General features: G+C 45.0%; 65 protein-coding genes (1 of these 65 only partly in view). 39 read left to right on the top strand and 26 right to left on the bottom strand.

Features of this window, described 5'->3' with window-relative positions; all coding sequences use genetic code 11:
* Positions 1 to 636 precede the first annotated feature (636 nt).
* Positions 637 to 2,802, bottom strand: coding sequence for an S-layer homology domain-containing protein (locus HQN88_RS03620; protein ID WP_173108838.1), 2,166 nt, complete (start codon positions 2,800 to 2,802; stop codon positions 637 to 639).
* Between the two features lie 425 nt (positions 2,803 to 3,227).
* On the opposite strand from HQN88_RS03620, the gene HQN88_RS03615 reads away from it, so the two are divergent.
* From HQN88_RS03615 to HQN88_RS38585, 7 genes are all read left to right on the top strand, one after another.
* Positions 3,228 to 3,518, top strand: coding sequence for a hypothetical protein (locus HQN88_RS03615; protein WP_173108837.1), 291 nt, complete (start codon positions 3,228 to 3,230; stop codon positions 3,516 to 3,518).
* 91 nt (positions 3,519 to 3,609) lie between these two features.
* Positions 3,610 to 5,337, top strand: a complete 1,728-nt coding sequence (locus tag HQN88_RS03610; protein WP_173108836.1) for an AAA family ATPase — start codon at positions 3,610 to 3,612, stop codon at positions 5,335 to 5,337.
* A 127-nt stretch (positions 5,338 to 5,464) separates the two neighbouring features.
* Entirely contained in the window at positions 5,465 to 7,138 is a 1,674-nt protein-coding gene (locus HQN88_RS03605; RefSeq protein WP_173108886.1) for an FAD-binding dehydrogenase, read from the top strand.
* Positions 7,139 to 7,178: 40 nt separating this feature from the next.
* Positions 7,179 to 7,871 carry a Dph6-related ATP pyrophosphatase gene (locus tag HQN88_RS03600; RefSeq protein ID WP_173108835.1) on the top strand — a complete coding sequence of 231 codons (693 nt, stop codon included), beginning with the start codon at positions 7,179 to 7,181 and terminating at the stop codon, positions 7,869 to 7,871.
* Between the two features lie 725 nt (positions 7,872 to 8,596).
* Positions 8,597 to 9,067 (top strand): CDI toxin immunity protein, encoded by a 471-nt coding sequence (locus HQN88_RS03595; protein ID WP_173108834.1) that lies wholly within the window; start codon positions 8,597 to 8,599, stop codon positions 9,065 to 9,067.
* Positions 9,068 to 9,103: 36 nt separating this feature from the next.
* The gene (locus HQN88_RS03590) at positions 9,104 to 9,409 is read left to right on the top strand and encodes a hypothetical protein (RefSeq protein ID WP_173108833.1); all 306 of its coding nucleotides are present in this window, start codon (positions 9,104 to 9,106) and stop codon (positions 9,407 to 9,409) included.
* Between the two features lie 57 nt (positions 9,410 to 9,466).
* Entirely contained in the window at positions 9,467 to 9,958 is a 492-nt protein-coding gene (locus HQN88_RS38585; RefSeq protein WP_420794194.1) for an STM3941 family protein, read from the top strand.
* Between the two features lie 195 nt (positions 9,959 to 10,153).
* On the opposite strand, the gene HQN88_RS03585 is transcribed toward HQN88_RS38585, so the two are convergent.
* From HQN88_RS03585 to HQN88_RS03560, 6 genes are all read right to left on the bottom strand, one after another.
* Positions 10,154 to 12,664, bottom strand: a complete 2,511-nt coding sequence (locus HQN88_RS03585; protein ID WP_173108832.1) for a beta-mannosidase — start codon at positions 12,662 to 12,664, stop codon at positions 10,154 to 10,156.
* 31 nt (positions 12,665 to 12,695) lie between these two features.
* Positions 12,696 to 14,279, bottom strand: coding sequence for a helix-turn-helix domain-containing protein (locus HQN88_RS03580; RefSeq protein WP_173108831.1), 1,584 nt, complete (start codon positions 14,277 to 14,279; stop codon positions 12,696 to 12,698).
* On the bottom strand, positions 14,260 to 16,032 hold the full coding sequence (locus HQN88_RS03575; protein ID WP_337995215.1) for a sensor histidine kinase: 1,773 nt from the start codon (positions 16,030 to 16,032) through the stop codon (positions 14,260 to 14,262). Before HQN88_RS03575 ends, HQN88_RS03580 begins: the two co-directional genes overlap by 20 nt.
* 40 nt (positions 16,033 to 16,072) lie before the next feature.
* Positions 16,073 to 16,948, bottom strand: coding sequence for a carbohydrate ABC transporter permease (locus HQN88_RS03570; protein WP_173108830.1), 876 nt, complete (start codon positions 16,946 to 16,948; stop codon positions 16,073 to 16,075).
* 19 nt (positions 16,949 to 16,967) lie between these two features.
* Entirely contained in the window at positions 16,968 to 17,843 is an 876-nt protein-coding gene (locus HQN88_RS03565; protein WP_173108829.1) for a carbohydrate ABC transporter permease, read from the bottom strand.
* Between the two features lie 74 nt (positions 17,844 to 17,917).
* Positions 17,918 to 19,237 carry an extracellular solute-binding protein gene (locus HQN88_RS03560; RefSeq protein WP_173108828.1) on the bottom strand — a complete coding sequence of 440 codons (1,320 nt, stop codon included), beginning with the start codon at positions 19,235 to 19,237 and terminating at the stop codon, positions 17,918 to 17,920.
* 370 nt (positions 19,238 to 19,607) lie between these two features.
* Here HQN88_RS03560 and HQN88_RS03555 point away from each other — a divergent pair, with 370 nt between their 5' ends.
* From HQN88_RS03555 to HQN88_RS03545, 3 genes are all read left to right on the top strand, one after another.
* Entirely contained in the window at positions 19,608 to 22,925 is a 3,318-nt protein-coding gene (locus HQN88_RS03555; protein ID WP_173108827.1) for a discoidin domain-containing protein, read from the top strand.
* A 181-nt stretch (positions 22,926 to 23,106) separates the two neighbouring features.
* Entirely contained in the window at positions 23,107 to 24,147 is a 1,041-nt protein-coding gene (locus HQN88_RS03550; RefSeq protein ID WP_173108826.1) for an S-layer homology domain-containing protein, read from the top strand.
* Positions 24,148 to 24,342: 195 nt separating this feature from the next.
* Complete coding sequence (locus tag HQN88_RS03545; RefSeq protein ID WP_173108825.1) at positions 24,343 to 26,217, top strand: LTA synthase family protein; 1,875 nt, start codon at positions 24,343 to 24,345, stop codon at positions 26,215 to 26,217.
* Positions 26,218 to 26,322: 105 nt separating this feature from the next.
* On the opposite strand, the gene HQN88_RS03540 is transcribed toward HQN88_RS03545, so the two are convergent.
* From HQN88_RS03540 to HQN88_RS03525, 4 genes are all read right to left on the bottom strand, one after another.
* Positions 26,323 to 26,865: a hypothetical protein gene (locus HQN88_RS03540; RefSeq protein WP_173108824.1), complete on the bottom strand. Its 543-nt coding sequence runs from the start codon at positions 26,863 to 26,865 to the stop codon at positions 26,323 to 26,325.
* A 501-nt stretch (positions 26,866 to 27,366) separates the two neighbouring features.
* On the bottom strand, positions 27,367 to 28,320 hold the full coding sequence (locus HQN88_RS03535; protein ID WP_173108823.1) for an NAD-dependent epimerase/dehydratase family protein: 954 nt from the start codon (positions 28,318 to 28,320) through the stop codon (positions 27,367 to 27,369).
* Positions 28,321 to 28,347: 27 nt separating this feature from the next.
* Positions 28,348 to 29,640 (bottom strand): UDP-glucose dehydrogenase family protein, encoded by a 1,293-nt coding sequence (locus tag HQN88_RS03530; protein WP_173108822.1) that lies wholly within the window; start codon positions 29,638 to 29,640, stop codon positions 28,348 to 28,350.
* On the bottom strand, positions 29,637 to 30,620 hold the full coding sequence (locus HQN88_RS03525; protein WP_173108821.1) for a sugar phosphate nucleotidyltransferase: 984 nt from the start codon (positions 30,618 to 30,620) through the stop codon (positions 29,637 to 29,639). The genes HQN88_RS03530 and HQN88_RS03525 overlap by 4 nt, the downstream gene beginning before the upstream one ends.
* A gap of 238 nt (positions 30,621 to 30,858) precedes the next feature.
* Between HQN88_RS03525 and HQN88_RS03520 the strand changes: the two genes are divergently transcribed.
* Positions 30,859 to 31,311 (top strand): hypothetical protein, encoded by a 453-nt coding sequence (locus tag HQN88_RS03520; protein WP_173108820.1) that lies wholly within the window; start codon positions 30,859 to 30,861, stop codon positions 31,309 to 31,311.
* Between the two features lie 286 nt (positions 31,312 to 31,597).
* Here the strand turns inward: HQN88_RS03520 and HQN88_RS03515 are convergent, their stop codons facing one another.
* On the bottom strand, positions 31,598 to 32,740 hold the full coding sequence (locus tag HQN88_RS03515) for a glycosyltransferase family 4 protein (protein ID WP_173108819.1): 1,143 nt from the start codon (positions 32,738 to 32,740) through the stop codon (positions 31,598 to 31,600).
* 19 nt (positions 32,741 to 32,759) lie between these two features.
* Positions 32,760 to 34,883, bottom strand: coding sequence for a CotS family spore coat protein (locus HQN88_RS37280; RefSeq protein WP_338118522.1), 2,124 nt, complete (start codon positions 34,881 to 34,883; stop codon positions 32,760 to 32,762).
* Positions 34,884 to 35,440: 557 nt separating this feature from the next.
* On the opposite strand from HQN88_RS37280, the gene HQN88_RS03505 reads away from it, so the two are divergent.
* From HQN88_RS03505 to HQN88_RS03450, 12 genes are all read left to right on the top strand, one after another.
* Positions 35,441 to 36,175: a phytanoyl-CoA dioxygenase family protein gene (locus HQN88_RS03505; RefSeq protein WP_173108818.1), complete on the top strand. Its 735-nt coding sequence runs from the start codon at positions 35,441 to 35,443 to the stop codon at positions 36,173 to 36,175.
* 65 nt (positions 36,176 to 36,240) lie between these two features.
* Positions 36,241 to 37,077: an AraC family transcriptional regulator gene (locus HQN88_RS03500; protein WP_173108817.1), complete on the top strand. Its 837-nt coding sequence runs from the start codon at positions 36,241 to 36,243 to the stop codon at positions 37,075 to 37,077.
* Positions 37,078 to 37,144: 67 nt separating this feature from the next.
* The gene (locus HQN88_RS03495) at positions 37,145 to 37,315 is read left to right on the top strand and encodes a hypothetical protein (protein WP_173108816.1); all 171 of its coding nucleotides are present in this window, start codon (positions 37,145 to 37,147) and stop codon (positions 37,313 to 37,315) included.
* A gap of 586 nt (positions 37,316 to 37,901) precedes the next feature.
* Positions 37,902 to 40,691 (top strand): carbohydrate binding domain-containing protein, encoded by a 2,790-nt coding sequence (locus tag HQN88_RS03490; protein ID WP_173108815.1) that lies wholly within the window; start codon positions 37,902 to 37,904, stop codon positions 40,689 to 40,691.
* Between the two features lie 125 nt (positions 40,692 to 40,816).
* Positions 40,817 to 42,328, top strand: a complete 1,512-nt coding sequence (locus HQN88_RS03485; RefSeq protein ID WP_173108814.1) for a response regulator — start codon at positions 40,817 to 40,819, stop codon at positions 42,326 to 42,328.
* Between the two features lie 120 nt (positions 42,329 to 42,448).
* Positions 42,449 to 48,340 (top strand): S-layer homology domain-containing protein, encoded by a 5,892-nt coding sequence (locus HQN88_RS03480; protein WP_173108813.1) that lies wholly within the window; start codon positions 42,449 to 42,451, stop codon positions 48,338 to 48,340.
* 160 nt (positions 48,341 to 48,500) lie between these two features.
* On the top strand, positions 48,501 to 49,829 hold the full coding sequence (locus HQN88_RS03475; RefSeq protein WP_173108812.1) for an ABC transporter substrate-binding protein: 1,329 nt from the start codon (positions 48,501 to 48,503) through the stop codon (positions 49,827 to 49,829).
* An 81-nt stretch (positions 49,830 to 49,910) separates the two neighbouring features.
* Positions 49,911 to 50,780 carry a carbohydrate ABC transporter permease gene (locus HQN88_RS03470; protein WP_246320012.1) on the top strand — a complete coding sequence of 290 codons (870 nt, stop codon included), beginning with the start codon at positions 49,911 to 49,913 and terminating at the stop codon, positions 50,778 to 50,780.
* A 4-nt stretch (positions 50,781 to 50,784) separates the two neighbouring features.
* Positions 50,785 to 51,612: a carbohydrate ABC transporter permease gene (locus tag HQN88_RS03465; protein ID WP_173108810.1), complete on the top strand. Its 828-nt coding sequence runs from the start codon at positions 50,785 to 50,787 to the stop codon at positions 51,610 to 51,612.
* A 131-nt stretch (positions 51,613 to 51,743) separates the two neighbouring features.
* The gene (locus tag HQN88_RS03460) at positions 51,744 to 53,525 is read left to right on the top strand and encodes a sensor histidine kinase (RefSeq protein ID WP_173108809.1); all 1,782 of its coding nucleotides are present in this window, start codon (positions 51,744 to 51,746) and stop codon (positions 53,523 to 53,525) included.
* Positions 53,526 to 54,323, top strand: a complete 798-nt coding sequence (locus tag HQN88_RS03455; protein WP_173108808.1) for a response regulator transcription factor — start codon at positions 53,526 to 53,528, stop codon at positions 54,321 to 54,323.
* Between the two features lie 62 nt (positions 54,324 to 54,385).
* A complete protein-coding gene (locus HQN88_RS03450) occupies positions 54,386 to 55,294 on the top strand; it encodes a phytanoyl-CoA dioxygenase family protein (protein ID WP_173108807.1) in 909 nt (302 codons plus the stop codon).
* Positions 55,295 to 55,733: 439 nt separating this feature from the next.
* On the opposite strand, the gene HQN88_RS03445 is transcribed toward HQN88_RS03450, so the two are convergent.
* The 4 genes from HQN88_RS03445 to HQN88_RS03430 all read right to left on the bottom strand — a co-directional run bounded on the left by HQN88_RS03445 (position 55,734) and on the right by HQN88_RS03430 (position 58,485).
* On the bottom strand, positions 55,734 to 55,904 hold the full coding sequence (locus tag HQN88_RS03445; protein WP_173108806.1) for a hypothetical protein: 171 nt from the start codon (positions 55,902 to 55,904) through the stop codon (positions 55,734 to 55,736).
* Between the two features lie 28 nt (positions 55,905 to 55,932).
* Positions 55,933 to 56,787, bottom strand: coding sequence for a helix-turn-helix transcriptional regulator (locus HQN88_RS03440; protein ID WP_246320011.1), 855 nt, complete (start codon positions 56,785 to 56,787; stop codon positions 55,933 to 55,935).
* 650 nt (positions 56,788 to 57,437) lie between these two features.
* The gene (locus HQN88_RS03435; protein ID WP_173108805.1) at positions 57,438 to 58,190 is read right to left on the bottom strand and encodes a hypothetical protein; all 753 of its coding nucleotides are present in this window, start codon (positions 58,188 to 58,190) and stop codon (positions 57,438 to 57,440) included.
* 37 nt (positions 58,191 to 58,227) lie between these two features.
* A complete protein-coding gene (locus HQN88_RS03430; RefSeq protein WP_173108804.1) occupies positions 58,228 to 58,485 on the bottom strand; it encodes a hypothetical protein in 258 nt (85 codons plus the stop codon).
* 173 nt (positions 58,486 to 58,658) lie between these two features.
* Here HQN88_RS03430 and HQN88_RS03425 point away from each other — a divergent pair, with 173 nt between their 5' ends.
* The 3 genes from HQN88_RS03425 to trhA all read left to right on the top strand — a co-directional run bounded on the left by HQN88_RS03425 (position 58,659) and on the right by trhA (position 61,259).
* The gene (locus HQN88_RS03425) at positions 58,659 to 59,753 is read left to right on the top strand and encodes a glycosyltransferase family 2 protein (protein WP_173108803.1); all 1,095 of its coding nucleotides are present in this window, start codon (positions 58,659 to 58,661) and stop codon (positions 59,751 to 59,753) included.
* Positions 59,750 to 60,376 (top strand): glycerol-3-phosphate acyltransferase, encoded by a 627-nt coding sequence (locus tag HQN88_RS03420; RefSeq protein ID WP_173108802.1) that lies wholly within the window; start codon positions 59,750 to 59,752, stop codon positions 60,374 to 60,376. The genes HQN88_RS03425 and HQN88_RS03420 overlap by 4 nt, the downstream gene beginning before the upstream one ends.
* A 238-nt stretch (positions 60,377 to 60,614) precedes the next feature.
* A complete protein-coding gene (gene trhA / locus HQN88_RS03415) occupies positions 60,615 to 61,259 on the top strand; it encodes a PAQR family membrane homeostasis protein TrhA (RefSeq protein WP_173108801.1) in 645 nt (214 codons plus the stop codon).
* A 1-nt stretch (position 61,260) separates the two neighbouring features.
* Here the strand turns inward: trhA and HQN88_RS03410 are convergent, their stop codons facing one another.
* Positions 61,261 to 62,154: a helix-turn-helix transcriptional regulator gene (locus tag HQN88_RS03410; protein ID WP_173108800.1), complete on the bottom strand. Its 894-nt coding sequence runs from the start codon at positions 62,152 to 62,154 to the stop codon at positions 61,261 to 61,263.
* 285 nt (positions 62,155 to 62,439) lie between these two features.
* Between HQN88_RS03410 and HQN88_RS03405 the strand changes: the two genes are divergently transcribed.
* A complete protein-coding gene (locus tag HQN88_RS03405; RefSeq protein ID WP_173108799.1) occupies positions 62,440 to 63,873 on the top strand; it encodes a HEAT repeat domain-containing protein in 1,434 nt (477 codons plus the stop codon).
* Positions 63,874 to 64,004: 131 nt separating this feature from the next.
* Here the strand turns inward: HQN88_RS03405 and HQN88_RS37490 are convergent, their stop codons facing one another.
* From HQN88_RS37490 to HQN88_RS03390, 3 genes are all read right to left on the bottom strand, one after another.
* On the bottom strand, positions 64,005 to 66,863 hold the full coding sequence (locus HQN88_RS37490) for a collagen-like domain-containing protein (protein ID WP_274320376.1): 2,859 nt from the start codon (positions 66,861 to 66,863) through the stop codon (positions 64,005 to 64,007).
* Between the two features lie 132 nt (positions 66,864 to 66,995).
* Positions 66,996 to 67,835 carry an AraC family transcriptional regulator gene (locus HQN88_RS03395; protein ID WP_173108797.1) on the bottom strand — a complete coding sequence of 280 codons (840 nt, stop codon included), beginning with the start codon at positions 67,833 to 67,835 and terminating at the stop codon, positions 66,996 to 66,998.
* A gap of 4 nt (positions 67,836 to 67,839) precedes the next feature.
* Positions 67,840 to 68,490 carry a TetR/AcrR family transcriptional regulator gene (locus tag HQN88_RS03390; protein ID WP_173108796.1) on the bottom strand — a complete coding sequence of 217 codons (651 nt, stop codon included), beginning with the start codon at positions 68,488 to 68,490 and terminating at the stop codon, positions 67,840 to 67,842.
* A gap of 145 nt (positions 68,491 to 68,635) precedes the next feature.
* Here HQN88_RS03390 and HQN88_RS03385 point away from each other — a divergent pair, with 145 nt between their 5' ends.
* From HQN88_RS03385 to HQN88_RS03365, 5 genes are all read left to right on the top strand, one after another.
* Positions 68,636 to 70,135 (top strand): DHA2 family efflux MFS transporter permease subunit, encoded by a 1,500-nt coding sequence (locus HQN88_RS03385; protein ID WP_173108795.1) that lies wholly within the window; start codon positions 68,636 to 68,638, stop codon positions 70,133 to 70,135.
* Between the two features lie 249 nt (positions 70,136 to 70,384).
* Positions 70,385 to 71,095, top strand: coding sequence for a hypothetical protein (locus HQN88_RS03380; RefSeq protein WP_173108794.1), 711 nt, complete (start codon positions 70,385 to 70,387; stop codon positions 71,093 to 71,095).
* A 56-nt stretch (positions 71,096 to 71,151) separates the two neighbouring features.
* Positions 71,152 to 71,727: a glycosyltransferase family A protein gene (locus HQN88_RS03375; RefSeq protein WP_173108793.1), complete on the top strand. Its 576-nt coding sequence runs from the start codon at positions 71,152 to 71,154 to the stop codon at positions 71,725 to 71,727.
* A 222-nt stretch (positions 71,728 to 71,949) separates the two neighbouring features.
* Complete coding sequence (locus tag HQN88_RS03370; RefSeq protein WP_173108792.1) at positions 71,950 to 72,534, top strand: hypothetical protein; 585 nt, start codon at positions 71,950 to 71,952, stop codon at positions 72,532 to 72,534.
* 25 nt (positions 72,535 to 72,559) lie between these two features.
* Positions 72,560 to 73,453, top strand: a complete 894-nt coding sequence (locus HQN88_RS03365) for a glycosyltransferase family 2 protein (RefSeq protein ID WP_173108791.1) — start codon at positions 72,560 to 72,562, stop codon at positions 73,451 to 73,453.
* 117 nt (positions 73,454 to 73,570) lie between these two features.
* On the opposite strand, the gene HQN88_RS03360 is transcribed toward HQN88_RS03365, so the two are convergent.
* The 3 genes from HQN88_RS03360 to HQN88_RS03350 form a co-directional block, all read right to left on the bottom strand.
* On the bottom strand, positions 73,571 to 75,028 hold the full coding sequence (locus tag HQN88_RS03360; protein ID WP_173108790.1) for a stalk domain-containing protein: 1,458 nt from the start codon (positions 75,026 to 75,028) through the stop codon (positions 73,571 to 73,573).
* 209 nt (positions 75,029 to 75,237) lie between these two features.
* Positions 75,238 to 78,201 (bottom strand): DEAD/DEAH box helicase, encoded by a 2,964-nt coding sequence (locus HQN88_RS03355; protein WP_173108789.1) that lies wholly within the window; start codon positions 78,199 to 78,201, stop codon positions 75,238 to 75,240.
* On the bottom strand, positions 78,198 to 79,751 hold the full coding sequence (locus tag HQN88_RS03350) for a hypothetical protein (protein WP_173108788.1): 1,554 nt from the start codon (positions 79,749 to 79,751) through the stop codon (positions 78,198 to 78,200). Before HQN88_RS03350 ends, HQN88_RS03355 begins: the two co-directional genes overlap by 4 nt.
* Positions 79,752 to 79,980: 229 nt before the next feature.
* Between HQN88_RS03350 and HQN88_RS03345 the strand changes: the two genes are divergently transcribed.
* From HQN88_RS03345 to HQN88_RS03315, 7 genes are all read left to right on the top strand, one after another.
* Entirely contained in the window at positions 79,981 to 81,237 is a 1,257-nt protein-coding gene (locus tag HQN88_RS03345; RefSeq protein ID WP_173108787.1) for a carbon-nitrogen hydrolase family protein, read from the top strand.
* A 120-nt stretch (positions 81,238 to 81,357) separates the two neighbouring features.
* Entirely contained in the window at positions 81,358 to 82,284 is a 927-nt protein-coding gene (locus tag HQN88_RS03340; RefSeq protein ID WP_173108786.1) for an ABC transporter permease, read from the top strand.
* A 10-nt stretch (positions 82,285 to 82,294) separates the two neighbouring features.
* A complete protein-coding gene (locus HQN88_RS03335) occupies positions 82,295 to 83,185 on the top strand; it encodes a carbohydrate ABC transporter permease (protein ID WP_173108785.1) in 891 nt (296 codons plus the stop codon).
* A 44-nt stretch (positions 83,186 to 83,229) separates the two neighbouring features.
* Entirely contained in the window at positions 83,230 to 84,786 is a 1,557-nt protein-coding gene (locus HQN88_RS03330) for a DUF3502 domain-containing protein (protein ID WP_173108784.1), read from the top strand.
* A 106-nt stretch (positions 84,787 to 84,892) separates the two neighbouring features.
* Positions 84,893 to 86,473 carry a response regulator gene (locus HQN88_RS03325; protein WP_173108783.1) on the top strand — a complete coding sequence of 527 codons (1,581 nt, stop codon included), beginning with the start codon at positions 84,893 to 84,895 and terminating at the stop codon, positions 86,471 to 86,473.
* On the top strand, positions 86,470 to 88,284 hold the full coding sequence (locus HQN88_RS03320; protein WP_173108782.1) for a cache domain-containing sensor histidine kinase: 1,815 nt from the start codon (positions 86,470 to 86,472) through the stop codon (positions 88,282 to 88,284). The genes HQN88_RS03325 and HQN88_RS03320 overlap by 4 nt, the downstream gene beginning before the upstream one ends.
* A 300-nt stretch (positions 88,285 to 88,584) precedes the next feature.
* Positions 88,585 to 92,388, top strand: coding sequence for an OmpL47-type beta-barrel domain-containing protein (locus HQN88_RS03315; protein WP_173108781.1), 3,804 nt, complete (start codon positions 88,585 to 88,587; stop codon positions 92,386 to 92,388).
* Between the two features lie 58 nt (positions 92,389 to 92,446).
* Here HQN88_RS03315 and HQN88_RS03310 read toward each other — a convergent pair whose 3' ends face one another.
* Both HQN88_RS03310 and HQN88_RS03305 read right to left on the bottom strand, forming a co-directional pair.
* Complete coding sequence (locus tag HQN88_RS03310) at positions 92,447 to 93,268, bottom strand: AraC family transcriptional regulator (protein ID WP_173108780.1); 822 nt, start codon at positions 93,266 to 93,268, stop codon at positions 92,447 to 92,449.
* A gap of 156 nt (positions 93,269 to 93,424) precedes the next feature.
* Positions 93,425 to 93,541 carry the final stretch of a Gfo/Idh/MocA family protein gene (locus HQN88_RS03305; protein WP_173108779.1) on the bottom strand. Its footprint extends 966 nt past the window's final position, so only the last 117 of its 1,083 coding nucleotides appear in the window; the start codon falls outside the window, past its right edge; its stop codon occupies positions 93,425 to 93,427.

Here is a 93,541-nt window from a genome sequence, read left to right as displayed (position 1 = left end):
CACCGTCTGTTGTTTAAATTCATCATTATACCTTTGCCGCTGTTCACCCAAAATGAACACCTCCTGATAAGATTATTATCCTCATCTCCTAACGAGGTGTCTACTTTTTATTCTAGTTTCAAAACCGCGCTTACAGATGCGAGAGGTACTCGAATCGCCATCATCCCGTGCTGTAACGGTGAAAACCGCGCTTACAGATGCGAGAAGCGCTCGAATGCCATCATCCCGCGCTGTAACGGTGAAAACCACCGTTACAATAGCCTCCATACACTACTCACCCTCATCTCCTTGCGGTCACACTGAAATAAATGGTCAAAGATGCGAAAATACACTTAATTTAGTAGGAAACGCCTATAAATCGAAGAATTAGTGCAAAAAAGCAACCTTTTGGACCCAAAAGCCCCAAAATGATCTAAACTTCCAGAAATAGTTGCCTATTCGCAAGTATTTCAGCTAGTTAAGTTACTTCGACTCAAAAGGATGCTCTTTTGCATTTTTGAGGTTCCACAGTTGGACTCCAGACACGAACAAGCAGAGTTGGAGGACTTCTTTAGGGAACAATTTCTTGTGACTTTTCAAAAAAAGAGGCACCCGCCCGCCACTTCCATGACTTTTGGGAGCCCCTTTTTTCTTTGACTACTGAATGTTGATCTTCGTAATCAAGGCACCTGTGCCTTGCAGCGTTATGGCGTGATTTTGCACCAAGTTTGACATGTTGCCAGTAATGCTAACGGATGTGGAAACGTTGTAAGTTGTTGTCACGTTACTTCCATTTGTTCCGGTTTGGTTGATGGTGATTGTGGCGATCTTGCCTTGATTCGTAAAGGTTACGCTGTTAAATGTGCCAGACACATTGAAGTTCTGATTGTTACCGTTGGTGAGCTGTGTGACTTCCGCATAGATAGCTGAATTGTTATAGGAGCGGATTTTGACAATATCACCTGGCTGCAACGCTGAACCGCTGACCTGAGTGCCGCTGCGATAGATGAAAGCTTTGTCGTTCAAATTAATCGCTTGCGCCTGATTGCCGCTTACAAGCACGATGAGATTGTTCGTAGCTGATATGATCGTACCTGTGAGCTGGGCAATTGTTGGCTGCGTGACTGAAGTGCCATCTGCACGCTGAAGGATTTCGGCATGAAGCACGACGCCGTTATAGTAATGCACTTTAATCACTTGACCTGGCAGCAATACGCCGCTCGTCGTTTGAACGCCATCGGAGTAGATGGAGGTGTTTGCGTGAAGCTGCAAACTGTATGACTGTCCGCCACTCGTGAGCGTGAGCAAGTTATTGTTGACCTGACCAGAAATGGTTCCAGTCATTTCACCTGTCGTTGTTACTGGAGAGACACTTTTGGTCACTTCAATAACAGCAGCCATATGATTATAGGCGTAGGTAGTCAGGATGTCACCAACCTGAAGCGCTGAAATAGTTGTAAATGCACCATTTTTGTACACGATCGTATTACTGTTCAGTGAGACGCCTTGAAGTTCAGTAGACGTGGTTAGAAGCAACGTATTATCGCTGATCGGATAGGTCATCGTCCCAGTTAAAGTCGAAGCGAAATTCGTTGGTGTCCCGACTGTGCCCACAGATTGTGTGACTTCAACATAACTAATCCCATAGTTGTAGGAGCGTGTACTTACGGTGTCACCTACTTGCAAGCCTGCGGCTGTCGTCTGAGCACCATTACGGAAGTAAAGTACATTGCTATTCAAAGGAAGGGAAATCGTTTGCCCATTACTTAACAGGGTGAGCGTATTTCCATTTATCGCGGTAGTTACCATGCCCGTCTTCACACCAACGGCTTGCGTAGGTGTTGTCGGGTTGCCTCCGCCTAGCTGAGAGACTTCGATATAAATGATGGAATTGTCATTGGAGCGAATCTTAAGGACGTCCCCAGTTTGCAAGGCGGAGGGACTAACTTTGGCTCCATTTCGATAAATAAACACATCGGGGTTTAATGTCAAATTGATGTTTTGACCGTTAGTTCGGACGGTTAAGATATTACCGCTGACTGGCGCCACGACTGTTCCTGTCACGAGTCCGTCAATGCTGCCTGGCAATTGATTGCCTGCGCGATCCAACAAGGCTGCAATTTGTGCACGCGTTACGAGCTGTTTGGGGCGGAATGTATTATCCTCAAACCCATTTACGAGACCTTTGTCTACGGCGACCTTAACGTAGCCCACCGAACCAGCAGGTACACTAGATGAGTCGGAGAAAGGGAGTCTTGCGTTCATGTTGGCTTCAGCTTCGTCTTGAAGTTTCAAAGCTTTCACGAGGAGAGTTGTTGCCCAGAGGCGATCGGCCGGTTGATTCGGGTTGACGTTCGTGTCCGATTCAGCGAAAAGATCGTTCTCCAATGCGACAGCTACGTATCCGACGGCCCATGAAGGCACACTCGCTGCATCATTGAAATTCAGTTTGGTCGCTTTCTCTGCGTCGGATTCGGCTTGATCTCGAAGTCCCATTAATCGTACAGCTGCTGTAATGGCCTCGATACGTGTGACCGTTTCTTGTGGTTTAAAGGTACCATCGGGATACCCATCAAAAATACGTCTAGAGACGAGACTCATAATGTAGTTTAACGCCCATTCGAATTCTTTGCCTTTGATGTCTTTGAAGTCAAATTTGATGGCGGCTTGTGGGCGCTTGTCAAAATTTTGGCGTGAGTTGCTGTTCCGATCATCGTCTTTGTGATCGCGACCGTTCTGCGCGAAGGCCGTTGTGCCCGTAGTCATAACAAGAGTGAGGGCTAGCGTAGGGATAAGCAGTTTTTTCATTCGCAAATGCTTCATCTTTTTCTTCTCTCCTTAATAAAATAAATGAGTATAAAATTGCGACCCTGCGGTGCGTGCTTGAGTTAGTCAATCTTACTCACAGCATTCGGGAGTTGATGGGTTTTTCTGGGTGTTGATTTGTAAAAAAAGGAAAATATCTTCAACTCAACTGGTCTCTATCGCTGAATATCATAAGCTTGGTTGCGCTTTCGCGATTTAGAAGCTATTTCTTGGTGGATTTTCAAAGATTCCGCTGCATTCTTCGGTCTTATTTCCAAAAAAAAGTAATATATTTTTCTTAAAACAGTCATGAACGAGAAGGAAAATTAAGCTGAATGAAGTAAGTATTAGAAGGTAAATATTACAGGCTCATTGCTTGTTGCCCACTGATCTCTCACCCGTCAGTAATCCTAGCATAGTATGTAGGAAGGTGGTGATGAAAAGTGACAAATACAATTGAGGGCTGGATAATTTACACGATTTGGGGCATTTTTGGCTTCATGTTAGTTGATTTTCTGATTGCGTTCTTCAAATCCTTCTGGGTTGGCTCCTTTGGACCTACAGTCGTGCTAGGTTATTTGAAAGATGTCCTATACTATGTGCTGCCACTGACGGTCCTATTATCTATGATTTCGTTCGATCCAACAGGGTGGATTGTGGTGATTTTTTATTTCATTTGCGGTCTCGCTGTGATGGCTAAGTACGTGCTCGATATCATTAAAAAATTCCAATAATCGTAGCTGTGGCCCTGCTTTCTTGCGGGGCCAAGATTGTTGTTTTTTTCATAGGGATATTCAAACTTAATCATATGAAGGAAGTGTAGCCATGAGGAGATATCAATGGATTAGATGGCGAAAGTTAATCCTCTGGCTAGCAGCCATCGTGTTGTTTGGCGGGCTGCTATGGGCAGGTGGGCCGACCGCTTGGGGGATAGCGATAAGTGTTGCGACATTATTGATGCAACTGGTATTCGCTATGGCCTTTATGATCATTCAATTTGTTGCGCTGTTCTGGTTCCTTGCTCGAGGACGAACGTATTGGATTCTGCCTGGAGAGACCGGATCGACATGGGATGATTATCGTGGAAATCCTGAAATTGTGGAAAATGCGAAACGGATTGTCACCCTGCTGAAAGGTGTCAAAGAGTTCAAGGAAATGGGCGGCGAAGCCATTCGCGGATTGCTGCTTTGTGGACCGCCAGGTACCGGGAAGTCCTACCTTGCACAGGTTATTGCGAATGAAGCACAGGTTCCTTTTGCCTATGCGTCTGCGCCAAGTTTTCAGAATATGTTCTTCGGCGTAGGTAACCTCAAGGTGATGGGGATTTACAAAAAAGCCCGCAAGCTTGCGCGCGTCTATGGCGCTTGTATCATTTTTATTGACGAGATCGATGCGATTGGGATGAGTCGTCAAGGTGGCGGTGGCGGTATGGGCATGGGGATGATGGGCATGGGCGGAGGTTCAGGCCTACTGAACGAACTACTCTTGCAAATGGACCCACCTAATATTGATACCTCCAAGATCGTAAAGATGCTGCGCTCTCTAGGACTGCGCCGTAAAAAGGCAGAACGCCCGCCAGTGTTAACGGTAGCTGCTACCAACTTGCCTGATGTGCTCGATTCTGCTTTGCTTCGGCCGGGTCGGTTCGATCGCCAACTCTGGGTGGATGTCCCGGATTATGATGGTCGGGTTGATATTTTCCAATACTATTTGAAAAAGGTCAAGCTGGACGAAACGTTAACCGCGGAAAAAGCAGGTCTAGATTCCATTGGTTACAGCCCAGCTCAAATAAAACATATTGTCAACGAGGCTGTCGTTATTGCTCATCAACGTGGAGCACAGGCGGCGAGCTATGAAGACTTCCGAGCCGCTATGGAAACTTATGAGTGGGGGCTTAAACAACCGCTCCGTTCTATGCGCGATGACGAGAAACGCAATGTTGCTTATCACGAAGCAGGTCATGCAGTGGCGCAGTTCTTGCTTAAGCCTCATGAACGGGTGTGGAAAGTCACGATTGTCAGGCGGGGTGGGGCTCTCGGACTTTCAGCTACAAAGGAGACACATGAGCGGTATAACCGCAGCGACTCTGAGATGTTGGCAGAGATTCAGGTATGTCTGGCTGCCCGTGCGGTCGAAGATGAATTCCTGAACAAGAAATTAAACGGTGTAACGTCAGATTTACAGCATGCGACCCAAATCGCAGGTGCGTATCTCGGGATGCTCGGGATGGGCGATGAACTGTTCAGCTTCTTAGCGGTTGGTTCGCGCACGGATGGGCTTAAGGCGCTTCGACCACAAATTAATGAGCTGCTTAAAGAGCAAATGCTCGAGGTCAAGAAGCTCGTAAACGAATATACGGAATTCGTCCACAAGATTGCGGAAGAGTTGCTGAAACGTGAAGATTTGACTGGTGATGAAATTGAAGAGATCTTTACTGAGCTTTATGGCGACTCGCGTCCTAGGGCAATTGAGGTGAAGCCTCTGAAAAAGCTTACGCTTGAAAAATCACTTGTCGTCATTGACGACATGGAAGAAGATCTCAAGGATTCGTAATCGGATGGACATTCCATTCGTTGCATTGCCTCCTTTTTGGCTATCGTGGTCAGAAGGAGGCCTTTTTTTGGGCGGAAAATCGGAAAAGCTATCTTGGGAAGAGAAAGAATCAAAGGAGAACTCGATCATGGACTATGATGCTATTGTGATTGGAGCAGGACTCGCAGGTTTAGTGGCAACGGTAGAGATTGCGGATACTGGCAAAAGGGTGCTGCTCTTGGATCAAGAACCAGAAGCATCGTTTGGCGGACAAGCCTGGTGGTCATTCGGCGGCTTATTTCTTGTTAATTCCCCCGAGCAGCGCCGGCTGGGTATCAAAGATTCACAAGAACTGGCCTGGCAGGATTGGCAGGGCTCAGCTGGCTTTGATCGCGAAGACGACGAGGATTACTGGGGCCGCAAGTGGGCAGAGGCTTATGTCGAGTTCGCTTCAGGTGAAAAACGGGAATGGCTGCATGCCTTGGGGGTCCGCTTCTTCCCAGTTGCCGGTTGGGCCGAACGCGGAGGTTATTTGGCTGAGGGGCATGGCAACTCTGTACCTCGTTTTCACATCGTTTGGGGAACAGGCCCAGGCATCGTAGAGCCATTTGAGAAGAGAGTCAGGGCGCACATGGCTAATGGACTTGTTGCGTACCGATCGCGTCATCGCGTGAACGAGCTTATTCAGAGCGGCGGTGCCATCACGGGGGTCAGGGGTTCAGTACTTGTGCCTAGCACGGCGGCTCGCGGAGAAGCAAGCTCGCGTGACGTGATTGGCGAATTCGAATACCATGCCCAAGCGGTGATCGTGAGCAGTGGCGGAATTGGTGCTAATCACGAATTAGTCCGCCAATATTGGCCGAGCCGGCTTGGCGAAGCACCCAAGCGCATGCTCTCAGGCGTGCCTGCACATGTCGACGGTCGCATGCTTGCCATTGCGGAGCAATCCGGAGGGCGGATTGTGAATCGCGACCGGATGTGGCACTATACGGAAGGGATTAAGAATTGGAATCCGGTATGGCATAATCATGGTATTCGTATTCTTCCGGGGCCATCCTCACTCTGGTTAGATGCGCGTGGTCAACGTTTTCCAGCCCCTAACTTCCCGGGGTTTGATACGTTAGGCACGTTAGAGACGATCCTAAAGTCTGGCTACGACTATTCATGGTTTATTTTGACTCAGAAAATAATCGAAAAAGAATTCGCATTGTCAGGCTCCGAACAGAATCCTGATTTAACGGGGAAAAGCGTCCGTAAAGTGTTGTCTAGAGCACTGCCTGGAGCGATGGCTCCGGTGCAAGCTTTTATGGATAAGGGAGAGGATTTCGTCGTTGCCCCGACATTGACTGAGCTGGTCGCTGGGATGAATGCGTTGACGGAGGAGAAGTTGCTTGATTTTGACCATATCGAACGGCAAATTAAAGCGAGAGATCGGGAGATCGCGCATCCCTTTACCAAAGATTTGCAAATCACAGCGATTCGAGGCGCGCGTCATTATATCGGGGATAAATTAATTCGTGTTGCGAAGCCGCATCGTCTACTGGACCCTGCAAATGGACCGCTTATCGCTGTGCGATTGAATATCGTTAGTCGCAAAACGTTGGGCGGATTGCAAACGGACTTATCCGGTCGCGTATTGAATCAAGCTGGAGAAGCTATTCCAGGACTATATGCTGCTGGTGAGGCTAGCGGTTTTGGAGGAGGAGGTCTTCACGGCTATCGTGCGCTGGAAGGGACTTTTCTTGGAGGGTGCTTATTTACTGGCCGAGTAGCGGGACGATCTGTTGCGAAAGAGCTTAGTAAATCTCGAATCAACTCGTGATATAATGTTCAGAGCTTAAATATGAAGGAGAATAGCAGGAATGAACCACATCGTAAACTGGAAAAATGGTGCTCACGGGCATAAATTTATAGCTTCATTTAGTGGGGGAAAGGACAGCGTTCTGGCGCTGTATAAGTCCATGAAAGTTGGCGATCCAATCGGACTCATCGTCATGCTGGAGGAAGAAGGGAAACGTTCCAGATCCCACGGTATGCCTCCGGAGCTTATTCGTGCCCAAGCTGATTCCATCGGCTTGCCCGTTTATACAGCTGCTGCAAGTTGGGATGACTACGAAGCGGTGTTTATGGGCCTTTTGGAACAAGCCAAACATCAAGGCGCAGAAGTGTTAGTCACAGGAGACTTGGATATGCCTGTTGAGGGCTGTTGGCACGACAAGGTTACCCAAAATGCTGGCTTACAACTTGGCATGCCACTATGGAGAATGGACCATGTCCAAGCCGTCAAAGAGTTCATAGATCTGGGGTTTGAATCCGTTCTTGTCACAGTAAATGTATCGTTAGGGATGCGGGAAGAAGATCTGGGACGAACGCTAACTCACGACTATGTAAAAGAACTGCAAGCCCGAGGTATTGACCCGTGTGGCGAAGGCGGCGAGTTCCATACTACAGTCATCGATGGCCCGATCTTTAAGCACCGTATTCCTATTCGTAAGGGCAGCATTCTTAGGAACGGGGATTATGCGTTTATGCCGCTGGAGCTGCTGGGGACTTAATAAGGTGTAGCAATTTAAGAGATTGATTGGGACATCGGACATCCTCCAGAGGCGTCGCTCTTCACGAGTAACGCGCGCTGGAGGGTGACGTTCCTGTTACTTTGACATGTTGATTGTGAGTAGAGTTGGGAAGTAGAAGTAGAAGTAGAAGTAGGAGTAGAAATAGTGCTCAGTTGAGTAGCTGATTTTTCAAATAAATGTAAAATGTACAGCTAATTTTGCCGTAATGCCTGGGATTTTGAGGATAGATGGATAATGTACAGTTAATTTTAACCAAATTAGCCAATTTGCACAAAAGAGGCAGTTTTACCTACATGTTTTCCAGTTAAATCAAATTTTCGAGGAAAATACTCGTAAATAGCTGTATATTTTCCAGTTAAGACAAGGGTGTAACAGACTAGCCGCTCCAAATTCAGAAATTTCCCCAGCTACATCAGCGAGACGAGATTCCGTGTTCGCGTCCCGCGCCATAAGAACGTCCCCATTAATAGAATGGAGGTTAGGGCTTTGCAATAAATCCAGTTTTAATGCCCCTTTGAAAACCTGCGTTTTCGTAAAACATCAAACCTTTTGTTCGATTCATAGAATATTCTTTCATTACCAATTTAATAAGAATAAGTATGTAATATGTAACTCATATCGAATACATTTTATTATCTTCAATGGAAATTAACAAAGGTCAACTATTTATAATCAAATTTACCTAGATGCTAGAAGGTGATGTCATGGAATATACGAGTAATAGAAAATGGAGATTAGAACAGCTGTTACATAAGCAAAAGTCAAAGCTGAAAGTCTCTTATGGCGCTATATTTGAAGAGTGTTTAGAGGCACTAGGTGAAGGTACTATTATTTTGTCCGAAGAATCAAGTGAAATCAAGAGGGACGAATTAGTGGATGCCTTCTCTTTTACTCCCTGGGGAAGAATTGATTGGAGAGAAGCCCCGCGGAAATCTGAAATAAAAAGTGCTACAGATGTATTGTCTACTATGCTTTCCTTAAATATTGACATAAAAGCTCCGATATTTATTATATGGGCAGGAAGCTATCCAGTATTACAGACTGAAATAGAAACATTCATAGAAGCAATAGATGATGTTCTAGCGGTTGACTTTGATACTTTCGTCTATTGTCCTTCGGTTTACGTGATTGAATTTTACCATGAGGGAGAAATAACTGTAGGTTATCTTTTTTGAAAAAGCAATTTGATTTAGTAAGGAAGAGATGATTCGATGAAAAAACTACAAGGGAAACATATTAAAACTTCCAAAGGCTACAATTCCTATGAAATATACGATGCTGATTTGTCACATGTCCACAAAATTGCTGCTATTGTTACTGAGAGATTTCGGTTTATTCATGGCACACCAGTTATCGGGCTTGAACAAGTTTTCTTGGAATTTGTAAAAGACGGCGTTAATATAACCATTGGATGGGATATTTGGAGTGGTTGTTTTGTTATGGCTCATGACAGTGTAGGAGATAAATATATTGAAGTGATAGGAAACTATTTAGACGCACACCTTACATTGTTTTAGAGCAAATTTGTTTTTATTTCGTTTTTAAGCAATCCTATAAAAGAAAGGGCCAAATGAATGAACGAATTGAGGGTTCAATATAAAATTAGTAGTGTACTGTTTCAATTGGTATATTCGATCGGCTTTTGCACACTGGGGTGCTATCTACTAGTTAATTTTATTGGGGAAAATACTTACTTGTTAGTAATTGGCGTGTTTTTAATCTCAGTATCTCTAGGGGGTCTATTAATGTTCCTGTTCCTACTTAGAAAGATCCCTGTGCTCATCCTTCAAGACGAGGGGATTGTCCATGGTTCAGGTAAACTTATTGTTAAATGGGGTGAAATTCAATCCTACGCTTTTGATTTTCACAGAATGGGTGAGTATCTTAACGTTAAAGTTTATGATTTAACTCCTATAATTAAGCGAAGTAAGGGAATAAATAAATGCATTTTAATTATATCAAAGCTTTATGGGTCTAGAACGTTATATATTAATTCTTTAAAACTATTGAGAATATCAAAACCAGAACTGATTGATGAGTTAAACAAACGGTTAGAGATACGATAATATTCGTTGGCGGTGCTTTAAACGTAGAAAAAGAAAAAAACTGCAAAAAAGCAGTTTTTTTCGAAATTAGATCATGAAAACGGAAAATCAAGAGAAATGGATGCCTTTTCGCAATAATTTCTCTAAAAGTAAGGCTCAACCCGCGAAATTGATGCTCTAATGCAGTTTTCAGCAGTTCTCATCCACTCATTACACTCAAACGTTCAGTGCACTCACTGTTAAACGACTCAAATCCACTTTAGCACCAGTTGGATGACTAATCCCCACAGTCACTTGCTCTCCAGCAAGCAAATCAAAGAAGTTGTCGCTGAAGCGAATGTTACCTTGTGGCAAATCCAACTTAACCATACGTGCATGTGCGCCATTGGCCGTAATCTGCACAGTTTGCGTCTGTGCATCGATGTTCACGCTAAGCGAAGTCGCTGGGAACTGAAGATCTTTCTGATCACGCAGATAATGAAGATTATCTGGCGCAGCCCAGTCTGTCGTGTGAACACGGACAACAACTTGCTCGGCGGATGCCCCGTTTAAGACGGCTGCCTCAGGTAGACTTCCCAGCTGAATCGCAGTGTTCGCCTCTACAGCAGCATCGAATGCCTGCGTAAACACGATCTCCCCAGCGAAGCTATAAACGGTTACGTGAACTTGTCCTTGTAACTCAGCTAACGTATCGTTGACAGCCCACACGTTCAAGTCCTGCCCAGGTTCATGGTCGATGGAGAGCAGAAGTGGGTGATAGAACTTCGTCGCATAGTAGAAGGAAGCCTTCGGTAACAGTTCATAATCAATAAGCGACCAGCTCGTGCCTGGCCAGCTATCGTTCAATTGCCAGATAAGGGAACCACTTGTCCGATGTTTGTTCCGACGATAATGCTCGATACCATACTTCAAGCCCTCGGCTTGGGTCAGCATAGAGAAATTCATATATTCCTCAATGTTAGTCGGAATACCGGTATATCCTTCCATGAGCAGAATACCCTTTTGGTGATTGGTATCTTTGTTGCGATAAGCCATTTCCACACTGTTCCAGTAGAATTGGCCATTGGGAATGTTTTTCTCCAACGTGTAACGATTGGCAGAGGCATGCATGCCGAATTCGCTGCTGAAAAGGGTGAAGTCTTTTTTGTAATTTTTGAACGTGACACCTTGAATACTGTAATCAAGCAAAGGCACATCACCAAATTGACGCGGATAAACGGAACCGTGCCACACCTGCCAGTTATGGCGGTCGCCAACATCAGGATCGTTGGCATCGTTGCCACCGAATGGGGAAGATGGCCAGTAAGCACGACTGTCATCGAGCTCTTCGAGCGCATCAGGAATCAGCTCATGATAAATGATTTCCCCATAGAACGGACAATTGATGTCACCGCCAGCGGATTTCATATCATATAGCCAGTCAATTTCATTATTCCCGCACCAGAGTGCAAGGGAGGTATAATTGCGCAAGCGCTTGATGTTGTAGATCACTTCGCTCTTCACATTCTCCATAAAGTCACGGTTGAAATCCGGGAACAACGCATTCGCGAAGGCAAAATCCTGCCAAATTAGAACGCCCCGCTTGTCGCACTCTTCATAAAAGACATCTTTCTCGTAGATGCCGCCTGCCCATACGCGCAACATGTTCTGATTCGATGTAACGGAAAGATCAATGAGGTCTCTGTAGCGTTGGTCTGGAATGCTTCCGATGAAGTGATCCGCAGGAATCCAATTCGTACCTTTGGCGAATAGTTTGACACCATTGAGGAAGAAGGCAAAGGCATTTTGTCCCTCTGCATCCTTTACTTGCAGCTCAATCGTACGGATACCAAACGGCTTGCGATACGCATCCACTTGCTCACCGTCAGCATATAGAACAACTTCCAACTCGTACAAGTAAGGTTTGCCGAGGTCATGTGTCCACCAAAGTTGTGGATCAGCGACTTGTAATGCAAACGATTCCGACGAGCTAACATTCCCGCTCGCAGAAGCAACCACTTGACCAGCTGTGTCCACTAAACGAATGTCACACGATTTCTGTACGCCTTTGCGGAGCGTTGTCACGTCAACATCGACTAGAACTTCCGCCACAGTATCACGGATCGAACGTGTTCTTGCAAAAACACTATCCAGCTTCGCGCGGCGGTAACGCTCGATAAAGACTTTGCCCCAGATTCCCACGGTGACCATGCGAGGACCCCAGTCCCAGCCGAAGTTCATCGCAGCTTTACGCAGCCAAGGGCGCTCTTTGGTATACGAAGACCATTGGAATAGTTCTTTATCCTTATTATGCAAATGCAAAGGATCGAACTTTACGGCAATGGCATTTTTGCCATCTTGAATGACGCGTGAAACATCGAAAGTATGAGCCATCAACATGTTGCTCGTCGTTCCGATTTCTTTGCCATTCACGTAGATCGTAGCAAATGTATCCAGTCCTTCAAAGGTTAGCTCATGTTTCTCTTTCTCGTCTCCTGAATCCCCTAACGAATAATTGAAGGAGTGGCGGTACCACCATTCTTTCTGTTCGATCCAGCGGCTTTTCGCGTCATTATGGCCGAAATACGGATTCTCAATCAATTCTCGTTCAATGAGGGCAGAATGCACATCCCCGGGAACCTTCGCTGTAATCCAGAAACGATCGTCTAACCATGCTGCCGCGACTTCAAGTGGTCGAACTTGTCCTACTTCGAACTGCTGCAATCGCCATAATCCTGATAATTCCATCTGTGATTTCTCCTCTTACACCATGATATTGTTAAAATTTTGGAGGTGGAGCAGCAGGATGAAGGACTGCTTCCTCCCGGAACTCACTCGGCGTCTTGCCGGTGAATTTCTTAAACACTTGGCTGAAATATTTGATATCTTCAAATCCGACGGAGCTTGCGACATCGGCTATTTTGGCAGGGGATACGGTTAGAATTTCCATGGCACGATTAATTTTTTGGCGTGTCACATAGTCACCAAACGTAATACCGGCTTCCTTTTTAAACACTTCGCTCAAATGATTCGGATGCAGATGAACATATTTGGCAACCTGCTGCAAGCCAACGTCCCTCCCCAAATTCTCATGAATGTAGGCCATTGCTTTCTGTGTATGTGTGGCTTGTCCATTACCCAATCGGTGATGATAAAGCTCCATCAGGGTTAATAAATATTGAAATAACGCATCCTTCAGAACAATATCCCGTTTGACAACGAAGGCGATATTCTGATCATCCAGTGCGCCTTGACGTCCTGTTGCAGTTAATACGCGTTCCAGCCAACGATGAGCGGAGAGCGCAGCCGAACGGACCAATGATTCAAGAGATTCGATCGTCATTTGCGGGTCACTCAGTTCCGATTGCAAATAGCGCTGAACCCAGTTCTTCAACGCGACCGAGTCGTCATCCAGCAGGATTGAAGAGAGTTCAAGCTCTTCCTCGTGCGTACAGACCGTTTTGCCGCCTTTGCGCTCAACAATGTCCGAATAAATAAGAATAGATTCATCGAGGTGATGTTTATAGCTAAATGCATAGTCCGCCGTGACATAGGATTTATACAAATCGGATTGTTTGTGAACAACCTCGCCGATGGATATACTGACTTTGCATTTGAGCAGTCGCTCGATTTTTTGCTTGGCAGATTGGGGATGATCGAAGAAATCGGATGCACTTGTTTTGGGAAGAGCCACGACAATACGCTGCCTGTAAATCAACGTTTCACAATGCAAGATATCGTGCAGCATATTGTCTACTGCAAAAAGCAACAAAGAAATTTCCGCGGCTGTTTCTCCCCATCCTTCAGCGGTAACAACGTAGGTTTGAAACTTGGGTTGTTCATGCTCACGTGAGAGAAATAAGAGAGCTAGGTAGTCCGGCAGCATCTCTGCATCGACTGCAGCGGTTTCTCCTTCAATAATCCAGCGTTCAAACAAACGATTACGCACTTCTTTGTTCTTATAGAGATCCTGATTGAGATGCTTCCATTTATCTTCAATGCGCTTTTTGACTTGGAGGACTGTTTTCATAATCTCTTCAGGCCGACTGGATTTCAAGAGATAGTCGCTGACACCTTGCCGAATCGCTTGCTGTGTATACATGAAATCGTCGTAGCCAGATAAGATAATCGTCTCGATATCCGGTATGATTTCTTTCGCTTTAAGGGCTAGTTCTAACCCATTCATATGCTTCATTCGGATATCCGTTAATAAAATATTCGGACGTTCCTCCGGCATGCGGCGCAGCGCCTCTTCGGCCGAAACGGCAGGTTTAAGCAGCTCGAGTCCGATCTCTTTCCAATTAATGACTTTGGCCAAGCCTGTTCGGATGATGACCTCGTCATCAACGATCAAGATTTTCATGATTATCCTCCAAAACTGGAATCGCAAATGACACACAAGTGCCTTCATTCAATCGGCTCTCAATCTTGAGCCCCGAATCAAGCCCATAATGCAACTGTAAGCGCTCATGCACATTACGCAGCCCGTAACTAGTATCGTTGGCTTCCATGCCCTCAGAAGGATATAAGCTTGCGGTGACCTCGCGCAACCGTTCTTCTGTCATTCCAAGGCCATCATCCATTACTTTGACATACATGGAATTACCCTTCAGCTCGACATAAATGGAAATGATACCCCTTTCCTCTTTCATTTGAATGCCATGAATCATTGCATTTTCAACCAATGGTTGAAGCAACAGTTTCAGCATGAACGAATCACTTAGTCGGGCATCAACCACGTAGTCCACGGTAAATTCATCTGGAAAACGGATGGATTGAACCTGCACATAATTGCGAATATGGGCTAGTTCCTGCGAGACCTTGCAATATTCTTTGCCCTTATTCAAGCTGAAACGCAAGAAGTCACTTAAGGCACCGACCATCTCTGCAATGCGATTCTCTTCATTGAGTAAAGCGATCCAATGAATGGAAGACAGCGTGTTATAAAGGAAATGCGGATTGATTTGGGCTTGCAATGCGCGCATATCGGCTTCTTTTTTGCGTGTTTCATTGTGTATGAGCTGTTTTTTCAAAGCTTCGATATGTGTGCTTAACAAATTGTAGCTGCCAGCAAGTCGGCCAATTTCATCTGATGTGTAAACGGGATAGTGGGGTAAGGGTTCATCAGGATTGATTTTGGTTAACAAGCGGGTTAACGACCCGAGAGGCGTGGTGACCTTGCGAATAACGAATATAGTGAGAAACACATTGGTAAGGACGGAAAGCGCCACAGCAACAGCCGTTAATTGCAAAATGTATCGATTCTGAGCACTGTATAGCTTCGAAGGAATTATGCCAACAATCGTCCAGTTGATCATCGGTTCTCGGTAAAACAAAATGTTCTGCTGTGTGTTCCCGGTCCCTGACGTCCATACACCGGAAGAATGACCACGAACGCGATCCGTAATGCCAGGGAATACGCTATCGGCTTTTTGTGACAGCCACCCTTTGGAGGTTGAAGACATGATTTCATTTCGATCATTCAACAAAGCTACTTGACCATAGCCATCGGCTAACTGTGGAACGGACCAAATGCGAGACAGCACTTGTTCATCCACACTGATCGATAACCAACCCAGTGTTTGATAGGTATTCATAGCTCGTATGGGTCGTATAAAGGAAAATACATCACGTTTTCCCAAATAATTCTCAATGTGATATAAGCCCGTCCACATCTTGTCCGTAATCTGTTTAATATTGATCTCCTGATCCAAACTCGAGTTGTAGATGGTAGAAGTAGACAGAGGCGTCGTATTATTGCTGGGATAAATAGTGATATTCGAAATGTAATCCTTGGTGTATACCAGATTCGTCATTAACCCAAGGATTTGCGATTGAGCATCCAGGTTTTCATCGGTTCTCTTCAAATACGATTGAATGTCCCGTTGTCCAATGAGGAAAATGGAGATATTCTCAACATCTTTCAGGATGAATTGAAATTTGGCATCCATTTGAGCGAGTGAATTCAAGCCTGCTTGCTGCGCCTTATCTTTGGTAATATCCGAAGATGTTGTAAAAGCGAAAGTACCCAGAAACAAGAGGGGGATTAATGTTGTGACAAGCATAATGAAGGATAGCTTACGCTGTAGAGAATAGCCGAACCACTCGCGCAACACGTGTCATCTCCTAACTCATTGTCTGGATCGTTGAAGTCAATTAGCCTTTTACAGCTCCCGCGGTCATACCTTTCATAACTTGCTCTTGGAAGGCCAAGTACACAGCGATAGTCGGAATAACAGCGATCGTCATAGCGGCTAACGTTAAACCGTAGTCTGTTTGGTAGCCATCGGCGAAATTAGCGATGCTTAACGGTAATGTTTTTAAACTGCTTTTGCTAATAAAAACAAGGGCGAACGAAAAGTCATTCCAGAAATGCAAGAAGCTTAGAATGACGACTGTGGATAGAGCCGGCAATGAGATAGGCAGCATAATACGCCAGAATACCCCCCAGAGCCTCGTTCCGTCAATATAGGCAGCCTCTTCGATTTCTTTGGGTACGGAAGCCAAATAAGCGGTAAGAACGAAGATGGCCGTTGGTAATGCGAAAGCGGTGTAAGGCAAGATGAGGGCCCAGTAGGTATTCAATAGTCCGATTTGTTTCATTAGAATAAACAAAGGTACCAACGTACTGTGAATAGGGATCAACATCCCGATGACGAAAAAGGCAAGAATAATGCCCTTGAAGCGGAATTTGATTCTAGCTAATACATAAGCTGCTAAGGAACTCAGAAATAGCGTAAATGCGAGTGAGATAAGCGATACGATAACCGAATTGAGAAAAGCCGTACCCATTTTGGATGCTTTCCATGCTGTTGCGTAATTCGAGAATTTCCATACTTGGGGCAGTCCGAAAGGATGGTTAAAGAATTCGCTATTCGTTTTAAATGAGGAAATAACGAGCCAAAACAACGGATAAAGCGTGAGAATCGCATATAAGGTTAAGAATGTCCATAATGCGCCTTGTTTCCATACTTGAAGCGAGAACTTACGAGTTGTCACAGTTGATTTTACTTGAATGGGAATAGAAGACATTGTCAGCTTCCTCCTTTCGTTATACTTTGGATTTACGGCTTGTTGCCCATTGGCTAATCCCAATGAAAATGAGGGAGATCAAGACGATAGTTGTCGAAATGGCGCTGCCAAATCCATATCGGTATGAGGAAAACGTCGAATTATACATATACGTAGCGAGCAGCTCTGTCGCGTGGGCAGGTCCGCCCTTCGTCATCACATACACGAGATCGAAGGATTTCAAGCTTCCAGAAATACATAGAATAATGGCAATTTGTACCGTACTCCACATCATAGGCAGGGTAACGGAGAATAATTTGCGTGCTCCTTCAGCGCCATCGATTTGCGTGGCATCGTGAATTTCACCAGGAATATTTTGAAAAGCAGAGATGAAAATAATGAGATATAACCCGACAAAGCTCCAAATCAGAGGAGGAGCTAAGGCGAAGATGGCAATCTTAGGATCCGATAACCATTGCAGCTTCCAGGACTCTAACCCTAGCTTCTCTAGGAGAAGGTTCAGAATACCGATTTGCGGATGATAAATATATTGCCAGATCATTCCGATAACGACTGAGGACATAACCATCGGAACGAAAACGGCTGAACGGATGAATCGTTGCAGCGCATTGCTTTTATGCAACAGAATCGCAAGAATGAGGGCAACCGGCAGCTGGCCGAGCACAGCAACAACAAGAAAAATAAGGTTATTCTTTAAGGATGTCCAAAAAATAGGATCATGAATAATTTCTACATAGTTTTTCAAACCGATAAATTTCGCCGTACCAATTCCTTTCCAGTCGAAGAAGCTATAATAGCCTGACCAGATAACAGGGACAAACACAAATAAGGCATAAACAAGTATCGCAGGGGCAAGGCTCATAATAACAAACCTGCGGACGTAAGCAGCATTCATCAATCTCACTTCCTTCATGTATGAAATTAGCCAGCCCTGCCACGGATGTGGAGGGCTGGTTGTACGATAACGTATTATTTACCTAGCGAAGCCGCTTGTGAGTCTTGAATTTTCTTAGCAATCGCCTCGGCGTTTCCACCCATAAGAAGCTCTTGTAGTCCGTTATTGATAACTTCTACTGCAGCGGAGCTTAGTTTAGCATCATAAACCGGTGTGATTTTCGTTGTTTTCATCAGATCGTTGAGTTCAACGAATAGTGGATTTGCTTTTGAAGGATCAAGTTCGATTTTGTAGCTAACCAATGTGGAGCTGTTCAATGTTGCTTGTTGTCCATCGGGACCAGATAGTGCGTAGAATAATTTTTGAGCGGCTTCTTTCTTAGCTCCTGTAAGTTTCTTACTAACGCCAAGTCCTGTTCCAACAACACCAGAAGTGGATTGAGGGTCACCTTTTCCACCCGCGATGGATGGAAGTAAAGCGATATGCGTGTTAGCAAGCAAATCTTTCGGTGCATTCTGAACGACGTCAGCCATTGCCCATCCACCATCTATGAACATTGCTGCTTTACCTTGATAAAAAAGTTGTCTCATTTGGTTTTGATCAATACTGTTAAAGCCATCCTGGAACGCTTTGGCATTGCTTAGCTCTTGCAGCTTTTTCAAAGATTGAATAAATTCAGGGTCTGTAAACTTCACGCCATCTTGCTTAGCGGCTTTAAGGAACCATTCAGATCCTGTCATCCGATCAGCAAGTCCGCTGAAAATCGTGGATTGTGCAGCCCAGTTCGCTTTGTTTCCAAGTGCGATTGGAATGATTTTGTTGTCATTGAACGTTTTGACAGCTGCCATAAGCTCATCCCAAGTCTTAGGAACAGCGACTTTATATTGATCAAGAAGCGCTTTATTGTAGTAAATAAAAGAAGTTGGAGATAGGTTCATAGGTACGGAATAGATTTTGTTATCTACCGTATATCCGTCCAAAGCGCCTGGAATGAAATTGTTTTTCCATTCTGGTTTGCTATCCAAGAACTCATTGATCGGTTGAAGCAAGTTACCGCTTACGAATTCCTTCGTCATCGCATCTGGCCACATGACGAATAGGTCGGGCATTTCATTGGCTGCTGCAACTGTTTTTAAGCGAGTTTTCAAACCGTCGGTTGGAAGGCCTTCAATCTCCAAAGCGATATCTTTATTCTGAGCTTGGAAATCATCTAGAATTTTACGCATAGCAACAGCTTTCGCATCTTGACCAGACCAGTTGTGCCAAATGGTAAGCTTTACTTTCTCACCGGAAGTGCCTTTATCTGCCGGAGCAGCTTCTTCGCCGTTTCCACATGCGGATACAAGAACGGTTGTTGCAAGTAAAGCTGTAGAGATTAGTGTTAGTTTTTTCATGTTCGACCTCCTGATTGATTGACTCTACTTCATTCTAAAGATTTTCGGATGTTTCGTAAGGTGAACAGGATAAGGACCAGGGTAGAAAATGATCGGAAATCGACCTGCTATTCTTCAGCATATCCATAAGTAAGGTAGAATAAGGCAAGGTCATCGTTATAGTTAAAATATCCCAAAACCTTAAGTAACTCTCCTAATCTTCTTAAGTTTACCGCTTTCATTAAAAGCCGTATTTTTCTATGATGGAGATACCAACTACGAGTCAGCATCCTACTTTGTAAGACGAGAGGGTGATCGGAGCAATTATGTAATCGCTTACCAAAAGAATGTGGAGCAGGATAGATCGTTTCTAATCTAAGGGAGGTATACAATGCGTAGTTTGAAAAAAATGGTTTCATCTGTATCGATGATGGCAATCGTTCTTAGTTTGTGGAGTCCTGGTGTTTCGAGTGCAGCAACACCCATCGGTGATGCCAATTCATCCATTTTTGGTCCTAATGTATATGTTTTCGATCCTGATATGCCTGCAGCTGATATTCAAAGTGCAGTGAATGCGGTATTCACAAGACAGGAGTCCAATGAATTTGGTACGGAAAGAGACGCCTTTCTTTTTAAACCGGGAACGTATAATGGTAATTACTTTATTGGGTTTAATACACAAGCTTCAGGACTTGGACGAAATCCAGATGATGTGTTGATCAATGGCGGGCTGAATGTGAATGCAGATTGGGATAATGGGAATGCGACACGTAACTTCTGGCGGGGGATTGAGAATCTGAGCATTAATCCGACTTTCAATTATACACCGCCTGCGCCGGCTCATTTCTCCGCAGGTACAACGCAAATCGCGGTTTCACAAGCGGCACCGCTCAGGCGTTTACATATTAAAGGGAAATTGAATTTGTTCGATTTCGATGCTGGATGGGGCGCTGGATGGGCAAGTGGCGGCTTCCTGGCGGACTCTATCGTAGATGGTCAAGTAACACCAGCTTCTCAGCAACAATGGTTCTCGCGGAATAGTCAGTGGTCGAGTTGGTCCAATGGGGTTTGGAACATGGTGTTCGTGGGTGACAAGAATACCCCAACAGGGAACTTCCCGGATCCGCCTTATACAGTGGTGGAGAACACGCCAGTCATAAGAGAGAAGCCGTATCTCTATATCAACAACGCGAATGAATACCAAGTATTCGTGCCATCACTGTCTCAGAATACGCAAGGGGCTAGCTGGGCGAATGGTGCAACTCCAGGAGAATCCATTAGTATCGATCAATTCTACATTGTTCGCGCGGATGTACCGGCAACAACGAGTGCTGCGAATATGAATGCTGCATTGGCGAATGGCAAGAATTTGCTGTTTACGCCAGGAATTTATCACATTGATGATACAATTCGTATCAATAACGCAAATACAGTTGTACTCGGCATCGGGATGCCAACGCTGATACCAACGACAGATAAACCAGCAATGACGATTGCTGATGTGGATGGTGTAAAGTTGGCAGGATTGCTGTATGAGGCTGGGCCTAATGCAACTTCATCGCTCCTAGAAGTCGGACCAACAGGCAGTGCCCTGGATCACGCTGCGAATCCTACTTCGTTGCACGATCTATTCTTCCGTACTGGCGGAGCAGTTGTAGGTCAAAATAAAGCACAAATGACTATTAACAGCGATGACATTATCGGGGATCACTTCTGGATGTGGCGGGCAGATCATGGTGCTGGTGCCGGATGGACAGAAAATGTTTCGACCAATGGCCTCATCGTGAATGGTGATGATGTCACCTTGTATGGTTTATTTAATGAGCATCATAATGAGTATCAAACCTTATGGAATGGGAACGGCGGTCGTGTTTACTTCTACCAGTCAGAGATTCCGTATGATGTGCCGAATCAAGCGGTGTGGATGGATGGAAGCAAGAATGGCTATGCCTCTTATAAAGTAGCTGATACCGTTACGACACATGAAGCTTGGGGACTTGGCGTGTACTCCTATTTCAGAGATGCAGCGGTGAAGCTGGAAAATGCCATCGAAGTGCCGAATGCGGCTGGTGTCAAAATCCATCATGCGACAACGATTTGGTTAAATGGGACAGCAGGCAGTGAAATCACACACATCATTAATGGTATCGGCGGTCGTGTGTATGGCACATCAGGTAGTGCTCAAAGACAAACGATTAACTTCTATGGGACAGATACTGGGGATACGGAAGCACCAAGCGTGCCTACTAATTTAGTTCTTAAAGAGACTGCGGCACATGATCGTGTCAAAATTGGATGGACCGCATCGACCGATAATCTCAATGTCACAGGGTATGATGTTTACCGGGATGGGACGCTCATTGGCCACACAACAACGGCTGAGTATCTGGATACAACGGTAAAACCGCTGACAACTTACAGCTATACAGTAAAAGCCAAAGATGGCGGAAATAACACTTCCGCGTTTAGTGCGGCGTTAAGTGTAACAACGCCTAAGAGAGCCTTGGATCGCTCCGCATGGACAGCAACTTCGACATCAGCAGATCCAGCGGCACGCCTCATTGATGGCGATATGGGGACGCGTTGGAGTGCGGGTAAACCAATGTCTCCTTCGCCTGAGCAATCGTTTACCATTGACATGAAGGTACCCACGAGTATCAACAACATTGAGTTGGATTCCACAGGCAGCAATAATGATTATGCACGCGGATATGCGTTATACGTATCCAATGATGGTGTGACTTGGGGGAGTCCGATCGCGACCGGAGTGGGAAGCAATAGGCTTATCTCCATTGATTTTGCTCCACAGGTGGCAAGGTATTTCAAGGTGGTTCAAACCGGAACAAACTCCAGTTGGTGGTCTGTGCACGAGGTGAGAGTGTACGGTTCCGTACCGCCATCAGCTTCAATAGTGGGACCTACAACAGTCACAAGCGCGCAATCTTTTGACACGACAATCAGTTTGTCTGATGTCGTTTCCAGCGTGTATGCGCAAGATATTCAATTGTCTTATGACGCAGGATTGCTTGAATTTGACTCGGTGGAATCTTTAAATCCTGCCATTACGATCATTGGTCAAAAGGTTGGAGGGGGACATATACGCATTCTGACAGCGAATTTGGCAAGTGGTGATGTCAACGGACCGTTGATCACACTTCACTGGAAAGCGTTAACCCCGAGTGATGATGTGTCGACAACGATTGTATTAGACAGTCTTGCCCTCGCAGATTTGCAGACAGCAACGAACTTGGGCTCAGCTTCTGAAGTGATTCTGGTGAAAGCGATTGTCGATCTGTCGATCTTGAATGGGAAGATTGGGGCTGCGCAATCCTTGCATGATGGGGCTACAGAAGGATATAGCAGTGGTCAATACGCACCAGGAGCGAAAGCTGCGCTGCAAGCTGCGATCGACGCTGCAAGAAGTGTTGCTGCGAATCCAGCTGTGACGAAACCACAAGTGACGCAAGCGTTAGCGAATCTGCAACAAGCCTTAGATGTCTTTGACTCGCTGAAATACGTTGGCGACCCAGGAGATCTGAATAATGATGGTATCCTCTCCGTCATAGATTTGGCAAATGTCGCAGCGGCTTACGGCAAAACATCCGCTGATACAGATTGGGCACAATTCAAGAAAGCTGATTTCAACAGGGATGGCAAAGTGGATCTGGTTGATTTGGCTGCTGTCGCACAACGTATTCTGCAACAGTAATGCAGTAATGATGAAGCTTCTAATTAGGTGTAAGCAAGGTTAAGCAGGACGCACATCGCCCGTTATGATACATTTCGTATAGTTTCATAGCGGGCGATCTTTAATTTTCAGGGACAAACATAACGTTCTGAGTTCTTATTATTGCGTGCTGATTGCTGATTGCCGAGGGAGGAAATCGAACATGGTTTTGCGAAAATGGATGAAACTAAGCTTCGTACTCGTATTCTTATTAAGTTGGATTCTTCCTACAACCAGTTGGGCCTCTGAGGCCGAGGAGTCAGGCACATTTACGATGAAGGTTTCATCACAAATGCCGAATTATGGCGACACCATTGAAGTTCTCATTACAGGACATCAGTTAATTGACGTCTATGCTTTCGAAATTAATATGGAGTATGATCCTACAAGGTTAAAATTCATAGATGCCAAATCCGATGCACCTGGGTTCTCTGTTCCACCCATTGTGAAGGACTCACATATTCAGCTAGCGCATACAAAGGTTGGAAAAGGGAAAGGATTAGAAGGTGAACAATCCCTATTCAAGTTGCATTTTCAAGCGGTCCAGAATGGGAACAATGAACTCACACTAAGCAGTGTGAAGATTGTAGATTCCAAGCTTGGTAGTGTCACCAAGCAAACGAATGCGAAATCCACACTTACGATACATCATCCCTATACGTTCGATGATCTTGATTCCTTTGATTGGGCTGTGGAGGCGATTGAGGATTTGGCTTCCAAAGGCATCGTGAATGGCACTGGCGAGAGACAATTCAGTCCTGATTCGGCGGTGACGCGTGCGGACTTCCTGGTGCTATTGATGAGAGCTCTTGGCTTAAAGGGGACTGGCGGCCAACCATTTGATGATATTGATGCTAACGTTTATTATGCTCAGCCTGTAGCTGTTGCAAGAGGTTTGGGTATCGTGCAAGGAAACGAAGCGAATCAGTTTCATCCCAAAGATTCCATTACGAGAGAGGATATGATGGTGCTGACAGATCGAGCATTACGCGCCTCCAATCATCTCACTCTTGTCGGAGATCAATCGGATTTAACCCTTTTTGAAGACGTCCCGTTGATAGCTGATTACGCATTCACAAGTGTTGCTACGCTGGTCCAAATAGGGCTGGTCCATGGCTACGCCAATCAGGTGTTTCCTAAGGAGACGACGAATCGTGCACAGGCTGCAGTTCTGATCTATAATTTGTTAACTTATATCAAGTGATGATTTGAATTGTGAGAGAACGTACCATTTGAAAGAACCTTGGGGCACTCGTCTCAGGTTCTTTTTCTTTACGAAGAATAGCTTTTTGCCCCTTGCTTGTCGCTAGATTGCAATATTTGTAAGCAACATACATAAGTAACTTGTGTTAAAATGGGAAAATCGGCTTGAAATCAAGAAGTATGAGGTGAACCGTTTTTGCTGCAATTATCATCCTATAGAAGAAAGACCTTCCGCACCACGATCGGGCATGTACTACGATTAATCGTGAGCAGCGAGAAGCTGACCATGTATACGTTCTTTGCAATACTATGGAAGTCACAGCTTTTGCTGGCAGCTCTTCATGCACCAGATACGGCGGGGATTAATATTGGTAAAATGTATTTCACCATTCCACCCGTCATGTCGCATCTTATGTTCATTGTATTTGTCGTCGCTGTTGGACTATTCTTCAAAAAACGAGGCCGTCGCAACTATTTGATCGGGATACAGGTGCTGTTCAGTTTATTGTTGTTTTGCGATTTAGTGTATTACAGAGCCTACGCAGCATTTCTATCGCTTCGCTTCCTAGCTCATCCCAATGGATTTAATCCACTCGATTATAATCTTTGGACATTTATTCGTCCGTTTGATTTATGGTTGTTTGTGGATCTCGTGTTAATTGCTGCGGTTGCGCTTTTCCGCTATCGAAACACGCCGATTCTATCGCGTCGACGTGAAAACAAAAGGCAGCCTCTTCTGGCATTGCTGCTGATTGTCCTTGCTGTGGGCATTGTTTCCTACGAGCATTATCGTATCGATGTGAAGAATACGACGAAAGGCGAGATGATGTTTTTTAATCTTAGCTGGGCTCCTTTTCAATCCATGTCAGATATGTCACCCATTGGCTATCATCTGTATGATGGGATACGACTGTTCGGTGCATCCAGTAACATCAAGCTTGATGATCAAGAACGAACAGAGGTACAAGATTGGCTTAAAGGGAATGCAGAAGGTTTACCGGATAACAGCTACAAAGGGAAGTTTCAAGGGAAAAATCTGATTGTAATTCAGGTAGAATCACTTGAGAACTTTGTTATTGGTGAAAAGGTCAATGGACAGGAAATTACACCTAATCTAAACCGTCTACTAGGAAATAGTATATATTTCAACAATTTCTACGAGCAGGTTAATAATGGGACGAGTTCAGATAGTGATTTGTTGACGACGACATCCGTGTTCCCTATTCGATCGGGTGCGAATTTCTTTCGGTATCCGACGAATACGTACAATTCATTGCCCAAGTTGATGGAAGGTATGGGCTACCAGACGATTTCTACGCATTCGGAACCCGCGGGAAGCTGGAACTGGGTCGAAGCACATCACAATATCGGGTACCAAACGAGTTGGGATTTGCGGAAGTACAAGGAAGACGATACCGTCGGCCTTGGTTTGTCTGATGAGTCTTATCTCCGACAGCTTGGGGACAAAATGGCGAATGTCCAATCCCCGTTCATGCTGCACGTCATTACATTGTCTAGTCATGGACCATTCGATTTACCTGAGAAAACAAGGCAGCTGCATGTAGATCCGAATTTGGATAAGACGATCATGGGGGCCTACTTTCAAGCAATCAACTATACAGATAAGCAGATTGGAGCATTCCTAGACAAGTTGGATCAATTAGGTGTGTTAGATCAATCGGTTGTTGCGATTTATGGCGATCATACCGGTGTGCATAAGTACTATCAAGATCAAGTTGACGCAATCCCCTCCTTGGAAAATGAAGCCTGGAGAACGCATTCGCTGCAGCTTCCGTTCATTATTTACAGTAAAGGCATGCAAGGTGAGAAGATTCCCACCATCGGAGGGCAGGTCGATACCTTACCTACACTGGCGTATCTGATGGGGGTAGATAAAGCGAAATTCGAGTCAACTGCGATGGGCAAAATCCTTGTGAATACGAATCGGAATTTCACTATTCTTAATAATGGTACGCTGGTTGGCGAGGCGCAGGATGCGGAGAAGAATCATATCCTGCGATCGTTCCAAATCGCAGATTGGCTCCATGAGAGCAATTATTTTAAGAAATAGATAAAGTAAGAAGAGCTAAGCGGATGCTTAGCTCTTTAGCAGGAGATGAATGAAGTTAGCCCAGCCCTCATAACTTAGGGGCTGGGCTATTGTCATGTACAAGTATTATTTTACTTCGGAAAGAAGATATTTATCGTTTACTTTTTTCGTTGTATACGTAACGCCATCTTTTGTTGTGAATTTCACGAGCTCAGGTGTGTTGGCTTTATCAAACGTGATTTCTTCCTTTTTGGTCGCTAAAATATTGTCAGTGAAGTACGACTTCGTGTTCGTAAGGAATGCCGCACCAGCCTTCGCATCCGTGACATAATGATTTACAATCGTATCAAGCATCGCGGCATCGACGTAGCTAGAAAGAAACTTCTTAGCTGACTCTTTATCTGTTGCAGCAATCGGATTTACCACAAGAGCGCCGTCTGCTGATTTGGCTTCAGCGAACAAGTAATCTACTTTCTCGCGTGCAATTCTTGCTGCAATGTAGCCCTTCATGTTCGTTGCATCCTGCGTTACAGCCGCTGTGGCTTGTGGAGCTGCTGTTGCTGTCCCCGCAGGTGTCGGAGTAGTTGTGGAATCTTTGGAAGTACATGCAGCGCCTGTAACCGCCATAGTTAGTATAAGAAGCCCTGCAGCTGTTTTTTTCAATGTCATGGGGTGCACCTCATTATAATTAATCTGCTGACTTATATTGTTAAAATGACCGAATTCTATGCTAATAGGATAGCCAGCAAGATAAAAATATAAACGATGACGCCCGGAATTGCAAACCTAGCCTAGCGAAATGATGTTGGGAAAAATGGATATGCTGGCAATAAACTCATGGAAACGCTTGTAATTGTGACGGTTAAAGTCGAGTGTTGTAGGCGTAGTTTCTAATTACTGGATTTATTATGAGAAAAAAGACTGTTTTTATCCATAATTTATAAAATAAGAGATAAACTAATGTAAAATGGGTCGAATTTTTGTCCAAATTTCGAATTTGTGTAGTAGTCACTAGAGAAAACAAGGTGAGCAGAATAGAAAGTAAAGTTTTCATCTTAATAACACGGCAAAACCGGCAAACTCGAGTGAAACCGAGGACAACAAAAAAACTGGATGCTTCTACAAATGGGCAAGTGTAGAAAATCCAGTTAGTTGTCATGGTGTAACATCTTATAAATAAGGAGTTTGAGATAAATCCATGATTTCGGCTTGTAGTCCAGTCCGTAAATCGGTTGTCGGTTGATAGCCGAGCAGTGATTGCGCCTTGCTAATATCTGCCCAGGTATGACGAGGCTCTCCGGAAGCCTTGCCAAGAAATTGCCTGTCTATTTTTCGCTCAAAAAGATCCTCAAGAATGGCGATGCAATCAAGTACAGAGGCACGTTCTTTGCCTCCGATATTGATGGTTTCGCCAATGATATTCGCTGCATGGGCTGTTGCTGCAATGGCTTCTACACAGTCGCCAACGAATGTGAAGTCGCGCGTTTGGAGTCCATCACCGTTAATAGGGATAGGCTTATTGTGACGAATATGTTGGATGAAGCGATGAAATGCCATGTCAGGACGCTGTCTAGGACCGTACACCGTGAAGAATCGCAAAATAACGATAGGTAGTTCATCTTTCGTAGCATAAACCTTACAGAGCTGCTCTCCAGTCAGTTTAGTGACCCCGTATGGCGAGAGTGGCACTGTCGTAGCGTCCTCATTCACTTGATTCGTTTTTTCGCCATATACGGAGGATGTCGATGCGTACACGATTTTACTCACTGGATAAGTACGACAGCCTTCTAGCAGCCGTTGGGTAGCTTCGATGTTATTGGTGACGTAGGTTTTGAAATCCTCCCCCCAGCTCGAACGCACGCCAGGCATCCCGGCCAAGTGGTAGACAATATCTATACCAGGAAGAATCTCCTCCCACGCAACTTGCATCAGATTCTGGTTCGTGAAAGTGAATCGATCATGAGAAAGCAAATAACGTAGATTATATTCTCTAACTTCAATAGGGGTTGGAGATTTCTGAACCAGAGCATCCAAACCAATGACTTCGTTGCGTGGATCTTGGAGAAGTTTCTCACAAAGATGAGATCCGATAAAACCAGCTGCTCCTGTGACGAGTATTTTCATTTCTTTTAACCTCCCATCTTAGAGCGATTATCTATTTCCAATGCCATAGTAAGCATAGCCTAGCTTGGTCATTTCTTTGCCGATCAGTGTGTTTCTTCCATCAAAAATATAATAATCTTTCATAAGCGCTTTTAACTGCTGCCAATCTGCTTCTCGATAATCTTTCCATTCCGAACAAAGGATGACTGCGTCGCACTGCTGCAATGTGATTTCAAGCGTCTCGAATTGTTGAACCATAGTAGAGCGAAGAGCTTCAGGCAACTTGGCAATGGGATCGTGTATTCTGAGGTTTACTTGTTTAAGCTGTAATTGTTGAATGATGGCTAGTGCAGGCGCTTCCCTCAAATCATCCGTATTCGGTTTAAATGAAATGCCAAGAATCGCAATGGTTTTACCTCTGAATCCACCTAGCTTTTCTTCCCATATGTTCAAAAAGTGTGAAGACTGCGAGTTGTTGACAGCAACAACTTGTTCAAGGATACTCAACTCCACATGTTGCTCTTTCGCCGTATATAAGAGTGCCATGCTGTCTTTGGGGAAGCATGATCCGCCATAACCGATCCCGGCTTTTAGAAAATGAGGGCCTATCCGCTGGTCCAAGCCCATTCCTTTGGTGACATCAGTGACATTGACCTCTAACGATTCGCAGAGTCTGGCTAATTCATTGACATAGGAAATTTTAGTTGCCAAGAAAGCATTCGATGCATATTTGATCAATTCCGCTGTTCGAGGTTTGGTCACAAAAGTAGGGGCTTTTATGCTGTCATATAAGGATTGTATGACGGTTGCAGCTTGCTCACTATCGCTTCCAATAATAATACGGTCTGGATTCAGTGAATCAAACAAGGCACTGCCTTCCCGAAGGAATTCGGGGTTAGATACAACATCGAAGGGGTGGGGGTGAATTTGAGATTCTTTGACCCACTCGACTAATTTACGATTTGTGTCTATAGGAACTGTGCTTTTCACAGTAATAATTTTATAGTCATCCATGTAAGTGCCAATACTTTGGGCTGCCCCACGAACAGCTTGAAGATCAGCGCTTCCATCTTTATCAGAAGGGGTACCAACACATATGAAAATGATGTTATTCTCACGAATTCCCTTCTCTGGAGAGGAAATAAAATTGATTTTACCAGATGCAATATGTTTTTCTAATAACAGGTCCAGTCCTGGTTCATAGAAGGATAATTTACCCTCTGACAATGCATGAATTTTTATTGTATCCGTATCTAACCCCGTAACTTGCCAGCCGAGTTCTGCGAATACCAATCCAGTTGTGACGCCTACATACCCCATACCCATAATTAAAATGTTCATTTTCCTGACCCTCCGTCTTCTTGCACGAACACCGACTGTGGACTGATAATCGAGTTCGTCATTGGATAGTGGTTAGGATTAAGAATGGCGTACTCTAGCAAAATGCTGTTCTCTAATGTACAACTTTCAAGTCTAACATTGGGTCCAATTGTCACATAAGGTCCAATGACACAATTAATCAATTCAGCGCTAGGGTGGATGCATACAGGTGGGATGATCGTAGTTCCAAGATAATCTGTTGGAGTCGTTAACGAACCTTCCTCCTCTAACTGTTTCAGCATCCACCTATTCGCTTCCAGCCAGCCTTCCATAGTTCCAACATCGGAGAAATTTTTATCTGTCGTTTGATAGGTAACCGAATATTGGTGATGAATCAGCCATTGAATGGCATCTGTAATTTCGTATTCGCCTCTGGCGGAGGGGCTAATCGCATGCACAGCTTTAAATATACTTGGTTTAAACGCATAACTCCCCAGAACCGCAAGATCTGACTTGGGCTCTGAAGGCTTTTCTTCCAGACCAATAATGCGATCTTTATTAACTTCGGCAATTCCAAATTGCTTTGGATTCGTCACTTTTCTTAGAAGAATGGCTGCATCATGGTTCTCATGTGTGATTGCGTGACATAAGCCATGAAGATCTTGGGTAATCAAATTATCCCCAAGAAGAAGGAGGAAGGGTTGATTGTCCATGAAAGTTTCGGTGTGTTTCACAGCATCTGAGATACCCAAAGGATTAATTTGAAAAATATATGTGATGTTTACATTCCACCTTTCGCCAGCACCTACTTCTTCCAAAAACATGGTATGAAGGTTGGGCCGAATGACAATTCCGATCTCGTCGATGCCTAATTCCACTAGCTTTTCAATACCGTAATGAATTAAGGGTTTATTCGCCACTGGAAGCAGACCTTTAGGTTTTATATTGGTAAAAGGTTGGAGTCTAGTACCTTTGCCTGCACAGAGAATTAATCCTTTCATAAGCTTTTACCTCCTTGTCTATATGAAGACATTATTAATTTATGATGAAGAATTATGAAATGTTAGGGCTATTCACAGGGAAAATAAGCTGATATGTATACGGTTTATGGAAAATCTTCTAGCGGACAAACATAATCCGCCAATCTACTCTATCAAGAGCCTAAGCATGAAGTAGGAAAAATCATAGTATACATGGAGACACTAAAGTTTCTAATTTATGGCGAGGGGAATGATTTATTTGGAAAGTTTGGAACAATTACTCAGTTATTTAAAAGCGCATCCTGAAGTGACAGAGCTCTCATTGGAATTTGAGAACGGTGACAAAGACAAGGTTGATTTGTCTGAAATCAGTGATTTAAGAACTGGCATTAACTGGTCAGAAGTCGATGAGGTTGAGTTGGAATTGGCTGATGGTACTAAGATGGCGTTTGGTTCAGAAGATGACGAAGACGATGAAGAAGATGAAGAATCAAACGAAGAATCAGACGACGATGATGATGAAGATGAAGAGTCAGACGAAGAATCAGACAACGATGATGATGATGACGACGAAGATGAAGAAGACGAAGAAGCTACTGTGTCTGCTGTAAGCGAAGAAGAGTCAGACGATGAAGACGAAGAAGACGATGACGATGACGATGACGATGATGACGACGATGACGACGAAGACGACGAAGACGAAGAAGCATAAGATGCATAAGTTTCATGTAAATTAGAACAAAGAGATTTGATCAAGTAAGTAGAATGTTTATTATTTGCTTGAATCATTTCAATGGGAAACCTCTTACTCTTGTTATGGCTTCTGCTAGTTTCGCAGAGGATCCATACTCGCAGAAGGGGTTTTTCCTGCAAAAACAGGATCACTAGTTAAGAAGTCTTGTTGTGAGTCTCCTGGCAATTAAAATGGGCTGTCCCTAAGTAGAAGTATCTACTTGTGGGACAGCCAGTAAGTTAACTAGAAATCTGCATGGTTATTCTTATCTATGTTCCCAAACGGCAAGAATTTCCTGAGCAACGCGTTCCCACGGGAAGTTTTGTTCTGCCAATCTTCGTCCGTTAAGTCCCATATGTCTTGCATGATTCATATCAGATAACAACGAATTTAGTTTTTGTGCATATTCGCTCGGGTCTTCCGGGTTATTAATGAGTAATCCGTTATTATTCTTAACAATCTCTGGATTGCCACCTCTAGCTGTTGTAAGGAAGGGTAACCCAGCGGCCATGGCTTCATAATGCACACGTGCCAACGGCTCCTGCCAGATAGATGTACAAACAAAGACATCTCCTGCACAGAACCAGCGGTGAACATCTTGCGCTTGAACATAGCCGGTTGTTATGACGGGCAGAGGTGAGCGCACAGCAAGTGCTCTGACGTAAGCGATATAGTCACTAACGGAGTTATCGCTGAACCAGGCACCACCGACAACAACGAGTACAGCATCAGAATGGTTGATTTGAGACATGGCACGCACCAACACATGGGGACCTTTATTGCGAGTTAGCCTCCCGACAAACAAAATGACTTTCTTATTGGAGAGGTTGTGTTCTGCTCTAAGGCTCTCTCGATCACGTCTTGCACTCTCTGACTCCATCCAAGGAGCAAAGCGATTTAAATCGACACCGGAGTAAATGGATTTAATTTTATCCGCAGCATGAGGATAGTAATCACAGATAGCCGTTCCGATATACTGACTAATGGTGATAATACGCTCAGTTTGGTCGATAACTTTATTCCCCTCTATAGAATCGATCTTATAGGGATTGAACATGTCGTTATGCATACTTAGAATAATCCGTGATGTAGGTGCAACTTCCCTAACAGGAAGCACTAGTAAAGGGCGGTTGAAAATTTGAATAATATCAAAATGTTCCGGTGTATGTTGTAGAAATTGGATAACCCCTGCAGCGTATGCTTCAAGTAGACCATGTGATTCCACACGAACATAGTGGATACCATTCGTAATTTCATCGTTTGGTAAAGCAGGGTCCGATCTTCCTAAAATGGTAATTCTGTGATGTTTACTTAGTAGCGAAGCCACACCGTCAATATAGGTTTGAATAGCTCCCCCTCGAATGTTGGGGACAGGCAGCTTTTCCGTACAAATCATCAGAATGTTCACGAGTTAACAGCTTCCTTTCTCAGGCAGTCCTTTTTCGAGGTGGAATCTGCCTTTTTTTCCACGGTGGTGGTACTTTCTTAATCGGATGGGATTGTTGTATTTTATTCTTCGTTGGCTTCAATACACGTGTAACTGGTTTCTTAAGTCCTAGTTTACGTTTCATTGATTTTTTCCGAGAACGGAATACAGGCTTCACTTTTTTCTTGGCATGCCATTTTCTATAACCCCAGATGATCTTAACAGCTGTGACGCGCTTCCATTTGGTGAGTCTTCTTAATTTTCTGCGTTTCAGATAACGGGTTTTCTTGATGATTCTAGTCTTTCTCAAAGCGCGCCGCTTTCTTGGAACGCGAAGTTTAAATCGCTTTTGCCCTCGAGCTGGGATTTGAACGAGTGCTGGCATTGATGGTACGGTTATAGCAGCAGGTTCTTCCGCATGCAGAGGCTCTAGTGTAACCGGAACCGAAACGGACTCTGGTGTTGGCGTTGGCGTATAAGGTACAAGGATGGCTTCCTCAACCACCGGTTTCTTGGCATAGACAGGTTCCTCAACCACCGGTTTCTTGGCATAGACAGGTTCCTCAACCACCGGTTTCTTGGCATAGACAGGTTCCTCAACCACCGGTTTCTTGGCATAGACAGGTTCCTCTACTACAGGTAACTCAGCATGAACGGGCTCCTCAACTACAGGTAACTCAGCATGAACGGGCTCCTCAACTACAGGCAACTCAGCATGAACGGGCTCCTCAACTACAGGTAACTCAGCATGAACTGGCTCCTCAACTACAGGTAACTCAGCATGAACTGGCTCCTCTACTACAGGTAACTCAGCATAAACTGGCTCCTCTATTACAGGTAACTCAGCATAAACTGGCTCTTGCACAAGTGGTATTGGCAAGATCTCTTCAACAGAAGGCGAAGTTGGTGTGATTGGCGTAACGGGCATTTCGGAGTAAATAGGTGTTAATATATCTCCTGGCAGTATAACAGACGGACGTTGGATAGACGGTTTGACGTAGTCCGACGAGTAGTCGCCGACAGGGTAATTTGCCTTATCTTTTTCGAGCTCGGTTAATGCTTGCCATTTGCTTGCTTCTGTAGTCATTACTCTTTGAAGGATCGACGCAAGTTCGGTATCAAGGAATAATTGCGGATTAAACACGATTTCTTTGACATGCTTATAGAATTCATTAGGAAAAGCCATATCGATCCACAAAATTTCGAACGTTTCTTGGTCAAGCGGGTTAGCTCGATGATAGGCTTCGATCATGCCGCGAATCCATGTTAGATCCCACACGCCCATATCGTCCATGGTACTAGTAATTAACTTCCGTAGATCTCGAATAGGCAGATCGTAGGAAACGCCGTCTAAGTCGATAACCCAGATGCCACCAGGACCCATTTGGCCGTTTGACCATCCGAAATCTTGATGGGCAAGTCCCCAGTGAGGTTCACCCTTGGCTAACATGGCATTGTATGGGGAATTTTGGAAACGGAGATACATATCGTTTGCCTGCCGCTTGAATTCCTCAATGACGGCAAGTAAACTTGCGCTTGCTGCAGTTTCAGAGTAGGCGAGGGCAATATCCTGAAACCAGCCTATTTTGGCAATTATTTTTTCATAGTATTTGCCCCAGCCGTAGATTCGCGAGGATTTCTCCGAACCACTAGGTGGTACATAGCCTTTGGAGTTTTTGTGGAACTCCCCTAAGCCGAAGCACAACTGTGAAGCGCCTTCTAGGTCGACTTTGGATACCGGCACCAGCGGTTCGATCCAGTCTGTAACGATCCAGAGCTTGCCGCCTGCTTCAACGTAGTAATGTCCTTCCTTTGTAGGGATGAAAGACGGAACTCGGTGACCTAAACCGGACATATACGCTTGAGCTCCAACGCTGAAAAGACTTCTTCTAGGCCGCCTGTGCAAACATTTAATGCTGAGATTGCCCTTACTTGTGCTGATTTTCCAAATAGCTCCGCCTTTATCTGGCTTTGAGGTAATTAAGAGCATATCATTGACTTGAAAGTCATAATGTACCATAACTTCTCGTGCCAACATTTCTAACCCAGGAGGAACATACATGTTAGCTACGATACCTGGCTCCAAGACGTCATTGATCCAGGGAACGATTTGATAATTTTCCACCACCATCACTCCATCACGTATTTTAAAGTGAATTGTACGTTCTAATACATTGACAACTGCTGCATACTTACTGTTGTGCGCCATTTCTGTACAACTTTGCACTGCTGTGAATACGAATGATCACCTCACATAAACCAAATTAGGTTTATCTAATTCTATGCATATGTCATTAGGTGAATGGTTGATATGTACAAGAGTGGAACTTCATGAAAATCGATTAGACTTCCGCATACCTTTTTACAGAAAAAAGGAATTGACATGGAACCAAATGGTTGTATATGACGAAAATGAAACCAAATGGTTGTATGCGTTGGAAAACGAAACCAAAGGGTTTTGAAACTGGTTCTTTCGTTCAAAAGTTGGCTAGTCGAGGCAGTAAACATCTCTTAAGAAATCGTTCGCTTCGCAGTGCTGTTGCTTGCATTCTGGTGCTGAGTGTGAAATTGTTAAGAACCTGAAGATACGCTAACTTCTTCTAAGCTTACGATAAGCCCCCAGATCCTATTTCAGGATATAGTTAGTGTGTAGATAAGATCACACCTTCAGGAGGGTTCAAGATGAGTAAATTAACGCAAGAAGAAGTTGCATTTTATAAGAAGAATGGGTATTTTCTGTATGATAAACAGTTATTCTCCGCTGAAAAATTAGCCGAGTTAACGGAAGTATTTGAGGATCAGTTGAAGCAAAAAGGCAGCAAACTGTCTGATGAGTTAGACACGCCGCATTTCCGTGAGGATCGCTTATTGAACTTCTTATTATCCGATGATGTGTTGGATCTCGTTGAGCCAATTATCGGACCTAACATTGGTCTGTGGTCTTCCCATTTTATTTGCAAGGATCCGTTTGTTGGGAGAGCAACGCCTTGGCATGAGGATTCTGCTTATTGGAAAGGCCGTGTCAGCAACTTCGATAACATTATTACCGTATGGTTGGCTATTGATAACAGTACGAAGGAAAATGGGTGTATGCAAGTCATTCCAGGTACGCACTCCAATGGATTTTCCGAATATGAGAATGTAGATGGCGCCAAGAATCTCTTCAGTACGCAAATCAAAAATATAGATACGTCGACAGCTGTTCACTTTGAGTTGCAAAAAGGTCAATGTTCCCTTCATGATTCACGCATCATTCACGGTGCTGATCCCAACAAGAGTGAATTCCGTCGCTGCGGCTATACCATGCGTTATTTCTCAACAGATACAAAGATTTTTGAAGATAAAAATCCAAATCACAAAGTATGGCTCGCTCGCGGCAAAGATCTAGCTGGAAATAAATATGCGAATGTAGAGTAGCAGGAATTTTGACTGAGATCAGCGAAATCTTATGATATACAAAATTAGAAAGGAGGAGGACGAGGATGAAGAAACAACCGGTGAGACTAACGAATGAACAATTTATTCAACCTGCCTCCTCCTTTCAGATTTACTTTCAGTATATTAATGAGCGTCACGAGTTACATTGGCATGAATTTTATGAGCTTTGCTTAGTAGTTCGAGGCAGAGGTATGAATATAGTGAATGGAACAGAGCATGAGCTGCGCAAAGGCAGCTTGTTTCTGTTAACTCCCGCCGATTTCCACGAAGTCTATTCGTATCCGAATGAACCTATGGAGCTGTATAATCTAGTATTCGATGAGGATTTGCTCGATCAAGAACTGCGGGAATTCATGTTTGGGCAAGTGACGGAATATATGGTAGATCTGAACGAAACGCATCATGAGATTATAGAGTCTGAGTTTCAACTGATTCGTGATGAGGTTCAAATGAAGAGGCCAGGACATTCTATTTTGATCAAAGGAGCTTTTGAGCGAATCCTTTTGTATTTATTTCGAAATTACCATGATCGGAAAGATCAACTAGAGTTGCCGGTCACGCCGTCTCCATCCTCAACACTACAGCGAGCGCTTGTGTATATGCATCATCATTTTCGGGAAGAACTTCGTTTGGAAGATGCTGCAAAGCAAGCTGGATTGGCGCCGAATTATTTTAGTCTCGTTTTTCATAAAATGACAGGCATTTCGTTCCAAATCTACTTGCAAGGATTGCGCTTGCAATTTGCCAAATCACTTCTCCAAGCTTCGGATATTCCGATTACTGAAATTTGCTTTGCATCAGGATTCAATACATTAACGCATTTTGAAAGAGCGTTCAAGCAGAAATACGGAAGCTCACCGCGAACCTTTCGTTCGAACTAAAGGTGTGTGATGTGTGCCAGAAGTGTATAATAGATGTATCTTATTTACACAAAGGGGACAACATCTCATGATTACTTGCAAATCGTGCTCCAAACCCACAGAACTCCATATGCAGCGTTGTTCGCACTGCGGGACTTTGTCGCCTTACACGGTTGCTGAGAAGTTCGACATGATGGCCGAGATGGTGGAAAAAGCACTAAAGCAGGAGCTCGAAGCGAGAAGAAGATTGAAGCACTAAGCGATAGTAGAAAGCATAGAAGAGACTGGGGCATCCCAGTGTGAGGCACCCGACACGGTCTGGTGTTTTTTTCTTGTGGGGGTTAGGGGAGCGGCCGCGAATAAATGGATTTCCTCCAGCTAATTTCCTTGGAATACAGTCTAATGGGACGTTAGATGGATTTTATACAGTTAAATTTAGTCTTTCCTGCCGGATTGATCAATTCAAGTAGAATTAACTACATATTTTCCATCTAAATCAAATTTTCCTATTAATTCCGCTAGATTAGCTGTAGGTTTTCCAGTTAATTTGCGTAGAGTGCCTCGTAGCATTGCGTGGGGGACCGACGAGTAAAATTAGCTAGTTGGGGTTTGAGAGTAGAGTAGGGTTAGTGTGGATGTGTGTAGTTGGTGAGCGTGTAGGGGGGACCGATGAGTAAGAATTAGCTAGTTAGGGTTTGAGAGTAGAGTAGGGTTAGTGTGGATGTAGATTCCAGTTTAAGGTCAAGTTTTTGATGCTGAGTCCAATTCAATCTCGGATTAAACAGCGTATACTTAATTTGTAGGCGCTTACAGTGCCTCGAAATAAGATGACTGGGGTGATAGTGATGTACACAGGTTCATTAAGCAATAGGAGCAGGACAATTCTTCTGGCTTGGGTTTTGCCGCTCTTACTGCTGTGGGGGATGATTTATACACCGCCTGCGGCTGAGGCTGCTGTGACGGGCTATGTAACACGATCGGGAAATCAGTTGCAGCTGGATGGACAGCCATTTCGGTTCAGTTCAGCGAACATTTATTGGCTGGGCTTGGATGAGAATGTACCAACGAATGGTACGATTGATTTTCCAACGAATTTTCGAGTAGATGACGCACTCGCAACCGCCAAAGAAATGGGGGCAACTGTTGTACGCTCACACTTGGTCAACTCATTTGGTTGTGCCAAATGTATTATGCCTACACTTGGCAATTATAACGAGGCAGCTTGGCAGAAGGTGGATTATGCCATTAAAGCCGCAGGAGATCAAGGCATCCGACTCATCTTACCGGTCATTGATATGTACAATTACTACCATGGCGGTAAGAAAACGTGGACCAAATGGTACGGGTATCCAGATGATGGCGTCATTTATACAGGGTACGAGTTTTTCAGTGATGCGAATATTATTACAGCGTTTAAACAACATCTAAGTGTCATGTTAAATCGGGTGAACACATATACGGGAGTTGCCTACAAGAATGACCCGACGATTCTCGCATGGGAGACAGGTAACGAGTTAGGCTGGTACGACAATCCGACACAGTTGAAAAATTGGACACAGCAAATTGCAGATTACTTGAAACAGCAGGATGCGAATCACTTAGTAGCAGATGGAAATTATGGAATTGCGGATGCCCATTTGACGATTTCGAGCATTGATATGTATTCAGACCATTTCTATACATGGGGGAATAAAGGATTATCCGTCCCTGTTCTCCAGACACAAGCGAATAAAGTTAGAAATGCTGGGAAAGTCATGTTTGTCGGCGAGTACGATTGGAAAAGCGAGCAATTCGGCACCTTGGCCGCTTTCCATACAGCCATTGAGAATGATAGTGTGATTGCAGGTGACATGTACTGGGCGCTATTTGGCCACAACGATAATTATGGTTATGTGCAGCATCCGGATGGCTATACAGTCCACTATCCAGGTGACACAACCTTCATGCGTACGCAAGCACAGCAAATGAGGAATCATGCTTACAAAATGAGAGGTATCACAACACCGCCTGCTCATGGCATTCCTGGTGCACCTACGATTACCGGTTCCACAACCTCCGGTGGTAAATATGTATTGAACTGGCGTGGTTCTGTGCCATCAGATACATACACGGTCGAACGCTCCACGGCAGGCAGCAGTGGACCTTGGACTGTCGCATGTAATCAATGCGTCACGGATAATCAAACCCCATGGACGGATACAGGTTCCACGGCAGGTGCAGCAACTTGGTACCGGGTCAAAGGACATAACTTATCCGGCACTGCTGGTGCCTATTCAGCGGTGTATGCAATTTCTGGTACACAATTGCAAGCACCGGGAAGCTTTACGCAATCTGCTCCAGCTAGCGGAGCAACAAGTGTGAACGTGACACCTTCGTTTACTTGGGGTACCGCCACTAATGCAGCTACCTACACACTGGTCGTTGCTGATAATACGTCGTATTCGAATCCTGTCATCAATGTAAGCGGACTTACAAGCACAAGCTACACACCTTCAAGTGTACTCACTAATAACAAAACCTACTATTGGAAGGTAACCGCAGTTAATAGTACTGGCTCAACGAATGCGTCCAATTCAGGAATCGCGTTCACGACGGTAGCACTTCCAGCACCAACATCGACGGTTGATAATTTCGATGGATATGCTTCCGATGCAGCACTTCAAGCCGCATATGTGAAAAATGCAAGTGGCAACACATTCACAATGACTCGTGAAGCAACGACAAAGGATGCAGGTGCTTATGGCGCCAAAATCGTCTATACAGTCAACGCAACGACCAGTTATGCAGGTGCCGTACACACGCTCGGCAATGCGAATTGGACGGGGAACACAAGCTTTAATCTATGGGTGAAACCAGATGGTTCGAATCGTACATTAACGATTCAATTTAAGGAAACTAACGGTGAACTATGGGAAACGTATTATACCCTTGCCGGTACGACTGCAACGACGTTGTCCATTCCATTCACGAGCTTCCAGCACCCAGGTTGGTATAGTGGAGGAAATGGTGTTATTGATTTAGGCTCCATCGGGGAAAGCAATCTATATATCAATAAAGGTTCGGGCGCAGATGGCAGCGGCACCATCTATGTAGATTCCATTAGCTTAGGCAATGGCTCAACTCCGCCACCGCCAACGACAGTTATTATCGATAATTACGAGAGTTACGGTGGCTCCAATCCAAGCGTGCTTGCTGCATATGTGCGTAACACGGATGGGAACGCGATTACACCAACGTTAGACGGGACGAATAAATCGCAAGGATCCTACGGCTTGAAGCTAGCGTACACCATGGGGACGCCTAACTTTGCAGGCGTTGTGCATAGTATTAGTCAGAACTGGTCGGGTAAAACGGGTATCCAATTGTGGCTGAAGCCAGATGGGTCGAACCGTACCTTAACCATTCAATTCAAAGAACCGAACGGCGAGCCATGGGAAACCACGTATACGCTATCTAGCACAACAAGCGGAACGATTCAACTCCCGTTCACAGCTTTCCAACATCCGCCTTGGTATTCAGGAGGCAATGGGACGAAGGATTTGAGTTCAATCTCAGAGTTTAACTTATATGTTAACCAAGGTTCTGGCGGAACAGGCAGCAGTACGATTTATGTAGATGATATCCAAGCTTATTAAGCAGGAGTGTTTGCGATCACAACTGAAGCCGTCATGCGGAAAATCCGTATGATGGCTTTTGCCTATATGATAGAATGAAGGGGACCAGAGTTGTATGCTGGAATGCCCTCAAGGGTGGGATGAACATGATCCGCATCATGGTTGTTGAAGATGAGAAGGCAATTCGATTAGGCATCGTAAGTATGATAGAGCAAATGGAACTGCATGTGAGTGTAGTGGGTTCGTTCGGGAATGGCTTGGAAGCGGTTCAGTTTCTGAGCAAACAAGCCGTAGATGTTATCATTACAGATATTTCAATGCCAAGAATGGATGGATTTGAGCTTGCAGAGCATGTTAGATTGACTCATCCAGAAACCAACATCATTATCTTGAGTGGCTATAATCAATTTGATTACGTACGCAATGCGCTTCGGTCCGGGGTCAGTGATTATTTAGTGAAACCCGTGAATAAGAAGGAGCTTCACCAAGTTCTTCAGAAGCTGATGGATCATCGACTTCATGAACGAATGCGTAAGGGACAAACGACAGATTTGTTATTAAAAAGCTTTCTTGCAGGTGAGATGAAGGCAGATCAACTAGAGGTGCTCTGGGAATCCTTCTCGACCTATAGTGAGTGTGCCGTACCTAGTGTATTTGTTGTGTGCAAAGCTAGGCAAACGTTGATCTCAACCATGTCACAGAGCATGCCTATAGTCACATCCATGCCTGAAATGATCGCATGCAAACTTACACTTAATCTGCAGCTGTTCATTGTATTTGGTGTAAAAGATGTCGAGAATCTGGCTCAGACTATAAGGGTAGATATAGCTGAGTTGCGAGGCATATCGTCCGTAATATCACGCTTCGAAGACTGGCCGAGGGGCTACGCTGAAGCGATCTCTGCCTATTGCTTGCAGTGGTATAACGAAGGTAATCTCAGTTTAATTCCCTATGTGGAACCTAGTTATCATCGTTCTGAAATAACGATGATGGTATCTTTAATTGATTCGTTATTGCAGAATTCATCGAAGTGGATGGATCGTGACGAACTCTATAAATTAAAAGACCAGCTTTATCATAGATCGAAGCGTATCCACATTCACTGGGCTGATTTATGTCGCGTACTTGGCTATGTATTATACCAGCTGCGAATGCGTATTGCGGATGCGACCAATCGGTCGCTTCTTCCTCAACCTGACACGAATGAACTTGAATTACAGCTTTGCGAGCATGCGGTTTTGCAGGATGTATTCGATGATATTTTTGACAGGATGGATCGGATGTTAGGGGATATGGAATTGGAGCCCGGGGCCTATGAACGCAAAGTGGTGAGCACAGTCAAAAAGATCATCGAGCAAACCTACAATCGTGAGATTGAATTGTCCGAATTGGCGAATCATGTGTATTTGACAGCCAACTATGTCAGCTTTCTTTTCCGCAAAGAAACAGGAATGACGATCACCGAATATATTATGGACCTTCGAGTTTCGAAAGCCAAGGAGCTGCTCCTTAACCAGTTGGAATTGAAAACCTATGAGGTAGGGCAAGCCGTTGGCTATCCCGATGCAGCATATTTTAATCGCCTTTTCAAAAAGGTTGTTGGCACCACACCTCGCATGTACAGGGAACAAACACAGATCTCACAAATGCCCAATTAACGGAAATGAATAGAAGGACAATAGAGTCCAATAAAATGCCAAGCCAGTACATTTCAACCATCGATCATCCCTCCTATAATTAAAAATGATACAAAATGTAGGATACGAGGGGGCGAACGTATGCGTTTGAAAAGCATGTGTGCAAAGCTTGTAGTAACCATGTTAGTGGTATCTATGCTGATGAGCGGTTTTGTAGGCACGCCAAAAATGAAAGCGGAACCAAATCCAGGGCTCTCGCAATTTATTACGCGATCAGGGGATAAATTGATGGAAGGGGCCAGTGAATTTCGTTTTATTGGGGCGAATGTGCCTACGCTAACAATGGTCGAAGATGGTTATTGGCAGGTTCCCACAGAATGGGAGCAGCGAGATGCATTTAAAGCTTTGCAGCAAATGGGAGCGAAAGCAACGAGAACCTATGTCCTTTCTGTCAAAAAGGATACCGATTACCCTGGCATGATTCGCCATGTCGTTGGACCTAATCAGTTCAACGAGGAAGCGTTTGTTGCCCTAGACCGTGCGCTTGCACTTGCCAACGAGTACGGCATTCGTCTTATCATCCCATTCGTCGATCAATACGAGTGGTGGGGTGGAATTGGTGAGTATGCCAAGTTTCGCGGGAAGAGCAAGGATGCTTTCTGGACAGATGCGGACATTAAGAAGGATTTTAAAGATACAATCTCGTATGTTTTGAATCGTAGGAATACAATAACAAACGTGCTTTACAAGGATGATCCAGCCATTCTCGCTTGGGAGACAGGGAATGAATTAACACCCCCGACTTCTGCATGGACAACGGAAATAGGAGCTTTCATCAAAAATATCGATGCCAAACATTTGCTCATTGACGGAAAATACGGCATTGATGCTAGTTCCCTAGAGGAAAACTCGCCTATCGACATTGTAAGCAACCATTATTATCCTAACCATTACGCTAGCTTTGCTTCTCAAGTGAATATCGATAAGAATTTGGCCAAAGGGAAAAAGCCCTTCTATGTTGGGGAATTCGGCTTCATTCCAAAAAGTGAATTAACACCATTCTTAGACAATGTTATTGAAAATGGTACCAGCGGTGCTTTGATCTGGAGTCTACGCTATCACAGTGAAGACGGAGGCTTCTTCCGACATACGGAAGGCACGTATGGTGGCACATTCTATGAAGCGTATAAATGGCCAGGCTTCCCAGCAGGTGAGCAAGGCTTCGAAGAAACATCCGTATTGGGGCTATTACGGGATAAAGCTTATAAGATTCGCGGTATTATGTCAAAGCCAGTTTTACCACTTCCAGAAGCACCGATGATGCTTCCGATTGATACAGTCTCCCGTATTGGATGGAAGGGATCAACAGGAGCAACTGCCTACACGGTAGAGCGATCTGTGTATGCCAATGGGCCATGGGACATCGTTGGAGCGCAGGTGTATGATGCTTCCAAAACTGATTTGTTCGATGATATGACCTCTGTGACAGGTGCTACCTACTTCTATCGAACGAAGGCACGAAATACTGTTGGTGAATCCACATATTCATCAGTCGTAGGTCCGGTCATCGCGAAACATGCGATTCAGGATGAGCTCATTGATTACAGCAAAATGTATCAATTCTCAACGGATTTGAAATTTACCACAGATGATCTGAATCCAGCTTTATTCGGAGGAGATCATTATCGACTCAAGTTGCAACCGAATGCGGTTGATCAATTCGTAGCTTATGCACTTCCATCAACACCAACGAATTCCAGTGCACTGCGGGCATTATCATTGAAGACTACCGCATTCCGCAAATCAGATCATCCGAATCACGAATTTAAGTTCTGGATGTCTACGGATGGAACCAATTACACAGAGCTTCAGGTTACTAAAACAGAAGCTGGCGGTGGAGAGTGGCGTCAAATTGTATATAGCGCATATACGCTGCCATCGGATGCAAAGTATTTTAAAGTAACCTTCCCAGAAGGGGATGGAGATTCTCAACTTGGTCATATTGAAATCGTATACAACCATACGAGTGGCGAAGAACTTATCTATAAAGATGCGATTTCTAGCGTTGCCATTACCAATGGTGTACTGACAGACGAAATGAATAATATGTTGAAAATGGCTGACCATTCGCCTAATCTAGGGTTCGAATCTGGGGGCACTTATTTTGGCGATGATTTGAAGCGTTTAGTACGTACAGCTAACAATGCGGAATCATTCGTGTATCAAACAGCGGGTGATATGAATTATTTCGTCATGACGAGTTTTGCCAGACAAGAACCAAGTAAATACAGGCTTCCCAATTTCACTTTTTTAACATCGCCGGATGGTGAACATTACTCGACTGTTACTCAAGTTCGTGTAGATGAGGTGCCAGGTGAGGGGTGGTGGAGCCGAATGGTGTACACCGCCTATACCTTGCCAGCGGGAACCAAATATTTGAAGGTTGTGTTCCCAGTTATCCCAGCAAATTTCGCTTCGGAGTACTGGAGTCCACAAGTGGGACGCATCCAAATTGGTGTGGGTTCAGAAAAGTTAGAGCCGCCTACCAATGTGAAAACGGATGTCATTGAAAACTTTGAGAGCTATACAGGCTCAGATAGTATGCTCAAAGGTGCATACTCCGTGAATACATCCGGATCACCACTCGAATTAAGTTTGGATAACGGTCATAAATCCGAAGGGAATTACAGCTTGAAATTGACCTCATCGCTGAGCAAAGGCTGGGGCGGTATGGAAAAGCAAATTACCAATACAGATTGGTCTGGCAACAGTGGTATTTCGTTCTGGGTACAGCCTGCAGAAGCCTACACGGGCATTTCTATTCAGTTCAATGAAGGAAGTGCTACGAAAGGCGAGGTGTGGAAAAAAGATATTGGCGTATCTGGCAGTGAACCACAGTTAATTAAGTTGCCATTTAACCAATTTTATGTACCTGACTGGTGGAAAAACTCGCATCTAGGTGTAGGGAACAATGTCGTAGATCTTTCGTCTATTACGACATTTAGTATTAACATTGATGGATCAGCGAATGTGACACGCACCGTCTATTTGGATGATTTTCGATTGTATAAATCACCTGTTGTAGACAATTACGAAGACTATGGTTCAGATAATGCGAAGTTGCAAGCCCAATATAACCGTAATTCGGGTGGGGATGCCATTACCGCAACTTTGGATGCGGAGACGAAGCAATCGGGGGCATTTGGACTCAAGCTTGCCTTTGATCTGACTGCTGCCAAAGGATACGCGGGTGTTACCAAATCCATCGGAGGAGCGGATTGGTCGGCAAACAATGGCATCCAGCTATGGATGAAAGCAGGGGAAGCTGGACGGGGCGTTACGTATCAATTAAAGGATGCTACCGGCGAGTATTGGGAAGCCAAGGTATATGTCAATCATACGAATGGCACCTTGATGAAGATTCCTTTTGGTTCTTTCCATCTGGCAGGATGGCAATCCGTGGCGGTAGATGGGAAACTCGATTTAACGTCTGTATCAGAATTTTCCATCTATGTGGATAGAGGCTCTATTGGCAATGGTGCAGGAGCGCTGTATTTGGACGATATTCAATCGGCTTCGCTTCGTGAGATCGATAACTTCGACTTCTATTCAACTGATGCGGGTGTCCGTGCTGATTATGTAAGGGATGATGGCGGCGCTGAAATTACAGCTTCCCTAGAAAATAACGTTAAACAAGATGGTGGTCATGCGCTTAAACTCAGCTACACATTGACAGCTGCCAAAGGTTATGCCGGTGTCAAACGGACACTTGGGAAGCTGAATATAGCGGGTGGAGGCAACGCTCTTTCGTTCTGGTTAAAATCAGATACAGTGGGGCATGGACTTACGTTCCAATTGACAGAAAGTGACGGAGATATTTGGGAAGCGCAGACGATGATGACTTCAACGGAAGCAAATGTCGTTCAAATTCCGTTTGGTGGTTTCGCCCGTAATCGCACATGGTCGAAAGGGGACGGTAAGCTCAATCGCGCTGAAATTGCATCCTATGCTATTTTTGTAAACCAAGGTGCAGGGCAACTGGGAGCGAATGCCATCTATATCGATTCAATCGCGATTGATCAAGTGCCGACGATTGATGATTTTGACTATTATGGCGGTGGCGAACTCGTTGCTGGCGACACCTATTCGACGAACAAAGACGGTGGAACCGTTACTTTCACACCTGTGGCGGATCAAAAAGAGGCAGGACGTTTTGGAGGGAAATATGTCTATGAGCTGCCAACGGCTGCTAAGAATTTTGCCGGCGTGAACAAAAAGCTCGATGCGTTAGACTGGAGAGCGTATGAAGGCATACGATTCTGGTTGAAAAAGGACGCGTCCCATCGCAAATTGACGATACAATTCCTTGAGGAAGACGGTTCGGCATGGGAGTCTTATATCGAGCTTGGCGATGACAAATCAAGTGTAATTAAGCTGCCATTTAGCAAGTTTACTAAAGCACCATGGAGCTCTAGCGGAGACGGAGTCATCGATTTGAATGCGATTAAAGAGTTCTCAATTTATGTGAATCAAGGAGCGGGAGGTACAATCGGGCAAGGAACGTTGTATTTCGATACGATTAAGGTCTATAAAACAGGGGAGGAAGTCGATCCCGTAGACCCTGTGGATCCTGTGGATCCTGTAGATCCAGTAGATCCTGTGGATCCCGTGGACCCAGTTGATCCCGTGGATCCTGTTGGCCCGGTAGATCCAGGAGATACTAGCTCATCCTCACCAGGGGGTACAATACCTGGACCAACCATTTTGGATAAAGCCAATCAAATCTTGTTGACGAATGAGGCCTTCAAACACGTAACGGTTACCGACAGCAAAGGAAAAAACGTGCGTCAAGCCATTATGCAAGAAGCAGAGATGAAGAAGGCGTTAGAGCTTCTGTTGACGAAAGAGCAAGGGACGGCACTTGTTATGGCATACAGCACGAAGGAAACGGATGAAGTCGTGATTCCAATTTCATTACTGTCCAAAGCACTTGCAGCTAATCCTGTTGCACTCGGCAAGACAGTAGTTACACTGCAAAACGAAGCGGGTTCTTACGAGATCCCACTCCAAATGTTATCTAACCCTGCCATTCTGAATGCGATAGGTACTGATTCTGGGGATGCAGCGCTGCATATCGCCATTATGCCTGTATCCACCGAGCAAGCTGACCAAGTTCGCAAAGCAGCTGAAAAGCAAGGCGTCACACTAATCGGTACGCCGGTGTCTTTCCACCTCATAGTATCAAGTGGAGGCAAACAAACCGAGATTGAACATTTCGGGTCGTTATTCATCACTCGGAGCGTCTTCACGAACAGCGTTAGCGACCTGTCATCTGCTACTGTTGTCGTTATTGACGAACAAACAGGCGCTATGACGTTCGTTCCTGCATCCTTCCAGCCCCAAGCCGATGGGGTAGAAGCGATAATTAGCAGAAATGGGAATAGCGTGTATGCCGTTGTTTCCCATCAAGTGAATTTCACAGATGTCCCAGGTACACATTGGGCTCAGACTGCCATTGGAACCTTAGCTTCCAAGCTGCTGTTGAATGGCATGACAGACACCACGTTCGCACCAGATCGTGTAGTTACACGAGCAGAGTTTACCACGATGCTGGTTAAAGCAATGGGTATCGTCCCGTCGAAGGGATCGCAAGCCAAATTCAGGGATGTAGCCGAACATGATTGGTTTGCCTCCGTGATCCATGCTGCCAATGAGTTAGGTCTGGTAGATGGCTTCGAAGACCACAGCTTCCAGCCGAATGCCACCATTACGCGTGAGCAGATGGCAGTCATGCTCAGCCGAGCGCTGGCATTAACGAAGCTGTCTCAGGCGGTGAAGCCTGCTGCAACACTTACATTCACAGACGCTGCTTCCATGTCTTCTTGGGCAGAGGCATCCATTCGTCTAGCAACAGCCGCAGGTTTGTTAAGCGGCAATCCGGACGGATCCTACCGGCCTCAAGCTGTTGCGACGCGTGCTGAGGCAGCCATGGTCTTCTATAATCTGCTGCATAAGCTCGATATTGTAAAATGAGTGAAATGGGGGCTTCGGCCCCCATTAATTTGGCTCTTTCCCACTGAAAAGTGGAAATACAGTACAAGGAAAAACAAATGCGTGCCATTTTACTCAACGCATGGACGTTTTATAATAAAAATGTAAGCGCTACACAAACTAGTTCATTGGGGGAAATAGGATGAAGAAGACATTAGTAGCCACAACATCAATTTGTTTACTGACCACTTTACTCGCAGCATGCGGATCAGAAACAACAACAACGACAGCAAGCCCAACACCTGCAGCCAAAGCTACGACGGCAGCGGCTACTCCAGCTCCAGCGACGGAGGCTCCCAAAGCAGCGAACCCGAATGATGATATTAAAGGAAAGATTGTATTTGCAACGAACCGTACAGATCTAATTGATACCAAGCTGAAAGATTATCGCGAAGCGTTCAAAAAGAAATACCCGAATGCGGACGTGGAGTTCGAAGCGCTGAAGGATTATGAAGCGGCTATCAAATTACGCTTGGCCACGGCGGAAGTGCCGGACGTTGTATTGATTCCGAACATTCCGAATACACAGCTTCCTGATTATTTTGCCCCGCTGGATGATCTCGGTCTGAATGATAAAATCCGCTTTAAAGACTACAAAACAGCGAACGGTGGCACCTATGGTCTCGTAACAGGCGGTTCCACAACAGGGATTGTGTATAACAAAAAAGCCTTCGCTGATGCCGGCATCACAGCGCTTCCGAAGACACTCGATGAATTCTATGCCGCATCCGACAAGCTGAAAGCGAAGGGGATTGTGCCTCTGGCAACAAACTACAAGGACAAATGGCCGCTCTACACATGGCAGCACGTAGCAGTAGCGATGTCCGGCAATCCGAACTTCTGGAATGATCGCATTAAGCAGGAGAACGCTTTTGACCCGAATGGTGCCTTCGCCAAGTCACTAGGTATTCTCAAAACAATGATTGGCAAGGGTTATGTGGAGAAAGATATCAACTCTTCCAACTGGGAACAATCCAAGAAGGATGTAGCCTCTGGTAAAATGGCGATGTACCTCTTGCCGAACTGGGTTATTCCACAAGTGATAGAAAATGGTACGGAAAGTGCTAATGTAGGCTTCTTCCCAATGCCATTCGATAACTCAGGGAAATTGACTACGCTAATGACACCTGACTATTTCTATGCCGTTAGCAAAAACAGTAAAAACCTCAAAACAGCGAAAGCTTTCGTGAAATGGTTAATTGAGGATTCCGGTTATGATGATTTCGCTGGCTTCATTCCATCCTTGAAGGATAAGAAGTCCTCGGTTACACAATTGTCTGACTTCTTAGCTACGAAAGATTTGAACTTCGTTGAAATCGCTGCGGATAACAGTGATGCTATGGCGATCCAAAACAAAGCACAAATCGACTTGAACGATATCGCCCAAGAAGTAGCGGTAACGGATGTAGCCAAAGTATTTGATAAGTACAACAAAAAATGGGTAGAAGCGAAGAAAGCGCTCGGTAAGTAAGCGTTAAGCGTAAGAGGGCTGAATGATAGTTCGCAAACATTCAGTCCTCTTTTTCAAATTAAAGAGCAATGAGGTATGGAGATGAGCTACCAACAACAAAAAATTACCTTAATAGTATCGTTCCTTATCGTGCCACTCACGCTGCTTTTGACTTTTACCTACTATCCAGCTTTGAGACTTATTTATCTAAGCTTTACATCGTGGGATGGATTAACACCGGTTAAAACGTGGGTTGGATTTTCAAATTACAAAGAGATTATGGGAAATATGGAAGTTCTCTATGTTTTCCTCCATAACGTTGCTTACTTCGTAGGTGGCATCTTGCAAAATATTGTAGCCTTTTTCTTCGCGGTCATGTTGAACAGTAAGCTCAAAGGACGTAACATATTTCGGACGGTATTATTCCTGCCCTACATTATGAATGGAGTTGCTGTAGCGTTCATGTTTGGCTATGTGTTCGATACCAACACAGGTTCCTTGAATTATTTTTTAAGTTTGCTAGGCATGGATCCTATCTCCTGGTTAGGTAAGCCAGGACTTGTCAACGTATCACTAGCTTCAATTGGCGTGTGGAAATTTATGGGTTTCAATATGGTTGTGTACTTAGGGGCATTGCAATCACTCCCTGAGGATATTTATGAAGCAGCTAAAATAGACGGCGCACGAAGACTCCAAGTGCTTCGCTACATCACAATACCTGGTATGAGGAAAATTATCGAGCTTAATCTGTTTCTGACTGTAATTGGGGCTTTGGAGGTATTCGACCTTCCTTTCGTCTTAACCAAAGGTGGCCCTTTGGCGGCAAGTAAAACATATGTTCAGCAAACAGTGGAGACCGCGTTTCAATATAATAACTTTGGACTCGCTTCTGCGATGAGTGTGCTACTGATGATCGTCGTGATTGTCGTAGTATCTGCACAACGCAGAATTGTTGGAGGAAAGGAGGAGTGACACCATGAAACCAAGACCGATCTCATCGACAGTGAAATATGTGCTTTTGTCCTTCGCGAGCCTGATTATCTTTTTCCCCTTGTATATCTTGTGTGTAAATGCATTTAAGGGGAGCAAGGAATATGGCATGTCCAGCGCGTTTTCACTGCCGAACTCCTTTCTGAATTTTGAGAATTTCCAGATCGTGTTTGAACGAGGGAATCTCGGGCAAGCGTTTCTGAATACGACAATTGTGATTGGTTTATCCTTGATCGGGAATATCGTCATGGGAACAATGGTGGCGTACGTGCTTGGGCGCTTTAAATTCCCTGGTCGCTTCCTCATTCTTGGTCTCTATACCGGGGCAGCGATTATTCCAGCGATCACGACACAGGTGGCCATTTTCTCCATTATCAAATGGTTAGGATTATTCAACACGCATTTTGCCCCAGTGCTCTTGTACATTGGTGCAGACGTTGTTCAAATTTACATTCTGCTTCAATTTATTCGCAATATTCCTTATGAGTTAGATGAGAACGCGATGATTGAAGGGCTGTCACTGTATGGCATCTTCTACAGGATAATCATCCCCCTATTGACACCAGCTATTTCAACGGTCATTATCTTAAAAACAATTTCGATTTATAACGATATGTACACGCCATATTTGTATATGCCTTCACAGAAATTAGGTGTTGTTTCGACCACCCTGATGAAATTTACAGGTACGAATAGCGCAGAGTGGCAATTGATCTGTGCGGCCATCCTTATCATCTTACTTCCGACGGTCTTATTGTATTTGTTCCTGCAGAGGTACATTTTCTCCGGAATTACGAACGGATCAGTGAAATGAAAAGCTAGCAGGACACCGCTGCTGGCGAGTCGAAATAGTAACCCAAGGCTCTTATTTGAGAGCCATGGGTTTTCTTGGATTTAATAAAGAAAGGGCTTACATTCCTGTGAAAGAGCTGGGGGGAACCTATTGTGCTAAGCGATATATGGCATTGGATTGTAAGATTATCACTGACTCAGAAGCTGATTACGGTGTTTGTTATTTTGATCACAGTGCCAATTGTTACAATCTCAATGATCTCTTATGCGAGTTATTCCAAATCTATTGAAAAGAATACGGCTCTCTACGTAAACCAGATTTCACAGAAAATTTTGGAGCGGGTAGACCAGTACGTCTCGGATATTAAGCGTGTGACGGGCAGCCAGATTTATATGCAGGATATTCAGGAGTCGCTAGCTAATCCGAATAAAACGGTAGAAGAAAATAACCGCCTCCAGAACTTCGTCAAAGGCTTGAACAGTTTAAAAAATGATACGGAGTCCGTGTACATATTCGATAATTATGGCAACATGTACGACAGTACCAAAAATGATACAATTCGGGCCGACATTCGGCAGCAGGCCGTTGATTTACGACAACAAGTGCGGAATGCGCAAGGCTCTTCCATTATAATCTCCACACAGAAAATAACCGTTGGTCAGACGAATAAATATTATTTTTCGATTGCCCGAGAATTGAAGAATACGAACTCCTTGGAAGGCATTGGCATGATCATCTTTGACTCCAGAATTCAAGTCATTGGTGATGCCGTCCGCGAGCTGGATGAGGTCACTAAAGGCCGGACCATGGTACTTGATGATCAGAATACCGTGATCTATGATAGCGAGCAGAAATGGATTTCAACCAATGTGGCTAGCAATGAGCTCGTACAAAAAGCCGTAGGTGCACAAGGCAGCTTCAAGGTGACGATCGAAGGGAAGTCATATTTAACCTCATATACAACGTCAGAAGTAACGGGTTGGAAGCAGATTGTGTTCATACCTGTGGATCATCTGACAGAAGAGACGCGGGTCACGCGGGATTTCACTATGATTCTCGTCTTGCTTTCGATTACAGTGGCCTTAGTGACTTCAGCAATTATTGCCATCGCGTTGACGCGGCCATTGCGAACTTTAATGAGGACCATGAAACAGGTTAACAAGGAGAATCTAGACGTTCAAATTCCGGTGAAGTATTCGGACGAGTTTGGCATACTGGCGAAGCATTTTAATAATATGATTAGAAGAATCAATGAGCTGGTGGAAGAAGTCTATCAGACGCAAAATCGCAAACGGGAGGCTGAACTAAGGTCACTGCAGCATCAAATTAACCCGCATTTCATCTATAACACGCTGGAAGTGATCCGTATGACGGCCGAAGTGAAACGAGATTACGAGATTTCGGAAATGACCTACAATTTGGGAGAGTTGCTGAGGTATGGCATATTGCGCGGGACGGATCAAGTGACGATTCATAAGGAACTGGATCATTTGGAGAAGTATTTGGCGCTGCAAAACTTTCGATTCTCTAAAGATATTCAGCTGGAGTTAAACATTAGCGAGGCTCATCTGAGCTACCCGGTTATTAAACTGTTATTTCAACCCATCGTGGAAAATGCGATTCTCCATGGTTTTGAAATGAAAGAAGAGAATTGTTTAATTACGATTAGTTCTTACGTGGATAAGCAAGCGATCTATTTTACCGTTCGGGATAATGGGTGTGGCATGGAAGATACGCAGTTGAAAATTATTCGAAATGCGATGCAAGGCTTGCGGCAAGAAAATCGTAATAACATCGGGATAGCCAACGTGAATGAGCGAATTATTTTGCAATATGGTGCGTCATATGGTTTGCAAGTGAGCAGTGAAATCGAGGTTGGCACGGCCGTAACGATTGTCCTACCCGTTCTGGAAGCATGGAAGGAGAGCGCATAGATGACGATGAAAATGTTGATAGTGGATGATGAGCAGCGGATTCGGTTAGGTCTTCAAGCCATGGTTGAGGCGATGGATTTGCCTATTGAAATTGTAGGGTTATGCGCGAATGGGATTCAAGCGATGGATAAAATGAGTGGCTGGGACGCTGCGGATTGCAAGATACTTTTGACCGATATCAAAATGCCCATGATGGACGGTATGAAGCTAATCGAGCGAACAAGGGCGGATTATCCGGATGCTCATATTATTCTCTTAAGTGGATTTAATGAATTCGAGTACGCGCGTCAAGCCATTCGATTCGGTGTAGAAGAATATTTGTCGAAGCCAGTGAATAAGAAGGATTTATTTCAGGTTTTGAAGCGAGTTGGGGAGCAGTTTGCGGTGTTGGATTCAACTGAAAAGGAAATTTCCGAACACGTACCTGCCGAGGCTAAGGTGCACAAGAAGCAAATCATTGCGGATGTGATTCGCATGTTGGAGTCTGATCTTAATCAAGCCTTTGAGTTGAATGAGCTCTCCGCTAAAGTAGGTTTGAATCCTAGTTATTTATGCAAGTTGTTTAAAAGGGAAACGAACAAGACGATCACCGACTACGTGACTGATTTGCGAATCGTGAAAGCAAAGCATATCTTGGAGGATTATCCGGATGTGAAAATGTATGAAGTAGGCTCGCTTGTAGGTTACTCAGATCCGGTTTATTTCACGAAGTTGTTCAAAAAGTCCGTCGGTATGACGCCAAAAGAATATCAAAGTGGACAGAGTGCTTTTGGCAACCAAAATGCCTGTTTAGACTAAAGATTTTCGTAAACCGATGCAGTAAAGTAAAGGTATGAAAGTTATTTGAGGAGGTTGTTCGCATGAGCCAACAAAAGATTCACATACCCGAACCTGATGCTTTGCTGCAAGACGAAATTACGAGTGAACAAGCACAATTTTTCTTGGATAATGGTTTTCTGGTTATACGCAATGTGGTAGTTGGAGAGGAGCTTCGACTCCTCCAGGAGCAAACGATGAAGGCCGTAGACATTGGGATGGCTGGAAGCGATGACCAGGATTATATGTACCGTGTGAGGAAAAATGGTGAACGCAAATATTGGCGGACAGAGTTTATTATCGACAAGCAAGAAGCGAATAAGGTATTGCTTGCCCATCCGTTTATCCTGCGATCTGTTGCCAAGATTCAAGGGATTAATTTCATTCCTACCTGGGATTCCTTAGTGGTGAAAATCCCGAATCAAGCGGCCAGCGTGCCTTGGCATCGAGACTCTGCTGTGCCAGTAGGCTGCACAGATCCGCGTCCGATCTTCAATGTGGATTTCTATTTGGATGAGGCGGATCTCAAGTCATGCTTGTGGGTTATTCCTGGTTCGAACCATTGGGCAGCTGACGCTGCCGAGGAACGCTGCGCGTTGCCTGGTTTCGATGTCAGCGATGCTGTACCGGTGCCAATGAACCCTGGGGATGTCATATTCCACAATATTCAGCTGCTGCATGGTTCACCTGAGGGAGATGGCAACGCGCTTCGCCGTACGGTGTATTACGAATTCCGCCCAGGCGAAATCGAAGCGGAATTTGGACCGCATACGTTAGAGTATCTATCGTTGAAGCAGCATATGCTCGTCGATTGTATCCAAAAGCGCAAAGAAGCCGCCTATACGGCAGGAGAAACTCCGTATGACTATCAGCCAAAAGGCGCGTTCGCGATAGGGACGAAGCAAGCGCCGAAGACGTATCGCTATGCGCATTCTGATTATTGGCGTGCGTAAGTAAAGTAGAGACAGGTAAGACAGGTAAAGATGAGGCTGTTCCTCCAAGTAGATGAATCTATGGGGGAACGGCTTTTTTGTTGTCGATGCTCACGTACCAAAATGAAATAGATGGATTCTATGTAGTTAAATCTTCGGAAAATCCTTGGTTTTGCCGAATAGATGGAAAATCTACAGCTAAATAGTGCCAATTTGGCCGTATTGGGTAGAATGGGCAGAATTAGCTACATAAAATCCAGTTAATCCAATTTATTTGGTAAATTCTACTGAAATAGATGTATAATTTCCAGTTAATTTGTATTGGAGGGGAGCGTCGAATCTCGATACAAGCCTGTTGAGTGACCTCGTCTGATCACTCCTAGCATACCAGTCACCTAATTACAGTCCAACCTCAACTAGTCAATCAACCAACCAAATCACCAATCAATCAACAAACAAATCACCAATCAATCAACCAATCAATCAACTCATCAATCAACTCATCAATCAACCAATCAATCAACTCATCAATCAACTCATCAATCAACTCATCAATCAACTCATCAATCAACTCATCAATCAACTCATCAATCAACTCATCAATCAACTCATCTAACCCATTCCCAACCAATCGCTATACCAATTACACTCCCGACGATCTAAGAATAGATCAAATTCGAACAAAACTGGGTTAAACTTTGTCCCGTTTTTTTCTTGAACATGCGTCCGAATGTATGGACATCCGAATAACCGACGCGATCCGCAATTTCACTGAAGGAAAGGTTGCTGTGAATGGCTAACTCCTTCGCTTTGTTTATGCGGATCCAAGTCAAGTACTGCATAGGAGACATGCCGACATGTTGGCGGAATAAGGTCAAAATGTAGTTTTTGCTGAGACCAGATACGTCTTCCAGTTCTTTAATTTGAATTTCACGGCTGTAGTGCTCGGTTAGATAGTTTTTGATTAAGACGAGTTTGGGCATGGTGAGAGAGTCAGTCTTGGTGCGTGTTGTGCTGTTTTCCAAACCTAGCGCGGCTTCAGCAAGAATACGCATAAGTAAGCTTTGGCAGTGCATCTGATGCACAAGTCCTGGCTGGCGATAATGCGAAACAAGCTGAGATAACATCGTTTCTACCGGATGGTCCGCGAAATTTCCAAGTAGATGCTTATGTTTGAATAGTTCCTCGTAGGGGAAAGCAGACGTGCCAAAATGAAACACAAGTGAAATACACACATAAGGACTATGGTCTTCTTTAATAATCGAGTGTCGTTCATTCGGACGATGAAATAAGAGATCGCCGCGGCGCGTCTCATAGGGAATATCGTTAACTGGGTAGTGAGCAAAACCATCGACGACATATTGGAGAATGAACTGCGTCATCTCTCGATTGCGTATCGCCCATTCCTGTGGGGCATGGAACATATGAGCTAATGTTATGTAGGGAGGGAAATGATAATCGGCAAGCATACCGATCGTTTCTGCCGGCTGCATGGTTGTCAGGTTGGGAGCCATCTGATCAGCACCTTTCTCAATGCTTATTATAGCATGTAGGGTTGATCTTGCAGAGTGCCTTTGGCAACAGGAAGTGGAGTGGGAGGTGAAGCCGGAGATTTAATTAGGATTAAAACCTTTATTTGATTCCGCAGGCTGGTGAGTGAGGCAATAAGGCCTTTTTGCCACTGATTGAGATGTAGTTCAGGAACAAATCTAGCTACTGTTAGGTGTGTGGTTTGTGTTCATGTAGCTTTTTCGCATATGGTTTGTGTGAAGTGTGTATGTTGGCGGGGATGATGTGTGGAGTAGCTAAGTTTTGAAGGAATAGTCCTTTGTGGAAGAGGAAGGGAGGCGGCAATGAGCGCGGCGGAGACAATAGCGCCCTTATAAGGCGCTATTGTGAGTCTGCCGGCCGTCGTGTGAAGAAATAAGGCCCTTTTCGGGCCTTAAAGTGCTCAGAGCGCTCGAAAAGCGAGCGCGGCGAAGACAATAGCGCCCTTTTAAGGCGCTATTGTGAGTCTGCGGCCGGCGTGCGAGAGAATAAGGCCCTTTTTTGGGCCTTATTTCGCCCGAAAACCCGGGGCACTCGCATGCCGCCCGCGCCATGCAGCCCCGTCAAACAAAAAAACTTCAGCCCCCCTCTAAGGGGCTGAAGCTCTACCAGTTCCTTATTCCGCTACCTTCTGCATCTTACCCGGATTGTTGATTTTGTACGGCACGGGATGTTTGCTTAGTTTCTTCGCGACGATTTTGCACTCGAAGGTGACAGTGTCGCCGACCGCGAGCTCGAGCTTTTTGAGCGTTGCGCTGTGGCTCGACCAGGCAGTGCCGATGTCTAAAGCTGGATCGAGGATGGATACAGCATCATAGATGATGACTTCATCATCAGTGTCTGAGAAGTTGTTCGGCACGGTTGTAAACTCCGTAACAGTCGCCTTCATTTTCACTTTTTCTTCAGGAAGCTCCAGTTTAGGGGCTTTCTCTTTTTTCGTTTTTTCCTTAGGGGGCGCTTTCTCAGCAGGTGCTGCTTGTCCATCTTCAGAAACAACGTCCGTTTTCGCGGCTTTTGTTGCTTTGGCTGGCTTTTCTTCCGGCTCAGCAGTCTCCAATTCATCCGCAACTACGGAATCCTCAGCTAGAGCTGCACCTCGCTGGCTATAGTTCGCAGCTTGCATTTCCTTCAAATAGGAGGGATGAATGCAGTGCAGCTGCTTCGTATCTAACTCAATAACTGCCGTCATAGGATCCACGAGACCGACGATATTGCATGCTACATTAAGGCTATTCCCTTTATAGAAAAAGGCTTTTGCTTTGACCGCTTTTTCAGAAACTAAACCCCATTCTTTACATTGCTCGATCAGCTCGGACTCTTCATCAAAACGAGTAAACGCAGCTGGTTCAATAGCGAAAGCATAATCCATATGTAATCGTCCTTTCTATGCGATATAGAGGGAAACCTTATTTGACTTCTTCCTCATTGTCTTCTTCGTTAACCAGATCCACGTCCTCATATTGTACATCATCTTCTTCGAATTCTTCCTCTTCTTCTAATCGGAAATCGTCGGTCTTTTCCCCGTCTTCCCATATTTCTACAAAGAGGGCATCGCAATTTTCAAAATCGGCCGGCTTGAACGCAAGCGCTTTTTCCTCGTCGGGACCGACATAAACATTCTCAAGTGTTTCCCCATCAAAAGAGAGGATGACATAAATTTTCATAAATAAGGATGCCTCCAATAAGGTGATAAGCAATATTATAACATACCGAGTGAATTGTTCGCATGAGAAGCGATTGAACTTTCATATACATCTATATAGCCTGTATTTCCGGATCGGAAAAATGTCTCGCACCGGCCCCATTAGCAGTGGGATGTGAAGGAGGAGTTCCCCAAATGGCGTTACTAGTCATATGTGTCCTAGGGTGTTTGTCTGGTTTCATGATCTTCAGAAGACAAGAGATCCCCCGCAGCACCGATCAAGCTCTGAATGGAGTTAAGTTGTCTATCATTATTCCGGCAAGGAATGAAGCGGACAATCTCCCTCACCTTCTTCATGCCCTGAAAATCCAAACCTTGGAACCCTATGAAGTCATCGTAGTAGATGATTTTTCGGAGGATCACACGAAGGAAATCGCTGAAAATTACGGCGTTACCGTGATTTCTAATCCTAAGCTGCCTGACGGGTGGACGGGCAAAAACTGGGCCGTATGGAACGGCTATTCCCACGCCACGGGTGATCTCATTGCTTTTCTGGATGCAGATATTCGGTTCGCACCTCGGGCATTAGAATGTTTGGTAAAAGCACGGAATAAATTAGGTGGAGTGCTGTCGGTCGTTCCTTACCATTACACGGAGAATATAAGAGAGAGACTAGCGCTCATCTTCAATGTGCTCGGTGTATTTGCGTTTACATCTCCTTTTGAGAAAAATAATAAACAGAAAGGCCTCTATGGGTCTTGTATTTTAACGACTAGGGAAGATTACGAATCGGTCAAAGGCCACGAAGGCATCAAATCGGAAATGCTGGACGACCTAAATCTTGGTGCTACGTATGTAAGAGCAGGGATTCCGGTGAACAATTTTATCGGCTATGGGCTGGTTTCGTTCCGGATGTATCCTCAGGGCCTAAAAAGCCAGATCCAAGGCTTCGGCAAAGGTGCTGTCCTAGGCACGTCTAAACTCAAAGCAGGTACCCTTACGCTTACCGCGATTTGGGCGATTGGGCTGATCCTCTCAGCAGCTTTCCCTTTTTTCCTAACGACAACATGGGGCATACCGCTTCTAATCGGCTACCTCTTGTACATGGCACAGCTTTTTTATTTTGTAAAATACGTTGGGATTTTTGGCATCGTCATTCCTGTGTTACACATGGTGTCCACGTTATTTTTCATTATGGTCATGCTGTACTCGATGTATCAGGTCGTATTTCTAGGGCATGTAGCCTGGAAAGGGCGGCACGTCAAAGTAGGAAGCAGGCGAGAGCAATGATCATCGTGTGGACGATTTGTGCTTTTGTATCGGGTGCGCTTATGTTTAGTTACTGGTTGGGTCGGTTAGCTCGGAAAAATCTAAAAACCATAGGGGACGGGAACCCTGGCGCCCTCAATTTGTGGAAAGCAGCGGGATTTCGGCTAGGCATTGCCGGGGTATTGCTTGATTTTATTAAAGGCTATCTCGTCATTTTATTGGCAGTGGAAGTTGGCGGGATGTCTGGATATGGACTGATTCCCATTGCATTAGCATCCATATTTGGGCATGCGTTTTCGCCTTTTTTGCGTGGAAAAGGGGGCAAGGCGATCGCTGTCACATTTGGCGTTTGGAGTGGCCTGACACAGTTTGAAGTATCACTAGCGTTGGCGGTTATTTTGGCAGTCATGCTAGGCGGGATGAAGGTCATTCATAAATGGAAGCCGATATCGTCGGAGGTAGATGGTCAGCAGGTTGTGATCGGGATGTTGCTTTTGGGTATATATCTGTATGTGAGGGACGCTGCGGCGATGTTGTTGTGGATATGGGTGGGGAATACGCTTCTCATTATGTTCAAGCATCATAAAGAATTGGCTGCCTTGCTGCATAAAAAGAAGAAGGAAAAGGAAGGTTCTCCACTTTAAATTGTATGATATTCAAATGCGGTGCTTCAGGGGGAGAATCAAGTTTGCTTTTGTGAAGAGAGCCATCATATTAAGCGTGCAGCACATGCCGCTAGCTCCTGTTTGTTGGAGTTAGCGGCGTTTTATTTTTTATAGTAGGACAGAAGAGGCAAATGGCACCTCCGCTCCACTTTTCATACATACGCGCCACCTCCATGGGAAAAACTAGGACAAACACACGAAAGGAGTGTCTTGGCACATGGAGGAGCAACTTGCACGCAAAGAAGAACGCTTAAACACAGTTAGCCATGGGATTGGTGTGTGTTTAAGTATTTATGGGCTGATTTTGTTATTGCAGCGGTCTGCACTTTTTGAAGATTGGCTCTACACGGCGAGCAACGTTGTGTTCGGAGTTTCCTTTTGCTTGCTCTACGTGTCCTCGACGCTGCTGCACGGTGCTCGCTCACCCAAGTGGGGGAAACGCTTCGAAAAGCTGGATCACGCGGCGATATTCATTGCCATGGCGGGTTCCTATACGCCCTTCTTGCTCATCACCTGGCATAGCCGGATTGCGATTGAGCTGCTCATCGTCATTTGGGCGCTAGCCTTTGGCGGTGTAAGGTATGTGCATGTTATCATTCAGCGTTTTATGCCTTGGGGGCTGTTCATGTATTTAGGCATGGCCGCCTTCATGATGCTCTTCATTATTCCGCTTTATGTACGACTGCCGCATATGGCGTTTGCTTGGTTAGGGCTCGGATTGATGAGCTACCTCGGAGGTGTCCCTTTTTTCCTCTGGCACAAATTACGCTATCATCATACAATCTGGCACCTGTTTGTTCTCGCGGGAAGCATCTGCCACTTTATTGCCGTATATAGTTACGTGATGCCCGCGCTACTATAAGCTAAGTTTTTTCTAATTTTCGCCGAACTTCAGACGGAGGAAATCCTCGATATTTCTTAAAAAGCTTCGTAAAATAGTTCGCATTCCCACAACCGATTCGCTCAGCAATTTCCGTTACAGTCCATTCCGTTTCACGAAGTAGTCGATCGGATTCATTAATTCGCAGCCAATTCATATAGTCGATGTAGGTGCGTCCGGTTAGTTTCTTGAAGGTTTTGCAAAAATGGAACGGATTCAGATTCACAATTCGTGCTGCTTGCTCCACGGATAATGGTTCAGATAACTGTGCTTCCATCTGTTGGATTAGTGGCTTAAAGGCTTCAGTGTGACGCGCTGGGAATGGCTTGGTTATGAATTTGTCCGGTAGAAATTGCCGTGAGAGCAACGTGAATAACAGTTGAAAATTATGTTTGATTACTAGTTCATAGGCGGAATCTCTCTGTTCAAATTCAACCGTCGATTCACGAATGAGTCGGCGGTAAGGTGCGGCATGCTCATCATTTGCTTTTAACATTGGAGGTGGGAGAATGCGTCCGTCTAGGAACGGAAGGATATATCTTTCATAGATCGGATCGGGATTAATCACACGTAACAAAGACGCATTAAACACAATCGCTACGTATTCGATCGGTTCACGCTCCAAACTGTAACCCACGTGCAGTGCACCAGCAGGGACGAAAAGAAGATCGCCAGGTTCTACCTCGTAGGGGCGACTGTCGATGTGAAATACGGCTTTGCCAACTTGCATATCAATAATTTCAAAATGCTCATGCCAATGCAAATTGAGAATTGTATCATCTTTTGCACGGGGGGACGGGCGGTTTCTATAGAAGTGGATAGGAAAGTTGCTGTCCCATAGCGGTGTTCGTTCTTTTAGATCCTGCGGGTAGGTCATCGTGTAACATCTCTTTTCAATGAAATGTATGAATAATTATAGTTATCGCAAGATTGGATAGGAAGCTCAGGAAAAGACTAGCTATGATTCGATTTCATCTTAACTTTATATCAAAATCGGAGAGATATGCAACGAGGATAGGTACTCTGTTTTAAAACGAGAGGGATAATAATACCTTAATTTTGTGCTAGCACGGATTAAGATTGTTTATTTAATGTCCGAATCATCATTCATATAATAAAAGCATGGTTCACACATTCCTTACTTGCCAAGGAGGCAGAGACAATGCAGAGCAATTCACCTTTATTATTGACTGATGAGCAAATGAGATCGTTTATTACGAATGGCTGCCTGATTCTCAAAACTGATTTTTCACGTGAATTCCATGAAAGTTTAGTAGAGCAATTGAACACGGTTTACACCGAAGAAGGCAATCCTGGTAACAATCTTTTACCTCGAATTCGCGAGCTGCGCAAAGTTTTCGATCATCCCGTTGTAACAGGTGCATTGACGAGTGTGTTGGGACCTAATTATATGATGCATGCGCACCGCCATGGGCATTTCAATGCTTCAAGCGTCGCTGGTGGTTGGCATAAAGATAGCTATTGGGGTTATAAAAGGATGCGCAATCATCACCCGCAATGGGCTATGATTATGTATTTCCCACAGGATACACCTGTGGAATTAGGACCGACAGGCGTACTTCCAGGTACGCAAAACTATGAATCTCGTACTTTTGAAGGAAATGAACCTGAGGGTGAGGTTTTGGCAAGTGGGGAAGCGGGGACTTTTGCACTGATCCATTATGATATATGGCATCGCTCCACTCCGAATGTGCTGGGAACGCCTCGTTATATGTTGAAGTTTGAATTTATGCGGACGGAGCTGCCAGTAACGCCAAGCTGGAACAACCAAGAGAGTGGGTGGCGTAAACCGGAGGGGATACAACTGCCGATAGCGCAGCACGATTTGATGTGGGAAGAGACGTGGAATTGGCTGTCGGGACAAGTTGGCAGCATCGCTAACACAGTTACTTCTAATCCGCAGCGGATTGCGGAATTAAGCGCTGGTTTAAGCAGTTTTGAGCCTGATGCCATTAATGTGGCTTACGAGCTTGCGGCAAGTGGTCAAAGTGGTGTAGACGCATTGCTTCAAGCCCTTCATAGCGAGGATAAAAATGTATCCCGACTTGCTGCATATGGCTTATCCGTTGCGGGAGAGAGCGCAGTAAATGGCTTGATTGCCGCGTTGGCCTCAGACAAGAAGGAGGCAACTGAAGAGAATTCGGAGGAAATCATCGCGCATGCTGTGTTCGCGCTTGGTGAATTGAGAGGACTCGCGAGTGAGGCGGTACCTGCACTTGTAGATTTGATGCAGCATCCATCGGAGACAATCCGCTGTGCTGTTGTTGATGCCCTTGGACTTATGGAAGCTGGCCACGATCAAGTGGTGGCATGTTTAGGTGATGCGCTGCAGGACGAAAGTGCGCAGGTGCGGTTTATGTCCAGCTTGGCGCTGTCCCGTTTAGGGGCAAGTGCAGAAGCCGCGATTCCACAATTGGAAATCGCTCTGGATGATGAGAACCGCTACGTGCGTGCACATGCGGCGGAATCCTTGCGCTACGTTGGTACAGAGCGTGCGAAAGACACGCTGATTAAGTTCCTGCTTAACGCGCGCTGGTGCCCGACGACGACAGCGAAGAACGCGTTTTATCCGTAAATGCAAGGATAAGAACGAACGAGAAAACGATCAATCCCTATGATAAATGGGGATTGATCGTTTTTTTGATGTATGTGAGCAAGTTGATATGGCAGGCAGGGCCTGCAAACAGCTCGCTGATTTATTAGATACTAACCTAATCTTTTGATAAGAACAGAAGCGTTTGCATTTGTTTGTGTGCCACCGGCTAATGTCTGAAGGCCGACCGCAGCAGCTGAACTATGATTTCGCAGAGTTAGATAATTGCCAGCGGCTAAAGCGACTATTACCTGCCCATTGTTTTGCTGAGTGCCTGCACCGGAACCATAAACGGATCCCAATACCAAGGTGGTGTTATTTAAAAATAGTGCGAATTGATTGGGTCCTACACCTGAGATGGAATAGGTCACCTCATAGTTACCTGGAATGGGATTGGTAATAAAGATCTCAGCATCTCCGATAGCATGTGTAATACCTGATGAAATAATACCATTTGTATCAAAAGTTACATCAGCTTCTAGTGCTACCGATTGAGTACCTAGATTATAAATGTACGCGAATTCGGATACTGCCGCAGCTCCTGTGGAACCTGTGGGACCAGTTTCACCCGTAGCCCCAGTAGCCCCAGTTGGACCGGTAATGCCGGTAGCGCCAGTTTCACCTGTGGCACCCGTAGGTCCAGACGGCCCAGTAGCGCCAGTAGCCCCAGTTTCACCCGTGGCACCCGTAGCGCCTGTCGGCCCAGTAGCGCCAGTTTCACCCGTGGCGCCTGTAGGTCCAGTCGGCCCGGTAGCGCCAGTAGCTCCTGTTTCACCCGTAGCACCCGTAGGTCCAGTCGGCCCGGTAGCGCCTGTAACTCCAGTTTCACCCGTAGCACCCGTAGGTCCAGTCGGCCCGGTAGCGCCTGTAACTCCAGTTTCACCCGTAGCACCCGTAGGTCCAGTCGGCCCAGTAGCGCCAGTAGCGCCAGTTTCACCCGTGGCACCCGTGGCACCCGTAGGTCCAGTCGGCCCGGTAGCGCCTGTAACTCCAGTTTCACCTGTGGCACCCGTCGGTCCAGTTGGCCCAGTAGCGCCAGTAGCGCCAGTTTCACCTGTGGCACCCGTAGGTCCAGTTGGCCCAGTAGCGCCAATAGCGCCAGTTTCACCTGTGGCACCCGTAGCTCCCGTAGTTCCCGTAGTTCCAGTCGGCCCTGTAGCGCCAGTAGCTCCAGTTTCACCTGTGGTACCCGTAGCTCCAGTCGGCCCAGTAGCGCCTGTGGCGCCAGTTTCACCTATGGCACCCGTCGGTCCAGTAGGCCCTGTAACGCCAGTAGCGCCAGTTTCACCTGTAGCTCCCGTAGCTCCCGTAGTTCCAGTCGGCCCTGTAGCGCCAGTAGCTCCAGTTTCACCTGTGGTACCCGTCGGTCCAGTCGGCCCTGTAGCGCCAGTAGCTCCAGTTTCACCTGTGGTACCCGTAGCTCCAGTCGGCCCTGTAGCGCCAGTGGCTCCAGTTGGCCCTGTAGCACCAGTAGCTCCAGTTGGCCCTGTAGCACCAGTAGCTCCAGTTTCACCTGTGGTACCCGTAGGTCCAGTCGGCCCGGTAGCGCCTGTAGCGCCAGTTTCACCTGTGGCTCCCGTAGCTCCCGTAGCTCCTGTGGCGCCAGTTTCACCTATGGCACCCGTCGGTCCAGTCGGCCCTGTAGCGCCAGTAGCGCCAGTTTCACCTGTGGCACCCGTAGCTCCAGTCGGCCCAGTAGCGCCTGTGGCGCCAGTTTCACCTGTGGCTCCCGTAGCTCCCGTAGTTCCAGTCGGCCCTGTAGCGCCAGTAGCTCCTGTTTCACCTGTGGTACCCGTAGCTCCAGTCGGCCCTGTAGCGCCAGTAGCTCCAGTTTCACCTGTGGTACCCGTAGCTCCAGTCGGCCCAGTAGTGCCTGTGGCGCCAGTTTCACCTATGGCACCCGTCGGTCCAGTCGGTCCTGTAACGCCAGTAGCTCCAGTTTCACCTGTAGCTCCCGTAGCTCCCGTAGCTCCCGTAGCTCCCGTAGTTCCAGTCGGCCCTGTAGCGCCAGTAGCTCCAGTTTCACCTGTGGTACCCGTGGGTCCAGTCGGCCCTGTAGCGCCAGTAGCTCCAGTTTCACCTGTGGTACCCGTAGCTCCAGTCGGCCCAGTAGCGCCAGTAGCTCCAGTTTCACCTGTGGTACCCGTAGGTCCAGTCGGCCCTGTAGCGCCAGTAGCTCCAGTTTCACCTGTGGTACCCGTAGCTCCAGTCGGCCCTGTAGCGCCAGTAGCCCCGGTTTCACCTGTGGTACCCGTAGTTCCAGTCGGCCCTGTAGCGCCAGTAGCGCCAGTTTCACCTGTGGTACCCGTAGGTCCAGTAGGCCCAGTAGCGCCAGTGGCTCCAGTTTCACCTGTGGTACCCGTGGGTCCAGTTGGCCCAGTAGCGCCAGTAGCTCCAGTTTCACCTGTAGCACCTGTAGCCCCGGTTTCACCCGTGGCACCCGTAGGTCCAGTCGGCCCTGTAGCGCCAGTAGCCCCAGTTTCACCCGTAGCGCCAGTGGGGCCAGTTACGCCAGTAGCGCCAATTTCACCCGCATTGCCAGTGGGCCCGGTAACGCCAGCAGCTCCTGCTTCACCCATAGCGCCAATGGGCCCAGTAACGCCAGTAGGCCCCGTAACACCAGTAGCTCCTGCTTCACCCGTAGCGCCAGTCGTCCCGGTAGCTCCTGTAGCTCCTGCTTCACCCATAGCGCCAATGGGCCCAGTAACCCCAGTAGCCCCTATAGGTCCTATATCGCCTTTAGCGCCAGTAGCCCCGCTAACTCCAGCAGAACCAGTTGCTCCCGTAGTTCCAGTCGCTCCTCTGGGTACATGAACATTAATTTCAGGGGGAGGGCACTCTAGGTGAATAATTTTCTTTTTGATGACTTTTTTTTCAGGGCATTTCTTTCCTTTCTTAAGAGGGCAAACGATTAATGTTTTTCTTTTGCATTTTTTGCATTTGTTATTTGGCCTACATTTTGAGCAGCTCAATATAGGCACCTCCATATTTTTCTTCGTACTGTTTTATACTATGTGGGTTGTCTCATATCTGTATGGACAAAATGTTAATAATTACCCAAAAAAGCCCCCCAGCCATCCCAATAGGAAGGCTAGAGGACTATCTCAGCGCGGCCGCAGATCGCGAAACGCCGTTGGATTAAATCCCGTTTGTTCCTTGAACATGCGGGAGAAATACGATAATTCCATGCTGAAGTAATCGGCAATTTGGGAAACATTCAGCTCCGTTGTCAGGAGAAGATCTTTGGCTTTTTCCGAGCGCAGATGGTTCATATATTGGATCGGGGAGTACCCCGTAAATTGTTTGAATGCGTTAATGAAATAATTCGGATGATAATGAGCGAGCTGGGCTAGCGTTTCAATCGAAACCTGATCAGCCATATGCTGCTCCATGTACCGCAGAACAACATTCATTTTCTCGTGGGTTGGGGTCGTAGCTAAATTCAGTTTTACGGAAGCATTGCCATCAATGAAATCCGCGATCAGTTCGTGTAGGATCCCAGTCACCCGGAATTCGGCGGATAAAGCATCACTTCGGCGATGCGCAATCAACTTCTCGAATGTTTGCCCAAGGGCTAACGAGTCTTTGACGACAATCGATGGACTTGTGTGCAAAATCTGAAAGAGATCCAAATCACCAATTTTCGCGGTAAAATGGCACCAATACTTGCCGAAGGTATTCTCACTAATCGTGCCATAGGCTTGGTTACTGCCCGCAGGAAGGAGGTAGAGCTCGCCAGGACGCGGGTAGTAGGTTTGATTACCTATTTTAAGAAAACCTTCGCCTTCCATAATAAAATACAGCCGATTAACAGGACACGCGGGGATCTCATCGTTCCAGCTTCGCGGTACTTTCGTAAAAGCCGCAAACTCGACATCTATTCTGGCTTTCGCCATGTATTTCTTCCAAAAGGTACGCTGGCTCGCATTCATATCTGATTTCATCCATTTATATTCCTTTTACAAATAGTCGACATATACCTTCAGTGAACTGTTGTTTGGTGTAGCCAAGCACGTCTTTATGGTACAAATACTGTTCCGGAAAAAGGGAAATGAGAAGCGTATTGACCGTCAGAGTGACATCTAAGTCCTTGATCTCGCCATTTTGAATGGCATGTTGAATGAGTGGAGCTAGAATATTGCGCAGTCTGGTAAAGAACGGCTTCTTATGAATGCTAACGCTGCGTTTGTCCGCATGCATGGAAGAGATGACAGACAACAGCGAGACATTCTCGTCAACGAAATCAATGACATCATGAATACAAGCGGATAGCTGCGCAAGTCCTGAGCCTTCAGGATCAGCTTTTGTGTACTTCGCCTCAAGCATATCAATAAACCGCGTAGTCGTTGACTTGATCAAATCACTGCACACATCACCAATGTGCGTATAGCGGCGGTATAAGGTTCCTTGGCCCACTCCGGATTCTTTCGCAATTTGGTGCATCGTGACGGATTCTATATCATTCGATTCTAAAAGCATGCGAGCAGCAGAGAGGATGCGACGACGATACTCCGTATCCCGTTCTCCACGGCGACTGCTAGGTGTAATGGCATCCTTAACTAGTTCACAGATTCCTTGATGATCATCTGGATGTTTCATATTTTTCGTTCCTCCTGGTACAGAGATCCTTCATGAAAAAATCATTTGACTTTGCGGACAATTGTCCGTAATATGGGGTAGCGGACAATTGTCCCGTAAATATTGTAACACGTGAAGAGAGAAGTTGTCTAAGGAGGAGTTAGGAATGAGTCAAACGGCTGTATCCGGTGGAACCGAGCCGGAATTTAAGATTACGAGCATTCTGGTGCCGTTAATCGCTATTATTACGGGCATATTCATGGTTATCCTCGACACGACAGCAATGAATGTTGCATTGTCGAAGTTAGTGGTTGACTTTAAAACAGATCTACCTACAATTCAATGGGCGGTAACAGGCTATATGTTGGCATCCGCTGCAGTAATTCCATTAGCGGGGTGGTTATCTGACCGTTTTGGAGCCAAAAATGTTTTTCTTACATCCGTATTTTTATTTACGATTGCATCTCTTTTGTGTGCGACGCCAAACACTGCTGAAATGTTGATCTTTTTCCGCATTCTGCAAGGCTTAGGCGGAGGCTTTGTGATGCCAGTCGCAATGGCGTATGTATACAGACTTAGTCCGCCTAACAAAATTGGGCAAGTTATGGGTATGCTTGGCGTACCTATTTTATTAGCACCAGCTATTGGGCCAATTTTATCAGGTTGGTTAGTTGAATACCATTCCTGGCACTGGATTTTCCTCATTAATTTGCCTGTCGGTATTTTCAGCTTAATTTTCGGATTGTGGAAATTACCTGTTGTGGCACGTAAAAAAGTTGCCGGATTCGACCTGCCGGGGATGATCCTGGGTCCGATTGCTTTCGCTTCGCTCTCTTATGGTATTTCGCAAGGTGCTACAGGGTGGACGTCTGATAAAGCGCTTGGCGGTATCATCGTTGGTGCCGTTGCTTTGATTGCTTTCGTCATCGTTGAGCTCAAAACGAAAATTCCATTACTTGAGCTTCGCGTTTTCAAATCATTCGATTTTTCCTTTAGTATATTCATTCAATGGGTGATCCAATTCTGTATGTTTGGCGCGATTTTCCTTCTCCCGCAATTCCTACAGCAAGCTCGTGGTTACGGTGCATTCGATACCGGTTTGACCCTGTTCCCACAAGCGATCGCTTCTGCACTTATGATGCCAATTGGCGGTTATTTATTTGATAGAATCGGTATTCGTTGGTTAGTTGTCATCGGTCTTACCTTGGTGTCAGGGGCGATTTTCCAATATTCCCATTTGGATCTGAGCACGCAAAGAACGGATCTTATTCTACCACTAGCAATGGCTGGGGCAGGTATGGGGCTCATGATGATGCCAATCAACTCCCATTTGATCAAAAAAGCTCCGCAAGACCTCGTCAGCCGCGTTACTTCGTTGACAAGTGCGATGCAGCAAGTTATTAGCTCCTTCGGTGTTGCGATCGTCGTGACAATTCTGACTTCACGTGTAACAACATTGATTACCGAGCAGAAGCTTCCAGTGAGTTCACCTGCAGAAATGCAAAAGTCGATGCTATCCGTAGCTCCTGATGCATTCGGGTATACCTTCACTTGTATGATGATTATCGCGATGTGCGGAGTTGTTCTCGGACTCTTCCTGCGCCGCGGCAAGACAGAAGCACATCAAGAAACTAGAACAGACGTTGCGTTAGAAGGTTTGCACTAAGCTAGATTTGGTGGTTTGGCCATATATTTTAGTTATATAAAGACAGCTTGTAAGTAGGTTTTCTACTTATAGGCTGTCTTTTTTACTACCATGGAGTATTGGTGATAAAGTTCGTTGAATGGGGTGATTATTGACAAGCCCCTTCTTGGGAATTATTGGATGAACTAAGGTTCTAGCCGTTGCAGGCGGACCTGCTAAGGCATATCTTATGAGCAAGGTTTTCGTAGTGTCTGAGAAAGGAGGCGTTATATGAAACGGTGGAACGTGACCTTTGAAACGAAATGCTATGAAAAGGATTGGCGTCACCTTCTTCAAACGCCGAGACTGGAAGCTAATCTTCGCTATAATCGTTTTCAGTTCAAGGAAGCAGTTTTATACATCAATAACGTGAATGATCCGGAAGAAGTTAGCTTTTATGCCGACAAGTTGGTTCAGAGTGGTGTTCTCACTTCCTACACCATCGTTGATCGTTATGCAAGAGAGGCGCTGGACTTCTTTGCAATAGATAAGGAGAGTTTTAACGGAGGCTATAATTATTCTATTTCTGAGCTCGTCGCTATTTACTTGTGCAGGACGGATTATTTGCTCCATTTCTCCAGTGACTCGATCCTAGCGGGGCCGCTCGAATGGGTGGAGCCAGCGCTTCAGAATATGGAAGATGACCCTAGAATCAAGGTTGCAAATCCAACCTGGAACTTTAGCTACGAGTATGCAAAGCAGGAATCTGTAGAAGAGAATGATTGTTTTTATCTGGGGTATGGATTTTCGGATCAATGCTATCTGATTCGTACCGAGGATTTCCGAGCGCGCATCTACAATGAAAAACATCCGGCATCGCAAAGGTACCCAGCATACGGTGGTGAATTGTTCGAGAAGCGGGTGGACTCATGGATGAGGAACCATCAACATTTGAGAATAACGTATAAACATGGAAGCTACATTCACCGTAATTTTACTTAAAACAAATGGTAGCGACAATTCGCTAATAAGATTGAAAAAAGGGTGTGACAAGTGAAATGAATATTACCTTATCCGTCCTGATTCCCTCCGTACCCGAACGTATGGATTTTTTATCGCGAATGATCCAGGAGTTATCTCAACAAACGCAAGGTATGCCTGTAGAGATCCTCGTATTAATGGACAATAAAAAAAGCACCATAGGCGCAAAACGAAATTTGCTGCTTGAACAAGCAAAAGGCGAATATATCGTTTTTGTCGATGATGACGATCGTCTGGTACCCAATTATGTAAGCACTTTGTTAACGCAAATCGAATCGACGCCAGACGCTGATTGCATCGTTTTTGACGTAGCCGTGTATTTCAACGGACAGTTTATCAAGCTGTGCAAGTATGGCAAAGAGTATTCAAACGGCCAAGATCAATTTTTTTACTATAGAAGGCCTAATCACCTAATGTGTTATGCCAAAAGAATTGCATCCAATCATAAATTTAAGGATATAAGTGGCGGTGAAGATGATGAATGGGGCGGAAGAGTATCGGAGGATATAGTGAACCAAATAAGAATTCCAGCTATTTTATATCATTATGATTGCGATCTTACCAAACCACCTAGCTGGTTCAATCTATCTTGAAAGATGTGATCCTATATGATCTGTTTTGCAATATTGGCACATGAGGACGAAAGTGTACTAACGGAGCAAATAAAAAATATTCGACATTACATTCCTAATGCGAGGATTGTCTTATACAACGGAGGGACAAATAAGAGCTTCGGTAGTTGCCAAGGCATTCCCATTTGTACGTACAGCAGACCTTTACAATACGGGAAATTAGGCAGATTTCTATATGATGTTATGCATTGGCTGGAAGAAACGAACATTGAATACGATTACCTGATTAACCTGGACTCTGACGTGCTTTTTATCAAGCCTGGTTTTGAGTTATTCATCGAAGAGGTAATGGATGGCTATGACTGCATGGGAGCTCATATGCAAATCCAACGTTCTATGCATGATAATCCGCAATTTTATCCGGGGGTTACGCTGTGGAACGAATGGCATCGTTGGCAACCGTTCTTCCAGACAAACTACTTTGTCCGCTATTTTAATCCAGCACAAGTTTATCGACGTCCCATAGTTAGGAAAATGCTTGCTGAAACCAATTTTATTCAACTCGAGCAATTGTTAGCAACAACGGATACCTTTGCAATGGAAGAAATGCTCTATGCAACACTCGCTATGAAATATGGAGGAAAGTGCCGGGAGTATCCTTGGAATTATGATGAAAGCCTGCAATACGTGCGTACGGTAAAACCTATTTCCTTCGATGAAATGAAAGCAGCAAAAATAGCTCCTCATTATTATTGGATTCATCCGGTTAAAAGAGAAACGTTTAATTTAATGAGCATGTTATCGAAACAAATGGATCATAAAAAATAGAACAAAACAGTGATGGAGGAATTCCATGAAAAGTAAGCCGCTTGTCAGTATTCTGATCCCTGCTTATAACAGGCCTCAGTATTTGAGGTTAGCGCTAGAAAGTGCCATTAATCAAACCTATCCCAATATTGAAATCATCATTTGTGATGATAGCACGGACATGGGCGTATGGGTTATGTTGCAGCCCTATCTGGCACAGTACTCGAAGATCAAGTATTTTAAAAACGATACCGTGCTTTTTGTGAAAAATTGGAACAAGTGTTATGAACTATCCTCTGGTGAATATGTCAACTATTTAATGGATGATGATTTGTTTCACCCCGAGAAAATTGAGCGAATGATGGCATGCTATTTGGAGATGCCAGACGTTACACTAGTTACTTCTTACCGCCAGTTGATCGACGGATCCGGGAACGAAAGACCTCCTGTATATGCAACACGAAGATTGTACAATGAGACGACGGTGTTGAACGGAATTGATTTTGGTAATGACATATTGAGTGACGGACATAATGTTATCGGAGAGCCGACTACTGTGCTTTTTCGGAAAAAGGATTTAATAGAACCGTTCGGCATTCTTTGTGGCAGACAGTTTACGACCATCAATGATTTGGCGACATGGCTCTCGCTTCTTGTTCGAGGTAACGCTGTTTATTTACCTGAGACACTCAGTTATTTCCGCATACATTTAGGACAAAATCAAAACTCTCTCGGCATATCTTCATTTGCAGATTGGAGTGAATTGACGATATGTGCAAGAGAGGCAGGCTTTTTACAGGACTCCGACCGGTACAAGGCTGCGCTTGATTTACAATTGAAAAGGCTAGTTGAAAATACTTTGTTACCTTCTTTTTCGGAATATGTCCCGAAAATCAACGAACAGCAGAGAAAGATCGAAGCCATCATTTCTAATCTGTGAGGAAGTTTTAATGTCGATTAGAGTCGAATCATCTCACAATAAAAAGCTGGTAGGGAATCCAAACATTTTCTCATGTTTGATTCCCTACCAGCTTTTTTATTACATCCTCTAATGCAATTAAGGCAAACGCACTGATGCACGGTACAGTTTGCTGTTCCACTCAACGGTGCTTTTGAGTGACTCAGCAACGAGACGAAGAGGGACATACATCCGACTGTCGCTCATGATTTGCAAGGGAACAGGGACAGAAACGGACTTTCCGTTGACTGTAGCGACCGAACTCCCGTCCTGTAGTTTTAAAGTGACGCCAGCATTGGTAATGGTAGCAGTCCTAGTTGCAGCATCCCAAGAAAACTTGGCGTTCATTGCTGTTATAAAAGGACGAATTGGGACGACTGTCGTTTCTTTATCGATGAAGCCGCTGAAATCGGAGATATATTGACCGTTAATATCAATTTGTACTTTAGGCTTATCCAATTTGCGGACGAGGAGCACGTTGCTAAGCTTCCGGCCTGGATATGTCATCATGGCGCCGTTCGCATATAGCCCGGAACTTGCGCCGCCATCCATATTCATTGCTTCTTTTAAGCCAAGGGCAATCGAAATTGATGCAAGTTCTGACAAGGTAGCGCTGGGCACGGTGCCCATGACTAGGCGATTAGAGCCATCGATTCCAACGAAGCTTCTAGCCGCAGAAGATTGCGTGACTTTGGGATCCGTAAAGCCGTCTCTACTCACATTGATATCCGAGGATCCGTTCGTTACAAGTTTCGGACCTACGCCGATGGCGGATAGCCAGGTTTTGGCGTCGAGATTGCTTCCGCCCTCACCTTTTGCAAGAATATCCTTTGTGATTCTGTCGCCTACGTCTAACTTGGTCAGTACGTTCTGCTTATTATTGGCGCTGTTCCCGACGAATAACACGTAACCGCCTTCCGGAACGGAAACGGAATCCTGCGTAATCCGAGTGACAAGTCCTTCGTTAATTACCACTTTAGTGCCATTAGGAAAGCCGATCCAGCGGCCGAAATCCGGCGTATACCAGACAATTTGGTCGGTGCTCGTGTCTCCGTAATATTTGTTAATACCCCAAGGATTAATGGTGTAGGTTCCGCCACCCTCACTGGTTCGAATGGCAATGTCGAGATTGACAAACTGAATGTCAGGCACCTTATCTTTGTTTAGAAAAAGCGTCTGATTTTCCCCAGAATGCATCGGCTCGCCAGATGCCAGCAACGTTCCGTTGGGGTAACGGATATAAGGATCAGACTCGTAGGCGTTGAAAAATGTTCCGTTAATTGCCGCGACACCGTTCTCTCGCTCCACGATGGATTGCATGGCGTCGTCGTGTCCGATACCACCATCGGCTAAGGCAGGAATAAGTTCAAGTGTTGGATCGGTGAGATCAACGGTGACCGTTTTAACCGTGAAATTCTTGCCCGAAGCATATACGAGTTTCGTAGAAGCGTTAACAGACGAGGAGTAGGCTGCTGATACGGATGACGCTCCTCCTGGGAGAAGTGCTGCCGTTAGGAGCAGGGAAGTAGCTGGTATGACAAGTTTCCATTGAAACATAATGTTGGGTCTCCTTCAGTAATAGGTAATGTCGAAATTTGATGGAATATATACTGTCGATTATATCATTCGGATGAGTAGTGGTGTTTAAGACGGAGGTAGATCGAAAGATAGAGGCTAATCTAGTTAGCGATGAGGATATAGGCTTTCAAAAAGAAAAGGCCATCTCCCGTAGACACGGAGACAGCCCTTTCACCGAGTAGCCGCTTTTACCAAGATTTCCGCAGCGTAAACAAATCCTGCAGCTCATCATTCGAAAGCTCGGTAATCCAACCTTCGGAGGAGGAGATGACGTTGTCGCTGAGGCTCATTTTGCTCTCAAGCATCTCGTCGATCCGCTCCTCCAGTGTGCCGAGCGAGATGAACTTGTGAACCTGCACGTTCCGCGTTTGGCCCATTCGATACGCGCGGTCGGTCGCTTGGTTCTCGACCGCGGGATTCCACCAGCGGTCGAAGTGGAATACGTGATTCGCCGCGGTCAAATTCAAACCGACGCCGCCGGCTTTCAGCGACAGCACGAAAATACTCGGGCCCTCGCCGTCAGCGGCTTGGAACCGTTCAATCATGCGGTCGCGCTCTTGCTTCGGCGTGCTCCCGTTGAGGTAGAACACCGGCTCTCCGCGCTGCTTGGAGAGCACACTCGCCAGCATGCGGCCCATGCCCACATACTGCGTGAAGATCAAGCACGAATCGCCCTCGTCGCGGAGCTCATCGACCATCGCCACAAGCCGCTCCAGCTTCGCGGAGCGCAAGACCAACTCAGCGCGGCTTTCCTCGCTCTGAGCCATTTCCTCAGCCAGCTCTGCTTCCTTCGTAAGCAGCATCGGATGATTACACAGCTGTTTCAGCTGTGTCAAAGCACCAAGGATTGCGCCTTTACGCTCCATGCCCTCGAGCTTCTTCATGCGCTCCATCAGATCCTTGACGGTCTGCTCATACATCGCGCCTTGCTCGGCCGTCAAGTTGATATAGACCTTCATTTCCAGCTTATCCGGCAAATCGAGTTGGATGGCAGGATCTTTCTTTTTGCGGCGCAGCATAAAAGGTTTCACCAACTGTTGAAGTTGCGCAGTCCGCTCCGTATCCTGATGTTTCTCGATCGGATTCGCGAAACGAACTTGAAAGCCTCGCTGATTCCCGAGATAACCTGGATTCAAGTAGTCATAGATGGACCACAGCTCTGATAATCGGTTCTCAATCGGTGTACCCGTGAGGGCGATTCGATGAACAGCGTTTAACGAGCGGATGGCGGCGGACTGCTTGTTTTGTGCATTTTTAATATTCTGAGCTTCATCCAAACAGAGGGAGCTCCACATGTAAGGCTGAAGTGTTTCTTGATCCATAAGTGCTGTCGTGTAAGAAGTCAGGACAATATCGACGCCTTGCAGGGCATCATCCAATGCTCCTCCGCCCAAACGACCTTTTCCGTAGTGCAGCATAACCGTAAGCTCAGGTGCGAAGCGCGCAAGCTCTTTCTGCCAGTTACCCAGTACGGAAGTAGGGCAAATGAGTAGCGCAGGCTGCTCAGAAACTGGCTTGTGATGCAGTAAATAAGTGATGAATTGGACGGTTTTACCAAGTCCCATATCATCAGCCAAGCACGCACCAAGGCCGAATTTTCGAAGATAGGTTAACCAAGTAAAGCCTTGGTGCTGATAACCCCGCAACTCGGCGCGAAGCCCTTGCGGCACAGGGATAAGCTCTAGATCTGAAGGTTGACCAAGCTGCCTAACTAACTTAAGCAAATGTCCGTTCAGCTCAACCTCCAACTGCAAGCGAGCTTCTTCTTCGTAGTCCACTTCCTCCTGAGATTCGCCATCCCAGGAGGAGGATTTTGCCTTATCCCTCTCCAATTCACTCAATAAGTGGAGCTGGAAAATATCTTGCAGCGACAAGCCCTCAGCCGGATCAACACTATCCATCAACCTGCGGATTTGCTCAAGAAAAGCGGGATCCAGATAGATCCATTGTCCCCGGAAACGAACTAACCGTTCATTCCGCGTGAGCAAACTGTTGAATTCAGCTTCGCTCAATTCGGAGTCTCCGATCGCGATTCGCCAATCGAAATTGACGAGCGAGTTCATGCCGAATAAGGACTCGGTTTTGCCGCCGCCGCCGGCATCGCTGCCTGCTTCAGCAGCGACTTTGGCACTCAGGCGAGGCTTCCGCTTCGCTGCGGCTTCCCACCAAGCCGGAAGCATGACATTCCAGCCGTCCTCCAATAGAATGCGGCTGTCCTTGGTCAGAAACGTCCAAGCCGAGTCATCGCTCATCGGATGAGCGAGTAGTTCCCCATCGTCGGCCATGCGAGGCAGTGCTTCCAATAAGCGTGTTACCCAGCCTGGCGCACGCTCCACCACATGCGGCGTCCAGTCTGACGCCCATTGGCCTGAAGCTGTTCCATCCACATGCAGCCGAATTGGGGTGAGCAGGGTGCTGTCATGTTTGTCCTGAAGTACGAGTCGCAACCGCCAGTCTTCTTCAAGTTCATCAGGCTCAAGCAGCTGTAGAGCAGGGCGGAATGGCGCTAAGTCTGGTCGCCAACCCATGGCGGAGAGCCATTCGTTTTCTGTAAAAGCGGCGGGGGAATCGTCAGCCGTGTTTGTTTTCCGATTCGTCGCAAACAATGCTGGATAATCTCGCCGTAAATCGGCCATCGCAGTCGCATCCGCATAATGGGTTTCTACAACTGTAGCTGAGAAGGCAGCGCGTAATCCAACTTCGCCAAGGTCATCCATGCTCGCCAGAAGGCCCCAATCTACGTCAGCTAGCTCATCCGCATTACGATCCCAAGTCCATACTAACTGACCATTTCGAAAGTCTTCATAGCTTGGTAAGTAGAGCCCTTTTTTAGCTGCATCTTGGAGAAGTGGTGCTAGACGCAACATCGTCTTTGAAGACTCTGTCCCCATTTCCCACTGGACAATATCCATGAAATTGGGCTCGGCAAAGAAGGCAAGAACCTGCTCGGCAGGGAGTATCGTTACGACAAGTTCGCCAGCTTGCTGCGTTTCTAATAAAGTGCCATAGAGTGAAGGCTCATGCCACGTGAATAAAAGCTTACGGAAGTGGTCACCCGAGACATCTCGGCCATCTTTGAAGCCCCAGAGCAAGGCATCTCCACTATCCGTTAGGGTCATACATAACGACATCTCGTGCAGTTTGGTGCTCATTCTAGCAGCTTCCCTTTCTTCAATTCTTCTTGCAAGGCGCGCAGCCTGCTGAACCGACTGACGAATCGGGTGAAGAACGCTTCCCATCGTTCGGGTTGCTTCATTTTTTTATAGACCTTTTCCAAACGTTTCAACAGCCTTACTGCTGCTTTGTAGTCATGACGGTTCTTGAGTCGAATATAGTGCTCGACCGCTTGATGGTAATAAGGGAGTAGTAGCTCAGGAGACTCCTTCTCAATAGGTTGCAGCACATTAACTCGATGGGTAAAAGGGTCGTAGCCCTGTGCAATTTGCATTTCGATCCACGGCTTCCATTGTCGCTTTTCATAATAGAGATCTTCAATAATGCGGTACGTAGTTGGCAAAAGCTCTTCTAGCGATTTCCACATGGCTGCCTCATGTTCAGGCAATTCAGCGACGACCAGTTTCCAATAGGAGACGTAAACGTCAACTTCGAGATGTCTTTTTCCGTGATAGAACGAACTCATTCTTCGCAGCCATTGAACCATCTCATGCCATTCATGAGCATGTTTCATTTCATCAAGAAATGGTTTGAACAGAAGAGTTGGGGCTTCCTTGAAGGTAGCATGCGATACTAATGTATCCCAGGCCAGGTGAGGTTTCCCTTGTCGAAGAAAGAGATATGCTCGTCCAGCGCATAGGGAAAAAGAAAGATCTGCAGCTTCCATTTCTTCGAAAGCCGTTATTTCCGAAGCAACCAGGCTTTCTTCAGCAGCTACGTGGTAAGCCCAAAATGCCGTGAACACCCTGAAATGGTGGAGTTTTTTCGGTGATTCAATCGCCATTTGCGCACGGAGATATGCAGAAGTTTGTGCTGTTCTCTCCCCATGCAGCCCCTCATTTAACGAGCCGGTTTCTTTCATCCACTCATCCAACTCATCACTCAAATGATAGACGGTTGCAGCCGTGAAAAAGGTGACACCAGCTTGGGCATTCTGCTCTACGATTTTGCGCAGAATGAACAGTCTCTGATGAAATTCAAAATAAAACTGATCCGTTTCAGAGAACGGAATCGGCGTTCGCTTGAGATTAGCGAATTGCCCACGCAGTAATTCAACGTAGTTCCATTGATCATAGGAGGGCTTTAGATGAAAAGTGTAGTGCTCCATGAACTTGTGCCAACCTTCCACAGTCATCCCCGGAAGTTGCTCCAAATTTGACACGTTGGAGGATTGGGCAGCAACGCGTTTCAACGCCATCTTGGCATTCATGATCTGGGAGGCTGGGTAGCCTTGGCGATCGGCTAACTCCATCAAGGCTGCTGCCACATGTTTGCAAGATGTCTTAACAGGGCAGGTGCAGGAGCTGGCTTTCAACAGATTCAGGTCAATCCCTACCTGACACTTCTCTCCAAACTCTTCTACGACGGCGTTAACTTTCTTCATCTCAGTAGATATAATCAGAGACGTTACCATTTGCTGTTTATAAAAATGAAAGCCTCGACTTAGCGTAACTTCGTTATACATTTCGGCAATATATTCAAGTAATATCGACCATTGGGCATCATTTAAAACGGGTGTAGAAGACATGAGTAAACTCCTTTAGAATCTTACGATAAGATATCATGCCTATATTATAAAATATTTACAGCGACTTGTCTCATTGAAGGCTTATATAACGCAAAGGCACAATCATGAGAATTGCACAAAAAGTGTAAGATATCGCTCATAACTATAACTTTACATAATTTTCACCTCATATATGCGATGCTATACTTTACAAGTATCAGCGGAATCGTTGAAAGGAGGGAGAACGACGATGGTTAATCGAATGCAAATGTTCGATTCTAAGGATTGGATAAGCTGGTCTCCACATGAAGCGCTTGCTCCAGAATTTATAAGGGACGTATGGGGTGAAGATCCAGTATTAGTTATGCATGCAAACGGTAATCTGGAGAAATACGGAAAATGGATGTGTAAAATTGCCGGGATAAATGGTGGAAAGACATATGAAATCAATGTCCAATATCGGGGAACTGATATAGAGTTAAACGGGCTTAACTGCTATGTTTTGCTCACCTGGTCTGATTCAGAAGGCGTATTACTGACAAGAGACTATTTGGATCAAGCAGGTAGGCTTGATGATCAGTGGGTGAATTTGCATAGAACGATGATTGCGCCGGAAGGGGCCGTACATGTCGAGGTGGAGCTTGCTTTCCGATGGTCAGCGAGCGGTACGATCGTATGGAGAAGGCCGTCTTTCATTGAGAAACAATCTGAAGGTTCTAGAAAGCTAAGGGTAGCAACTACGCTAATCAACAAGTTTTCCGGCAATAGAAATGACAATTTAGCTGCGATGGGGACGATTCTTGAACAAGCTGGAGTGGACCGTGCAGATGTCGTATGTCTTAGTGAATGCGTCTATGAGCAAGGTTGTGAAGGTAGGGGCTACGGACTCTTTGGTGAGTCGATACCGGGCACATTTACGAATTTTCTTGCGGATTACGCTAGAAAATATAACTACTACATCATTACTAGTTTTTTCGAAATGGATGGGGATGTCCTTTATAATACAGCGCTCTTGATAGATCGAGCAGGCCATGTAGCAGGAAAATACAGAAAAACGCATGTGCCTCTGGATGAAGCTGAGATGGGGGTTACGCCTGGACGCGAGTATCCGGTATTTGATACGGACCTGGGTCGAATCGGCATCATGATTTGCTGGGATTGTTACTTTCCTGAAGTAGCTAGAATACTAACGCTGAAAGGTGCAGAACTATTATTTGTACCTACGCAGGGAAATGCCTTAATTCAGTCTCTTGCACGAGCGATTGATTGTGGGGTTCACGTCGTGGTCGCTGGAATGTGGGGAGAGAATCCAAGCAGAATTATCAATCCCCAAGGCAAAATCATTGCAGAAATTCCGGAACAAACACAAGGTATAGTGATTAGCGAAATCGACCTTGCTGAGTCTTATTACCAGCCATGGCTGTCTGTAGGGAATGCAAGCGGAGAAGCTCGCATCTTGTTTAAGCAAGAGCGACGCCCGAATACTTACAATTATTTATTCGAATAAATGGCAAAGTAGAATATATCGCTCATCATGATAAGATTGCATTATTTCAACGTAATGAAAGCGCTGTTATAGTGGGTCTATGGCTTTTATGACTACTAAATATGCAAACGGGGTTGTTACATGCAAAAAACGTCAGGCTTTTTAATGGAAGTAAAGAAAAACAAAATGTTGTTTCTTATGTTAGCCCCTGCGGTCATCTATTTTTTCATTTTCAGTTATCTTCCGATGGGAGGGATCATTGTTGCCTTTAAATACTTTGAGTTTGATAAAGGAATCTTGTTAAGCCCATGGGTCGGGTTCAAAAATTTCACCTTTTTCTTTCAATCCGGGCAGGCTTGGCTTCTTACCAAAAACACGATTCTTTACAATCTAGCCTTCATTGTAGTCGGTGTAGTGTTTCAGGTTGGCGTAGCGATCCTTTTCTCCGAAGTGAAGGGAAAACTTTTCAAAAAAATTACGCAATCCACAATGCTTTTACCGTATTTCATTTCCTGGGTTGTTGTTGGATCCTTCGTGTATGGCATATTCAACTACGAGTTCGGGAGTTTGAATACGCTGTTGAAAGCATGGGGGATTGAATCGGTTGATGTGTACGGCAGGCCCTATTTATGGATTTTCATTATAGTGGGATTTTATTTGTGGAAAATTATCGGGTATGGCAGCATCGTGTACCTAGCGGCCATTATGGGGATTAATCCCGATTTGTATGAATCGGCTGAATTGGACGGAGCCAACATTGTTCAGAAAATTTATTATATCACTTTACCTCTCTTGCGAGTCACGATTATCATCATGGTTTTATTGCAAGTCGGTGGTATTCTGAGGGGGAATTTGGATATGTTTTATCAGCTAGTTGGTAATAACGGATTGCTATTTAATACGACGGATGTGATTGATACGTTTGTGTTTCGTGCACTGAATCAGCAGGGGTTGGATTTGGGCTTACCTGCGGCAGCAGGATTGTACCAATCTGCTGTTGGTTTCATTATCATAATGACATTGAATTACCTGATTAAGAAGGCGAATCCGGAGTATGCCTTATTTTAGGAGTGGTTTCATGAGAGGGAACAAAATCATAAAAAAAGATGATCTCTTTTTCAACATTATCGGCTATCTACTCATTGGTATTATATCGTTATTATGTCTCATTCCGTTCCTTCTTACGGTTTTGGGATCGATTACGAAAGACGCTTCGCTTTTTGAGCATGGATATAGGCTTATCCCGAAAGAGTTCTCATTGGAAGCCTATAACTTGATATGGAAAACGCCGGAGGTCATCCTAGGAGCTTATGGTGTTACGATTTGTTTAGTTATTGCAGGTACCGTTCTAGGACTCTTTCTAACGTCCATGACATCGTATGTACTTCACCGCAAAGATTTTAAATACCGCAATAAATTCTCATTCTTTTTCTTTTTCACGACCTTGTTTAGTGGAGGCTTAGTCCCGTGGTATCTCATCATGATTAGTTTAGGGATGAAAAACAACTATTTGGCGTTGCTCCTTCCACATCTGTTAGCGGTGTTTCACATCATTATTATGAGAACTTTTTTTACAACAATCCCTGATAGCATAGGTGAATCTGCCAAAATGGACGGTGCAGGAGACTTCACCATTTTCACTAGGCTCTATCTTCCGTTGTCTCTTCCCGCTTTGTCTACAATAGGGTTATTTATTGCCCTTACGTACTGGAACGACTGGTATCAAGCGATGTTGTTTATTACGAAACCGCACATGATGCCGTTACAATATCACCTGTATAAAGTATTTAACTCCATGCAGGCTGCACAGATTGTTGCGCAAAAAACAGGCATCCCTGTTGTTGAAATGCCCACAGAAACGTTCAAGATGGCCATGACGGTAGTTGTAACGGGGCCCATTATATTGGTATATCCGTTTATCCAGAAGTATTTCGTTAAAGGAATGACGGTAGGTGCAGTGAAAGGATAACTCTGGAATCTTCCAGTTATCAATACAATAAAGGGGGAAATGGTATGCAAAGAAAGTGGTCAAGGATGGGCAATGTACTAATATCTATTCTGGCAGTAGCGATGATTGCAGTAGGATGTTCCAAGGATACGGGGGGCCAAACGGGGAGTTCAGCCAATCCTTCTCCAGAAGCTCAAAGCACGGCTGCAGCTGCTCCAGGGGTCGATATTTCCAAAAAAGTTGAACTCAGTATGTATCTGCCATCGGATGGAACGCCTGATGCCAAGCTCATCCACGAGGAATTAAACAAATTGACGCTTAAGGACATCAATGCAACGGTCAAAATCAATTTTCTATCCAACGATGCGTATAACTTGATGCTATCTTCCGGTGAAAAATTTGATTTGATTTTCGCCGCTAATTATATGAATTTTGCTGATAACGCTCGCAGAGGCGCTTTCAAGGAAATCACTCCCGCCATGTTGAGCACCTACGCTCCTATCTCAGCCAAAGAAGCGAAAGATAAGGTTGCGGGCGGTTTTGTTGGTGGCAAAATGTTTGCGTTGCCTACGCTAGCAGCAAGTTTTAATTACAGTACGTATGTCGTTAGAGGCGATCTGATGAAGAAGTATAACGTACCGGATATCAAATCGTTGGATGATTTCGGCGTCTATCTTGATGCGGTGGCAAAAAATGAAAAAAACATGATCCCTTTTAATATGGGGAAAAATGATGCTTGGATGCTATGTTCTCTCTACTTCGGAAACAATGATCTGATGGCTCCTGGAGCTCCGAACTGCACGAGCCCTATTGCTATCAATAAAAACGATGCTTCCTTAAAGCTCCAGTATACGTTCGATTTACCGGAAACTACGCAATTTTTGAAGAAAATGAAGCAATGGAAAGATAACGGATACTGGTCGAAGAATGCACTTTCTAACACGGTCGGGCTCAATGATTCTTTCAAGAACGGCAAGAATGCAGCGTTAATCTCAAGTATTCCGGGTGGTAATAATATTTACAATGAAGTAAGCAAAAACCATCCAGAATGGGATGTAAAGGTCTATCCAGCCTTTACTAAAGGATCCATTGATCGATACTCCTATATGGCAGGAGGCATGGCAATTGGCGCGAAATCCGAAAATGCAGAAAGAGCTCTCATGCTTCTGGATTTGCTGCGATACAACGAATCCTACAATATGCTAACGCAGTACGGGGTGAAGGGTACTCATTATACAGTGGATGACAAGGGAGTTATTAAGTTTCCTATCGATAATAAATATCCGCCGAATGCGGCTGGCACATGGGGCTGGACGAATGAAACATATACCAAAGTGTTTGACGGATCATTTCCCAACTTTGCCGCTTTAACTGATGATGCCAAAAAACGCTATAAAGCGAACCCTCTGGTCGATTTTGCCCTGAACACCAAGGAGATCAATGATGTAAGCACCAATCTGAGCAATTTGTTTGCACAGTATGCCGGACCGCTTTATATGGGTTTTATTGATGATGTGGATGACGGGATTAAAGTTTACAAAGAAAACTTGAAGAAGGCCGGTGTTGAGAAATACATGGAAGTCGCGCAAACGCAAATCAATGAATATTTGAAAAACAAATAATTCCGTTTAATACCTCTAAAGGTTTCGGCAGTTGACTCTATGCAAGAGCCTTTAGAGGTAATATATGGTATGCTTTTCCAATCAGGTCCAAGGAGCGTACACGTATATGATAAAACTTATTATTGTAGATGATGAGAAGTCGACAAGAGAAGGATTAGCCGAGTTTATTCCTTGGAATAGCCTTGGCGTTAGTATTGTTGAATGCGCGGGATCAGGTGATGAAGCGTTGAAGCTGGCTGAACAGATACGACCTGACATCATTCTATCAGATATCAAGATGCCTGGAATGAATGGCATTGAATTCGCAGTCTTAGTAAAGGCTATCCTTCCGGATTGTAAATTCATTTTCTTAAGCGGGTATGCGGATAAAGAATATCTGAAATCGGCTATTCAATTGCGTGCAATCAATTATCTAGAGAAGCCTGTCAATAGAGAAGAAGTGAAACGCGCGGTAAGTCTGGCTGTTCATGCCGTCATGGACGAACAAGTTAAAAATGCGGAAAGTAACGCAATTCTCAAGGAAAAACTAGCTTTGGACATGGCTGGTATGCGAACACCGTTCCCTGATATTTTGCAACGATTACAACAAATTAATAAAGATATCTTATCTCATGGGAATGTTATAACCGCAATAATAAAAATAGACATCCTATCAGACCCAACCGTAGATATGGAGCATAATCAACATAATCATAAACAACTTATACATAAAGCTATAGATTTGGTATTTAATAATCCCGTGATGTACCATCTAGCAGGGTTTAAAGACAACCAGCATCTTGTCATTCACTTTTACGGAAAAGGGATTAGCCATCGAGATTTTCCCTCAACGATTATTAGTTCTCTGAAAAAAACGATAGAGGAATTGGCAAGCGTGAAAGTCGATTTATTTATGGGTATTGGAATAAAAGTGGATGGGTTGAAGCAGGTTAGAGAATCGTATCGAACTGCTGCGCTAGCCTTGCAGAAACAATTTTTTATCGGGGCAAATCAGATGGTTATTTACGAGAATCGGGTTGATAACGGTCAATCATATCGATTGGATGCTGTTGTTATTAAGCAATTTATAGATTGCTTGAATGAGTGTGATAAAGATAAGACGCTTCGATTCATTATCCAGATGCATGACGAAATAAGAAGGCATACCGAATTACCCATTAAGCAAGTTAAAGACATTTTCTGCAGCATGCTCCTTGAATTAAATGCATTTGCAACAGGATACAATATCGATCCCTTTGAAAAACAGGAACACGTGTATTTTTGGGATATCTTCACGAGTATGTCCAGCTTGACAGAAATCCAAAACTATATGCTGGACCGAATTTCGGTTGTTTTCGATAATATCCATTCCAAGAATAGTATCGGACAAAATGTATTTATGATCATGCAGGTTATCCAGGAGCATTACCATGATGATCACTTAACGATTAACATGCTGGCGAAGCATTTGTTTCTGACACCGACCTATCTGTGCATGATTTTCAAGAAAAAAACAGGGAAAACAATTAACCAATACATAACCGAAGTCAGAATCGAAAAGGCTAAGGAGTTTTTGAAAGAAGAAAGAGTGAAGCTGTTGGAAATATCGAGAAAGGTAGGCTATCAAAGCCCCAACCATTTCACCAAAATATTCAAAAAAATGACCGGAATGAATCCTTCCGATTATAGAGAAAGGCATTACTTATGATAGGGAAATCGATTCGTGTTCTTTGGCAATACATCCAGGATCTCAAAATCAAAAACAAACTCGTTTTGATTTTCTTCTTCCTCATGATCGTGCCGCTCTTCGGGTTTACTTTTTTAGCCTACAGACAGGCAGCGCAAGTGATCCAGGAAAACACGGTGTATTCGGCCAAGCAGTCTTTCGAACAAGCAGCGTCTTCACTTGCATCCAAAGTCAACAGCGCTTCTACGATTTCGGATTATATTATTCTTGATGAAGAGGCAACAAGGGTGTTCGGTAGAAATGAATCATCTTATGAAATCCCGATGCAACTGAAAGATAGTTCTTATCTGTTAAGACTATTTCAATATTTACTGCGTAACGAAGATATCCACCTCATTCGTTTGTTCGTACCGGATGAATTAATATACTCAGGGGATGGACAACTCATCTATAGCATGGAATCCATTCGTGATGCCCCCTGGTATGAGCAATTATTAAATAGTAACGGTAAAGTTTTATTATCTCCAACCACGACCCACTACACGGAAAAGACTGGCAATGTGACAGAGGATAAAGTGTTATCCGTACTGCGTCTTGTCAAAAATCCAAATGATTATTCTAAAAACATGGGTGTACTTAGCATCGATATCTTACTAAGTGATGTATTGAATATTATCAATAAAGCAGCCAACATTACGGAAACAGGCATGATTTATATAGAAAATAGCAGCGGGAAGATCATCCAGTCGACTGCTTCACTTGAACAGATCAATAATTGGAGAGTTCCGAACTTAGCGACGGAGAAAGAGGATATATGGCAGAAAACAACTGTTAAGGGTAAGGGAGCGATTGTCGGTTATAAAACGATTGAAGGTACGGATTGGCGAATCGTAAGTATAATCCCAATAACGGATATTCTGTCTGCCAGTTCCCGTCAAAGAAACGTGCTAATCCTGATTATGATTGTCATGGCAGCAGTAGCCTATGTGCTCGCTTATATAAGCTCCGTGTCCAGCACGAAACGGATTTATCGATTAATTTCTAAAATGCGGAAGGTTCAAAATGGCGAATTGTCCGTCATCACGCAGAAGTTCGGCAGAGATGAGATCGGGGAGCTGGCGGAATCTTATAATTTTATGATCAAAAAGATTGAGAAATTAATTGATGAACAGTTCAAAACCGGGCAAGAGATGAAGAATGCGGAGTTGAAATGGGCCCAAGCAGAGCTTAAGGCCTTGCAATCTCAAATCAATCCTCACTTTTTGTATAATACGCTGGATTCCATAAATTGGATGGCCATTAAACATAATTGCTCGGATATTGAATCTTTGATCTCATCCTTATCGAACTTCTACAAGCTCAGCTTAAGAAAAGGTCAGGATATCGTTAAGATCGATGATGAAATCCAACATGTTCAAACCTATGTTGAAATTCAGAATTATCGATTTGATAATAGCATTAAACTTGTATTGAATATCAATGACATCCTATCGTATCAAATACCTAAAATAACACTACAGCCTTTGGTCGAAAATAGCATTATGCATGGCATTCAGATGAAGCCAGATAGAAGCGGGACCATCACGATAAGCGGAAAGCTAGAAGCCGGATTGATACTTCTGTGCATTGAAGATAATGGTATAGGTATGATGGAGGATGCTCTGATGAGCATGTTCCAGCAGCAATCTAAGGATGATTGGCGCGGATTCGGCGTTCATAACATTAATGAAAGATTAAAGTTATATTTCGGTGCAGAATATGGTCTGAGCTACACGAGTGTATCAGGAATTGGCACCAAAGTGGAGATTAGAATTCCGCCGGTGATCGGATAGGGAAGAGAAAGTTTCATAGATGTAAACATGGTTCCCACAGGGGTATTGGATGGACTACATTCATTAAAAAATCCAAGTCAATCGTGGTTTATTTGCTGTTCGTTGATTTCTATACTTTTTATCGCGGCAGGCTTGTTTTAATTCGATAAATGATAGCGCTTTCATGTTTTTTTTTGAGGTAAAGTTAGGGAGCAGTAAGCAACCTAGCAGCATGGAGAGGGGGTGATAATCACAGAATAACGTTTCTTTCATGATGGATTGGAAGGATGGAGCAGAAATTAATAAAGGAGATGAAGGAAATTGAAAAGATCTAAGGCGTATTTGATACTGACAGTAGTGAGTATGTTAATAAGTATATTGGGGCTAGGCATGGGAGTTCCTCCTCAGGTTGTTCACGCTGCAGGTGTAACCTATTATGTCAGCCCCACTGGGAGTGCATCGAATAATGGATTGTCGACAAGCACGCCTTGGTCGCTGACCAAAGCAGCCTCTACAGCTGCTGCTGGAGATACTGTGCTCTTTATGGACGGGATTTATAGTGATCAACTGATTCCGCAGAACAGCGGCACAACGGCGAACCCGATACTATTTAAAGCGTTAAATAAAGGACAAGCGACACTTACGTATCCGAACGCGGATTCATATATTGTTCAAATCAAAGGTAAGTCCTTCATAACGTTGAATGGATTTAAACTAACCTCACATCTGAATCTTGGAAAATGGCTGAAAATAGACAGCACCGACGGCACCATGTATTCAGCGGGTACAGCGAACGGAACACCTAACAGCAACATTACGATTTCAGATTGCGTCTTTTCGTACGCCACGGCCGGGTGGGGCTACCGTGCACCCATTTTCGTTAACTACACCAGCCAGTTAAAGTTACTTAATAACATAGTTACAGAGGCTTATTTAGGCGATGATTTGATCACGTTCTCCAATAGTTCCGAATTGTTAATAGAAGGCAATAATTTCAGTAAAGCAAGGCACACGGTGTTGAATTTCTCGTACTTTGACACGAACTATAATACTGTAAGCGATGTAGTAGTGCGAAACAACGTATTTAACAGCCAGTGGAGCCGAAATTTTGAAATCTTTCCGAACAATAGAATTCTTCTGGAGGGCAATGTGTTTTCCGAACAAAGGTATGGATCTGGAAATGCATCATCCAGGGACTCCATCCATGCCGATGGGGCTATTTTCCGTAATAATCGTTTCATTCGTAACTATAGTGGAGGCACTTTAGGCAGCGCTCCGTATTCAGCGAACATGTCTTTCCAAAATTCTGTCTTTTATAACAACATATTTGCAGAGAACGAAATGTTTGTTTATTTGTTTGGCGGTAATGGTGTGTTCACGATCAAAAACAATTTCTTTAAGAACAACATTTTTTATAACAATGATAACAACGCGTCAAATACGAATCTCCGGTATTTCGAAAGGGCATTTAATGATGACGGTTCCAGAACACTCAGCTTTATCAAAAACAACTTTTGGCATGGTCCGGGAGTGACCCCTAACTTCCTCGGAAATAATAATAGTTTTCTGTTTAATAGTGACTATAAACTATGGTCTCTGTCCGAAGTGGAGTCCATGTCAGCGGCTGTCGGAACGAAAGTTCCACTGTTTGCGCAAAACATGAACGTAAATCCTTTATTCACTGATCCTAGTAATTACAATTACACGTTACAACCAGGGAGTCCGATGATCGACAGTGGTACGGATCTGACAACAGCGATAGGTGCGGGTAGCGGAAGCACATCGCTCACAGTCAACAATCCGAACTATTTTTTTGACGGCTGGGGAATCGACAACCAGGTGGGAGACCTCATTTCTGTGGGGACATCCGCAAATCGGGCCCGTATTACGAACATCGCTTATACGAAGAACGCATCGACTGGCGTAATTACAAGTGGAGTTCTCAGCTTAGACACGGCATTAACTTGGGCTGATGGAGCATCTGTCAATCTGGCTTATGCTGGCAGCGCTCCGGACATGGGGATTGTTGAGACAGGAGCTGGTGCGCCGGAATCTTTGCAGGTAACGAGCGGTCAATTCAAGGCGGTTACCGGTTCTGCAGTACCATTTTCCTCTACAGTGTTCGGCAGTTTCATACCTACCTCGTATTCATGGAGCTTTGGCGATGGTTCAACAGGAACAGGGGCTAGCCCAACCCATGTTTACAACCAACCTGGTCAATATGCCGTATATAGTAAAGCGACGGATGCATCTGGCAAATCAATATCCGGCATAACGTATGTGATTATTAACGCAACGGACTATCTGAGTCAGCCGATGCTGTACAATTCATTTGATGCCGATGACAATTTATATACTCAAATCTATAGACACAGTTCACGTGGGAATGAGGTCACGAACTATGAGCGGATCTATGAGAATGGGACAAATGGAGTCATCCACGTCTACTATAAGAGTGGCAACGATGAGACTGAACAACTCAGATTTGGGAATTACCCGCCGGACTGGAATATCAATCAATTTCCAATTGTGAGCGCCAAGTATAAGGTGAATCCGGGAACGCTGCTTGTGTTAGCCTTGGAGGCTTATCCGATACGGCTGGATAATCGAACATATCCAATTGCGGCGACCGCTTCTTCCAACGAGCCAACAGCTGCATATACCTTGATTGCTGACGGCCAGTGGCATACGATTGAGGTGGATGTGAGGGCAATCCGAAATCTGGGGGGAACTTATGCGGGGTTGAATTATCTTCGTTCAGCCGGTTTCAGAACCATGGCTGCAGGTTCCACAGGACAAGAATATTGGATGGATGATTTCACCATAAAACCAGCTCCAATACCACCCACGACAACAGATAATGCTCCGACGGGTTGGGTCAATCAAGACACGACAGTTAATTTGAGCGTAACCGAGGGAACATCCGTTGTAGCCGCTACTTACTATACGGTAGATGGCGGAACGCAACAAAACGGCACATCAATCTTCTTGACGACAGAGGGAGTTCATACGCTAACTTATTGGAGCGTGGACATTTCAGGCAATATGGAAACGCCGCGCACGGCAACCGTTAGGATTGACAAGACAATACCAGCAGATGCAACTTTAGCGGCAGATATGACAGTGCCGACCAAGTCTGATGTCACTGTCACGATCAGCTATCCGGCTGATGCAACAGTGAAAGAATACAAAGTGGGTACTAGCGGTGCATGGACTGCTTACGGAGCTCCTGTAGTTGTTTCTGCAAATGAAACAGTGTACGCAAGAGGAACGGATGCTGCGGGCAATGTATCCAATGTCTCCAAATATGTAGTCGGTAATATAGATAATACGATTCCAACAGCAACTGTGACCTATAGTTCGGTAACCGCACAAAGTGTCACCGCCACAATCACACCGAGCGAACCGGTAACGATTACGAATAATGGTGGTATAAACAGCTATACGTTCACATTTAATGATAGCTTCACTTTCGAAATCGTTGATGCAGCAGGAAATCACGGAACTGCGATCGCGACAGTGACCAATATTGCAGCAAAGAGTAAAGCCAAACCAAGTACGCCTATTCTTTCTGATTACAATGGAAATGATACTGGCCTCGAAGATGGTAATTACAGTATAGCGATGAATATGTGGTACGGTGAAAATGGCAGAATGTATAAGCTTTACGAGAATGATAAATTAATTGATACACAAATTCTAACTGACAATTCACCATCAGCTCAATCTACCGTGACATCAATTACGTATAAGCAGAATGGGATTTATCGTTACTATGCCGAACTTACTAATGCCTTTGGCACAACAAAGAGCGGCACACATGTAGTAACCGTAACAAAAGCAGCTCCGGGTAAATCAGTTCTGTCGAACGATAACTGGGATGGTGATGGCAATTTTAAAGTCAGCATGAATATGTGGTGGGGAACGAATGGCGGGACGTATAATTTATATGAAAACGGTATTCTCATCTATTCAGAAGTGCTGACCAATCATACACCGGATGCCCAATCATCCGTAACGACCTTAGTAAATAAAGCGAAGGGCAACTATGAGTATCGAGCTGAGCTCATTAACTATGCTGGAGCCACATCTAGCGAAAAAATGATTGTACATGTTACGAATTAGTTAATTATAAAGATTGCTTCTTCACATGTTGCTATTTGGCAAGTGAAGAGCGATCTTTCTATTGTTCCATTGGAAGTTTCGAGCGTTTCTGTTGTTCTTCTCGAAATTGACGGGGGGATAACCCGAAATGAATGCGAAATTGTCGATGGAAGTAAGTATAGTTATTAAAACCGCTTGATTTAGCAACAGAGTCAAGTGACATTGAGCTGTAACGAATACGTTCACATGCGACGGCAAGACGGACCTCAATGGCATAACTCATAATGGATTGACCGAAATTGCTTTTAAACAGATTGACAGCTCTGGAGATACTAATACCCGCATGTTTGGCAATTTGCTCCAAGGTGAGAGCTTCTGTCGCATGCTGATCGATGAATTTTTTTATTCTATAGGCGATGTAGGATGGACCTAACGTTTCTCCCATGCTGGCAATTTCATGCAGGCGCTGTAAGGTTAAGCAAAAGACGCGCAGTATATAATCTGTCAGCTCTTCGAAGGTGTCATTCATCCGTAACGTTTCCTTCGCCAACTGATTCCATAATTTCAGAAGATCGTCGTCGAGAGGGATGGTTGACTTTTGCGGAGGTGAGAAATTTTCCCACCACTGGTCAATCCATGTTCCATTGCAAATCAAATAGTAATCGATGCTGTTGTCTTTCAGGATAAGCTCATATTTTTCTCCTGGACGAAACAAAAGCAGGTCTCCAGGCTTAATTACAACAAACTCGCTATCAATGAGTGCTTCACAGCTGCCGCTCGTCTGTAACCGGATGATGTATGTGTGAAGCAACTCACGTGGATTTCGAAAACGCTTCTTATGATGCGCCATCCCTACGTAAAGTGTTTCAGTTCGCAAATTATTCTCGCGTCTATGCAACACACTGGCTTCCCCCTTTGACTCGAGCAAATCGTTCATGTTTTGGTTCTATCAGGTAATTATACAAACTTTCTAGGCAGTTGTGCGCAAATATTTCTGTACGCAAACGTGACCGCCCTTGATCTGGGCGGCTGTTGTTTACTTTTGTTTCAAAAGAGGCTACTCAAAATAAATAGCTTTTCCAGTCCTCGATGACTCATAAATGGCTTCTAATATTTGAGTGACAACAAGCGCTTGCTCCGGTTTTACCAACGGTTCGGTATCATGAAGGATGCA

Source organism: Paenibacillus qinlingensis (genome assembly GCF_013204845.1).
Lineage (GTDB): Bacteria > Bacillota > Bacilli > Paenibacillales > NBRC-103111 > Paenibacillus_E > Paenibacillus_E qinlingensis.
This window is presented reverse-complemented; position numbering and strand designations above follow the sequence as displayed.

What these genes read in the sequence shown, in the direction of transcription:
- HQN88_RS03530 (WP_173108822.1), bottom strand. Translation starts at nt 29,640, where the DNA reads ATGAACATTTTAATTATGGGTATGGGGTATGTAGGCGTCACAACTGGA.
- HQN88_RS03585 (WP_173108832.1), bottom strand. Translation starts at nt 12,664, where the DNA reads ATGGAATTATCAGGATTATGGCGATTGCAGCAGTTCGAAGTAGGACAA.
- HQN88_RS03620 (WP_173108838.1), bottom strand. Translation starts at nt 2,802, where the DNA reads ATGAAGCATTTGCGAATGAAAAAACTGCTTATCCCTACGCTAGCCCTC.
- HQN88_RS38585 (WP_420794194.1), top strand. Translation starts at nt 9,467, where the DNA reads ATGAACGAATTGAGGGTTCAATATAAAATTAGTAGTGTACTGTTTCAA.
- HQN88_RS03435 (WP_173108805.1), bottom strand. Translation starts at nt 58,190, where the DNA reads ATGGATTATGCTTTCGCTATTGAACCAGCTGCGTTTACTCGTTTTGAT.
- HQN88_RS03595 (WP_173108834.1), top strand. Translation starts at nt 8,597, where the DNA reads ATGGAATATACGAGTAATAGAAAATGGAGATTAGAACAGCTGTTACAT.
- HQN88_RS03335 (WP_173108785.1), top strand. Translation starts at nt 82,295, where the DNA reads ATGAGAGGGAACAAAATCATAAAAAAAGATGATCTCTTTTTCAACATT.
- HQN88_RS03555 (WP_173108827.1), top strand. Translation starts at nt 19,608, where the DNA reads ATGCGTAGTTTGAAAAAAATGGTTTCATCTGTATCGATGATGGCAATC.
- HQN88_RS03380 (WP_173108794.1), top strand. Translation starts at nt 70,385, where the DNA reads ATGAAACGGTGGAACGTGACCTTTGAAACGAAATGCTATGAAAAGGAT.
- HQN88_RS03370 (WP_173108792.1), top strand. Translation starts at nt 71,950, where the DNA reads ATGCATTGGCTGGAAGAAACGAACATTGAATACGATTACCTGATTAAC.
- HQN88_RS03320 (WP_173108782.1), top strand. Translation starts at nt 86,470, where the DNA reads ATGATAGGGAAATCGATTCGTGTTCTTTGGCAATACATCCAGGATCTC.
- HQN88_RS03375 (WP_173108793.1), top strand. Translation starts at nt 71,152, where the DNA reads ATGAATATTACCTTATCCGTCCTGATTCCCTCCGTACCCGAACGTATG.
- HQN88_RS03505 (WP_173108818.1), top strand. Translation starts at nt 35,441, where the DNA reads ATGAGTAAATTAACGCAAGAAGAAGTTGCATTTTATAAGAAGAATGGG.
- HQN88_RS03525 (WP_173108821.1), bottom strand. Translation starts at nt 30,620, where the DNA reads ATGAAAGGATTAATTCTCTGTGCAGGCAAAGGTACTAGACTCCAACCT.
- HQN88_RS03385 (WP_173108795.1), top strand. Translation starts at nt 68,636, where the DNA reads ATGAGTCAAACGGCTGTATCCGGTGGAACCGAGCCGGAATTTAAGATT.
- HQN88_RS03330 (WP_173108784.1), top strand. Translation starts at nt 83,230, where the DNA reads ATGCAAAGAAAGTGGTCAAGGATGGGCAATGTACTAATATCTATTCTG.
- HQN88_RS03580 (WP_173108831.1), bottom strand. Translation starts at nt 14,279, where the DNA reads ATGAAAATCTTGATCGTTGATGACGAGGTCATCATCCGAACAGGCTTG.
- HQN88_RS03605 (WP_173108886.1), top strand. Translation starts at nt 5,465, where the DNA reads ATGGACTATGATGCTATTGTGATTGGAGCAGGACTCGCAGGTTTAGTG.
- HQN88_RS03540 (WP_173108824.1), bottom strand. Translation starts at nt 26,865, where the DNA reads ATGACATTGAAAAAAACAGCTGCAGGGCTTCTTATACTAACTATGGCG.
- HQN88_RS03420 (WP_173108802.1), top strand. Translation starts at nt 59,750, where the DNA reads ATGATCATCGTGTGGACGATTTGTGCTTTTGTATCGGGTGCGCTTATG.
- HQN88_RS03565 (WP_173108829.1), bottom strand. Translation starts at nt 17,843, where the DNA reads ATGAATGCTGCTTACGTCCGCAGGTTTGTTATTATGAGCCTTGCCCCT.
- HQN88_RS03430 (WP_173108804.1), bottom strand. Translation starts at nt 58,485, where the DNA reads ATGAAAATTTATGTCATCCTCTCTTTTGATGGGGAAACACTTGAGAAT.
- HQN88_RS03345 (WP_173108787.1), top strand. Translation starts at nt 79,981, where the DNA reads ATGGTTAATCGAATGCAAATGTTCGATTCTAAGGATTGGATAAGCTGG.
- HQN88_RS03535 (WP_173108823.1), bottom strand. Translation starts at nt 28,320, where the DNA reads ATGAAAATACTCGTCACAGGAGCAGCTGGTTTTATCGGATCTCATCTT.
- HQN88_RS03360 (WP_173108790.1), bottom strand. Translation starts at nt 75,028, where the DNA reads ATGTTTCAATGGAAACTTGTCATACCAGCTACTTCCCTGCTCCTAACG.
- HQN88_RS03455 (WP_173108808.1), top strand. Translation starts at nt 53,526, where the DNA reads ATGACGATGAAAATGTTGATAGTGGATGATGAGCAGCGGATTCGGTTA.
- HQN88_RS03590 (WP_173108833.1), top strand. Translation starts at nt 9,104, where the DNA reads ATGAAAAAACTACAAGGGAAACATATTAAAACTTCCAAAGGCTACAAT.
- HQN88_RS03480 (WP_173108813.1), top strand. Translation starts at nt 42,449, where the DNA reads ATGCGTTTGAAAAGCATGTGTGCAAAGCTTGTAGTAACCATGTTAGTG.
- HQN88_RS03440 (WP_246320011.1), bottom strand. Translation starts at nt 56,787, where the DNA reads ATGGCTCCCAACCTGACAACCATGCAGCCGGCAGAAACGATCGGTATG.
- HQN88_RS03485 (WP_173108814.1), top strand. Translation starts at nt 40,817, where the DNA reads ATGATCCGCATCATGGTTGTTGAAGATGAGAAGGCAATTCGATTAGGC.
- HQN88_RS03340 (WP_173108786.1), top strand. Translation starts at nt 81,358, where the DNA reads ATGCAAAAAACGTCAGGCTTTTTAATGGAAGTAAAGAAAAACAAAATG.
- HQN88_RS03495 (WP_173108816.1), top strand. Translation starts at nt 37,145, where the DNA reads ATGATTACTTGCAAATCGTGCTCCAAACCCACAGAACTCCATATGCAG.
- HQN88_RS03350 (WP_173108788.1), bottom strand. Translation starts at nt 79,751, where the DNA reads ATGTCTTCTACACCCGTTTTAAATGATGCCCAATGGTCGATATTACTT.
- HQN88_RS03560 (WP_173108828.1), bottom strand. Translation starts at nt 19,237, where the DNA reads ATGAAAAAACTAACACTAATCTCTACAGCTTTACTTGCAACAACCGTT.
- HQN88_RS03600 (WP_173108835.1), top strand. Translation starts at nt 7,179, where the DNA reads ATGAACCACATCGTAAACTGGAAAAATGGTGCTCACGGGCATAAATTT.
- HQN88_RS03475 (WP_173108812.1), top strand. Translation starts at nt 48,501, where the DNA reads ATGAAGAAGACATTAGTAGCCACAACATCAATTTGTTTACTGACCACT.
- HQN88_RS03470 (WP_246320012.1), top strand. Translation starts at nt 49,911, where the DNA reads ATGAGCTACCAACAACAAAAAATTACCTTAATAGTATCGTTCCTTATC.
- HQN88_RS03490 (WP_173108815.1), top strand. Translation starts at nt 37,902, where the DNA reads ATGTACACAGGTTCATTAAGCAATAGGAGCAGGACAATTCTTCTGGCT.
- HQN88_RS03500 (WP_173108817.1), top strand. Translation starts at nt 36,241, where the DNA reads ATGAAGAAACAACCGGTGAGACTAACGAATGAACAATTTATTCAACCT.
- HQN88_RS03355 (WP_173108789.1), bottom strand. Translation starts at nt 78,201, where the DNA reads ATGAGCACCAAACTGCACGAGATGTCGTTATGTATGACCCTAACGGAT.
- HQN88_RS03390 (WP_173108796.1), bottom strand. Translation starts at nt 68,490, where the DNA reads ATGAAACATCCAGATGATCATCAAGGAATCTGTGAACTAGTTAAGGAT.
- trhA (WP_173108801.1), top strand. Translation starts at nt 60,615, where the DNA reads ATGGAGGAGCAACTTGCACGCAAAGAAGAACGCTTAAACACAGTTAGC.
- HQN88_RS03405 (WP_173108799.1), top strand. Translation starts at nt 62,440, where the DNA reads ATGCAGAGCAATTCACCTTTATTATTGACTGATGAGCAAATGAGATCG.
- HQN88_RS03425 (WP_173108803.1), top strand. Translation starts at nt 58,659, where the DNA reads ATGGCGTTACTAGTCATATGTGTCCTAGGGTGTTTGTCTGGTTTCATG.
- HQN88_RS03410 (WP_173108800.1), bottom strand. Translation starts at nt 62,154, where the DNA reads ATGACCTACCCGCAGGATCTAAAAGAACGAACACCGCTATGGGACAGC.
- HQN88_RS03610 (WP_173108836.1), top strand. Translation starts at nt 3,610, where the DNA reads ATGAGGAGATATCAATGGATTAGATGGCGAAAGTTAATCCTCTGGCTA.
- HQN88_RS03395 (WP_173108797.1), bottom strand. Translation starts at nt 67,835, where the DNA reads ATGAAATCAGATATGAATGCGAGCCAGCGTACCTTTTGGAAGAAATAC.
- HQN88_RS03450 (WP_173108807.1), top strand. Translation starts at nt 54,386, where the DNA reads ATGAGCCAACAAAAGATTCACATACCCGAACCTGATGCTTTGCTGCAA.
- HQN88_RS03365 (WP_173108791.1), top strand. Translation starts at nt 72,560, where the DNA reads ATGAAAAGTAAGCCGCTTGTCAGTATTCTGATCCCTGCTTATAACAGG.
- HQN88_RS03325 (WP_173108783.1), top strand. Translation starts at nt 84,893, where the DNA reads ATGATAAAACTTATTATTGTAGATGATGAGAAGTCGACAAGAGAAGGA.
- HQN88_RS03465 (WP_173108810.1), top strand. Translation starts at nt 50,785, where the DNA reads ATGAAACCAAGACCGATCTCATCGACAGTGAAATATGTGCTTTTGTCC.
- HQN88_RS03570 (WP_173108830.1), bottom strand. Translation starts at nt 16,948, where the DNA reads ATGTCTTCTATTCCCATTCAAGTAAAATCAACTGTGACAACTCGTAAG.
- HQN88_RS03550 (WP_173108826.1), top strand. Translation starts at nt 23,107, where the DNA reads ATGGTTTTGCGAAAATGGATGAAACTAAGCTTCGTACTCGTATTCTTA.